Here is an 89,932-nt window from a genome sequence, read left to right as displayed (position 1 = left end):
AACTTTTTATTTATATCACGCCGGACACCGGTCGCTGTCGCCGCCGTCGCGCGAACGCTGTGTGCGGCGGGAGTGGGGCGGGGCGGGGCGGGGCCGGGGGCGGGCGGGGCGGGGCCAGGGCGGGGTTGGTGGGGCCAGGGCGGGGTTGGTGGGGCCAGGGCGGGGTTGGTGGGGTTGGTGGAACGGGCTGAGCGCGGGCGGAGCCGTTGCATCTATACACTCAGTATATATACTGCGTGTGTATTGCTCGATGGTCGGGCGGCTCGGTCCCGGCGTCGAGCGACCTCTGGAGGTAGATCGATGCGAACCGTGAAGCCCGTCGGTGGACGGGGACTGACACGCCGTCGAGTTGTCGGAGCCGCACTGGTGGCCGGGGTCGGCGTACCGATGGGCATTGCCGGTGTCGACGGCCGCGCCATGGCCGCCACGGCCGGTCGGGGCCCGGTCCGGCTCACCCTGCCCCGGCCGACCGGGCCCCACCGGGTGGGTACGGTGGCGCTGCATCTGGTCGACCGTTCCCGACCGGAGCCGCTGGCGGGGCCGGGGCGGCACCGGGAGCTGATGGTCAGCGTCTGGTATCCCGCCCGGGACGTCCGGGATCATCCGCTCGCCCCCTGGATGACCGCCGCGTCGATGCGCATGCTGCTGGGCTCCGCCGGCTTTTCCCCCGACGCCGCGCTGGCGCCACTGACGGCCGGGCACGAGGGCGCGCCGGTGCGGCATCCGGGTCGGCGGTTACCGGTGGTTCTCTACTCGCACGGCGCCGGCAGCCACCGTTCGGACACCACGATCGTGGTGCAGGAACTCGCCAGCCACGGGTACGTGGTCGTCACTGTGGACCACACGTACGACGGGTTCAGCGAGTTCCCCGACGGCCGGGTCACCGTCCGGGAGGACGACTTCGACGCCACCCCGTGGACCTACACGCGCGACGTCCGGTTCGTTCTCGACCAGATCGCCGTTCTCGCGGCCGGGGGCAACCCCGACGTCGCGCACGCGCCGCTGCCACCTGGGCTGGGCGCCGCCCTCGATCTGAGCCGGGTCGGCATGTTCGGCTGGTCGAAGGGCGGTACGGCGACGGCCCTGACCATGGGCACCGACCGGCGGGTCCGGGCAGGGCTGAGCCTCGACGGCCCGATGCAGTCGCAGCCGCTGCCCACCGACCTGCACCGACCGTTCATGTTGATGACGGCGGAGTTCACCCGGGCCGCGGAGCCCGCCGTCGCCGAGTTCTTCACGCACCTTCACGGATGGCGGCTGAACGTGCAGGCCGCGGGGGTGGTCCACTCGTCGTACGGCGACAATCAGTGGCTCGTGCCGCAGCTGGCACGGATCATCGGGATGAGCGATGAGGAACTCGTCGGCTGGGTCGGCACTCTCGACCCCGCCCGCGCGGTCCGCATCGGGCAGGCGTACCCGCTGGCGTTCTTCGACCTGCACCTGCGGCACCGGGGCGGTCACCTCCTGAGCGGCCCGAGCCGGGCCTTCCCCGAGGTGGCGTTCATTCCGTGATGCGCTGATCGACTCGGCTTCCTGGAAACCGGGGCATCGCACCGGCCGGGACACCCCGACATCCAGGAACCCGAGTCGATCACGGCAAACGCGAAACGCACGGTCAGAGGCGGATGCCCAGGAGGGCGTCGACAGTGTTCGCGAAGAGGGCCGGCGCGTCGGGGTCGTCGGTGGCGCCGGCGAGGGTGGCCTCGGCCCAACGGTCGGCTGCGGCCAGGGCTCCGGGGGTGTCCAGGTCGTCGGCCAGGCGTGCGCGTACCTCGGCCAGCAACTCAGCCCCGGACGGCCCGGCGGGCGCGGCGGCGGCCCGCCGCCAACGGTCCAGGCGCTCGTACGCGGCGGTGAGCAGGTCGTCGGTCCAGGTGCGGTCGCTGCGGTAGTGACCGGAGATCAGCGCCAGCCGGATCGCCATCGGGTCGACCTTGTCGGCGCGCAGCCGGGACACGAAGACCAGGTTGCCGCGGGACTTGGACATCTTCTCGCCGTCCAGACCGATCATGCCGGCGTGCACGTAGTGCTCGGCGAACGGCGCCTGGCCGGTGAGCCGCTCGGCGTGCGCGGCGGAGGCCTCGTGGTGCGGGAACAGCAGGTCGTTGCCGCCGCCCTGCACGTCGATCCGGTCGCCGAGCAGGTTGAGCGCGATCACCGCGCACTCGATGTGCCAGCCGGGGCGGCCCGGGCCCAGCTCGCCACCCGGCCAGGACGGCTCGCCATCGCGGGCGCCGCGCCACAGCAGCGGGTCGAGCGGGTCCCGTTTCCCGGCCCGATCGGGGTCGCCGCCGCGCTCGGGGAAGATCTCCAGCATCTGCTCGCGGGTCAGGTTCGACTCGTAGCCGAAGCGGGGCGTGGCGGAGATGTCGAAGTAGACGTCGCCGGTGCCGTCGTCGAGCCGGTACGCGGCACCGTCCTTGAGCAGCACCTCGACCTTGTCGGCGATGTCCGGGATCGACTCGACAGCGCCCACGTAGTGCTCCGGCGGGATGATCCGCAGCGCCTCCATGTCCTCCCGGAACAGCGCCGTCTCACGCATCGCCAGGACCACCCAGTCCTCGCCGTCGCGGGCGGCCCGCTCCAGCAGTGGATCGTCGATGTCGGTGACGTTCTGCACGTAGCGCACCGGGCGGCCGGCGTCGCGCCACATCCGCTGCACCAGGTCGAACGTGATCATGGTGGCGGCGTGGCCGAGGTGCGTGGCGTCGTACGGGGTGATGCCGCAGACGTACATGCTTCCCGCGTCGGCCGGCTCGCTCGGGTGGACACCCTGCCGCGCCGAGTCGTACAACGCCAGTGGCTCGCCCCTGCCCGGCAGCCGTGGCACCTCGTGTCCCGCCCAAGACTCCATGGGATCAGCCTAGCCAGCCCGGCGACAACGCCGGAGCGCCCCACGGGTGATCAAGATGACAGCCTGTCACATGGGCGGCCAGGGCATCGCCGGCCAGTCCTCCGGAGGCTGGGGGAAGCAGCCGGTCTCGCGCAGCCTGTCGACCCGGGCGGCCACCTCGGCCACCTCGCTGATCGTCAGATGGTCGGCCAACTCCGCGCCGAGCGCACCGGCGACCTGCCCGGCCAGCGCGTCGAGCATCTCCACGGCGTCCGCTGGCAGCCGCTTACCGGCCCAACCCCAGAGCACCGTGCGCAGCTTGTCCTCCACGTGGAAGCTCACCCCGTGGTCCACGCCGTAGATCCGGTCGTCGGCGCCGACGAGCACGTGACCACCCTTGCGGTCGGCGTTGTTGAGCACCGCGTCGAGCACCGCGAGCCGGGCCAGCCGTGGGTCGTCGGCGTGGGCGAGGGCGTACGCGGCGCCGTCGTCGTCCTGGGCCGCGGCGATCGGGATCCAGCGTGGCGGCAACTCCCCGGCGGGCAGGAAACCGACGAGCGGTTCGGCGTCCTCCGGCTCGTCGATCCACAGCTGGCAGGAGCCGGGGCCGAACGGGCCGTCCCGCAGCACCGTGGGCGGCACCAGGTCCCATCCGGTGGCCCTGGAGACCAGGTACGCCGAGACCTCCCGACCGGCCAGGGTGCCGTCGGGGAAGTCCCAGAGTGGGCGCTCACCCCGGACGGGCTTGTAGACGCAGCGGGCGGTCAACCCGTCCAGGGTCAGGAGGCCGCGCAGCGTCGTGTTCGACGCGTCGACCAGCCGACCCTCCAGGTCGAGGACGCCATCACGCAGCAGCCGCAGCGCGGCGTCGCCGTCCTGGCGAGGCTGGAGGCCGGACGAGGTCACCGGTGATAACCGTTGTGCCGCGGGCAGAGGTGCCCGGCGGGGTCCAACGGTTGGCCGCAGAGCGGGCACGGTGGCCGGCCCGCGTTGACCACTCGCCGGGCCCGCTCGATGAACTGGCGGGTCGCCTGCGGGGTGAGCCGGACCCGGAGCCGATCCAGGTCCTCGTCCGGCTCTTCGTCCTCGTCGTCGTCCTCGTCGTCGTCCTCGTCGCCCAGCTCGACCTCGGGCTCCACCTCGCCCGCCGCGATGGCCTCGATCACCACTGTCGCGGTGTCGACGTCGAAGGCCAGCCCGAGCGTCCCGACCCGGAACTCCTCGTCGACCGGAGTGTCCAGCGGCTCGTTGTCGCCGATCACCGGCGCCAGCTCGGGCAGGTCCACCCCGAAGCGACGCTGCGCCTCGGTGAGCAGCTCCTCCAGCTTCTCGGCGAGCAGGGACACCTGGACCTTCTCCAGCGCGACGCTGACCAGCCTGCCGCCGCCGCGGGCCTGCAGGAAGAACGTGCGCTCCCCTGGCGCCCCGACAGTCCCGGCGACGAACCGCTCCGGCGGTTCGAAGGCGTGCACCTGGTGGGTCATACCCACGACCCTATCCGGCCCGCCCTGGCATCGCGCACCCCACCGACGCGAATCGCCACAGCGTCGGCGCGCCCGGCGTACCAGGGGTTACACCCGGGCGTGGCGGACGCCGACGCCCCGACCGACGGTGGTGCCGTGACGCGCCTCACCGCGACGCACCCGCTCCACCGCCGACGGCCGCGTCCGAGTCGGCCGCGCGGTTCGCGCGCCGACGCCGCTTGGCCGGCGGCGGCACCAGCGCCGCCAGGTCGCCACCGGTGTCGTTGAGCCGCACCAGGAACGGACGCAGCGGCGTGAACCGGATCGCCGTCACCGACGCCGGGTCGGCCACGATCCGCTGAAAGGCATCAAGGTGTACGCCGAGCGCGTCCGCCACGATGGCCTTGATCACATCGCCGTGGCTGCACGCCAACCAGACCGCCTCGGGCCCGTGATCGGCGTTCACCCGGGCGTCCCAGGCTCGAACCGCCGCCACTGCACGTGCCGCCATCGCCGCCATCGCCTCCCCACCCGGGAAGACCGCCGCGCTGGGGTGCTGTTGGACCACCGGCCAGAGCGGCTCCTTGGCCAGCTTCTTCAGCGGCTGCCCCTCCCAGCTGCCGTAGTCGCACTCGATCAGGCCGTCCTCGACCACCGGGGTGGCCTGCGGGAGCGCCAGTTCCAGGGTCTGCCGGCAGCGGATCAGTGGGCTGGTCACCACGGCGGCCAGCGGCACCGCCCGCAGCCGCTCGCCGACCGCTGTGGCCTGGGCGCGTCCGGTGTCGTCCAACTCGACAGGCTGGCGGCCGGCCAGACCGCCGTCCGCGTTCGCTGTCGTCCGGCCGTGTCGCAGAAGCAGGAGGGTCGCCACGGTGACCACCCTATGACCTGCCTCCGAGCGGGTTCGTCGCCCGTCGGCCTGCCGGGGTCCGCGTCGGCTCCACTGATCAGCGCGATCACCCGATTTGGCGGGAAACGCACGGTGTCGCGCCGCCGTTCGATAAAGTGCCATTTGCCTGGCGTGCCCGGGGGCCGCTGTCGGAGGATGTGGAACGCGATGGGCGACTCGGCATCCGCGCGGCCGTCGTTCACCGCGGACCCACAGGACGTGTACCGGGAGTTCCGGCACCCGTTGCTGGTTCTCGCCGTCACCACCGCGACCGCCGGCTTCGTCGACGCCTTCGCCTTCCTGCGCTACGGGGCCTTCGTCGCCAACCAGTCGGGCAACGCCGTCCTCCTGGGCATCGGCCTGGCCGGAAGGCACGCCGCCTGGCCCGAATCCGCGGCCTCGCTGGTCGCGTTCGCCGCCGGGACGGGCGTGGTCTCGCAGATCCGAGCGGCACCGAGCCGGTGGGCACCCTCCTCGCGGGGCCTCGCCTGCGCCGTGGCGGCCATGGCCCTCTGGGCGGCGCTCAACCTGCTGCTTCACCACGGCCGGCAGGGCGGGTCGGCACGGATCGGGCTGGCCGCCGCCGGCGGCTTCGCCATGGGCGCGCTGGCGACCCTGTTCGCCCGCACCGCCGGGATCGCCACGGCCGTCACCTACCAGTCGGGCACCGTGGCGAAGCTCGGTGAACGCGTCGGACGGTTGATGGCCGGGCCGGACGCCGGCCGATCGCGGGCCCGGCAGGGCATCTTCCTGGGGCTCCTGGCGTTGACCTGCTACGCCACCGGGGGTGGCCTCGGCGCGGTGGCGCAGGAAGACCCGCTCTGGGTGCCGGCCTGGGGAACGCTGGTCTTGTCCACCCTGTCGCTGCTGGTCCGCGTCCGCCGGTGACGGTGGTCGGCGGCGCGCCGGTGTGCCAGCGCTCAGCGCACGTCCGTCGCGAGCTGAACGTCCTGCACGAAGCACTCTGAGCGGTCCGCGCCGTAACGGCTCAGCACGTCCAGCACCGCGGACACCGCCTCGCGGTCCACCACCACCTCGACCCGGGCCCGGCCCACGAGATCCTGGTCCTGCCAGAACCCTCGGGGCAGCGAACGGGCGGCCGGTTCGGCGGTGGATACCGTGGCGTCGAAGAGCACGATGGCGGTGCCACCCGCGCCGACCAGCGCATCGCGTAGCTCCCGGGTGGTGGGCAGCAGTGTCGGGTTGACCGTCGCGGTGACCAGTCGGGCGTTCTGCGGCGGCCGGGAGGACCGCTCCGGGCCGCGTTCGCGGTCGGGCCCACGCCGACGCTGGGGCGCGCCGCTGCCGTTGAGACCCGCCACGCCGCCCAGGTGGTACGCGTCGGCGTCCTGCTGGGCGTGGTCGAGATTGTCCTGCGCCTCGGCGGGGGCACGAAGCCCGAGAACGGCCTGCACGGCGGCGGCGATCGCCCAACTGAGCACGAAGGAGAAGGCCACCACGGCGACCACGCCGACGACCTGGTGCCAGAGCAGGGATCCGCCGCCGCCGAAGAAGAGACCGTCCTTGCCCAGCGGGTTGACGCCGCTGTCGCCGAAGAAGCCGACCAGCAGCGAGCCGAGCATGCCTCCGACGAAGTGGACCGCGAGGACGTCCAGCGCGTCGTCGAGCCGGAGCAGGTACTTCAACCGCAGCGCGAAGTGGCAGACGAAGCCGGCGATCGCGCCGATGGCGATGGCGGAGAGCGTGTTGACGTACCCGGCGGCGGGGGTGACCGTCGCGAGCCCCGCGACCGCCCCGGAGACGCCGCCCACGACGGTGCTGTGGCCGTCCTTCAGTCGCTCCGCCACCAGCCAGACGATCATGCCGGCGGCTGCCGCCAGGTGGGTGTTGATCAGGGCCTGGGCGGCGAGGCCGTTGGCCTGGAGTCCGTCGCCGCCGTTGAAGCCGAACCACCCGAACCAGAGGATGCCCGCCCCGAGAATGGTCAGCGGGATCGAGTTGGGCGGGGAGGCGGTGCGTGGCCAGCCACGGCGGCGTCCGACGACGAGCAACGTGCCGAGCACGGCGGCGCCCGCCGAGGCGTGCACCACCATCCCGCCGGCCCAGTCCTGGGTGCCGAACTTGGCCAGCCAGCCGTCGGGGTGCCAGAGCCAGTGCGCGACCGGGGCGTAGACCACGACCGACCAGATCGCCAGGAACGCGACCCAGCCGGCGAACCTCAGTCGACCGGCCGTGGCGCCGGTGACGAGCGCGGGGGTGATCACCGCGAACATCATCTGGTACGCGACGAAGGCCAGGGTCGGAATCGTCACCTGGCCGGCGACCACATGCAGATGGGGGGCGGGTGGGACCTTGAGGTCGGTCAGTCCGAAGAGTTCGAGGTTGCCGAAGAGGCCGGTGCCGGCGTCGTCGCCGAAGGCGATGGTGTACCCCACCAGGACCCAGGTCAGACTGACGACGCCCAGCGCGACCATGTTCTGCTGCAACATCGCGAGTACGTTGCGGGTCCGGACCATGCCGCCGTAGAAGGCGGCCAGGCCGGGGGTCATGAACAACACCAGGCCGGTGCAGACGAGCACCCAGGCCGTGTCGCCCGAGTTCACCGCTTCCTGAGCGAGCATGGGAGCTCACCTCTCCTCTCGGTACGTCAGACGGTGTGTCGCACCGTGGTGACGACGGACTCCTTGACGCGTTCGTGGTTGGGCACCGGCGCGAAGTGCCGTTTGGGCAGCAGCAACAGCCAGGTGGCGATGTTGAACGGTCCGGTCAGCACCGGGATGGCGAGTGGGGCGAGCACGCTCGCCAGGGCCAGCTGCACGAACAGCGTCAGGGCGATGCCGAAGAGGGTGTAGAGGGTCACCAGCGCGCCGGGGCGGTGCAGCACAGCGCCCACAGCGATCGCCGTCAGCACCGCGTTGAAGCCGAAGAGGCCCTTGTCCAGCGAGGCCGCGTCGGCGCCGAACCAGAGCGCCAGCAGGGTGGCCCCGACGGTGCCGATCACCGCGAAGAGCGCCGACCAGCGGGAGTTGACCAGTAGCGCGACCAGGAGGATCACCCCGGTGACCCAGCTGTCGATCAGGAAGACCTGGGACACCCCGCGCAGGAAGGTGGGGATCAGGTCCCAGTCGAAGCGGCCGGTGGTCAACTGTCCCTCGCCGGGAAACGTCGGCTTGAGGTTGGTCTGCACCGTGAACCGGTCGAACTGGTACGCGGCCAGCAGCAGCACCCAGGTGGTCAACACGAACGGCATGGTGAACGCGGTCAGACCCCAGGTCTTGAAGATCGCGTTCAGGGCGAGGGTGACCACTGTCGTGCCGATCGCGCCGAGCACCAGGTAGAGCCACATCAACGGCCGGTCGTCGAGGAACGTCGGCACGGCGATGCCGGTCAGGAACGGGCTGAAGCCGAACAGTCCCTTGCGCAGGGAGGGCTCGTCCACCCGCAGGGCGAGCGCCGTGGCGGTGCCGACGAGCAGCCCGACGACCCCTCCCCCGAAGATCCGTGGCTGCCCGTTCTCGAACGCCCCCCAGGCGACCGCGACCAGGACCAGCAGGCCGGTGAGGGGGTTGTTCTGCAGGAGGACCTGCGCCGGCCCGCGCAGGCAGGCGTCGACGAACCCGAGCAACGGGTTGCCGTCACTGAGCCGGTCCCAACCGTGTGCCACTGCTGTCACGAAACGTCTCCTCGCCAGATCAACGCCAGCTGAACGCCGGCGGGAAGGTCCGGCCGGTCACCTCTTCCCGGGCGGCCACGCAGAAGGCGCGTACCGCGGCGCGGACCGGCTCGGTCTCCTGACCCAGGACCTTGAAGATGAGCCCGGCGTCGTTCGGCAGCCGGCTGACGGCGCTGGCCAGAGGGGTCTGCTCGTCCCAGACCGGCGTCGAGGTCCGATCGAAGACCCGGGCCGCCCGTTCGGGGCTGGTGAGCAGCACGACGTTGCCGAAGATGTGGAAGCGGTCCATGACCCCGACTCTCGCCACGCCGAACTGCCTCGGGGTCACCACGAACTTCTCCACGAACAACTGCCGGCCGTCGGGGCGTTCGGCCCGCAGGGAGCAGGAGAAGAGGTCGTACGCGAAGAGCTCGCCGTCGCGGTAGTACTTGCGGCCGGGTTGCAGGACCTCGCCGTAGAGCATCGTGGCGCTCTCCGGCAGGCGCACCCGGCTGTCGGTGACGAACCGGCTGGCCCGGTAGGGGATCGTCGGTTCCGGGAGGAACTCGAGGTAGGCGTCCTCGCCCAGGGTGAACCGCTGGACCTGAGTCCCGTAGTTCGCGTCCATCTCCTGGATCTTGGTCGCGGCCTGGGTGGTCAGGTGCGCCTGGCTGCCAGCCGCCAGGGTGACGTCCAGGTGCAGGCGGTCCCCCTGCAGGATGCCCCCGGAGGTGGTGAGGATCATGACGCAGGGAAGCTGCGGCATCTCCTCGTCCCAGTAGAGCGCGCGCTGCACCAGCAGCGGCGACTGCCGGTAGAGGTCGTGCAGGATCGTGCGGTCCCCGCGCCGCTCGAACCCGAGGCGCAGGATGCCGACCTTGCCGTTGGCGGCGGCCGGCAGCTGCGCCGGTTGGTCCTGGTACGGCGCCAGCTCCCGGGCACTGTCCAGTGTGATCATGCGACCACTTCGGCGTCGAAGAGCGCGTTGCGGCGAACCAGCGAGACCAGCTCGTCGATGCCCTCACCCGTCTTGCAGTTGGTGAACACGACCGGTTTGCCGTTGCGCATCAGTTCCGCGTCACGGGCCATGACGTCGAGGTCGGCGTCCACGTAGGGCGCCAGATCGGTCTTGTTGATCACGAGGATGTCGGACTTGGAGATCCCCGGCCCGTTCTTGCGCGGGATCTTGTCACCGGCGGCGACGTCGATGACGTAGATGAAGAAGTCCACCAGGGCAGGGCTGAAGGTCAGTGTGAGGTTGTCGCCGCCGCTCTCGATCAGGACCACGTCGCTGTCCGGGAACTTGGACTCCATGTCCTCCACGGCGGCGAGGTTCATGCTCGGGTCCTCACGCACGGCCGTGTGTGGGCATGCCCCGGTCTCCACGCCGATGATCCGTTCCTCGACCAGGACCCCGGTCAGCGCCCGCCGGACGTGCTTCGCGTCCTCAGTGGTGACCACGTCGTTCGTGATCACCAGTATCCGCAGCCCGTTCTCCACCAACCGTGGCACGACAGCCTCGATGATCGCGGTCTTGCCACTGCCCACCGGGCCGCCCACTCCGATACGACTTGCCGACTTCATCCTGTGACCTGTCCTTCCTGGGTACGTTTCCGCGGGGTGCGGATTCAGCTCATGAACATCCGCACGTGCACGTGCTGGTGCGCGGCGGCGAGCACATCGGCGTGCGGCCCGAAGGTCTGCATGTCGTCGAGGCTCGCGGTGCGCACCTCGTGGTAGTCGTCGGCGACCCGCTCGTTGACAGCGAAGAGGATCGACTGCGCGTCGAGGTGGTCCACCGGCATCAGCCGGATCGCCGCGCTGAGCACCGTCGAGGCCGCGCCGTACTGGTGGGCCGCGAACGCGTCCTGCTCGTCGACCCCGAGGTCGGCGAAGACCACGCCGAGGGCGACCGGATAGGTGACCGGCACGCCGTTGGCAGACTCGTCGATCCGCTTCTTGAGCAGCGTCTCCCCGACGATCCGGGTCGCGGCCTCGGCCAGCTTGCGACCCATCCGGACCGACATGGTGCGCGTCTCTTCGTTGATCTTGCGCAGGTGCACGGCCTGGTCGGCCTGGCGGATCCGTTCGAGGTCGCCGGCCCGGGCAGCCCGGTGGCCGGCGAGCACCGCCACCCCGTCCCCGGTTGCGGCGAGCCGGGTGACAGTCCGGACGTAGTCCTGCAGGGTGGTCCGGTCGTGCACGACGCCATGCTCGACGGCCATCTCCAGCCCGTTGGAGAACGAGAAGGCACCGACCGGGAAGACCGAGTCGCCGAACTGCAGGAGCTTCAGGGTTTCGGCCATCGTGCGCACCGTCCGGCCCCGCTCAGTTGAGGTCGGCGGGAAGGTGGGAGTGCGGTGTCGAGTCGGCGCCACCGAACAGCCGCCGCGACTCGTGCGGAGCGAGGTACGCGATGATCTCGGTGCCGGGGACGAACTCGTGCGTGATCCCGCTGAACGCGTGGGTTCGCATCACCGAATCCATCACCTTGCGGTCCACTGTCAGCGGCACGTACATCCGGGTGCCCTTGACCACTGCCGGCCAGTGCTGGTTGCCGATCGCGTGGCCGAGTTCGACGGCCGAGCGGATCAGCAGCTCGGCCGACTCGCCGCGCAGCTGGTCGAGGTGGACCACCATCACCTCGCCCAGTTGGACGCGGGCCACCACTGCCGTGGCGGTCAGGTCGTCCCAGGCCAGGATGTCGCCGTCGCGCAGCCGGACCCCCCGCGCCAGCGCCACGGACAGCTCCGCCCCGGAACTGGTCATCTTGCGGATCCGGCTCTTCTGGGCGTCCCACTGGTCCAGGACCAGGTCGTCGATGCGCGCTTCCTTCAGCCGGAGCGTCCAGTCCGGCTCGTTCATGTTGCCCAGCACCGATTCGACGAGCACGGGCGTCTCCTTTCCATGGTGCGCCCGCGCCGCACACTGCGGCGCCGGCGTCCGGCGGGGGTCAGCTGAAGAAGTAGAGCTGGCTCAGGGGCAGGTTCCGGGCCGGCGGCACCGTCGCGTGCACGCCGTCCATCTTCACGGCGAAGGTCTCCGGATCGACTTCGAGCTTGGGCAGCCGGTCGTTGCGGACCATGTCCCGCTTGGTGAGCCCCCGGGTCCGGTACACCGGCATGACCTGCCGTTGCAGGCCGAGCTCCTCGGCGATGCCGGCCTCGTGCGCGGCCCGCGACACGAAGGTCACGCAGGTCTTGCCGAGCTGACTGCCGTACGCGGCGAACGAGGGCCGGTAGTAGACAGGCTGCGGCGTCGGCAGCGAGGCGTTCGGGTCACCCATGATCGACCAGGCGATCATGCCGCCCTTGAGGACAAGCTTCGGCTTAGCACCGAAGAAGGCCGGCTCCCAGAGCACGAGGTCGGCCATCTTGCCGGGTGTGACCGAGCCCAGCACGTGCGAGATTCCCTGGGTGATCGCCGGGTTGATGGTCATCTTGGCCACGTACCGCAGCACCCGGAAGTTGTCGTTGGCGCTGGAGTCCTCGGCGAGCTTGCCGCGGGCGGTCTTCATCTGCCCGGCGAGCTGGATGGTCCGCAACCAGGTCTCGCCCACCCGGCCCATCGCCTGCGAGTCGCTCTGCATCATCGAGATGACGCCCTCGTCGAGCAGGACGTCCTCGGCCGCGATCGTCTCGGTCCGGATCCGGCTCTCCACGAAGGCCACGTCCGAGGGGACCTGCGGATTGAAGTTGTGGCAGACCATGATCATGTCGTACAGCTCGGACTGGCTGTTGATGCCGTAGGGCACCGTCGGCGTGGTCGAGCTCGGCAACACGTTCATCTGAGCGGCGACCTTGATGACGTCCGGCGCGTGCCCACCACCGGCGCCCTCGGTGTGGAAGGTGTGGATCGTCCGGCCCTCGAACGCGGCGATGCTGTCCTCGAGGTAGCCGCTCTCGTTGAGGGTGTCGGTGTGGATGCTGACCTGCACGTCGAATTCGTCGGCGACGTCCAGGCAGGCCCGGATCACCGCTGGCGGCGCGCCCCAGTCCTCATGGATCTTGAAGCTCGGCGCGCCGGCCATGATCTGTTCCACCAGGGGCGCGCGGCCGGTGCTGTTGCCCTTCGCCATCAGGCCGATGTTGATCGGGATGGACTCGAAGGCCCGCATCATCGCGTGGATGTTCCACGGACCGGGGGTGATGGTGACGCCGTTGGTGCTGTCGGTCGGGCCGGTGCCGCCGCCCCACAGGGTGGTCACCCCGTTGCTCAGGGCGGCGTACGCCTGAAGCGGCGTCACCAGGTGCACATGCGTGTCGATGCCCCCGGCGGTCAGGATGAGGTGCTCACCGGAGATCGCCTCGGTGCCCGGACCGGTGATCAGCTCGGGGGTGACCCCGTCCATGACGTTCGGGTTGCCCGCCTTGCCGATGCCGGCGATCTTGCCGTCCTTGACACCGACGTCCGCCTTGACCACGCCGAGGGTCGCGTCGAGGATGGTCACGTTCGTGATGACCAGGTCCAGGCCGCCCTGCGCGTTGGTGTACTGGTTGTTGACGCCCATGCCGTCGCGCAGCGTCTTGCCCCCGCCGTACATCACCTCGTCGCCGAGGACCCGGAGGTCCTTCTCGATCTCGATGTACAGGTCGGTGTCGCCGAGCCGGATCTGATCGCCCGTGGTGGGGCCGTACATGCCGGAATACTCTTGCCGGGAAATCTGGCTCATCGAATCTTCTCTCCTGCCCGAGGCGCGCAGCCCTGCGGGTTAGTCGATCTACTTCTTCTTGCCCTTGGGGTCGTCCTGCTGCTCCGCGCTGAACTTGAAGCCGCGGGTCTTGGCGTTGTGGATCGCCTCGGTGCGGTCGGGTCGATAGCTGGGGGTCGACTCGCTGCCGCTCCACCCCTGCACCAGACCGTTGAAGCCGTACACGCGCTGCTGCCCGCCGAAGGGGATGAGCTGCACCGTCTTCTTGTCACCCGGCTCGAAGCGGATGGACGTGGTCGCCGGAATGTTCAGCCGCCGCCCGAAGGCCGCCTCACGGTCGAAGGCGAGCATTCGGTTGGCCTCGAAGAAGTGGAAGTGCGAGCCGACCTGGATCGGACGGTCACCGGTGTTCTGGACGACGACCTCGGTGACCGGCCGGCCCGCGTTCAGCTCCAGGGGCTGATCGCTGAGTACGTAGCCGCCGATGGGTCGCACGTGCTTCGAGTTGGGGCCGGGATGTTGGTTGGCCATGTCCTGCTCCCTATCGGATGGGTGAGTGCACGGTGACCAGTCGCGAGCCGTCGGTGAAGACCGCCTCGACCTGGATCATGGGCAGCATGTCCGCCACGCCCGGCATCACGTCGTCGGCGCTCAGGGTGCTGCGGGCCTCGTTCATGACCTCTTCGACGGTCTTGCCGTCCCGGGCGCCCTCGAGGGCGGCGGCACAGATGACCGCGACGGCCTCGGGGTGATTGAGCTTGACCCCCCTGGCCTTGCGGGCATTGGCGACCATCGCCATCGAGAGGATCGTCAGCTTGTCGAATTCCCGTGGTGTCAGATGCACTGTCCTGGTCCTTCTGCGACGGTCGGTCGGGGGCCGCCATCCCGCCGAGCGGATTCCCACCGGGCGAGCACCGACGCTCATCCGGAATGAGCTGTTTGTCCAACAGATCCGTTTTTGGGCGGCTTCGGCTCGACCGTACGCCCTGCCCGCTGCGCCACGGGTCAGAAGCCGAGAATTAGCGGGACCCCGCGCCGGCACGGTGCGAGCGCCGAACACGGGCGTCGTTCTGCCACATCTGCTGGATCTCCTCGAGGGTCCTGCCCCTCGTCTCCGGCAGGTACCGCCAGATGAACAGGAAGCCGAGCACACAGGTGCCGGCGAAGAGCGCGAACACACCCGACCGGCCCAGGGCGTCGAGCATGCTCAGGAAGAACTGGGTGACGAGGTACTCGGTGCCCCAGTGGGTGGCGGACGCGACCGCCACGCATCGGCCCCGGATGCGGCCCGGGAAGATCTCATTGATGACCGTCCAGGCGGCGGGGCCGATCGACATCGCGTAGAACGCCACGAACATGACCACGCCGACCAGCAGGAAGATGCCGGCGTCGGTGGGGTGGTGCCCGGTCGCTCCGGCCGCCTGCGCCCCCGGATCCATCTTCGCGAAGCTGACGCTGACCACCACCAGCGACACCGCCATGCCCAGCAGGCCGACCAGCAGTAGTGGACGGCGGCCCAGCCGGTCCAGGAAGGCGACCGCGACCAGCGTGAAGAGCGAGTCGACAGCGCCGATCGCCCAGGTGGTGGCTGCCAGCTGCGCCTGAGGGGTGTGGAATCCGGCGGCGGAGAAGATCTCGTCGGCGTAGTAGATGATCCCGTTGATCCCGGTCAGCTGCTGGAACAGGGCCAGGCCCACACCCAGCACCAACGGCCGCCGCCACTCGTGCGAGAGCACCTCGCGCCAACCCGCCTTGCCGGCCGCGAGACTCTCCTGCACGGCGTGCAGCCGCTGGGGCACCTTCTCCGGCGGCACCGTCGCCCGCAGCGACGCCTCCGCCCGCCGCCGGTCGCCCCGCCCGACATACCAGACGGCCGAGTCGGGGATCACCGTGGTGACCAGGGCGAGGGCCACCCCCAGCAGCGCGGCGGCCCCGAGCAGGTAACGCCAGGAGCTGCCCGCCTCGAACAGTTCGTCGGCGAGGTAGCCGATGAAGATCGCGAACGTGGTGGAGAACTGGTAGAGCGCCAGGAGGCTGCCCCGGATGCGTTCCGGCGCCGCCTCCGCCGCGTACATCGGGCCGGCGACCGAGGCCACCCCGATGCCCAGCCCCAGGATCAGCCGGGCACCGAACATCACCCCGATCACCGGTGCGAACGCCTGGACGATGGTGCCCACCGCGAAAGCGGCGGCGGCGACCCACAGTGCTCCCCGGCGGCCGACCCGGTCCGCGAGGTGTCCACCGAGCAGCGCACCCACCAGCGCACCGGGGGTCACCCAACTCGCCGCCACCTCGACGGCGAAGGTGTCCGCGTCGAAGGTCTGGCGGATGTCGCGCAGCGCCCCGCTGATGACGCCCTGGTCGTAGCCGAAGAGCGCGCCGGAGAGCGCGACGATCGCGAGGACCGCTATGAGGTTGCGCCGTGGCGGCCCACCCCGCCCGCGCTTCGCGCCGCTGGCGGTCACGGTCGCCCCTCTCCCGCAAGTCTCGTCCCTGACATCAACCCGGACACAGAAAGACTAGGTGCGCTCTGAGGTGGTTCGACCGAAATAGGATGAAGTACGGCACCATCCGGTGGACACCGCAAACGGGCCGGCCTCCGATCCCCGGGCGGGGAACGGAGGCCGGCGGACGCGCGGGCGGATCAGGTGGCGTCGATAGCGCCGGTCAGCAACAGGGCCAGGACCAGGGTGCCCAGCGCCACCCGGTACAGCACGAAGACGTACAGGGTGTGGTGCGCCACGTAGCGCAACAACCAGGCGATGGCCGCGTAACCGATGCCGAAGGCGATGACGGTGGCAACGATCGTCTGGGCCACCGTGGGTACCGACGTGCCCGGGGCGGATGGTTCGAACACGTCCCCGAGGCTGAACACGCCGGACATCACCACCGCCGGGATGGCCAGCAGGAACGAGTACCGGGCCGCCGCCTCGCGGGTCAGGTTGAGCAGCAGGCCGGCGGTGAGGGTGCCGCCGGAACGGGACACCCCGGGCACCAGCGCCATGGCCTGGGCGAAACCCATCACGATGCCGTCCTTCATCCGGAAGTTCTCCAGGGTGCGGGTCTGCCGCCCCCAGTACTCGGCGAAGGCCAACACGAACGCGAACACGATGAGCGTGGTCGCCACCACCCACAGGTTGCGCCCGGCGGTCTTGATCTGGTCCTTGAACACGAAACCGAACAGCCCGATCGGGATCGAGCCGACGATCACGTACCAGCCCATCCGGTAGTCGAGGCTGGAGCGCACCGACTTGTCCCGGATGCCCACCAGCCACGTCCGGGTGATCCGCCAGATGTCCTTGGCGAAGTAGATCAGCACTGCCGCTTCGGTGCCGAGCTGGGTGACCGCTGTGAACGACGCGCCGGCGTCGCGGTCGAAGAAGATCGCCGAGGTGATCCGCAGATGCCCCGACGAGCTGACCGGAAGGAACTCGGTCAGTCCCTGGACGATGCCCAGAACGATTGCCTCGACCCAGGTCACTCGCCAACTCCCGAGAGGTCGAGAGCCTCGGCGACGGTACGCAGGGTCTGCACACCGCTGTCCCGGTCGGCCACGAAGAGGGTCACCGACAGCGTGGTGACGCCGGCCGCCGCGTACTCCCGCATCCGCTCGGCGATGCGTTCCTTCGGGCCGAGCAGCGAGGTGCGGTCGATGAACTCCATGGGTACGGCGGCGGCGGCGTCGCGCTGGCGCTTGGCCAGGTACAGGTCCTGCACCTCGCGGGCGGCGTCGCCGTAGCCCATCCGGGTGGCGAGCTGGTTGTAGAAGTTCTGCTGCCGGCTGCCCATCCCGCCCACGTAGAGCGCGGCGTACCAGCGGACGAGTTCGGCGCAGGAGGCCACGTCGTCACCGATCACCACGGGCACCGACGGCACCACGTCGAAACCGGCCAACTCCTTGCCGACCTTGGCCCGCCCGGCGCGCACCGAGGCGAGCTGCTCCTCGGCGAACTCCGGGGCGTAGAACACTGCCAGCCAGCCGTCGGCGATCTCGCCCGCCAGCTCCAGGTTCTTCGGGCCGACCGCGGCCAGGTAGATCGGTATGTGCTCGCGGGGTGGGTGGAAGCCCAGTCGCAGGGCCTTGCCCGGGCCGTCCGGCAGCGGAAGCGTGTAGTGCTCGCCGTCGTACGCCACCTCCTTGCGGGCGATGGCCAGCTTGACGATGTCGACGAACTCGCGGGTCCGGGCCAGCGGCTTGGCGAAACGCACGCCGTGCCATCCCTCGGAGACCTGCGGGCCGGAGACACCCAGGCCGAGCCGGAACCGGCCGCCGGAGAGCGCGTCGATGGTGGCGGCGGTCATGGCGGTGGCCGCCGGCGTACGGGCGGGGATCTGCATCACCGCGGCGCCGACGTCGATCCGTTCGGTCTGGCCGGCCATCCAGGCCAGCATGCTGGGCGAGTCGGAGCCGTAGGCCTCCGCCGCCCACACCACCGAATAGCCCAGCCGGTCCGCCTCCTGGGCCAGCGCCAGGTGGTCGGCCGGTGTGCTCCACGCCGTCTGGTATCCGAGACTGAGCCCGAGTCGCACTGGTCCTCCCCCATCCGTGGCACAGGTCGCCCCAGGTTACGCAATGCCGATAACGGACTCGATCACCGGCTCGACCCCTTTGATCCCCCCTCCATCGGGGCAGCCCGAGGCGGCGGAACCGGCAGAACCGGCAGAGATACGGGAGCGAGGATATCCGTGGCGGCAGGTTCGAAATAAGGTTCACCCATGCAACAGCGACCGCTCGGCCGAAGCGGGCTGGCGGTTTCCCGGCTCGCGCTCGGCACCATGACCTGGGGCCGGGACACCGACGCCGACGATGCGGCCGCTCAGCTGAAGAGTTACCTCGACGCGGGCGGCAACCTGATCGACACCGCTGACGTGTACGGCGACGGCGACGCCGAGTCGGTGATCGGCTCGCTGCTGGGCTCCCTCGTCCCCCGTGAGGAGCTGCTGATCGCCACGAAGGCCGGGTTACGCCCCGGCAGTGGCCGACGTCGGGACGGCTCTCGGGGGCACCTGCTGCGCACGCTGGACGCGTCGCTGCGCCGGCTCGGCACCGACCACGTCGACCTGTTCCAGGTGCACGGGTACGACCCGGACACCCCCCTCGAAGAGACCCTGGCCGCCCTGGACCACGCGGTGGCCAGCGGCAAGGTCCGCTACGTCGGGGTGTCGAACTTCTCCGGCTGGCAGACCGCGCGGGCCGCGGCCTGGCAGACCGCCTGGCCGGGGCGGGCGCCGGTGGTCGCGTCCCAGGTGGAGTATTCGCTGCTGGAGCGGGGCGTGGAGCGGGAGGTGCTGCCCGCGTGCGACGCGCTCGGCCTCGGCGTGCTGCCCTGGTCGCCGCTGGGGCGGGGCGTGCTCACCGGCAAGTACCGGCACGGCCGTCCGGCCGACTCCCGGGCCGCGTCGCCGCACTTCGAGCCGTTCGTCTCGACCTACCTGGAGCCGCGCTGCTCCAGCATCGTGGAGGCGGTGGCCACCGCGGCCGGTGGGCTGGGGGTGTCGCCGCTGGAGGTGGCCCTGGCCTGGATCCGGGACCGGCCCGGCGTGACAGCGCCGATCCTCGGCGCGCGCACTGTCGGGCAGCTCCTCGGCGCGCTCGCGGTGGAACGGATCACCCTGCCCGAGGAGATCACCACCGCGCTGGACGACGTCTCCGCGGTGCCGGTCGGCTACCCCGAACGCGACGGCTGACCCGCCGGCCGGGTCACGACGCCGGGCGGTTCCCGGCAAGCTCGCGGATAGCGGTCAGGAACCGGGACTGGTCGTCGCGGGTCGCCGGGTTGACGATCCGGATCCACGAGCCGTCGTCGAAGAAGATGGTGGACGGGAAACGCGTCAGACCGCCCACGCCCCCCTCCGAGTCGATCCGGGCCACCCGGCCGCGCTCGACGCTCCACAGCACCCGCGGTTGACGCCGGTCGGGCCGGTCGGCGTCCGGGCGGGGCCCCATCCGCAGCAGGTGAAGGTGGGTGTCGGTCACCGCCAGCGGTGTGCCCGTGTAACGCTCCAGGAAGAGCAGCAGGCTGCCGGCGAGGGTGGCGAGGTCACCGCTGAAGACGAACCGGCGACGGTAGGCGATCTCGGCGAGCTGGTCGGCCAGCGGGCGGTACAGGCTCAGCCGGAACAGGGCCCGGAACGCCTCCTGCTCCGGCGTGAGCGGGATCACCACCCGAGGCGCCCGCTGCTGTGGCGGGGCCGGCTCCGGTTCGGCCGCCTCCGGCACCCCCGCCGCGAGGGCGCCAGCGTTGCCCGGCAGCAGCAGCACGCCCGCGGCCATCCGGACCGGCGTCAGCACCGCGTCCACCCAGACCACCGGGTTGACGATGTTGAGTAGCCCGAACAGCACCTTCGGGTCGAGCGAGTCGACGAACTCGTCGGCCATCACATCGGCGAGCTGCCGACCGGCCTTGTGGGTCTGCGGGGCACGGACCGGGCCGAGCCCCACATAGCGCAGCTCCTGCCCGGGCAGCAGTGGCGCGACGAGAGCACGTTCGGGTTCGTCGCTGGTGCGAAACTCGTCGCGCAGCTCACGGGCCTTGTCCCGGGCGGCCCGCGCGCCGCCGAGCACGGCGTCGGTGAACCGACCGAGGCGGCCCCGCTCCCCTGACATCACGCGTTCCTCCCTAGCGGCCCGCCGGCTGACCCGCCGGCGGTTGCCCGAAGACATTCTGGTCGATCCAGTCCGCCCCGCCCTGCACCGCCTGGTCGATCTGATCGCCGACCTGTTCGCTGCCGGGTACGGAGAGCCCGCTGGTCAACGCGACGGTCCCCCAGGTGACGCCGTGCACGACCGAGTTCGGCACGTTCCACGGCAGATGGGTCGCCCAGTCCCGGGCGACCACCCGGGCACCGTCGGCGACCCCGTGCGCCCGCAGCGCGGCGGCCCGCTCAAGGGTGCCCATGTCGAACGGTGAACCCGACTTGCCCAGCTTGTAGGTGCCCTTCGTCGGGTCGAAGATCTTGTGGAACCACTTGTCGGCCTTGCCGGCGGCGTGCCGCTTGTCGGCGTACTTCCGGCCGGTGAGCAGCTTGTCCTGCATCTTGACCAGCTTGTCCAGGTGCGCCTGCAGCTTGCGCAGATACAGCATGACCCGCTGCAGCAGGCGGATGACCTTCTGAAGATGTGTCGCCAGTGGCCGCATGACCTTCAGAGCCCGGGAAAACACGATCAGGCCCCTGGTCACGGCCACGCCCACGCCGGCCGCCCAGGACGCGCCCATGGTCACCGGGGCCATCAGCAACGCCGTCACCAGCGTCACCAGGAGGAAGTTCACGAACTCCACGCAGAGGTCCACGAGCACGTCGTGCACGGTCTGCAGGCCGTCGGCGACACTGCGCAGGTACTCCGCGGTCGCGGCGAACTGCTCGGCGACGTCGAGGAGCTGCTGCTCCACCTCGGCCAACCGCTGGCCGTACGCCACACCGGACGGTGAGCGCCACCCGCCCTGCGCGGACTCCCGGGCCCCGCGGTGCCCCTGCGCCAGGTCGCGTACCTGCGCGGCCAGCGCGTCCCACTCGGCGGCCTTCGCGCGCAGCACGGCGGGCTCGCCGTCGACCAGCTCGACGAGCTGGATCAGCGGCCAGGCCAGGGTGCGGCAGACACTGTCGACGGCGTCCTGCACCCCGGAGAGCGCGCTGTCCAGGCCGTTCCACAGTTGGACGGCGCTGCCGGCCGGGCCGCTCATCCGGGCAGCCCCGACTGGATGGCCTTGAACCCGGCGTCGAGGTCCCGTTCGTTGTGCTCGTACGCCTCGACCGTGTCGCCCAGCGCCGTGGCGACCCGGCCGAACGCGGCGCTCGCGGCGGAGAACAACTCCTTGCCGCCGGTGACCTGCTCGGCGTACTTGTCGCGGAGCATGTCGCTGGCGAACGGCAGATGGCCGAAGGCGCCCGACGGCACGTCGCCGGCCGAGAGGATCTGCCCCTGCAGCGCGGCCAGCGAGCTGGCGACCTGCTTGGCGGCTGTCTCCAATCGACGGACCGCCTGCACGTCGACATCGATATCCGGTGGCATGCCGTTCCTCCCCCATGAGTCGAGCGCACCGACGATACGATCTCCCGGCCACCGGGCACCACCCGGTCGCACGATCCACGGGGAGGAATCTCATGACGGACCCGACGTCCGCGTTCGACGCGCTCGCCGGGCGGATCGCCGACATCGAACGCCGGTTCGCGGGCCTCCGCGACGACCTGGCCGAACTGTCCGGCACCGCTGTCGACGAGAGCGGCCTGGTCTCGGCGACCGTCGACGCCACCGGCGCGCTGACCGGCCTCACCCTCGCGCCCGCCGCCCTGCGCGCCGGCACGGAAGGGGTGGCCGAGTTGGTGCTCGACGCGTACCGGCGGGCTCGTGAGGTCGCCTCCGGGCACGTCGACGAGCACACCGAGGGGTTGGACGTCGCGCTCGGCGCGGGGCTCGGCGACCTGTTCGGCACGCCGGGAGACTTCTCGGCGCTGGGCCGGCTGGAGGAGACAGTGGCCCGGCTCGGGCGGCTGGACGACCGCCTGCCGGGCGCTCCGGCGTGACGTCGCCGTCGCCGACCTGGCCGGAGATCGCCGCTCGGCTGCGGGACACCGTCGCCCGTTGCGACCGGGACACCGACCTGGAGCTCTCCGCCGGTTCGCGCGGGATCCGGCTGCTGGTGCGCCGCCAGGTGGTGCGGGTGATCTGCCCCGGCCACGACGAGGCACGCCTGGCCGCGCTCGGCTGGCACCGCCCGACCGGCGAGCAGGGCTGGTGGTACGAGGCGGCGCGCACTCCGGAGCAGGTGGAGCGGCTCAGTGTGTTCGTGACCCGTACCGCCGCCGAGGTGTTGACCGACGAACCCGGCACGCTTTCCTGCCGGCCGGTGCCGCCGGACGCCGGCTCTGGCCCGACAGCGCCGCCAAACGCGCGTCGTGCCCCAGCCGAGCCGCCAACCGCCGGCCCTGGCTCAGGCCCAGCGCAGCCGCCAACCGCCGGCCGTGGCCCGGCAGCCCCGCCGGCCGCCCCTGGATCGCAAGCGTTGCCGGTTGCCCGGCCGGCAAGGGTCGAGGTGGCCCAGGTCGGGGCGGCTCCGGCCGGGGCGACACCCGCCGAGGCGGCGGAGCCGGCAGTGGTGGGGCGGCTCGCCGCCGCCGTCGACCGACGTGACCTGCCCGGCTACCTCGCAGCGCTGGCCGGTGCCACCGTGTGCGTCCCCCTCGCCGGGGAACCGACGCCGGACGCCGACTTCCCGTGGACGGTGGTCGGCGACGCGACCGGCGCGCCGCTGCTGCCGGTCTTCACCTCGCCGGGGGCGCTCGCCGCGTTCGCCGGGGACGGGGTGCCGTTCGTGGCGCTGCCCTGCGCCGAACTGTTCGAGGACTGGCCGGACCGGTCCTGGGGGCTGGCGGTCGACCCGGGCAGCCCTCGGGCGCTCGCCCTGGCCGCCCCGGCCCTCGCCGCCCTGCTGACGGCGAACGTCCCCACAGCCTGACGCCCCTGCCCAGCCGCGACGACGCCCCCTCTCCCGCGATGCCCCCTCTCCCGCGATCTTGCAGTTGCTGTCGCGACATAGGGAGCGTTCCACTCATCTCGGCCACAGGAACTGCAAGATCGGCGCGACGGGGACGCGGGGCGGCACGGAGGGGCGGGGCGGGACGAACCGCCCCTGGTGGCGTCGTTGGTCACTCCGGAGGGGGTGGCGAACGGCCGCTGGGCTGGGCAGCATGGAGGGCATGGACTACGAGTACGCGCCACTGCGGCTGCCGCCGAACGTCGACCGGTTGACCGCCGCGGCGCAGTTGGCGATCCAGGCGGAGTTCTCCGGATGGGAGTTGGCCCGGGTGCGGCTGTACCGGGACGGCACGCGGCAGGTGGTGCTGCGTCGTCGGCGGGTCAACCAGCCGCAGCCGGGTCTGTCGTACTGACGACCGGGCGGTGCCGCCCGAGGCCGGAGTCGGCCCCGGGCGGCACCCGGCCTAGTGCCGGTGCCCGGCCTAGTGCTGATGCCCGGCGTGGTCGTGGTCGTCGTCGAGCTCCAGGAACGGGTGCTCGTCGAGCCGACCGACCAGCCGGTCGTCGGCAGCCGGCTGGAACGGGCCGACCGCGTCGTCGTCGTCGAACGACTCCAGATCGACAGGAGTGCCCACCTCGCTGACCATGACCACCCCGTCGAGCGGCTCCAACTCGGGGACGTCCAACGCGCCGAGCGAGCCGTCACCACTCTGCAGCAGCTCCAGCACCGCCTCGCCGACGCCCTCCACCGGGGCCGGCTCGTCGTCCTCCGGGGTGCCCTCGCGGCGGGCCGCCTCGGCAACCCGCAGGAGCGCGGCGACGCTCGGCACCCGGTAGTCACGACGCTGACGCACCGAGATCACCCGGGGGTGCGGGTCGCTGGCCTCGGCACCCTCGCCTCCGCCGAAACGCTCGTCTGCCTCGTCCGGGTCGATCGAGTCGACATCCCACGGCGTCACCTCGCCGAAGGCGTCGAGCAGTCGCTCGTCGTACGCGAAGGAGGCGTTGTTCAACGCCACGTACGCCTGCCAGACGTCGTCGTCGTCGACGCGGCCCTGCGCGGCGCGTACGGCGGCCAGGTGGTGGCGGGCCGCTTCGATCACCCGCTCGAGAGCGGCGTCCAGCTCACCATGCTGGTCGGTCATGTGGGGCAGTCCCTTCACGATGGGGAGGTTGCGCGCCGACGGCCACCGCCGGACACGACTAGCAGGTGCGGAGGAACCGGTCGAGAACCCGCACGCCGAACTGTAGTCCGTCCACCGGAACGCGCTCGTCGATGCCGTGGAACAACGCCGAGAAGTTCAGGTCGGCGGGCAGCCGCAGCGGGGCGAACCCGAAGCAGCGGATGCCGAGCTGCGAGAACGCCTTGGCGTCGGTGCCCCCGGAGAGCATGTACGGAACGGGCCGCGCTCCCGGGTCCTCCGCGCGCAGGGCCGCCGACATGGCCTCGACCAGGTCACCGTCGAAGGTGGTCTCCAGTGCCGGTTGCCGCTGGACGTACTCGATCGCGATGTCCGGGCCGACCAGCTCGCGCAGCTGCCGCTCCAGCAGCTCGGACTGGCCGGGCAGGCTGCGGCAGTCGATGGTGGCGGTGGCCCGGCCGGGGATGACGTTGTCCTTGTAGCCGGCGCTCAACCGGGTCGGGTTGGCGGTGTTGCGGATGGTCGCGCCGATGATGTTGGCGATGGGGCCGAGCTTGGCGATGGCCGTCTCCGGGTCGTCCGGGTCCAACTCGATGCCGAGCAGGTCGGAGACCTCGGTCAGGAAGGCCCGCACGGTGTCGGTGACCACCACCGGGAAGCGGTGCCGGCCGATTCGGGCGACCGCCTCGGCGAGCGCGGTGACGGCGTTGTCGTCGTGCATCATCGAGCCGTGCCCGGGGCGGCCCTTGGCGTGCAGCCGCAGCCAGTCGATGCCCTTCTCGGCGGTCTCGATGAGGTAGAGCCGCTGACTGTCGTTGACCGAGTAGGAGAAGCCGCCGACCTCACCGATCGCCTCGGTGCAGCCGTCGAAGAGGCCCCGGTGGTTGTCCACCAGGAACCGCGCGCCGTAGTCGCTGCCCGCCTCCTCGTCGGCGGTGTACGCGAGCACGATGTCGCGTGGGGGCCGTACGCCGGTGCGCTGCCAGTGCCGCACGACGGCGAGCACCATCGCGTCGAAGTCCTTCATGTCGATGGCGCCCCGGCCCCAGAGGTAGCCGTCGCGCAGCTCGCCGGAGAACGGGCCGACCGACCACTCGTCGGCGTCGGCGGGCACCACGTCCAGGTGGCCGTGCACCAGCAGCGCGCCCCGGCTCGGGTCGGTGCCCGGGATGCGGGCCACCACGTTCGCCCGGCCCGGCGCGGACTCGTGCAGGACGGACTCCAGGCCCACCTCGGCGAGCTTCTCCGCCACGTACTCGGCCGCGCGGCGCTCGCCGACGCTGGTGTCGTTGTCACCCGTGTTGGTGGTGTCGATGCGCAGCAGGTCGCGGCAGAGGTCCACGACCTCTGCGGTGGGGTCGGGCAGGGCGGAGGCGGCATCGCTCGTCATCGCCTCTTCATACCAGCCCGGGCCGCTCGACAGGCCGGCGCGGGTGGACGCATCGACGGGTCGGTTTCGCGTTGGCCGCGTTCGGGTACCGCCGCCCACGACCGAACGTCCCTGCCGGAGCTTCCGCCCGCCAGTCGAGGAGGGCACCATGTCCGCTGTTCCCCTGCCGCCGCTGCCGCCCGCGCCCGCACCCGAGGAGGGCTACCGACCCGCCGGTCGCAGCATCGCCGACATCGTCGACCGGGAGCACCGGCAACTGCTGGCGCTGCTGGACCAGCTCTCCGGCCCGGACACCACGCCGCAGGAGGGGTTGGCGGTGCTCACCGCCGTGCTGTCGCGGCACCTGTCCGCCGAGGAGCAGTACCTGCTGCCGGCGGTCCGCGCGGCGCTGCCGACGGCCGCCGAGCGGGTGGACGCGGAGATCAACGCCGACGCGGGCCTGCTGAGCGCCCTGAAAGGGCTGACGGACGAGGCGCTGACCGAGGTCGCCGAGCGGGTCCGCCGGCATGTCGACGGGGTCGGCGCGCTGGTCACCGAGCTGCGCGCTGTCGCGACCGAGGAGGAGCTGATCCGGCTCGGCAACCGGTTGGAGATCGCCGAGGAGGCCGCGCCGACCCGACCGCACCCGGGCACGCCAGCCACCCCTCCGTGGAACCGGATCGTGGAGCCGGCGGTCGGGGTGGTGGACAAGGTCCTCGACGCGGTGACCCGGCGGCCGACGTACCTGGCGGACCTGCCGGAGCCACCGCGCGACCGGTGACCGGCGACCGCCGGCAATGCATTCATTATCACCGATCCGCTCGGGCTATTCCGCCAGCAGACACGTGGTCCTACCGTCACCCTATGAACCTGGAGCTGCGTCACCTGCGGGTGGTCTGCGCGATCGCGGAGACGGGAAGTGTGACGAAGGCGGCCTCGGCGCTCGGCCTGGCCCAGCCGGCGCTCACCGCCCAGCTCCAACGCATCGAACGGACGCTGGGCGGCCCGCTGTTCGACAGGGACCGGCGCGGGGCTCGACCCACCGCGCTCGGTGAGCTGGTGCTGGCCCGCGCCCGGGTGCTGCTGCCGGCGATGAAGGGGTTGCAGGACGAGGCCGCCCGGCTGGCCGGGGCCGGCGACACCCCGCCGTGCTACCGGTTCGGCGGGGTGAACAGCCCGATCCTGGGTCGGTTGGTGCACCGGTTGGCGGCCGAGCAGCCGCCCGCCCAGATCACCACGTACGCGTCCTGGTCGGTGGACGAGTTGGCGCAGTTGGTGGCCGGCGGCCGGCTGGACTTCGCGCTGGCCGGTGTGTGCGGTGACGCCAGCCCGTCGGCCGGGTTCGGGTTGAGCTGGCAGGAGGTGGCCGTCGACCCGGTGCTGGTGCTGCTGCCGGAGACCCATCCCCTCGCGGCGCAGGACGAGGTCCGCCTGGCCGACCTGCGCCACGAGCAGTGGGTCGCGGCGCCGGGGGACGGCTGCTTCGCCGACTGCTTCGCCGCCGCCTGCGCCCGCGCCGGCTTCACCCCCCGCAAGGTGTACGAGACCGACATCCGCGGCTGCGTCGACCTGGTGGAAGCCGGCGTGGCGGTGGCCCTGTGCCAGGCGACGTTCCGCCCGGTGAGTGGTCTGGTCACCCGTCAACTCGCCGGGACGCCGTTGCGCTGGCGGCTGCTGCTCGGCTGGCATCCGGACTCCCCCGCCGCCCAGGGCTCGGAACTGGTGCTGGCAACGGCCAAGGCGGCGTACGTCGACTCGTTGGCGCCGCACCCGGCGTACCTGGCCTGGCTGCCCCACAACCCGGGGTTCGGCGTCCGGCACCCCAGCGGGGTACGACCGGGCTGATCTGCCGGTATTCCCGGCCGCTGGCGGTGCGAACCGCCGTGGGCCGGGTATCTGGCGGACATGACCGACCTCTACCCGCCCGCCGACGACCGCGAACTGCTACGCCAGGCGGCTGCCGCACACACCGCCGCCACCCGCGAGGTGGAGGCGTTCCTGCGCCGCCTGCCGACGGTGCCCGACCCGGCCGACGTGACCGAGTACGCGAACCTGCTCACCCGGGAGGACCAGACCCGCGGCGACCGGGACGCCGCCGCCGACGCGGCGGGTCTGACCATCGGCAGCCTGGAGCCCGACCAGGGCCAGTAGCGCGCCGCGACGGTGCCGTCCCGGGTTCGGGACGGCACCGTCGCGGGTGAACCTCGCTCAGAGTTCGACGAGCGGGTCGTGACCCAGGTCCAGCAAAGAGTGCCGCCAACTGTCGTCGGCGTTGCCGCGCGACGGCTTGGCGTCCATCAACTCGCGGATCCGCTCGACCGCCTCCCGCATCACCTCGATGTCCTCCGGGGTGAGGTCCACCTTGCGCTTGTTGAGCACCTTGAGGATCTCCCGGCCGGGCTGGGGCAGGTCGAGGTTCGGGTTCGGGCTGAACGACTCCTCCCCCGAACCCCGGGTCAGCAGCCAGGTCCGCAGCTGCTCCGACGGGACGTTGACCTCGGCGTGGAAGTCCTCCCAGAGCACTTCCACCTCGGGGTCGAGCCGCGCTTCGCGTACCATCAGGTCTCCTCTCCGGGCGGCGGCCCGGACGTCTCCGGGTCGTCCTGGTCGGTCTTCGGATGCAGTCCCTCCGCGGGCACCCGCGTGCGGCGGGGGTTCGCGGTGGGCGGCGCCAGGATCGGGTCGGGATGGTCGTCCTCGTCCCGGGGTGTCGCGGACTCCGCAGGCTGGTGCGGGTCCTCGTGTTCGTCCCTTCGCGCCGGCCCGCTCATCGCGGGTGTGTGGTCGTGGCGGCGGTGTACCCCCGCTCGCCCGCTGTCACGTCGAAGCTGAGCGCGCCGTCGCGGACGTCCACAGTGACCTTCTGCCCCGGTGAGATCGCCGACTCCAGCAGCATCCGGGACAGGTGGTTGTCCACCTCCCGCTGGATCACCCGGCGCAGCGGGCGGGCACCGAACTCCGGCTGGTAGCCGTGTTCGGCGAGCCAGTCGATGCCGGCGGTGGTGAACTCCACCTGCAGGTCCTGGGCGTGCATCCGGCGGCGGGTCTCCTCCAGCAGCAGCGCGGTGATGTCGCGCAGCTGCTCGGCTTCCAGCCGGCGGAAGATGATGACCTCGTCGATGCGGTTGAGGAACTCCGGGCGGAAGTTCTCCTGCAGGCGGCGCATGAGCCGCTCCCGCAGCTCGTTGCTCTCCTGCTCGCTGCCCACGTCCCCGCTGCCGAAGCCGACCGAGCGCTGGGCGCCGGTGATCAGCTCGGAACCGAGGTTGCTCGTCATGATCAGGACCGTGTTCTTGAAGTTCACAGTGCGACCCTGGCTGTCGGTGAGCCGCCCGTCGTCGAGCACCTGGAGCAGGATGTTGAACACGTCCGGGTGGGCCTTCTCGATCTCGTCGAGCAGCACCACCGCGTACGGGCGGCGACGCACCGCCTCGGTGAGCTGACCGGCCTCCTCGTACCCGACGTATCCGGGCGGCGCGCCGACCAGCCGACTGACTGTGTGCCGCTCCTGGAACTCGCTCATGTCCACCCGGACCATCCGGTCCGCCTCGCCGAACAACGCCTCGGCCAGGGCCCGCGCCAACTCGGTCTTGCCGACACCGGTCGGGCCGAGGAACAGGAAGCTGCCCATCGGCCGCTCCGGGTCGGCCAGCCCGGCCCGGGAACGGCGCACCGCCTCGGCGACGGCGGTGACCGCGTCGTCCTGACCGACCACCTTCTGGTGCAGGTGACCCTCCAGGCGCAGCAGCCGGTCGCGTTCCTCCTCGGTGAGCTGGCTGACCGGGATGCCGGTGGCCCGGGAGACCACCTCGGCGATCTCCTTGGGGCCCACCTCGGGCACCTGGGAGTTGGACGAGCCGTCCTCGCCGTTCGCGCGACGGATGTTCTCCTCCAACTCGGCGATCCGGTCACGCAGCGCGGAGGCCCGCTCGTACTGCTCGTCGGTGACGGCCTGTTCCTTGTCCCGGCGTACCTCGTCGAGTTCCTGCTCCAGCTCGCGCACGTCGGACGCGGGGGTGCGGGTGCGCAACCGCACCCGGGCGCCGGCCTGGTCGATGAGGTCGATGGCCTTGTCCGGCAGGAACCGGTCGGTGACGTACCGGTCGGACAGCTCGGCGGCCGAGACCAGCGCCTCGTCGGTGAAGCGCACCTGGTGGTGGGCCTCGTACCGGTCGCGCAGCCCGCGCAGGATGGCGATGGTGTCGTCGACACTCGGCTCGGGCACCAGCACCGGCTGGAAGCGCCGGGCCAGGGCGGCGTCCTTCTCGATGCTCTTGCGGTACTCGTCCAGCGTCGTCGCGCCGATCACCCGCAGCTCACCGCGAGCGAGGGCGGGTTTGAGCATGTTGGACGCGTCCATCCCGCCCTCGCTGCCGGCGCCACCGGCCCCGACCAGGGTGTGGATCTCGTCCATGAAGATGATCAGCTCGTCCCGGTGCGCCCGGATCTCGTCGATCACCTTCTTCAGCCGTTCCTCGAAATCGCCGCGGTAGCGGGTGCCGGCGACCAGGCCGGCCAGGTCGAGCTGGACGACCCGCTTGCCGAGCAGGGTCTGCGGTACGTCGCCGTCGCAGATCCGTTCGGCCAGCCCCTCGACGATGGCGGTCTTGCCGACGCCGGCCTCGCCGATCAGCACCGGGTTGTTCTTGGTCCGCCGGGACAGGATCTCCACTGCCTGCTCGATCTCGTCGGCCCGCCCGATCACCGGGTCGATCTGGTCGTTGCGGGCCAGGTCGGTGAGGTCCTGCCCGTACTGGTCCAGGGTGGGGGTGCCGCGGTCCGGCTTCGGCCCGGTCATCGGCCCGCGCTCGGCGTTGGCGGCCTGCAACGACTCGGGTTGGATCCGGCCGGCGGCCAGCATCCGCCCGGCCGGCGACTCCGGGTTGAGCGGCAGCGCCATCAGGATGTGCTCGGGACCGATGTAGTTGGCGCCCATCGCCCGGGACAGCTGATGGGCGTCGAGCAGCGCCCGCTTGGCGGCGGGGGTCAACGACAGGTTGGGCGGCACCTCCCCGCGCGGCGCGCCATCGCCCTTTCCGCCGAGGGCGTTGAGCAGGGTGTCCGGGTCAGCCCCGGCCCGGCGTACCAGGTCACGCAGCGGCTCGCGTTGCAGCGCCGCCCAGAGCAGGTGGTCGGTGTCCAGGTCGCTGCTCTGCCGTTGCGCGGCCCGGCGGGCCGCGTCGGCGAGCATCTCCCGGGCGTCGGCCGTCATCAGTCGGGTGATGTCGACCCGGTGCGGCGGTCGGCGCCCTCCCTCGCCCCGGCCGAAGTACCTGGCCAGGAATTCGTCCCACGGGTCGGAGCCGATGTCACCGGGTCCCATCATGTCTGTCCTCCGCAGTAGGGCTCGGCACGGTCGGCAGGGGCTACCCGGCGCGCGCCCCGACAAACGCCGCAGGTGGCGGAGGACCGGCATTCGGGTGTGGCGTCGGGTCAGGGCCGGGCGATGGTGGCAGGCTGACGGGATGGATGAGACCCCGCTGCTGATCGTGGATGGCGCCAACGTGGTGGGCTCGCGCCCGAACGGGTGGTGGCGTGACCGTGCCGGGGCCGCTGCCCGGTTGCGTGACTCGCTCGCCCCGGTGGCCACAATCGGGTTGCCGGCCCGGCTGACCGCCCCGGTGGAGGTGGTCCTGGTGCTCGAGGGGGCCGCGCGGGACGTGCCGGGCACCGAGGGTGTCCGGGTGGTCTCCGCCGCCGGCTCCGGCGACGACACGGTGGTCGAGCTGGTGGAGGGTGCGCCGCGGCGTCGACGGCTGGTGGTCACCGCCGACCGGGAGTTGCGCGGGCGGGTGACGGCGCTGGGCGCCGAGGTGTACGGCCCGCGCTGGCTCCGCGAGAACCCGACCAGTAACTGAGAAGTTCTCGCACTGGGACTCCCACAGATCGGACTCCCGGCACTTCCGAGGGCCTTCCGGACAGGCGGGCAGGAACACCGACAGGGCGGATGTTCTTTCGGAACCGCCGATAGGCTCTAATGGAGATCTCCCCGCCCCCAGGAGGTTCCGCCGTGGCGAGCGTCGCCGAGCTGAAGGCTGCCATCGATGTCGCCCTCCAACAGATCGGAGACGGGCAGACAGCCGTGCAGGCGGCCGGCGAGAAGCTCTCCGAGGCACAGCAGACCCTGGCCGGAGCGCTGGAGGGCAGCGGGCACGAGACGGTGGAGGCGGCCCAGGCGTCGCTGACACAGGCCAGCCAGGAGCTGGAGGAGTGTCTCGCCGCGACACTTGTCGCGGTGGAGCAGGCGCAGCTCTACGTCTCCACCCTGTAGGCCGCCGTGTCCATCATCGAGGATGTCGGCGGGCAGGTCCGTGCCGCCACCGAGGAGTTCCCGGTGGCGCTGCTCGGGCAGGCGCTGGAGAAGTTCGGCCTGGCCGCGGAGCGGCTGCGCTGGGTACGACAGGAGTCGGCCAACCCGATGGGGGTGCCCGAGCTGTCCGCCGCCACCGAGCACGCCGAGAGCGCCGGCTACGCGCTGCGGGTGGCCCAGGAACAGCTGTCGGCCTACCTGACGGCGATCGGGCTCGGCGCCGACGGCGCCCCGGCGCCCCGCCCTGAGCAACGCGCTCCCCGACACGACACGCCACCGGCGTCCGGGCCCGCGGCGGTCGCGCCGGAGCCGGCCGAGCAGGTGCGGATGCGCCGCTGGTGGTCGGTGCGGGTGGCCGAGCTGACCGGCGGCCGCGAGGGCGCCGACGACGAACCCGACGAGCGGGTGGACGACTCCCAGGAGTTGCTGCGCCGAGTGGTGGGTGGTGTCCGCTCCGGCGACCGGGACCGGCTCCGCAAGGAGCTGCGCCGGGCCCCGGCCGACGTGGGGCTGGGCATGGCGGCGCTGGCGCCGCCACTGCTGCGCGAGCTGGCCGGCGAGTTGCTCGGGCACCCGCCGCGCGCCACCGACCTCGGGCGGCTGCGAGGCGAGTTGGACGGACGCGTCCGCGATCTGCTGCCCGGGTTGCCGCCGCCGGTGCTGGAGACGCTGCTGACCCGGGTGTGCCGGATGCCGCCACCGCGCGCCTCCGGGGAGCCACCGCACGCCGCCGACTCGGCGGTGACCGCCGGGGTGGCGACCGGGTTGCTGCTCGCCCGCCTCGGCCGGGACCTGCCGGCCGGCGGCGCGAGAGAACCGGCGGGGGCGAGAGAACCGGCGGGGGCGGGGCAGCCGGCGCGGGCCGGGCAGTCGACTGGCGCGCAACAACCGGGCGGGACCGGGCGACCGGGCGCGGTCCCCCGCGCGAGCGGTGCGGTCTCCCGCCCGAGCGGTGCGGCACAGCGGCCGGGCAGCGCCGACGCGCAGCGCTCCGGTGGCCTGCCGCCGCGCGCGGAGGGGCCGCCGCCGCGCCCCGGTGGGCTGCCCCCGCGCTCGGGCAGCCCCTGGCGGGACGCCCCGACGCGTCGGGGCTCCGATGGCTGACCGGCGCGGTCAGCTTGCCAGCCGGGTCCGGGCCACCCTCGCCGAGGCGTTGGGCGCCACCCGTACCCGGCTGTCCGCCGCCCAGGCCGACCTGACCGCCGGGCGGGAACGACTGGCCCGGGTCCAGCGGGCGGCGGCCGCCGTACCGCAGCGGGTGGGCACCCAACGGGACCGCCGCATCGCCGAGATCGACGCCCGCTACTCCACCCGGATCGCGGAGCTGGCCCGGCGGGCCGCCGACGCGGCCCGGCAGGAGGCGCCAGGCTGCGCCGGGGCCGACTGGGCCGGGTGGGCGCCGACGCCCGCCCGTCGAGCTGAGCCGCCCGGTGCGCTGCGGGTCGGCACGGTCCGGATCGACGGCGTCGACCCGGTGCCCGCGCTTGTGCCGTTGCTCGACGCCGGGCACGTCCACCTCTCCGGGGACGACCGCGCCGGCTGCGACGCGGTGGTCTCCTCGTTGCTGCTGCGGGCCGTCGGCCGCGCCAACCCCGGGGCGGTACGACTGATCGGGTACGACCCGGATCAGCTCGGCGGCGGACTGGCCGGGTTCGCCCCGTTGGGCACGGCGGGGCTGCTCACCTTCGTCGGCCCGGGCGGGCTGGGCCCGCTGCTGGACGACCTGGTGGAGCAGATCCGCCGGATCAACGAGACGGTTCTCGCCGGCGAGTACGCGTCGCTGCGCGAACTGGCGGCGGCGACCGGCCGACGACCAGAGCCGTGGCGGGTGGCGGTGCTGCTCGGCGGGGAGGAGCTGAACCGGCACGAGCGCGGGCAACTGGACCGGGTGGTGCGGGCCGGCGCGGCCTGCGGCGTACACCTGGTGGTGCACGGTGTGCCGTTGCCGGAGGACCCGACGGTGACCCGGGTGGTGGCCGGCGTGTCCGGCGCGCGGATCGGCGGTTCGGCCGGGTTGCCGGTTCGGCTGGACCCACCGCCACCGGCGGCGCTGGTCACCGAGACCTGCCGGGACGTCGCCGCCCGGGTGAACGCGGGCCCCCCGCCGACCCCCTTCACCGACCTGCTGCCCCCGCCCGAGCTGATGTGGCGGGAGGACTCCGCCGACGGGCTGACCGCCCCGATCGGTGAGGGCCCACAGGGCCGGCCGGTACGGCTGACGCTTGGCGACTACCCACCGCACGCGCTGATCGGCGGGCCCTCCGGCACCGGCAAGACGAACCTGATCTTCGCGTGGATCGGCGCCCTCGCCGCCCGCTACTCCCCCGCCGAGCTGGAGTTCTACCTGCTGGACTTCAAGGAGGGGGTCTCCTTCGCGCGGTTCGCGCAGGGCCGGCGCGACCCGAGTTGGCTGCCGCACATGCGGCTGGTCGGCATCAACGTCAACACCGACCGGGAGTTCGGGCTGGCGCTACTGCGCTTCCTCACCGAGGAGTTGCGCCGACGCGCCGACGCGGCCAAGAAGCACGAGGTGACCAAACTGGCCGAGCTGCGGGCGGTCGACCCGACCGGGCACTGGCCACGCATCGTCGCCGTGGTGGACGAGTTCCAGATGTTGCTGGCCGGCCGGGACGTGGTCGCCCGGGAGGCGGCCGACCTGCTGGAGGACCTGGCCCGGCGCGGCCGGTCCCAGGGCATCCACCTGGTCCTGGCCTCGCAGGACGTGCGGGGCATCGAGGCGCTGTGGGGTCGCCCCGCACTGGTCGCCCAGTTCACCCTGCGCATCGCGTTGCCCAAGGCGCTACGCATCCTCGCCGAGCGCAACGACGCGGCGCAGTCGCTGCCGCGCTGGCACGCGGTGGTCAACGCCGAGTCGGGCATGGTGGAGGGCAACGAGGTGGCCCGCATCCCGTCGGCCAGCGACTGGGAGACCTGGAGCGGGTTGCAGCACCGGCTGTGGCGGATGCGTGCCCCCGACGCGGCGCCGGCCCGGCTCTTCGACGGCGACGCGATCCCCCGGCTGGCGGACGCCCCGGACTTCCGGGCGCTCGCCGCACCGCCGGACGGGACCGCGCCGCGCAACCCGGTGGCATTGCTCGGCGAGATCATCGACGTGCAGTCCCGCTCGGCGTCGCTGCGGCTGCCGCGCGCCCCGGGCCGCAACCTCGCGGTGCTCGGCACCCGCGTCGACGAGGCGTGCGCGGTGCTCGACGCGGCGGCCCGGTCGCTGGCCCGCCAGCACCCGCCGGGCACCGCCCGGTTCTCCATCGCCTGCCTCGACCCGGACGCCGACCCGATCGCCCGCGCCCTCTACGACGACCTGGCCGACGACGCCGCCTGGTACGACGAGGAGACCGTGGGCGAGCTGATGGCCGAGACGGCCGACGGGCTCGGCGGCCCGGGAAGCCCGCACTACCTGCTGCTGTTCGCTGTCGACGCGGCAGCGGGTGCGTTGGCCGCCCGCGCGGGTCGGCGTACCGGCCTGGAGCAGCTGCGCCGGATCATGCACGACGGGCCGGAACGGCGCACACACGTGCTGGCCTGGTGGCGGGGTGTGGCCCGGATGCGCGCCGATCTCGGTGGGCCGGCCGCCCGTACCGACCAGATCGGCGCCTGGGTCGCCCTTGACGCGCACGGCGGCGAGTTGGGCTCGTCGCTCTATCCGGGCACCGGCGGCCCGGACTGGTATCCCCGCCCCTGGCGGGGGCTCTTCTTCGACCGGGCGGTGCACCGCACCGGTCAGGTGATCATCCCGTATGGACCGACACGATGAACGAACCGGTGACCAGCGAGACGTACGCGGCGCAACTGCGCCGGCTGGCCGACCTCAGCGCGCGGGTGCGCGAGCAGCGCGCCGAGGCGCACACCTGGCACGAGCGGCAGTGCGTTGCCGCCGAGCGGGCCGTCGCCGAGGCGGCCGAGCAGCTCCAGAGCGCCGAGGAGGAGCTGGTCGCCGCCCGTGAGCAGCAGGAACGGGTCGACGCCGAGGTGGCCCACCTGTGGCAGCAGGTCCGCTCCCGCCTCGGTGCCCGCCGCCTCGGCGGCCCGCCCGCCCCGGCGAACGGCGTCGGGGCCACCGACCCGGTGCTGCTGCTCGCCAAGGCTCGTGACCTGCTCGACAGGGCCGGCCAGCCGGGCGAGCTGCCGGGCTCGGTCAACCCGCTACTGGCGCTCTGCGGGGTGGCCGGCGGTGTGCTGGCGTACGCGCTGGGCGCCGGTGCCCGGGCGCTCGGCGTCGGGTACGGCGGCGACCTGGCCGTCGGACTGCCGGTGCTCGCGCTGGTGGTGACACTGCTCGGGCCGCTGGTCGGTCTGGTGCCGGCCCGGGTGCTGGCCGACCGCCGACACGCGGTGCTCGGTCCCCGACCGATCACCGTGGTGATCGGCGCCGGTCTGCTGACCACAGTGCTGCTGCTGGTCCTCGGCCGCTGACCCGGGGGCACGGCCTCGCCGCGCGGCGAGCCCTGATCGACTCGGCTTCCCGAAAACCGTGCTGTCCCTGCCTCGCGGACACCGCGACTTCCTGAAAACCGAGTCGATCACGGCCGACGAGCCCGTCCGGCCGGGACGGTCGATCAACCGCCGGCCTCAGGCCGGGACCAGGACGGCCTCGCGCAGCAGTCGACGGGCCAGGGTGACCCGGTCGGCGTCGTCGGGCAGGCCGGGCAGGTCACCGACCCGGGTGACAGTGCCGGTGAGCAGGGCGCGCGCGGCCGGCTCGCAGGTCGCCGGAAGGGTGATGGTGCGGTCGAAGAGCCGCAGCGCCACAGTGTCCGAGTCGTGCGGCACCAACTGCCAGCGCAGGCCGGGCCGCGGGGTGACCCGGGAGTCGGCGTCCAGGGTGGCCAGTGCGTCGGCCTGGGCGAGCGGTCGGATCGGGGCCGGGCGGGCGGCCGGCCAGGCCCGCTGCCGCAGTCGCGCGGCGACAGCGACCGGGTCGGCGCGCAGCAGCCAGTCCCGCAACGCCTCCACGGTCTCGGTCAGCTCCGGCTCGATGGCGTCCGGGTCGGCGACGTCGGTGCCGAACGGCAGGCTGGCCCGTAGCCGCTGGTCCTCGGCGGCCAGCGTCAACAATTCCTCGACCAGGTTGTAACGGGTGAGCGCGCGGATGCCCACTGTCAGGTGCAGCGAGCTGGTGTCCTGCGCCTGTGCGCTGTGCAGCCACCCCCGGGGCAGGTAGAGGGCGTCACCGGGGGCGAGCACCACGTCCAGCGCGGCCGGGCCCTGCGCGGTGGCACCGACCTCGTCGGCGCGCCCACCCCAGTGCTGCTTCTCCAGCGGGTCCGGTAGCACCGGCGGGTGGATCCGCCAGTGCTTGCGGCCGTCGACCTGAAGCACGAACACGTCGTGGGTGTCGTAGTGGGTGGCGAAGCCCTGGCTGCCGGCCGGGGTCAGGTAGGCGTTGATCTGCAACGGCTGGTTGAGCGCGAGGCCCAGGTCGCGGGCGAAGTCGACGAGCGGCGGCCAGATCCGGTGCAGCCCCTGCAACACCAGTGTGGCCCCGGACGCGTACTGCTCCAGGACCCGCTCGTCGAGCACCTGGTCGCCGATCTCGGCGCCCGCGCCGCCGCCGCCGGTCCAGCGTGACGCAGCGACCAACTGGCCGTCCTTGGCGACGCGCAGGAACGGGGTACGCAGACCACGCCGGCTCAGCAACTCGTCGGCGTCGGCGGGGCTGAGAAGATCGGTGAAGCCGGCCGGGTCGGGCAGTTCGGCGGCTCGGGACAGCAGCGGGGTGCGCCCCCAGTGCGCGGCGGCGAACTTGGCCGGTTCGACCGAGACGCAGCGGGCCAGCGCGGCGGTGGCCTCAGCGGACGGGACCGCCGGGCGGCCGTGGTGGCCGCCCGGCGGGTCGAGGTAGGTCATGGCGAGCCGCTATCGGGCGCTGCCGTCAGCGCCACCGTCCTGCTGGCCCGGGGTGGCACCACCATCGGCGGGACCTTCCGCGCCGCCGTCGGCGCCACCGTCGTGCTGACCCGGGGTGGCACCGCCGTCAGCGGGACCCTCCGCGCCGCCATCGGCGCCACCGTCGTGCTGACCGGGGGTCGCACCGCCGTCAGCGGGACCCTCCGCGCCGCCATCGGCACCACCGTCGTGCTGACCGGGGGTCGCACCGCCGTCAGCGGGACCCTCCGCGCCGCCGCCGCCGGTGGTCTGCATGTCGTCATCGTTGAGTGCCATCGGTACTCCCTCGGGTGTGCCGCCCCGCCGTACGCCGGGGTCCGTCGTGCTGCGGGTGGTACCCCACGCGCGATCTTCTCTAACCCTCACCGTAGACGCCGAACCACTGCGACACGGGCAGTTCACGAGCGGCGGCGCAGAGTGCCAGGATGGGGTGGTGATCCTGGTGGGCACGTCCGGTTGGCAGTACCGGGACTGGCGCGGCCGCTTCTACCCGCAGCGGCTGCCGCAGCGACTCTGGCTGGAGCACTTCGCTGCCGGGTTCGCCACTGTCGAGGTCAACAACGCCTTCTACCGGCTGCCCGAACGGGACACCTTCGCCGCCTGGCGGGCACGGACCCCGGCGGACTTCTGCATCGCGGTGAAGATGAGCCGCTACCTCACCCACATCAAGCGGCTGCGCGACCCGGCGGAGCCGGTGGCCCGGTTCCTCGGCCGCGCCACCGCGCTCGGTGACCGGCTCGGCCCGGTGCTGTTGCAACTCCCACCGAACCTGCGGGCGGACGTCGAGGCGCTGGACGCGACGCTGCGACTGTTTCCGGCGGAGGTGCGGGTCGCTGTCGAACCCCGGCACCCCTCCTGGTGGACCGACGCCACCCGGGCGGTGCTGGAACGGCGTCGGGCCGCGCTGGTCTGGGCGGACCGACTGGGACGCCCGGTCGCCCCCCGCTGGCGCACCACCGACTTCGGCTACCTGCGGCTGCACGAGGGGCGGGCGCGGCCGTGGCCCCGCTACGGTCGGGCCGCGCTGCGATCCTGGGTGGGCCGGCTGGCCGACGCCTTCGGGCCGGACGAGCCGGCGTACGTCTACTTCAACAACGATCCGGGCGGGGCCGCGATCGTGGACGCCGTCGCGTTCGCCGCGCTGGCCCGAAGGGCCGGGCACCCGGTGTCCCGGGTACCGACCGCCGCCGAGGCGGCCGCTGCCGACGACTGAGCCCGCCCGACAACGGTCGGGCGGGCTCGCGCTGTCAGGGCGTCACGGCATCATCGTGGCAAGGTCCTTGGGCATTGTGTCCTTCACGTCCTGCCACTCACCCTGGGTGACATGACGGCGCAGCGTGTCCAGCACCACCTGCGTCACCCGCTCCGCGCCGCCCTCCGCGTCGTACGGGAAGCCCTGCCGAACCTCGTAGAGGAAGTCGTCGCGGTTGAGTTTGATCGGCACGTCGGACGGCACCCAGCCGTCGAAGTAGATCCCCCGCACCAGCACCGGCAACTGCTGGGCGAACTCCACGCTCTCGTTCACCGGCAGCCGGTCTCGCAGCAGGTGCAGCACAGTGCGCAGGGCCGCGTACGACTGGTTGCGCCGGTCCTTCGGCCAGCCGTAGGCGTTCTCGATGTCCTTGAGAATGAGGTTCGTCTTGTCCAGCGAGGACTCGAACGCTGAGATCATCGCGTCAGCCATCGGTCGACCCCCGTTCCGTGCTGTCCCACCGTCGGTCGTCGGCGCGACGCGGCGGCCCCACCGGGCCGCGGCGGGCCCGCACCGGGCTGCCCTGCGGGGCGCGCCGGGCGTTGTCGGGCGTGCCGACCACGTGCAGGACGGCACCACGCCGTCGATCCGTCACCACTCGAACCGTCATCCCCGTCACCTCCGTGTCGTCTCCGGCGTCGGCCGTCCACGGGGCGGCCGTACCCACCGCGTCCACCCTCCCTGTGGGTGGGGTGAGTCGTCCCCACCCGGATCGGGTGAGGTCACCCGGCGTCGAGGAGGCCCGCGAGGGTCGTCGCGTTGGTCTGCGCGTAGTCGCGATAGCAGTTGTTCATGAGCACGTGGGTCTGCCCGGCCTCGTCGGCCAGTTCGCGCAGCTTCGGCGCCCAGTCCGCCAGCTCCCGCTTGGAGTAGTGGTAGCCGAACTTCTCGTGAATGTCCTTACTTGTCCACTTGTCGCTGTGCCCGTGGAAGCGCATGACCGCGAGGTCAGCGGTGGCGGCCAGCACCGGAGGCAGCGACGAGCGGTGGCCCTGCGGCATGTCCACGCAGACGTACGGCAGTTTGTGCTCGCGCAGGAAGGCCAGGGTCTCGTCGGCGTTGTCGCCGTCGAACCAGGAGGCGTGCCGGAACTCGTACACCGGGCGCAGTGGCGCGCAGCGCTTCGCCACCTCCAGCAGGTACTGCTTGTTGGCCCGCTTGATGGTGAACCAGGGTGGGAACTGGAACAGCAGCGCGCCAAGCTTGCCGGCCTCGACCAACGGGTCCAGCGCGGACAGGAAGCGCGTCCAGACCTCCTCGTACGACTGCGCGGGCAGGTCGTCGGGGTAGACGTTCTTCTTGTCGGTCTCCGGGCGCAGGTCCTTGTAGAGCGCGCTGACCCGGGTGGGGTGCCCGGTCAGCAGGCTGAACGCCTTGATGTTGAAGGTGAAGCCGGCCGGGGTGCGCTCGGCCCACAGCCGCGCTGTCGCCTCGGCGGGCGGCGAGTAGTAGGTGGCGTCCACTTCGACCAGCGGGAACTGCCGGGCGTAGTAGGCCAGCCGCTTCTCCGGGGTGTCGGCGGTCTGCGGATACCACCCCGATTCCAGCAGTGTGCGGTCGGTCCAGGACGCGGTGCCCACGAGGATGTCACCCATTGTGGAAGTCCATCGCGTCGCGGACCGACCGGCAACCGCTGGGGTGGCTCAGGCCGCCCGCCGCTCGCGAGTCTGCTTGCACGTCACACAGGTGGTGGCGGACGGGAAGATCTCCAGCCGCTCCACCGGGATCGCCGCCGAGCAGCCCTCGCACCAGCCGTAGGTGCCCTCCTCGAGCCGGCCGAGGGCGTGCTCGTACTGGGCGCGGCGGTCGAGGATGGTACGCAACAGGGACTGGGCGGTGTCCCGCTCGGCCGTCTTGGTGCCGCTGTCGGCCTGGTCGTCGCCGGCGGTGTCGCCGACCTCCACCAGCCGCAGCACCTGGCTCTGGAGCACCGCCTGGTCGTACTCCGCGGTCAGCTCGTCGTAGCGCGCCTGGAGCGACTGTCGGATCTGGTCGATCTCCGTCTGGGACCGGGTCGTCGTACCGACCGTGTCGTGGACGAGCATCGCTGCCTGCCTTTCCTGGGCCTGTGGCTCAAGGTGAACCGGGTGCCGGCGGCGCGGGGCCCCGGTCACGGTCGCGTTCGGTGCGCGGGCGATCACCCGCGCTCTGTGAGCCGGGCGAGTACCCGCCGGACCAGCCGTACAAACCGACAAATTCTCGGTTGTCGTCAGTCGTTCGCCCCGGGCTGCACGAGCGCCGGTCGGCGGGGGTCGTCGGCGCGTACCACGACGTCGGCGAAGCTCGCCGGGACGACCTCCTCGGCGTACCGGTCGAAGGCCGGCAGCGCCCACTGCTGGGCCGGTTCGGTACGCCGACGCAGCGCCGCCGGGGACAGCTCCAGGTGGACTGTCACGTCGAAGGGCAGGCCGCCGCCGAGCAGCAGCGAGCCGCTGACCAGGACGACGCCGCCGGGTGCCAGGTCGACGTAAGGGGCGCGACTGGCCCGGTCGGCGTCGGCGTCCCAGAGCGACGGAAGCAGCCGGCCGTTGCCACCCGGACCGGCCGGGTCGAGCACCTCCCGGCGCAGCCCGGCCTCGTCGACCCATGCCTCGTAGAAGGAGTCCGGGTTGGTGCGCCCCAACTCGAAGCGCAGCGACGCGGGGCGCAGGAAGTCGGTGGCGCGGACGTGCAGCACCGGATGGCCCTGGGCACGCAGCGGGTCGACCAGCGCCGCGGCCAGTTCGTCGACGCGGGCGGCGGGTGCGCCGTCCACTGCCACCCGCAGCCGCGCGGGCCCGGCGGCGGCGTTCGCGGCGCGGGTAGCCGCGTCGGCCAGCCGGCCGGTCAGCTCGGTGACGAGCAGGTCGGGCGAGATGGGGCGGATGCGCACCGGACCATCCTGCCCCGCGCCGGGTACGTCGGTGCCGCCGGTCAGCCGCTGCGGTCGATGGTGACCCGGGCGTCGTCGGCCAGCCGGTAGCCCACGCCGTAGACGGTGGTGACCAGCGGGACGTCCACGCCGACCTTGCCGCGCAGCCGACGCACGTGCACGTCGACGGTGCGCACGCCGGCGTGCTCGTAGCCCCACACGGCGTTGAGCAGTTGCAGCCTGGTGAACACCCGGCGTGGGTGGGCGACCAGGTGCAGCAGCAGGTCGAACTCCAGCCGGGTCAGCGGCAGCGGCTCCTCGTCGCGCAGCACCGAGCGCGACGAGGCGAGGATGTGCAGGGCCGGAATGGTCGAGCTGATCGGGCGGGCCGGCGACCGGCTGGCGGGCGCCTGGTCGGGGCGGCGTTCGGCCGGAACCGAGCCGATGATCACCCCTTCGCCCCGTTCCAGCATCTCGCGAGCGGCCTCCAACAGCCGACGCGCCGCCGGGGTCAGCGACTCCTCACAGGCCAGCGGGATGGACAGCGTCACGGTGAGCACGGGCGCGGCGGTGTTCGCCGGGCGACGCTGGCCGCCGGGGGGTCGACCGGGCACCGCGGGCTGGGACGTATGCCATCCGGCGCGCGACGAGGCGGGGCTGACCGACATGGTCCTCCTTGGGCTGGTCCGGGTATCTCCCCACGGCCCGGGACGCCGCTTCATCGATGCTTCCCGGCGCCTGGGCGAGGGTCAAGAGGCGGCTGCGTTGCATGAATGTGACAATTGACGAACACATCGGAGCCAAATGCTCGCTCTGCGTACGAGGCCTGATGATTACAGCAGAGTCGTCGAGATGCCCCGTTACGGGGGTCCCCGACCGGTTCACCAGGCGGTCACATCGCCGCCGGACCAGGGCTCAGCTGCTGTGATCCACGCTGATCGGGGCCTCGTCGGCCAGCCGGTAGCCGACGCCGTAGACGGTGGTGACCACCTCCGAGCCGTCCAGCTTGGCGCGCAGCCGCCGGACGTGCACGTCCACCGTCCGGGCCACCGCGTGCTCGTAGCCCCAGACGCTGGAGAGCAGTTGCAGGCGGGTGAAGACCCGGCGCGGCCGCTCGGCCAGGAACAGCAGCAGCTCGTACTCGATGCGGGTCAGCGCGATGACCCGGTCGCCCTGGCGGACCATCCGCGAGCCGGCCAGGATGCGGACGTGGTCCGGCGCGGCGGGGCGCGGGGCCGGTGGTGGCACCGACGCGGGGTCCTCCACGGTACGCAGTCGACCCTCCCCCGACTCGGCCAGCTCGCCGAGCAGCTGCACCAGCCGGGCCAGCCGGGGGCTCAGCGGCCCGGGGACGAGGTCGAGGGTGATGGTCAGGGTCGGGCTGGTGCGCGGACGGGCCGGCGGGCGCACGCCGGGGTGGCGGCGCGTGGGGATGGCGACGACGGACATGGTGCCTCCTGAGTGGCGGTACGCGCGCCACGCCGGGTGTGGCGTGACGGTCAGCGGCGCGCCCAGCCGGCGTTGACCGGGGACGCGAGGGCAGAGGGGCGGTGCAGCGGGGTCGGGCCGAGGGCCGGCAGGCCGGCGATCCGCCAGGCCGCGAACCCACCGACCACATCGGTGGCCCGGTGCAGGCCGACGTCCTGCAACGCGGCGGCGGCCAGCGACGAGGTGTAGCCCTCCTGACAGAGGATCACCACCGGCACGTCGTAGTCGACGGCCTGTGGCAGCCGGGCCGCGCAGCGTGGGTCGAAGCGCCACTCCAGCACGTTGCGTTCGACGATGAGCGAGCCCGGCACCACGCCGTGCGCGGCCCGCTGCGCGGCCGGGCGGATGTCGACGAGTAGCGACCCGCTCCGGTACGCCAGGTGCGCCCGCTCCGGGTCCAGCCGGCGCAGCCGGGCCCGCGCGGCGGCCAGGATCTCGTCGACGCCCCGGGAGCCCGGTGGCGGCACGGGGGCGGGACAGTGCTCGGCGGTTGTCTGCATTCTCGGTTCCTTCCGGTGACAGGGTTTCTCGGTGCGCGCGGCTACCAGGACCGGCCGGCCTCGGCGACCTCGGAGACCCGCAGCCGCCCGTCGAGGATGTGGTAGCGGGTCATCCGCAGCAGCGCCGGCCGGTAGACGTGCACGCTGACCGCCGGGTCGACACCTCGGTTTGTCACCTGGTGCACGTGCCGGGCGCCGAAGCGGCGGCCCGTGCCGGCCGGCAGCAGTCGGGGGCGTAGTCGACCGGCGCTGACCGTCTCCTCGGTGAGCACGCCGCTGACCACCCGGAACGCCCCGGAGGAGCCGCCGTGGTCGTGCAGGTCGGTGCCCTGCCCGGGCAGCCAGCTCAGCGCCCACACCTCGTGCTCGTCGCTGACGGCGAGGCGGGCGTACCAGCGCTCGGCGCTGTCGAAACGCAGCGCGACCGGCCAACCGGCCGGGTCGGCCCAGCCGCGGGCAACGGTGAGCAGGTCGGGCTCCGGACGGTGCTGCGTCATGGCGGTTCCTCGCGGTCGTTCGGCGGGGTGCCCTCGTACTCTAGGCGGTAAAGCCTATAGGTTTAGTAGGTAATTCCGCCTGGTGGGACGCAGGTCAGCCGCCCGGGTGAATCAACGCAGCACGGGCGGGTCCGCGCGGTAGCCCGGCAACGAGGGCCAGCGCACCGTCAACACCACCGACGCGCGCTCGGCGAACCAGGAATGGTCCACCCCACGGGCCCACACCACGTAGTCGCCCGGCGCGGCCAGCCGAACCGTCCGGTCCGGCAACTCCACCCGGAAACACCCCTCGACGAGTACGAGCAGAGTGGTGCGCACCTCGCCGGTCGCCCACCGCGACCGGGCCTGCCCAGGCGGATGCACGCCCCACTTCACCTCGACGTCGGTGCTGTGCCGGATCTCCCCCGGCGGCGCGAAGTGCCCGAGCAGCCAACCGGCGTTGGTGGCGCCGTCAACTCCCGCGTTGCCCACGTACACCGTCTCACCCATCGGACCTCTCCCCCAGCGCGCCGGCCGAGCAACCTATCAGGACAGGTGTGGCTAACCTGGACCGGTGACCGAGAACCTCGACGCCGAGACGCTGGCGTTCGCGCACCGGATGTTCGACCTGGCCCGAGCCGGCGCCACCGACGAGCTGGCGGCGCAGATCGACGCCGGACTGCCGGTCAACCTCACCAACGACAAGGGCGACACGCTGCTCATCCTGGCCGCGTACCACGCCCACCCGGACACGGTGGCCGCCCTGCTCAGCCGCGGCGCCGACCACACCCGGGCCAACGACCGAGGTCAGACCGCGTTGGCCGCGGCGGTCTTCCGCAGCAGCACCGAGGCGGTCCGCGCGCTCCTCGCCGCCGGCGCCGATCCGGCACACGGCAACCCCTCGGCCGTCGAGACCGCGCGCTTCTTCGACCTACCGGAGATGACCGAGCTGCTGCGCGTCGGCTGACACCGGCACGGCCGGCCGGTATACAGGGTCGGTGGAAGATCCTCTACCGGAGCAGATGCGGTCCGCCGGCACCGCGCTGCTGACCGCGCTCGACCCCGCCGCCCGCGAGAGCGCCATGCACTCGTTCGACGACGAGGCGGCCCGACGCTGGCTGGAGTACCGGCCCCGACCCCGACCGGGCGTCTGCCTCGCCGAACTCGACGTCACCGCCCGCAAGGCCGCGCACCGGTTGCTGGCCACCGCGCTCAGCCCCTCGGCGTACGCACAGGCGATGGCGATCATCTCGCTGGAGGAGGTGCTGGACCGGGCCGAGGGCTGGCAGCGCGGGCGGCACAGCGCCGACTACTGGGTGGCCGTGTTCGGCGACCCGGCGCGCGACGACCGTTGGGCGTGGCGACTCGAAGGGCACCACCTGTCGGTGAACATGACAGTGGTGGACGGTCAGGTCTCCCCCGCGCCGATCTTCTTCGGCGCCAACCCTGCCGCGGTCCGCTACGCCGGCCGGCCGGTCTCCCGCCCACTCGGTGTGGAGGAGGACCTGGCCCGCGCCCTGCTCGACGCGCTGGGCCCGGCCGAGCGGGCCGCCGCGATCATCGCCGACGAGGCACCGGCGGACATCATCAGCGCCACCCGTGGGCGGGTCGACGCGCCACTGGAGCCCCTCGGCGTACCGGCGCAGCGACTCGGACCGACCGGCCGCGCGCTGCTCGACCAGGTGGTCGCCCTCTACCTCGACCGGCTTCCGCCCGAGCTGGCCATCCGGGAGGCGACCCGCCTGGACGCCGGCCCGCTGCACTTCGCCTGGGCCGGCCCGACCCACCCCGGGCGGCGACACTACTACCGGGTGCAGGGCGACGACCTGCTGATCGAGTACGACAACACCACAGCGGACGGCAACCACGCGCACACCGTCCTACGCCGCCCCGCCAGCGACTTCGGCGCCGACGTCCTGGCAACCCACCACCAAACCCACCCCCACTAACCCGCCCCCCCGCGCCCTGCCCTCGCCCCTCGCCCCTCGCCCTCGCCCCCGCCGATCTTGCAGTTTCGGCGGTCGAATTGCCCGGGTAGGCGGCTTTCGCGGGCACCGAAAGTGCAAGATCGGCGGGGGTGGGGTGTTCGTCAGGGGCGGGGGCTTGGGGCTTGGTCAGGGGCGGAGGGCCTCGACGAGGAAGCGTTGGGCGTGGGCGACGAAAGGGCCTTCGGTGGCGATGCGGTGGTGCAGGGCGCGCAGTGGCGCGCGGTAGCGGTCGACCGTGAACCCGGGCACCGTCCAGATCACCTTGCGTAGGAACCAGACCACCGCGCCGACGTCGGCGAAGGTCGCCCGCAGCGTGGCCCGACGCAGGTCGACCACCCGCAGGCCAGCTGCCTCGGCGGCGGCGACCGCGTGCTCGGGGTGCCGCTGGGTCGGCGACGGCAACGGCCCGAGGATCGCCTCACTCAGCTCCCGCATCGTGCCGGCCCCGATCTGCTGCGACAGGAACGTCCCACCCGGCCGCAGCACCCGCGCCGTCTGAACCCAGTCGGTACGCACCGGATGCCGACTGACCACCAGGTCGAACGAGGCGTCGCGAAACGGTAGCGGCCCGTCCGACGCGACCGCGACCACCGACGCGCCGACCCGACGCAGGGTCCGGCGGGCGACCTCCACGTTCGGCGGCCACGCCTCAGTCGCCGCCAGCAGCTTCGGTGGACACGGCACCTCGGCGAGCACCTCCCCGCCGCCGGTGTCCACGTCCAGCGCCGCATCGGCCCGCGCCATCCGCTCGGCGACCAGCCTGGCGTACCCCCAGGGTGGACGCTCCTCAGTGGCCCGCCCGGCCAGCCAACCGAAGCCCCAACCATCGACGGGCGCAGCGGCGGCCTCCGCGATCAAGTCTTCGGCGTCACGCTCAGCGGTCATGGCGGTCAGCCTCGCGGACGGTCACCCGGCCGGCAACCCATTTGCCGCCGCCCGGTCGGGTGCCCGCGGTGGAACTCACCCGAGGCTGAGCCCGTGCTCCTCAAGGGCGGCCTGGAGGATCCCGAGCGCCTTGGGGCCCAGGCCGTGCAGCTTGGCCAGGTCCGCCCGGGGAACGCCCGCGAGCTGGCGCAGCGCGGTGTAGCCGGCATCATGCAGGGCCCGGGTGGCGGGCGCGCCGATCTTCGGAAGCGTGTCCGGAGAGGAGGTCATCCGGGGATGGTAGACCGACCAGTCGCACGGATACCGGCCCCGCGCACCAGGCCCACTTACCGGCCAGACGCCGCGCCCGGCGGATCAGGCTCGTCCGGCGCGCCCGGCGCGCCCGGCGGGCCGGCGCATGGCGGACGGTCTCACGGGTGGCGTCAATGGCGAGTCCAGCGGGTCCGGTGAGCGGGCCCGCTCGGTGGGTGGGGTCAGCGACGAGACCGCCGGCAGGTCGGGTCAGGGGCGGGCGATCTCGCCGGTGGAGCCGGCGAGCGCGTCCAGGCCGCCGGCCTCGGCGCGGCCGCTGTCGAACTGACGCATCAGCCGGGCGCCCAGGTGCACGCCGACCCCGCCGACGGCCAGCGCGACCAGTTCGGTGACCAGGATCGCGACCGACGCGCCGCGCTGCGGGGAGTGTGACCGGACCAGGCAGGTGAGCAGGAACATGGCGGCCATCACCGCGTTCACCAGGTTGAAGGCGACGGCGGTGCGGCGGGTCCGGTCGCCCGGCACGTCCCACAGGTCGACCATGCCGGCCACTGCGGTCAGCGCGGCGGCGACGAGGGCGGCGACGCCGGTCCAGTAGCCGACCTCGCCGAGGAACGCGGGCCCCCCGATCACGTCGGTGAGGTCGAAGACGGTGGCGCTGACGAACAGCCCGAGCGGGAACGTCACCAGCATCGGTTGGATCGGGTGCCCCTGCACCCGCAGCCGGCTCTGCATCGGTCCTCCCCCAGGTCGGCGCAGCTCACCTGACCAGAGTGCTACCCGGGGTCGGTCGAGGCGAAACGATGCCGCCCGACTCGCCGCCGGCAGGGAGAACGGGCACCGTGGCCGCGCTCGCCGAGGCCGGACGGCCAGACTGGCGGTGATCCACTCGGCTTTCAGGAAGTCGGGGCATCCGTCGGCCCATGACACCCCGATTTCCAGAAACCCGAGTGGATCACGCGGCCCGCGCGGCCCAGCGACCCACGCGGCCCAGCGGACCGGGTCAGTTGTCGCGTTGGCGGGAGACCGTCCGGACCAGGCGCTCGGCCACCTCGCGCAGCGGGATGTCCAGCGACGTGGCGGCGGTGCGCAGCACGTCGAGGGCCTCGGCCGGCGGGCACCCGCGCTGCGTCATGATCACGCCGACGGCCTGGCCGACCACCCCGTCGTTCAGGAGTGAGGTGTCCCGTTCACCGGCGAGGGTGAGTTGTCGGTTGCGGTCGCGGACGGCGGCGAGCAGCAGACCTGCGTGTTCGGCGAGCAGCATGGCGGTCAACTGGTGTTGCGGGGTCAAGAGGTCCGGCGCGGCGGCGTACAGGTTGATCGCCCCGATGACCTGGTCGTCGATGTCGACCGGTGCGGAGATCACCCCGCGTACGCCGAGGTCGCGGGCGTGCGCCGTCCAGGCCGGCCAGCGGGGCTCACCGGTCAGGTCGGCGGCGAGGATCATCTCGCGCCGGTGGATCGCGCTCATCGCCGGTGTGTCCGGCCCGTGTCGCAGGTCGTCCAGCCCGGCCAGCCCCTCGTCGGAGGCGGCCACCCCGGCCGGCTCGCCGGCCCGTAGGGCGGTGAACCCGCACCAGCGCACTCCGGCGACGGCGTCCCGGGTGACCCGGACCAGGGCCAGCAGCGCCTCATCAAAGTCGGTCAGGGCGATCAGCCCGGCGGTCAGCTCCCGTAAGAGTGCGGCTGCTTCCAGGACGCCGAGGGTGTGCGTCACCGGTTCCCGCGTGTCGAGGTTCACCGGTTCGCAGCCTCCGTGCCGTCTCGTGCCTGCCCGGCAAGCATCGTCACCTGTGTCATCGTCTGCTCTCTCCCGACTCGACCGACCAGCCCTACTACCCTGAGAAACCTGGGTCGAAACGGCGTAAATCGGAGCCCCGGTCGCGCGCGGAGGCGCGATCGGGGCCCCGACTGTCGGTACGTCAGCGCGAGGCGCCGCTGAGTCGCCGCCCGATCGACGCGATCAGGCGGTCGAGCTCGGACCCGAACGGGTTGTCGTGCACCAGGTACGTCCAGGTGGCGGTGGGCCGGACAAGGGTGCCGTCGTCGGGCTGCCAGTCCTCATCGAATTCGGTCTCGGTGAAGGTGGCGATGGTGCGGGCCTCGATCTCGGGGATCAGGTCGTTGAACGCCGGCACCGCGGCCCGGTGGAACTCGTCCAGCGGGTCGAGCCGGCCCAGCGCGCGCAGGTGCACGCCCTCGCGGACCTCCGACAGCTCGGCAAGGTGCTCGGCCCAGAGCCGGTCCAGGTGGTACAGCGCGATCGACCGGGCGGCACGGGCGAGGAGGTCCTCGTCCATCTCGCCGGCCTTCTCGGGCTCCTTCTCCAGCAGCATGACCGCGGCCACGTCGCTGGTCAGCAGCCGCTCCCGGCGCGCGGCCAGGGCCTTGCGCTGCTGCTCGATCACCACGCTGTAGCGCCAGGTGTTGCGGTGGATCTCGTGGTTGACGCCCTCGGCGACCCGCTGGGCATGCTCCACCGCGTAGTCGACCTGCTCGTCGGTCACCAGACCGTCGGCGTTCATCCGCGGCGAGGCCGGCACCGAGTCGGCGGCGTGCCGGACGACGAGGTCGTCCTCCAGGCTGACGAAGAAGACCGAGCCACCCGGGTCGCCCTGCCGGCCGGCCCGACCGCGCAGCTGGTCGTCCACCCGGCGGCTGTCGTGCCGGCCGCTGCCGATCACGTAGAGCCCGCCCAGCTCGGCGACCCGCTCCTGATCGGTCTGGTCGCTGCCGCCGAGGCGGATGTCGACGCCTCGGCCGGCCATCTGGGTGGAGACGGTCACCGCGCCGTACGCGCCGGCCTCGGCGATGATCGCGGCCTCTTCGTCGTCGTTCTTGGCGTTCAGTACGACGCAGGGCACCCCGGCGGCGTTCAGCCCGGCGGCCAGGCCCTCGGACTCCTTGACGTCCAGGGTGCCGACCAGCATCGGACGCCCCTTGGCGTGCCAGCGCTGGATCTCGTCGATCAGCGCCTCGTCCTTCTCCGCCCGGGTGGCGTAGATGCGGTCCGGCTCGTCCTCGCGGATGCACGGGGTGTTCGGCGGGATCACCGCGACCTCAAGGTCGAAGAACTCCCGCAGTTGGTCGCCGACCAGCACCGCGGTGGCGGTCATCCCGCAGACCTTGGGGTAGAGCGCGATGTACGCCTGCATGGCGATGGTGCCGAGCACCTCACCCTCGGCGGTGGCGTCCAGCCCCTCCTTGGCCTCGACCGCGGCCTGGAGACCGTCCGGCCAGCGGCGGCGCTGGGCCACCCGGCCGCGCATCTCGTCGACCAGCTCGACGGAGCCGTCCCGGACGATGTAATCCACGTCACGGTGCAGCAGGGCGTGCGCGTGCAGCGCCACGTTGACAGCGGAGAGCTGCGCGACGTGTTCCTCGTCGTACAGGTCGATGCCGAGCTTGGCCTCGATGGCGGCCAGGCCGGCGGAGGTGAACGCCACGCTGCGCCCGTCCTCGGCGACCGTGTAGTGCTTGCCCTTGCGCAGGCCACGCACCAGCGCGGCGGCGGCGTGCACCGGGTCCTGCTCGCCCGGCACCGCGCCGGCCAGGACCATCGGCACCCGGGCCTCGTCGATCATGATCGAGTCGGCCTCGTCGACGATGGCGGTGGTCAGCGCGGGCTGAACCCGGTCTTCCACGTCGGTGACGAGCTGGTCGCGCAGGTAGTCGAAGCCCGCCTCGCTGACCGAGACGTAGGTGACGTCGCAGGCGTACGCGTCGCGCCGCTCCTGCGGGGTGGAGGCCTCGTTGACCCAGCCGACGGTGAGGCCGAGCAGGGTGTAGACCGGCTCCATCCACTGGGCGTCGCGCCGGGCCAGATAGTCGTTGATGGTGAGCACGTGCACCGGGCCGTTGCCGAGCCGGACGTGCCCGTACGCGGCGACCGTGGCGGTCAGTGTCTTGCCCTCACCGGTGGCCATCTCGGCGACCTTGCCGGAGAGCAGCGACATCGCGCCGAGCAGCTGCACGTCGTACGGCCGCTGGTCGAGGCCGCGGCGGGCGGCCTCACGGCCGACGGCGCAGATCTCCTCGTAACCGGCGGCGGCACCCGCGGCCGCGGTCAGCTCGGCGTCGTCGAGCGCGGTGAGCTCAGCCTCGCGCGCCTCGATCGCCGGGAGCAGTTTCTCCAGCGGAGCAAGATCCACGGTCGAGCCGGGGCGCTGGAGGAACCGCCGGAACTTGCTCTTGAACCGTTGCGACACACCCATGAGCGGCAACGGTACGCGATTCCGGGCGGCGCGCGCGGCCCGGCCGCCCGGCAAGTCTGCCTTCCTGGGGCGCAGTCAGCCGACCAGCAGCTGGTGGCTGGCGAGTTCCCGGTACAGCGGGTCGGTGGCGGTCAGTTCGGCGTGGGTGCCCACGGCCACCACCCGGCCGCCGTCGAGGACGACGATCTGGTCGGCGTCGACAACTGTGGCGAGCCGGTGCGCCACGATCAACAGGGTCCGGCGGACGGCCACGGCGTCGATGGCGCGGCGCAGCGCGACCTCGTTGCGGGAGTCGAGGTTGCTGGTCGGCTCGTCGAGCAGCAGCACCGGCGGGCCGGCGAGCAGCGCGCGGGCGATGGCCAGGCGCTGCCGCTCACCTCCGGAGAGCAGCACGCCACCCTCGCCCACCTGCACGTCGAGGCCCAGCGGGGTGCGCTGCGCCAGGTGGCCCAGGTTGACCTCGTCGAGGACGTCGCGCAACCGGTCGTCGGTGGCGTCCGGGGTGGTGATCAGCAGGTTCTCCCGCAGCGTGCCGGCCAGCACGGGAGCCTCCTGCTCGACGTAGCCGAGCCGGGCCCGCAGCGCGTCACGGGGCAGGTCCCGTACGTCGGTGCCGTCGAGGCGGACCGCGCCGGCGCTCACCTCGTAGAACCGCTCGACCAGGGCCAGCAGTGTGGACTTGCCGGCGCCGGACGGGCCGACGAGGGCGGTCCGGGTGCCGGCGGGGACCGCGAAGCTGACCTCGTGCAGCACCGGCTCGCCGCCCGGGTAGCCGAAGCCCACCCGGTCGAACTCGATCATCGGGGTCGGACGGCGCGGGGTCGCGACGGCGGGCGTCGGCCGGTCGTCCGCGCCCTCGGCGGGCACCGCGAGGATCTCCTCGATCCGCTGCAGCGCGCCGAGGCCGGACTGCAACTGGGTGTAGGCGCGCAGCACCTGACCCAGCGGCAGCGCCAGCAGGAACAGGTACATGACGAACGCGACCAGGTCGCCGACGGAGATCGCCCCGGCGGCGACCCGCGCCCCACCGATGCCGAGCACCAGCAGGAACGCCCCCTGCACGGTGACCGAGCCGATCGGACCGACCAACGCCTGCACCCGGGCGACCCGCAGCCCCGCCGCGTACGCCTCCCGCGCGCTGCCGGTGACGGTCTCCGTCTCCCGGGTCTCGGCGCGGCTGGCCCGGATGGTCCGGGCCGCCGAGATGGCCCGCTCCACCGCCGAGGTCATCTCGCCGATCCGCTCCTGGGCCACCCGGGCCAGCGCCCGGACCCGGCGGGCGAAGGTGGCGGCGAAGGCCAACCCCAGCGCCACCCCGAGCAGTGTGACGCCGAACAGCAGCGGGTCGAGCAGCACCATCGCCGTGCCGGCGCCGACCACCGTCACCGCCCCGGTGACCGTCTCGAACAGCCCGGAGGTGACGACCGCCCGCAGCAGCGTGGTGTCCGAGCCAACCCGGGAGAGCAGGTCACCGGTGCGTCGGCTGTCGTACTCGGCGATGGGCAGCCGCAGCAGGTGACCCGCCAGACGGCGCCGGGTGCCCAGCACCACTCCCTCGGCGGTGCGTTGCAGCAGGTAGTCACGCAACCCGCCGATCGCCGCGCCGAGCACCACGAGGGCCACCAGCACCGCCACCAGCCGGGCCACGCCCTGCTCGGCGCCGATCCGCTCGAGCACCGACCGGGTGAGCAGCGGCTGCGCCAACGACGCCGCCGAGCCGACCAGCGACAGCGCGCCCACCACCACCAGGGTGCCGCGGTGTTCCCGCAGGTAGGGCAGCAACGCGGCCAGGCCGACCGACCGGCCCGCGGGGCTGCCGCCGGCCGGCGGGTCGTTCGAGGTGTCGCCGGGAACCGGCCGGTCCTGCACGGTGCTCATGTCGCGAACGGTAGCCGCCCCGGGCACGCGGCGACGGCGGGTCAGGCGGCGAGCACCACCTGAAGCTCCTGGCGGCGACGGTCGGCCAGGTCGGTGAGGAGGGCTGGTGCCTCGTCGAACGGCACCACCGCCGAGACGAGGTGCTTGCGGATCGCGTCGCCGTACGTCCTGAGCAGGTCGACGGTCTCGGCGGAGAGCCGCTCGCGGTCCCAGGTGGGCGCGAGCCCGCGCGGCACCCGGCCGATCTGGGCACACCGCAGCGACAACCCGTTGTGGTGGAACTCCTCACCGAGGCGGACCGCGTCCGCGCCGCCCTGATAGAAGGCGAGGTCGATGACGGTGCCCTGGGGCCGCAGCAGACGCAGGGCGAGGTGCAGCGCCCACGCCTGCCCCCGGCACTGGAACACCACGTCGGCGCCCCGGTCGCCGGCGGTGTGCGCCCAACGGGTCTTGAGCACAACCGCCGGGTCGTCCGCGTCGGGGTCGAGGGTTTCCAGACCGAGCGCCTCGGCCACCTGGCGGCGTTGCGGGGTGGGGTCGAGCACCACCACCGACGCTGCGCCGTTGCGCCTGGCGAACAACGCGGTCAGCAGCGCCACGACGCCGGCGCCGACGACGGCGACCCGTCGGCCGCGTACCCCGTCGCCGAGCGCGCGGACATCGGTGCCGTGCAGGTCGGCGGCGGCGTGCAGCAGACCGTTGGCGCAGATCGGGCCCATGTGCGCGACGTAGACGCCGAGCAGCGGGTCCAGGTCGTCGGGCAGCGCCACGAACCGCTCGGCGACCGGGTCGGCCAGCCAGCCGGTGCGGTGCCCGTACGTCATCGCGCCGACAGCGCCCACCGCGACCGCCGGGGTCTCGCTCTCCACCACCCGGCCGACCTGCATGTAGCCGAGGCGGTTCACCGGGTAGGGCGTGCTGGCCGCGCCCGGCTGGAACAGGCCCAGGTCGGCGTTCCAGGTGACGTTCAGGTAGGGGTTCGTGCCCTTGACGTAGCTCAGCTCGGTGCCGGCGGAGACACCGCTGAACAGCGTCTCGACCCGGAACGTGCCGGGGCGCAGCGGGGCGGCGTCCTGCTCGACGAGGTCGACCCGGCCGGGGCCGGTGACCACCACGACCTTGTCACGCATCGACTGTCACCCCGCTGGCGAGCACCGCCGGCGCGGTCGCTGCGCCGAGCCGCACTGTGGCGCCGGTACGGGCCGAGTCGGCCACCGCGAGCGCCAGGCGCTGCGTCGCGAGGGCCTCGGCGTACGGGACGCGCACGTCGTCGCCGATGCCGCGGACGGCGTCGACGAAGGCGCGGTCCACCGCCACCCGGGCGGCTTCCGGGTCGGCGGGGACGTGTCGTTCGCCGTTGGCGTCGCGCACCGACAGCCCTTCCTCGGTGATCGCGAGGGCCAGCCCGTCGGCGAGGATCTCCAGGCCGGCGCGGTGCTTCCAGCCGAGGACGCAGGCGGCGCTGAGCGTGCCGACCGCGCCGTCGGCGAAGCGCAGCGCGGCGGTGGTCACCGAGTCGATGTCGGCGCCGTCGACCGGCGGTGGGGTGCCGTTGCCGTACGCGGTGACCTCGGTGACCTCGCCGGCCAGCACACGGATCAGGTCGAGCACGTGGGCGGCCTGTTCGACCACCGGCCCGCCGGAGCGGTCCCGCCGCGACCACCACGCCACCGGCGGCACCTTGTCCAGCCAGGCGCCGCTGACCATCCGCACCGGACGGTCGGCGAGCAGGTCGCGGGCCTGGTCGAGCACGCTCAGGTAACGCCAGTGGTGGCCGACGGCGGTACGCAGCCCACGCCGCGCGACCAGGTCGGCGATCCGCTCGGCGGTGCTCAGGTCGACAGCGACGGGCTTCTCCACGAACATCGGCACCCCGGCTTCGATCACCGCTTCCTCGGCGGGGCCGTGCGCGAACGGTGGCACGCAGACGTACACGGCGTCCAGATCGGTGGCCAGCAGCTCGGCGACGTCGGCGCAGGCCCTCCCGCCGTGCTGTGCGGCCAGCGCGGACGCCGCCTCCGGCGCCACGTCGGTGACGCCGACCAGCTCGACGTCGTCGAACCCGGCCAGCACCCGCGCGTGACGCTGTGCCACGCCGCCGGCCCCGACCAGCCCCACCCGACAGTTCCGCATCCCCCACACCCCTTCGAAGACGTTTCATGTGCGATGGGAGCAGTCCCCTGGGGTGTGCGCAATCAAACGTTCATCCCCCGGGAACGAATTGTCGTCACCTCTGTGATCAAGCTGTTGCCGAGAATGCGGTTAGCGCGTGATGAGGAATGGGAACAACCAATTTCGGTTTTTCCACGCACGAACGGAGGGGTGCCCGTGCGGGATACGACATCGAACGTGTCGCCGGTGGTGGAGGCGTGGGCTACGTACCGGACGACGTCCGCGGCGGACTGGCCAGCCCGCCGGCTGTTGCGTGCCAAGGGTGAGACCCGGGTCAGCGTGGTGCTGCCGGCCCGCAACGAGGAGGCCACCGTCGGCGCGATCGTGTCGACCATCCGGGAGCACCTGATGGATCGGGTGGCCCTGGTCGACGAGCTGATCGTGGTGGATTCCCGCTCGACGGACCGGACCGCTCAGGTGGCCCGGGCCGCCGGCGCGGAGGTGGTCAGTCAGGACGCGATGACCCGGGGGTTGCCGCGGCTCACCGGCAAGGGCGACGCGCTCTGGGCCGGGCTGGCCGCCGCCGAGGGAGACGTGGTGGCGTTCATCGACGCCGACCTGCGGGAGTTCCGGCCGCACTTCGTGAGTGGGCTGCTCGGCCCGCTGTTGACCGACCCGTCGGTCGACTTCGTGAAGGGCTTCTACCACCGGCCCCTGGTGGGCACCGCCAGCGTGGAGCAGGACGGCGGGGGCCGGGTGACCGAGTTGATGGCACGGCCGCTGCTCAACCTCTTCTGGCCCGAGCTGGCGGGCTTCGTGCAGCCGCTGGCCGGCGAGTACGCGGGTCGCCGGGACGTGCTGGCCCAGGTGCCGTTCGTCTCCGGATACGGGGTGGAGACGGCCATGATGATCGACCTGCTCGACCTGGTCGGCCTGGACGCGCTGGCGCAGGTCGACCTCGGTGAGCGCAAGCACCGCCACCAGGACACCGCCGCCCTCGGCCGGATGTCCGCGCAGATCATGTTGACCGCCTGGTCCCGGCTGCAACGGCGCGGCTGGGCCACCCCCGGGCTGGCGCCGGAGGCGTTGCTGACCCAGTTCCGTCGCGGCGGTTCGGACACCCTGCCGAACCTGGACCGCGAGATCGTGGTCAGCGACGTGTCCATCGAGGAACGCCCGCCGTTGGCCGAACTGCGCCACCGGGTGCCCCGCCGAAGGGTGGCCGCCGCGTGAGCGCGAGGAGCCTCACCGTGCTGATGAACGCCGGCCCGTGGCTGTCGGTGCCACCGCCCGGCTACGGCGGCATCGAGAACGTCATCGCCACGCTGGTGCCGGAGCTGCGGCGACTCGGCGTACGGGTGGTGCTCGCCTCGGTGGGCAGCAGCACCCTGCCGGTGGACGAGCAGATCTCGGTCTTCGCCGACGGGCAGTTCGCCGCGTTGCAGCGGCCGTACAACCAGGTCTGCGGGATCGCCCAGGCGCACCTGGCCGGGGTGGTCCGGGAGCTGCACTCCCGCGACGACATCGACCTGGTGCACGATCACGTCGAGGCGGTCGGGCTGGCCACCCTCGCCGCGATGGGGCCGGCCGGACCGCCGACCCTGCACACCCTGCACTGGGACCTGGCCAAGCACCCGGCGCTCTACGGCAGCCTGGACGGCGGCGACCGGGTCCGGGTCAACGGCGTCTCCGCGTCGCAGCTGGCCCGCGCCCCGCTGGCGCTGCGGGAGCACTCGGTGGGGCACGTGCACCTGTCCACGCCGCTCGCCGTCGACGCCGACCGGCGGCCCCGACCGGACAAGGGCGAGCACCTGCTCATCCTGGGCCGGATCAACCCGGGCAAGGGGCAGGACGTGGGTGCCCGGCTCGCGCACCGGGTCGGTGTTCCGCTGGTGCTGGCCGGCCCCGTCGGCCCGTACCATCGGCCGGCCGACCTGGCCGCGGCCGGCGACGAGGCCCGGCAGAACCCGGACGTGCGGTTCTTCCTCGACGAGGTGGCGCCGCACGTCGACGGCGACCTGGTCCGCTGGGTCGGCACCGTGGCTGGCCAGGAACGCGACGACCTGCTCGCCAGCGCCCGTGCGTCGCTGTTCCCGCTGCGGTGGGAGGAGCCGGGCGGCACGGCGGTCGTCGAGTCGCTCGCCCTGGGTACGCCGGTGGTGGCCACCGCCCGGGGTTGCCTGCCGGAGCTGATCGAGCACGGCCGTACCGGGCTGCTCACCACCGACGAGGAGGAGTTGGACGACCTCGTCCTCGCCGCCGAGTTGCTCGACCCCGACGAGTGCCGGCGGGTGGCAGCGCAGCGCTTCACGCCCGCGGTGATGGCGCAGCGTTACGTCGAGCTGTACGAGCGGGTCCGGCAGTCGGCGAGCGCGCCGAGGTTGCTGCCGGCCTGACCGACGGCGGGGCGGGACGGTTTGCCTGTCGCGTCAGCGGGTAGCCGGCAGCGCTCATGCCCGCCGCGCGACGAGGAGCCGGGAATGGTCGGACCGATGGCGCACTCCCGGGCCCGACCCAACCCGGCCGACGGCAAACCGCCGGTCCGTCGCGCGGCGGCGACGGTGGGGGTGCTGTTCCTGCTGATCGGCGCGCTCGGCTTCGTGCCGGGGATCACCACCGGCATGGACGCGCTGCGCTTCGCCGGCCACGACTCGGGCGCGTTCCTGTTCGGCGTCTTCCAGGTGTCGGTGCTGCACAACCTGGTGCACCTGGCGTACGGGGTGGCGGGCCTGCTGCTGGCCCGGACGGTCACCGGCGCTCGGGCGTTCCTGATCGGCGGCGGGGCGATCTACCTGGTGCTCTGGCTGTACGGGCTGGCGGTGGACCACGACACCGGGGCGAACGTGCTGCCGGTCAACGACGCCGACGACTGGCTGCACCTGGGGCTCGGCGTCGGCATGATCGCGCTGGGCGTCCTGACCGGTCGGCCCCGTCGTTGACCGTCGACCCCGGCTCGAACGGTTGCGCCCGTCCCTGACCTGGGGGTTGCGGGACGTGACCTGCCTCGCCCCGACGTCGGTCCGGTTTGATCGGGAACGGCCTCGGGTAGTTGGCAGATCCCGACCCAGCAGCGAATTGAGGCGCCGATGTCGAGCGGGATCACCTGCGAGGTGCGTACCACGGCACCGGTGGCGGTCGTCCGGCTCACCGGTCCGCTGCACCTGGGCACGATGCGCTCGGTGCACCGGGCGCTCAGCGACGCGCTGGTCGACCAGCCGGAGGCGCTGGTGGTCGACATGGCCGGGGTGAACGTGGAGGACCGACTGGCGCTGTCCGTGTTCGCCGCGACGGCCCGCCGGGCCGAGGAGTGGCCGGCCGTGCCGGTGCTGCTCTGCTCCCCGTCGCCGGTCGCCGCACGATGGCTGGCCGAGTCGACCACGTGCCGGGTGCTTCCGGTCTCCGCGGACTGCGCTGAGGCGACCCGGTTGGCCGGCACGACGTCCCCGTTGCGGATGCGGACCCGGCTGGAGCCGGTCGCCGGGGCCTGCCGGCGGGCCCGGGAGCTGGTCACCGAGGCGTGCACGCGGTGGAACCTGCCCGACGCGTCCGGCCCGGCCGCTTTGGTCCTCAGCGAACTGGTCGGCAACGTGGTGCGCCACGCCGGCACACCGATGCAGGTGACGGTGACCCTGCGCCGGCCGTATCTGCACCTGGCGGTGGTGGACGGCAGCAGCGCCCAGGCCCGCGCGGGCGGGACGGACCTGCACGCCGAGGGTGGACGAGGGTTGATGCTGGTCCGGGAGCTGACCCAGCGGTGGGGCAGCGTGCCGACCGGGCCGGGCAAGGCCGTCTGGGCGATGCTGCCGGCAACCTGAGCGTTCGAGGCGCTTGCACCCGGTACCAGCGTTCTGACCGAATTTACCGCTCTGGCCTGGTTACATGGTGCGAGGGTCGGGTAGGCACGCCCGTCCTTTCTGCCGTCACGACGGGGTGAGCAGCCATGCCCAAGCGGGTAACCACGGAACCCGGTCGCGATCGGGGCCCGGCAATCCTGGCACCGGCCCGTTTCGGGGGGTTCCCGGGAGCGGTACGGGCACCGATCCCGGGCAACTCCCTGATCAAGTTCCTCGCCACTACCGACCACAAGCAGATCGGCCTGCTGTATCTGCTGACCTCCTTCGGGTTCTTCCTGCTGGCGGGGCTGCAGGCGATGGTGATGCGCGCCGAGCTGGCTCGACCGGGGATGCAGTTCCTCTCCCCCGAGCAGTACAACCAGCTCTTCACCTCGCACGGCGCGGTGATGCTGCTGCTGTTCGCCACGCCCGCGGCGTTCGGGTTCGCCAACTACATCGTGCCGATCCAGATCGGCTCGCCGGACGTGTCGTTCCCCCGCCTCAACGCGCTGGCCTACTGGCTGTACCTGTTCGGCGGGCTGATGGTGGTCGGCGGGTTCGTCACCCCGGGGGGTTCGGCGGACTTCGGCTGGACCGCGTACAGCCCACTCAGCGACGTGGACAACAGCCCCGGCGTGGGCGCGAACATGTGGGTGCTCGGCCTGGTCGTCTCCGGGCTCGGCACCATCCTCGGCGCGGTCAACCTGATCACCACGATCCTCACCCTGCGCGCGCCGGGCATGACCATGTTCCGGATGCCGGTCTTCACCTGGAACATGCTGTTCACCAGCTTGCTGGTGATCCTCGTCTTCCCACTGCTGGCCGCCGCGCTGCTGGCGCTCTCCGCCGACCGGTTGCTCAACGCGCACGTGTACGACGCGGCCACGGGTGGCCCGATGCTCTGGCAGCATCTGTTCTGGTTCTTCGGCCACCCCGAGGTCTACATCATCGCGTTGCCGTTCTTCGGCATCATCACCGAGATCATTCCGGTCTTCTCCCGCAAGCCGCTCTTCGGCTACACCGGGATCGTGCTGGCCACCGCCGCCATCACCGTGCTGTCGATGACAGTCTGGGCGCACCACATGTTCGCCACCGGCCAGGTGCTGCTGCCGTTCTTCAGCATCCTGAGTTACCTGATCGCGGTGCCCACCGGTGTGAAGTTCTTCAACTGGATCGGCACCATGTGGAAGGGCCAGCTCACCTTCGAGACGCCGATGCTGTTCGCCATCGGCTTCCTGGTCACGTTCCTGCTCGGCGGCCTCACCGGCGTGCTGCTGGCCAGCCCGCCGGTCGACTGGCACACCCACGACAGCTACTTCGTGGTGGCGCACTTCCACTACGTGGTGTTCGGCACCGTGGTCTTCGCCCTCTTCGGCGGCTACTACTTCTGGTGGCCGAAGATGACCGGGCGGCTGCTCGACGAACGGCTCGGCAAGGCGCACTTCTGGACCATGTTCATCGGCTTCCACGGCACCTTCCTGGTGCACCACTGGCTGGGTAACGAGGGCATGCCGCGCCGGTACGCCGACTACCTGCCCACCGACGGCTTCACCACGCTGAACACGATCTCCAGCATCTTCGCGTTCATCCTCGGCCTCTCCACCCTCTTCTTCATGTACAACGCCTGGAAGTCCTGGCGGTACGGGGCGATGGTGACTGTGGACGACCCGTGGGGCTTCGGCAACTCCCTCGAATGGGCAACCAGCTGCCCGCCGCCGCTGCGCAACTTCGACCGGATGCCCCGGATCCGCTCCGAGCGCCCCGCCTTCGACCTGAAGTACGGCCCGCTCGTCGCCGACCTGGGCCGCGACCTGCCGCAGCGCACCACCAAGCCGCCGCAGCAGTTCGCCGAGGAACTGCGGTTGGAGCACCACGTCCCGGAGTCGCCGGCCGCCGAGGGCGCGCACGGCGCCCGCGACGCCGTCGACTACCAGCCGGCGCCACGCTCCGGCGCCCGGCCGGTGGACGTGCCGGAGCCCGAGGGCGTCCGTCGGCCGAGCTTCGAGCAGAGCGACCCGCCGCAGGACGCCGAGGACGCGCCGAAGCCGCACGAGCGCTGGCGGCACCCGCACAGCGACGGCAACCCCGAAGAGCACTGATCAGGGGTACGCGCAGAAGGGCCGACACCCAGCGGGGTGTCGGCCCTTCGCTTGTCAGTGTGCGTCAGTCCCGGGCCGGCGACAGGCCGGCGGCGGTGAGCGAGCGGCGTACCGCGGGCTGGACCCGGGTCAGCCGCAGCGGCACCCCGGTCCGCTCCGCCGCGTCCCGGCCGGCCATCAGCGCGGCGATCCCACCGGCGTCGAAGCCACCCGCGCCGACCAGGTCGACGACCACCTCGCTGGGCTGGCCGGTGACCGCCTCCAGCATGGCCCGGCGCAGCTGGTCCGCGCCGTCGCGGTCGATCTCGCCGCCGACCTCGACCACCACCGAGTCGCCGTCCTGCTTGACCGAGATCCGGGTCTTGCCAGGGTCGGGTTCGGCGGCGCCGTTCTGCCACGGCGGCGGCGCGTCGGCGAGCATCGCCTGGCGCAGCCAGGTGAGCGCCCGCGACAGCAGCCGGGACACGTGCATCTGTGAGATGCCGAACCGGGCGGCGATCTCCGCCTGGGTCTGGTTGCCGTAGAAGCGCATCGCGAGGATCCGTCGCTCACGCCAGGGCAGTCGGTGCAGCAGGCCGCTCACCGTCACCCGGTCGTCGACGGACTCCAGCGCATTGTCGGATTCGCCGACCAGGTCCCCGAACTCGGCGGAGCTCTCCCCACCCACCGGCGCGTTCAGCGAGGCCGGGCTGTAGCCGGCCGCCGACTCCAGGGCGGCGAGGATCTCCTCCTCCGGGGTCTCCAGCCGGGCGGACAGCTCGGCCACCGACGGGGCCCGGGACAGCTCGCTGGTGAGCGCGGCGGTGGCCTGCCCCACCTCGAGGATCAGGTCCCGGAGCCGACGGGGCACGTGCACGCCCCAGGTTCGGTCCCGGAAGTGCCGTTTGATCTCGCCAACGATGGTGATGGCGGCGTAGGCGGTGAACGAGCCCCGTTCCGGGTCATAGCGGTCGACGGCGTTGACCAGCCCCAGTCGGGCCACCTGCTCCAGGTCCTCCAGCGGCTCCCCCCGCCCCCGGTACCGGCGGGCCAGCCGACCGGCGAACGGCAGCGCGAAGCGCACCAGGTCGTCCCGGGCCTCCCCGCGCCGCTCCGGCGGCAGCCCGGCGATCCGGGCCGCGTACGCCATCGCCGCCGCGTCGAGATCCTCCAGCCCTCGATCGTTGGGTGGTGGTGGGGTCGTGGTCGTGGTCGTGCTCGTCTGTCCGAACATCCGCGCCTCCCTCAGGAAGGTCCCCCGCCCGGATCGGGAAACCGGTCGTGCGCGTGGTCGAGCCACGCACCGGGCCGGAAAGTGGGTCAGTGACTGGGATGCCAGCGGGCGACACCGCCTCTACGCAGCGCAATCAGGCCGTCGCAGCCAGCGATGTTCCCGCTCCGTAGGTACTCAATCACGGGACCCCGGGTTCGCGAGGATGTTTCGGCGTCCTCCGTCTCAGGAGACCAACAACCCCTGGTGGCCGCCGCTGTCGCGGAGCACCGCGAGGGCCTCGGCGACAGCCAGCGGGGGCGGCGCGGGCAGGTCGTACGGCTGGGCGCGCAGCACCTCGGTGGCCCGGCGGGTGGGCACCGAGGTGACCGGGTAACCCCGCGCGGTGGTGCGGTCCAACGCCCGACGCCGCCGACCGAACCCGGCGACGGCCAGCCACTGCGGCAGCCCGGCCAGCGCGGGTGAGCGCACCCCGGGCGGCTCGGGCAACACGTCCACCGAGCTGAACGCCTCGCTGCCGGCCAGCCACCACTCGGCCTCGTCGACGCTGCGTCGGGTGGCGTTCTCACACCAGTACGGCACCAGCCCCGCCCGCACCACCTGCCACGGGTCGAGCAGTCGACCGCACTCCACCACCAACCGGTCACCGGTCTTGCCGGCGCGCCGCAGCCATCGCCGGTACAGGTCGGCCACGCCCGCGCTCAGCGCCGACGGCCGGGGCACCAGCACCCGGTGCAGGGGGTGCTGGTGCCGGGTGGACCAGTCCCGCGCGGCCAGCTCGAAGCCCGAGTCGACGCCGTGCTCGGCGTACGCCGACGGCACTGACACCTCCGGCGGCTCCCACCGGGTCGCGTCGCCGCCGACGGAGCGCAGCACCTGTCGCAACGCGTGGCTGTCGGGGTGGAAGTCGACAGGGTCCAGCCCGCTTCCCGGGCAGCCGACCTGGAAGCTGTGCGCCGCTCCGCGCTCCAGCACCGGCCAGGTGCGCGCGTCGCTGACCAGCAGCACTGGGGCACCCGGCACCAGCAGGTCGGCCAGGAACCGCGTGTACGCGGCCGGTAGGGCCCTCCACGCGGCGGTCAGCGAGACCGTCGCCCCGGTCAGCGCGCCACGGCTCGCCGGGCAGTGCACCTGGCGCAGGTGCAGGTCGGCGTTGCCGGCGAGCAACCGGGTGGCGAGTGCGGCGCCATGCTCCGCGGCGTCCGCCGGGCGGTCCACCCCGCCGTCGGACCAGTGCACCGTCATCTCGAAGCCCGCCGGTAGCCACGGCACGCCGAGGGCCACCGCGAGGTGAGCGGCCGCGCCGTGCGGAGAGCCGATCAGCACCCCGGGGTAGCGCCGACGGGGGTACTGGTCGACGAACCAGCGGGCCACCCGGGCGGCGTCCACCTCGTCGGTCTGGGCCACGGTGAGCGCGACCCGGCCGGCGGCGCGGGTGACCGCGGCACGGCGTACCGGCTCGGGGGCGCCGGGGAACCGCGACGTCGGCCCGGTGTGCCCGAGGTCGGCGCAGTCGACTCCGCGCAGTGCTCGGGCGGTGGCGGCGACCAGCACCCGGGCGGAGCTGCCCACGGCCACGACCCGGTCGCCGGCGAGACCGGCGCCATCGGCCGTGAGCCCCTTGTGCACCTTGTGCACCGGCCCCACCTTGCCTCGTTCGCTCACCACGCGGCCCGGCTTCCCGTCCCGATGGGGTTCAAACGGGGCATCACCCACCCGGCGGCACATTCTGCTGGTCAGCGGGGTGCCCCGGTCATCACCGGCGTTCGGCGGCTCGGGTTTCGCCAGGGCCAGGACGGGCACTTCCGGGGCCATGCGCACCGACGACACCAGCGAGCCAGCCGCAGCCACGATCACCCCGTACGAGGACGGACCGCTGCTGGTCCGTGGCGACTTCGCATTGGTCACCCCGGACGGCGAGCGCATCGACGCGCGGCGGGGCACCGTGGCGTTGTGCCGGTGCGGCAAGTCGGCGCTCAAGCCGTTCTGCGACGGCACTCACAAGGCGATCAACTTCCGCGCGGGCACCGCTCGCGAGGGCTGACCCCGCTCCTTCGCCACGCCTCGTGACGAAGGAGTGGGGACGAGAGGCCGTCCCCGACCCACGTCCTTTGCTCTGCTTCAACGAACGCAACAGTTCCAGGTCCATACCGTTGCGCGGGTTGAAGCAGAGCAAAGGTGGCACGCAGGGGCCGGGCGGGGCACCGCGCCCGGCCCGGCCGCGGCGCGGCATCCCCGTCGCGGCCGTCAGCCGACGACGGTCCGGACCGGCGGGGCCACCGCGGCGCACGCGGCCACGGCGAGCGAGACGGTCGGCGGCACGGCCGGCGGGGCCGGCGGGCGCAGCGAGCTGCGGCCGGCGGCCCAGCTGTCCAGCAGGTGCGCGGCGAACAGCCGGTCCACAGCGAGCCCGGCCGCCGCACCGAAGAGCACATCGGAGGCGAGGGCCGGCTCGACGCGGACCAGGCCGCCGCACATGTCGTGCGCGGCGATCTGCTCGTGCACCGCGTCGGCCTCGACGTGCTCGTCGTAGAAGCGGGTGGCCACCTCGTCGAAGCCGAGCCGGCGTAACCCGTTGCCGTAGCGACGGTTGGGCAGCGAGGAGGTCATCTCGAACGCCGCCAGGTGCCCGAGCAGCGCGCCGCGCAACCGTCGGTGCAGCCCGAACAGCGACATCAGGTTGTTGGTCGCCAACGTCACCGCCGGCGCCACGTCGATGTGCGCCCCGTAGCCGGTGTCCAGGCCCAGCCGCTCGAGGGTACTCCGGAACAGCTCGGCGTGCATCCGGTCCAGCCGCCCGCTGCCGTACTCGTCGGTCTGGATCTCCACGAGCGCTGCCTTGGCCGGGCCACCGAGGCGGGGCAGCGCCCAGCTGTGCGGGTCCGCCTCCCGCAGGTGGTAGACGGAGCGGTGGGCGGCGAACTCGCGGAACTGGGTGAGGTCGGCGCGGCGTTGCAGCGTCGCCGCCAGCGCCGGACCGTCGTCTTCCGCGACCAGCTCGGCCAGGCCGGCCGCCACCCCGGCGGCGGGCACCGGCGGCGGGGTGGCCAGCCGGCGCAGCGCCGCCTCGAAGACCCGTTCGCAGCGGGCACGCAGCGCCAGTAGCGTCGGCTGCCACTCCCACGACTCGTCCACCCCGGCCCAGCCCCGGTAGTGCAGCTCGTAGCAGAGGAACAGCGTGAGCTGCAGGTCCTCGTCGGTGAACGGGTCCGGCGGGTAGACGTCGACGCCGAGATCGACCGGCAGGTCGTGCGGCGGGTGCCGCAGAGCCTCCACGACCGCTGCGGAGAGCGGACCCCGTGCCGTCGGCAGGGTCGCGGGACCGTAGCGGCGGTCGGCGGGCTCGGACATGGGACCTCCAGCGTCGTCGGGCCGCTACTCATGCCCTGGTCCGGGGTGGCTAAACGAGGTCGTCGGCGTTCGCGGTGACCTCCACCTGCTCGCGGACCTTCCGGGCCGGAGCGCCCTCGGCGTACAGGCCGCGCAGGTCGGCGAAGGCGGGCTCCGGCGGCGCCAGCGACACCGCCGGGTCGACGACCGCCTCCAGTACGCAGGGGCGGTCCGCGGCGAGGGCCTCGTCCCAGGCCGCGCCGACCAGCTCCGGACGGTCCACCCGCACCCCGTGCAGCCCCAGCAGCCGGGCCCACCCGGCGTACGGCACGTCGGGGCGGCGGTGGGTCGGGTCGGACGACGGTTGTCGCCCACCACCCATGCCGTTCTGGTCCCGGTTGTTGAGCACCAGCACCACCAGCCGCGGGTCGCGCCACTGCTGCCAGAGGTGCGAGACGGTGATCAGTTCGGCGAGCCCGTTGAGCTGCATCGCCCCGTCTCCGACCAGCGCGACCACCGGCTGGTCGGGGGCGGCGAGCTTGGCCGCCACCGCGTACGGCAGCGCGCAGCCCATCGAGCCGAGGGTGCCGCACAGCTGCGCGTTGACCCCCGGCGGCAGGGTCAGGTGCCGGGCGTACCAGTAGAGGACCGACCCGACGTCGACAGCGACCGCGCCGGTGCCGGGCATCCGGGCGGACAACTCCTGCAGGACGAGCTGCGGGTTGACCGGGTCCGCGGCGGCGGCAGCCCGCTCGGCGGCGACCTCCCGCCAGCGGTCCACCGAGCTCTCGACTGTGGCACGCCACTGCTGTTCGGACCGGCCGCGCAACCGGCTCAGCAGCGCCCGCAGCGTCTCGGCGGCATCGCCGACCAGCGGCACGTCGGCCGGGTAGCGGGTGCCGATGCGTCGGCCGTCGATGTCGATCTGCACAGTGCGCGCCTGCTCCGGCATCGGGAAGTAGTCGGTCCACGGGTCGTTGGTGCCGATCATCAGCAGCGTGTCGCACCCACCCATCAGCTCGGCCGCCGCCGGGGTGCCGACCTCGCCGAGCACCCCGGTGTGGAACGGCAACCGCTCGTCGAGCACCGGCTTGCCGAGCAGCGAGGTGGCCACCCCGGCCCCCAGCCGGTCGGCGATCTCGATGATCTCGGCGGCCGCGTCCCGACCACCCTGGCCCACCAGGATCGCGGTCCGCTGGCCGCCGCTGAGCAGCTGCGCGGCGGCGTCCAGGTCCACCTCGTGCGGCAGGACCCGGGCCAGCGGCTCGCCGGGGGTCGCCGTGATCACCCCGGCGCCGTACGACTGCAGGTCGGGCACCAGCGCCTCCTGCAACTGTCGGGGCAGCACCACGCACGTCGGGCTGCGGGTCGCCGCCGCCGTCCGGAACGCCTGGTCCAGCAGCGCCCCCACCTCGTCGGGGCTGCGGCCGTACCTGACGAACTGGTTGCACACGTCCCCGAAGAGCCGGCTCAGCCCGATCTCCTGGTGCGCGCCGCCGAGCGGCCCGGAGATGTCCTCCCCGACGATGGCCACCACCGGCTTGCTGTCCAGCTTGGCGTCGTAGAGGCCGTTGAGCAGCTGGACGGCGCTGGGCCCCTGGGTGGCGAGGCAGACCCCGATGCCGCCGGTGAACTTGGCGTGCCCGGTTGCCATGAACGAGGCGGTCTCCTCGTGCCGGGCCGGGATGAACGCCGGCTCGCCGCCGGTGCGGTCCAGCGCGTCGACCAGTGGAGCGATCGCCTCACCCGGGAACCCGAAGGCGCGGGGCACCCGCCAGGCCAGCAGTCGTTCCACGACCACGTCCGCGACTGTGCGGTCAACCATTGCCGCGCCCGGGTGTGCTGGGGTCGACGTAGCGCAGTACCGCGCCTACGCCGTCGGCGAGGTCCGGCGCCTCGTCGGGGCCGAGCACGGTCAGGGCCGCGTCGGTGCCGACGAGAGCTCGGACCAGCGCCGCGTCGGCGCGTACCCGCTGCGGGTCGGCCACCGACATCGCGGCCAACTGCCCCGGGTCGACGGCGATCTCGGTGGGTTCCGCCCCGATCCACAATTCACCGTTCGCCGACGGGTCGTCCACGATGATCATCATGTCGACCTGGTTGCGTTGCAGGGCCGAGACGACAGCGTCGAGGCCGCCGCCCACGTCCTCCTGCACGCCGAACTTGTCCAGCGCGGCGCTGATCCGCTGGTCGGCGATCTCCGCGATGGTCTGCACGGTGAGGTCGTCCAGCATCGTCTGGTCGGCGCCGCCGGCCCGCGACCCGGCATCGGTACGGACCACCTGGTCCTGCCAGCGCTCCGGCATCTGGGCGGCGATCATTCCGGTGGCCCGGACGTCACCGGCGACCACCACCACGTCCGCGCCGACCCGGTCGGCCAGCTGCACTGTCGCCGCTGTGACGTCGCCGGCGTTCTGGTGCCACGCCTCCATGGCCGCCCGCTGATAGCGCGACTGGGACCAGCCGCCGGGCTTCGTGCGCCGCAGCGGGTACTCGTCGCGGCCGGCGACGTGCGCACGCCGGGGCACCCCGCCGGCGCTGACCGCCATCGCGTCGGCGCCGAGACGGTCGGCGATCACACGTACCCAGGCCACCTGCTCGCCGCGCTGGGCGAGCAGCGGCATCACGTGCGGCAACGGGCCGACGTTGGCCAGGTCCCGCAGTGGCGGCGCGGACAGGTACTCGGAGAGCACCACCTGGCCGTGACTGGCGAAGAGCGCCAGGCCGTAGTCCCCGACCATCGGATCATGACCTCGGACCACCCGGTCCAGCGCGGCGATGTTCGCCTCGTCCGCCCCCTGTTCGGCCAGGCTGCGTTCCAGGGCACGCCAGCGCAGGTCCAGGGCGGGTTTGGCGTCCTCCGTGTCCGCGGAGGCGTCCAGATACACCGAGCACCACGGCCCGGGACGGTCGTAGAGCGGGCGCAGGAAGGACAGCTGCATGCTCGACCCCTTTCCAGCTCGGCCCCTCGCTTACCCGGGTCGCGGGGGATGTCACCTCGCGGCCGTGAGCCCGTGACCAGGTTTCATTCACGTCGTTCAACCGAGGACGTCGATACGATCTGTGAACACAAGCGGACTCTCGGTGGTGGAAATGGACAGCGGACTCGACACCCGACGGATCGTGCACCCGACGGAACGAATCGTCACCGGGCGGCTGATCCGCCTGCTCGACGGCTACACCCGTGAGGTACGCATCGGTCAGCCGGTGCTGGTGGCGGTGCTCACCGCGGCGGCCTTCGCCCGGCTGCCCGCCCTGCTGCTGCGCTCGCTCTTCTCGTTCGGCGGCGGCGGCACCCGCCGTCGCTGGAAGGAGCTGAAGCAGGGTCCGGAATACCTGGTCACCCCGGTGCGGCTACGCAACACCGCCGGTCAGCTCTGCGAGGTGGAGCTGCACGGGCACCTGCCACAGAGCGCCCTGCACCCGGCAGACCAGGTGCAGCTCACCCTGCGCCCGCAACGCGACCCGGAGCTGCCGCCCCGGATCGAGCGGATCGTCAACCTCACCACCGGGCAGCTGCTGACCCCGCGTACGGCGACGCTCTGGTCGCATCTCGGGCCGCCACTGCTGTTGCAGGCTTTCCTGGGCACGCTGCTGTTGGCGGGCATCGCGGCCTGCTCCGCGCTGACCTGATCGACCCGGGCGGGTCGGCGCTTCAGCCGACCGCGACGGGTGCGCGGTCGGGTCGGCGGTTCAGCCGACCGGGGCGGGCTCGCGGGCGGGTCGGCGGTTCAGCCGACCGGGGCGGGCTCGCGGGCCGGCTGCCGGTCGACGCCGAGCATGCCCCGGCGGCGGGCCCAGCGCTCGAAGGCCAGGGTGGCGAACGGCGGCACCGCGCTGGCCAGGGCCACCGCCGTGGCCAGCAGGCTCCACCGGTGCAGCCGGGCCACGGCCAGCACCAGCAGGACATAGGCGACGAACAGCCCGCCGTGGATCGGCCCGAAGATCTTGACGCCCAGCTCGTTGTCGGGCGGACCGTACTTGACCAGCATGCCGACCAGCAGGGCCAGCCAGGAGCAGGCCTCGGCGATCGCCGCCGCGACGAACAGCCGGGTCACCTTCTCGCGCATCCGCACGCCACCACCTCTCGGGCCGCAATGCTATCGGTCCTGTCTGACTGGGCTAACAGGGCGGGCAGTTGGGTAGGAAAGGGTCCTCGGGTCTTCCCCCGCCCGCCGATCACGTGCGAGGTTAGGGGGACCAGCGGTGACGGGGTGGTGACCATGGGCGAGGACGTCGGCGTACGAACCTTCAGTCGAGAGGATCGAGCCCGCTACCGCGACAAGGTCCGCCGCTGCCTGGATGTCTTCGCCGAGATGCTGCGCGAGTCCCGCTTCGACCTCGACCGGCCGATGACCGGCGTGGAGATCGAGCTGAACCTGGTCGACGAGGCCTCGAATCCGGCGATGCGCAACGCCGACGTGCTGGCGGCCATCGCCGATGAGAGTTTCCAGACCGAGCTGGGCCAGTTCAACGTCGAGATCAACGTGCCGCCGCGCCGGCTGACCGGCACCGGCACCGCCGACTTCGAGGAGTACGTGCGGGCCAGCCTCAACGCCGCCGAGGTGAAGGCCCGGGCGATCGGCGCGCACATGGTCATGATCGGGATCCTGCCGACGCTGCGCCCCGAGCACCTGACCGCCGAGACGCTGTCGGCCAACCCCCGCTACAAGCTGCTCAACGAGCAGATCTTCGCGGCCCGCGGCGAGGACCTGCCGATCGCCATCAGCGGTGTGGAACGTCTGGCGGTCACCGCCGACACAATCACCCCGGAGGCGGCCTGCACCAGCACCCAGTTCCACCTCCAGGTCAGCCCGGCCCAGTTCGCCGACTACTGGAACGCCGCCCAGGCGGTGGCCGGCGTCCAGGTCGCGGTCGGCGCGAACTCGCCGTTGTTCTTCGGCCGGGAGTTGTGGCGCGAAACCCGCATTCCGCTGTTCCAGCAGGCCACCGACACCCGGTCGGAGGAGATAAAAGCCCAGGGGGTACGCCCCCGGGTCTGGTTCGGCGAACGCTGGATCACCAGCGTGTTCGACCTGTTCGAGGAAAACGTGCGCTACTTCCCGGCGCTGCTGCCGGTCTGCGACCCGGAGGACCCGGCGCAGGCCCTCGCGGCCGGTGAAGTGCCCAATCTGGCCGAGTTGCGCCTGCACAACGGCACCGTCTACCGGTGGAACCGCCCGGTGTACGACGTGTCACGGGGCCGGCCGCACCTGCGTGTGGAAAATCGGGTGCTGCCCGCCGGCCCGACAGTGCTGGACACCATCGCCAACGGCGCCTTCTACTTCGGGTTGGTGCGCGCCCTCGCCGAGTCGGACCGGCCGCTGTGGTCGCAGATGTCGTTCAGCGCCGCAGAGGAAAACTTCACCAGCTGCGCCCGGCACGGCGTCGACGCGCAGGTCTTCTGGCCCGGTCTCGGTTACCTGCCCGTCACCGAGCTGGTGTTGCGCCGGTTGCTGCCGATGGCGCATCACGGCCTGGACCGGTGGGGGCTCGACCCGGCCGAGCGCGACCGGTTGCTCGGCATCATCGAGCAGCGCTGCCTGACCGGCCGCAACGGCGCGACCTGGCAGGTGGAGACGCTGCACCGGTTGGAGTCGGCCGACCACCTGGACCGGCCGGAGGCGCTGCGCGAGGTGGTCCGACACTACGTCGACCTGATGCACAGCAACCGGCCGGTGCACGAGTGGCCGATCCCTTGAGCACACCGGATGGGTCGCCCGATCGGCGCGGGGCTCAGCCTCGCGGGGTGGGAACACCGAAGAGATCGGTGATGCCGCCGGGAAGCTGGGCCAGCAGGTCGTGTCGCTCGTCGTCGTTCAGCGCCTCGGCGACGGTACGCAACACCGCCTGGGCGTGTTGACGCACCTGGTCCGCGTTCGCGACCTGTTCGCGGTCGCCGACGTTCTTCAGGAACTCGCCGACGTCCCACCGGCGGCCCTGCGGGTTGCGGGTGACGGATCCGTTCAGCCGCTCCGGTAGCTGTGCCGCCAGGTTGTCTGCCTCCTGCCCGGCGAGCCGTTCACCGAGCACCGACAGGACGGCCTGTATGGACCGTACGGCCTCGTTCTCACCGAGGCCCGCGCGCTGTCGTACCGTGGCGATCATCTGCTCGTACTCCATGCCCCGCTCCTTCGGTCTCGTCGGCATGCCGTCAGGCCTGCCTGCGGACGAACGGGGCGAGTTCCCCGGCTCCCTGGCGGCAAACGGGGTCACGCGCGGATCCGGACTCCCCGCCATCGGCGGGCGGGGCCGCACAAAACATGCCAGTCACGTCACTCGGGTTGCCGGCTGAGCCGGGTCGGGCCGTGCCGGAGGCTCGCCCGCTGGCGCAGGGCCACCGCGCGTCCGCGCGGACGGACGCCGTCCTTTGTGGACCCCCATGGCGATCGAAGTCCGTCGTAGGCTGTGGCAGCTCGCACACATCGTCTGATCACGATGAGGGGACGCACGCCGATGGCCACTTCTGGAACAGACCCAGCCGCGATCCAGGAGCCCACGCGGGTTCCCCTGTCCCGTCGACACATGCTGCGGATGGGAGCGGCGGCGGCCGGTGGCGCGGTGCTCGTCGGCTCGGCGGAGGCAACGTCCGCGCAGGCCGCGCCGGCTGGCGCGAAGCGCGTCCTGCGGGCGCCGGCGCTGGCACCCGGTGACCGGGTCCGGGTGGTCTCGCCCGGCAGCACGCCCGACCCCACGAACATGGCTCGCGGCATCGAGATCCTGCGGAGCTGGGGCCTGGAGGTCGAGCTGGGCAGGCACGTCTTCACCAGGTACGGCTATCTGGCCGGCACCGACGCGCAGCGGCTGGCCGACCTGAACGCCGCCCTCACCGACCCGGGCGTCCGGGCCGTCTTCGCCGCCCGCGGTGGTTACGGCACGCAGCGGATCGTCGACCAGATCGACGTGTCTGTTCTGCGCAGGGACCCCCGGGTGGTCGTCGGTTTCAGCGACATCACCAGCATCCACGGCAAGCTCTGGCGCGAGACGGGCCTGGTCACCTTCTACGGCCCCATGGTCAACTGGAGTGACGACCGCACCGGCCCCGACTCGGCCGAGGCGCTGCGCACCGCGGTGATGACCACAGCACCGGTCACGATCTCCCGGGACCCGGCCGAGACAGCCGCTTCCGTGGTGGTGCCGGGGAGGGCTTCGGGGCCTCTGCTCGGCGGTTGCCTGACGTTGATCTCCACCTCGCTCGGCGCGGAGGACTCCCCGAAGTTCGACGGCGCGATCCTCTTCTTCGAGGACGTGGACGAGGCTCCGTACAGCATCGACAGCATGCTGACCGAGCTGCGCCGGGTGGGCGTGCTGCGCAGGGTCGCCGGTGTGGTCATCGGCCAGATCACCAACAGTGTCGGTGAGCCGGGCGAGTGGGACGCGGCATCGGTGCTCAAGGACCGCCTGTACGACCTGGGCGTGCCGGTCCTGGGTGGGCTACGGCTGGGGCATGGCAACGGGCAGCTCACCGTTCCGTTGGGCTCGCGCGCCACGATCGACGCCGCGGCGGGGACCCTGACCGTGGAGCCGGGGGTCCGCCCGCGCTAGCGCTCAGGCCTGCGGCGTCGGGTCCCAGGGTGACGGGTCGTCGCGCAGCCGGCTGTACAGGTAGCCGTCGCGCCACTGGCCAGCCCGAAACTCGCTGGCCCGCACGACGCCCTCAAGCTGGAAGCCGGCCTTTTCCAGCGCCCGTTGCTCGGCGACGTTCTCCGGGTGCGTACCGGCCTGGATGCGCTGGGCAGGGCTGTGGTGGAAGAGGTAGTCGCAGAGCAACGCCTGGGCGCGCCAGCCGATGCCCCTCCCCCGCCACTGCGGCAGCAGGGCGATGCCGATCTCCCAGTACGATGCCCGGCCGGCGTAACGCCCAGCGGTGTAGCTGACGATGCCGGCGGCGGCCTGCTTCTGCTCGACCTCCACGACGAGCCGTCCGTCGTCCTCGCCGAGGTAGCCGTCGACGGCGAACCGCCGCGCCGGCGCCCCGGCGTCCCGGAAGCCGGCCCAGTCCAAACCGATCAGGCCCGGCTCGGTGCAGAACCGCCGGAGCATCGCCAGGTCGGGCTCGGCAACCGGCCGTAGCCGGACAGTGAGATCGACCGAGACAGCCACCGACATACCGCCACTCTCCATGGCGCCACGCTAGCTTGCGCAGAGCCGAAGCTGGGTTCGGGGCGTGTGCGCGCAGAGCGACCGGCGTTGGTAGCCGAGGCTCTGGTCGGCTCCTTTGGAGTTGAATCGTTGACGACATCACCCCCAGCCCGAGCCCCCGCCTGCCCCAGCCCACCCCACCCCACCCCAGCCCAGCCCGGCCCAGCCCGGCCCACCCCAGCCCAGCCCAGCCCGACCCAGCCCGACCCAGCCCGACCCAGCCGCCGGACTCTCTGGCAGAGGCAGCCAAACCAGCCGGGCTGAATCGTTGCGACATCAACTCCAAAGGCAGCGTGCGAAGAACTTCTCCGCCGGCAGACCTCGCCGCCGGTCAAACCTTGAGCAGCACCTTCGTACAGTCGTCCTGCTTCTTCTGGAAGATCTTGTAGCCCTTCGGCGCGTCCCGCAGCGGCATCCGGTGGCTGACGATGAAGCTCGGGTCGATCTCGCCGCGCTGGATGCGCTCCAGTAGCGGCCGGGTGTAGCGCTGGACGTGGCACTGACCGGTCCGCATGACCAGCGAGCGGTTCATGAACGCGCCCATCGGGAACTTGTCGACGAAGCCGCCGTACGCGCCGACGACCGAGACCACCCCGCCGGAGCGGCAGGCGAGGATCGCCTGTCGCAGCGCGAACGGTCGTTCCGTCTCCACCCGCGCGGCCTGCTTGGCCCGGTCGTAGGCGTACATGGCGGCGTTGGCGTGGTGGCCCTCCATGCCCACCGCGTCGATGCACGCGTCGGGGCCCCGGCCGGCGGTCATCTCGTTGAGGGCGTCCAGCACGTCGGTTTCCTCGTAGTTGATCGTCTCGGCGTCGATGTGCTCCTCGGCCAGCCGCAGCCGGTACGGGAACCGGTCGATGACGATCACCCGCTCCGCGCCGAGCAGCCGGGCGCTGGCCGCGGCGAGCAGCCCGACCGGCCCGGCCCCCCAGACGGCGATCACCTGCCCGGGTTTGATGTCGCACATCTCGGCGCCCATGTAGCCGGTCGGGAACACGTCGGCCAGCATCACCGCCTGGTCGTCGCTGATCTCGTCGGGCACCTTGACCGGACCGACGTCGGCGAACGGCACCCGGGCGTACTCGGCCTGGCCACCGGCGTAGCCGCCGAGCAGGTGCGAGTAGCCGAAGATGCCGGCGGGCGAGTGCCCCATGATCTTCTCGGCGATGCCGGCGTTCGGGTTGGAGTTCTCGCAGACCGAGTAGAGGCCACGCTGGCAGGACGAGCAGTGCCCGCAGGCGATCGGGAAGGGCACCACCACCCGGTCGCCGGGGGCGAGGTTGCGGACCTGCGGGCCCACCTCCACCACCTCGCCCATGAACTCGTGGCCGAGGATGTCGCCCTTGCGCATCGCGGGGATGTAGCCGTGGTAGAGGTGCAGGTCGGAGCCGCAGATCGCGGTGGTGCTGATCCGGACGATCGCGTCCCGGGAGTTCATGATCTTCGGGTCGGGTACGTCGATGACCTTGACGCTGTCGGCGCCCATCCAGGCGGTGGCCTTCATTCTCGGTCCCTTTCGGAGAGCTCGGGCGGTCAGCGGCGGGACGCCGGCAGCGGCTGGGCGGGTCGCTGCATGGCCTGTTGGCGTACGGAGATGCCGTTGGGACTGCCCTCGGAGCGGACGACCTCGCCGGTCTCCAGCACCTGCTTGAAGCGGCGCAGGTCGTCACGGACCTGCTGCTCGGGTTCCTCGCCGAAGAGCTTCGCCACCGCTCGGCCGAGCGCGCCGGCCGGTGGCGCGTAGCGCAGCTCCACCCGCACCTCGGTCCCCCGGTCGCCGGGCGCGGGCACGAACCGGACCCGGCCGGCGTTGGGCACCCGGGTCCCCGGCAGCGACCGCCAGGTGATCGACTTGTTCGGCTGGTCGTCGATGATCTCGGCGTCCCACTCGACGCGGTGCCCGGCCGGGCCACTGGCGATCCAGTGCGAACGGCGCAGGTCGTCGGCGCGGACGGACTCCAGGTGCGCCATGAACCGGGGCAGGTTCTCCATGTCCCGCCAGAACCGGTACGCCTCGGCGGGCGACCGGTTCACAGTCACCGCGATCTGCATCCTGATCAGCCGGGCGCGGGCCCGTCCAGCCCGCCCGACGCGGACGGCGGCGAGCACGTCGACAGCGGTGATGCCGGCGATGGCGAGCGTGGTCAGCGCGACTCGGCGGCGGCGTTCACCGCTGCGGTCGGCGAGGGCCCGCCCGAGCACTGTGAGGTCCATGGCGTCGCCGGCCACCCGGCTCCAGGCCCAGCTGGCCGGACGACGACCGCTGAGCAGGCCGGCGGCGCTGCCCAACTCCCGTAGGCCGATGGCCGGAAGCACGGACCGCGCGGCCGGGGAGTCGTCCACCCCGGTCAGTCGCGCGACGGGTCCGGGCGCGACCAGCGCGCCCACTCCCAGGGCCAGGCTCAGCAGGCCGAGCGCGCTCGGCAGCGTCGCCGGCACCGGCCGGTCCAGCTCCGGCAGGAGCACAGTGTCGACACGACTCATGTCCGGTCCCTTCCGGTGGGCGTCGCCGCCGGCCCGCCGGCGGGGGCGGCGGTGGTCCCCGCCCCCGTGACGTTATGTCGTACCGGTGCCGCGCGCGCCGGGTTCGGGGGAGAACGTCAGACGCGGGCGGTGTGGGCGAGATCGCCTACGGCATCGGTCGGCATCGCGACATTGACCGATTTGGATCACTTGAATGCCGTTACCGTCGGCCCAACCCGTCGCGCCGCCGGAAGGACATCCCCATGAGCCGCGCTCTGCTGCGCCAGCTGACCGCCACCATCGCCGTCGTACTGCTCGTCGGGGAGGCCGCCGCGCCGGCTGCCGCGCGTACCCCCGGGTCGCCCGCGCCCGGCGGTGTCCGCACCGTGGTCCGCGACGCGACGACCGGCGCACCGGTCCCCCGGGCCTGCGCCGCGCTCGTCCCGGTGGACGCCGCGGCGTTGGCGGCGGTCACGCTCGGCGAGGACCAGCTCGGACGGTACGGGGGTTGCGCCGACGAGCAGGGAGTCCTGGTGACCGGGGACGTCGCCCCGGGGAGGTACCGGCTGCTGGTGCGCCCCTACGACACGACGGTGCACGGCTGGCAGTGGGTGGGCCGGCACGGTGGCACCGGTGAGCGTGAGCGGGCCCGGGTGGTCCAGGTACGCGCCGGTGCGGTGACCGGCGTGCCGGACATCCGGCTCGACCCGCCCGGCACCGTGGTCGGAGTGGTGACCGACGCGGCGACGGGCGCCCCGGTTCCGCGCGCCCGGGTCATGGTGGTGCCGTACGTGCCGGATCCGAAGTACGGCGACCACAGCCCGACCACCGACGACGACGGCCGCTACACGATCACCGGCCTCGGCCCGTACCACTGGCCCGTGCAGTTTGCCGCCGCCGGCCTGGCGACGGTGTGGTCCGGTGGGGTGGGCAGTCGGCAGCAGGCGCGGCCGGTGCGGGTCCGCAGCCACCAGACGGTGACCCTGAACCAGGCGCTACCCGCCGGGACGCCGCTCGGCGGGGCGGTACGGGTCGACGAGCTGCTCACCTACGCCCAGGTGATGGCGTTCGACCCGGCCACCGGGGACCTGGCCGGCGTCGCGGACGTGGGCAGCGGTTACGCCCTGCGCCTGCTCCCCGGGCAGCGGGTGAAGCTGCGCTGCGACTGCGCGTACACCCCGCCGGTCTGGCACCGCGACGCCGCCGGCTTCGACGCCGCGACCCCGGTGCGGGTCGGGCGGGCCCCGGTCGTGGTGGACTTCGACCTCGGCTGACCCGGATTCTGGTCGTCCACCGGAACCTTCTCCCCGGCCCATTGGTGGGAATGGTGGAGAAGGGGGGTGGCGGTGTCCGACGGCGATCTGATCTCCGAGCTCTACGCCGGCTGTTTCCGACGCCTGGTGGTCCAGCTGTACGCGGTGACCGGCGACCTGACCGAGGCGCAGGAGGCGGTCCAGGAGGCGTTCACCCGTGCGCTGGTGTCGCCGGGGCGGTTCGCCGGGCTGGAGAACCCGGAGGCCTGGTTGCGTCGGGTCGCCGTGAACTGGGCCCGCAGCCGGTACCGCCGTCGTCGGATGCTGGACGGCCTGCTGCGCCGGATCGGCCCGCCGCCGGCCGTCGCCGACCACTCCCCGGAGCACCTCGCCCTGCTCGCCGCGCTGCGCGTGCTACCCGAGGGGCAGCGACACGCGCTGGCCCTGCACTACCTCGTCGACCTGCCGGTGGACGAGGTCGCCGCCACGCTGGGCGTGTCGTCCGGGACGGTGAAGTCCCGGTTGTCACGGGGCAGGGTGGCCCTGGCGGCACTGCTCGCCGACGCCGACGCTACGGAAACCGGGAGGATCGATGTCCGGTCGTGAGTTTTCCGGATTCGACGTGGACACCGTCACCGAGGCCGTGTCACCGCCTCCCCTCGACGAGCTGCGCACCACCGCCCGGTCCCGTCGGCACCGGTCGGTCGCGATGGTGGCGACCGCGCTGGTCGTACTGGCCGGGCTGGCGGTCGTACCGCTGGTGGTCGAGCCGGACCGGGCCGCGCCGGCCGACCCGCCGACGCCGTCAGACGGGCAGTTCAGCCAACTCACGCTGACCGGGCCCGACGCCGGGGTCGACGTGCGGCAGGACGGCTGCGTCGTGCGCTTCTCGTACACCGGCGACGGTGGCCGCAGTTGGTCGGACTGGGACGCGGCGCGCTTCGAGGGCACCAGATGCGCGGCCGGCACCGCGGCCGGGACGCCGGGCAGCGGCACTGACTTCTCCGTCCTCGGTGAGCGGTCCTACCTGGTCACCGACTCGGGGCTGGCCCACCTCTCCACTGACTACGGCCGCACCTGGCGGGACGCGGGTTCGGCGATCGTCGCCGTACCCACGTTTCCGGCGACGGCCCGACCGGTCCTCTGCGGATTCGGCTGCGCACCGGTGTCGGAGCCGCTGGCGGTGGACCCGTCGAGTGGAACGGTGTACCGCCTCACCGCCAGGGCGCCCACGCAGCGTCCGCTGTTCAGCCTCTACCCGGCAGCGGACGGCAGCATCTGGGCCACGTACCGGACGTCGAGCGCCCAGGGGTCAACCGTCGCGCGCAGCGCCGACCGAGGCGCGACCTGGACCACCTGGGAGGTGGGCGACGGCGGGGACGTGATCGCAGCGGTCGGGCTCGACGACCGGAACGGGTACGTGCTGACCGAACCGTCGACGGCGGGCGGCGGGATGCGGCTGCTGCGGACCACGAACGGCGCGAAGACCTGGACGGACACCGGCGCCGAGTTGCCCGCGCAGGCGCACTACGACCTCACGGTGGGCTCGGACCGGTCCCTGCTGGCGATCACGTCCGGTGCGGGCACCGAACCCGACCGCCGCGCGCGGCTGCTGGTCAGCCGGGACGACGGGCGGCAGTTCACTGTCGCCCGGGAGTACGGCCGGCTCGTCGGCGCGGTCAGTGTCGCGCCCGGCTACGCCTGGCTCTTCGGGCGTGACGACGGGTCGACGGGCGAGCCGGAACACGTCCTCGTCACCGCGGACGCGACCACCTGGACGCGTTTCTCGCTCGCACCCTGAACATGGGGGCACCACCCGGCGTTACAAGTGCGCGGCAGCGGGTAGCCGGCATCCGCTCTTACCAGCGCCGGAGGAGGTGGGATGTCGGAGACCAGCGCCTTCTTCGAGCGGTTGACCGGGGCTGGCCAGGATCCGCGGTTCAGCAAGGTCTGCGGCAGCGTGCGATTCGACATCCGCGACGACGGCACCCTGGAGCAGTGGCTGCTGGACATCGATCATGGCCGGATGCGGGTGACCCGAAGCGGCGCCCCCGCCACCACTGTGATCCAGGTGTCCGCGCAGGTCGCGGAGGCGATGGCGCGGGGCGAGGTGAACGGGCTCGCGGCGATCACCCGGGGCGAGATCATGGTCGACGGTGATCTCGCCCTGGCGTTGCGCATCGGGCGGCTGTTTCCGCGAGAGCCCGGGCGGCTTCAACGCGACGCTCCCGACAGTGGGACGTGACCGTGAGGGACATCGCGGGCACTGTGGCGTGCATCGACGGGAACACCTTCATGGTGTCCGACGCCAGCGGCGACGTGCAGCCGTCCCCGAGCACCCCGGTCGGCCTCTTCGCCGCTGACACGCGCTTTCTGTCCCGCTGGCGGCTCACTGTCAACGGCGAGTGCATGACCGCGCTGTCGGTGGACGACAGCCAGTACTTCGAGGTCACGTTCTTCGCGGTGCCCGGCGCGGCGGTGGACTACGTGGAGGCCGACGTTTCGGCCATCCGGCGCAGGCGCATCGGCCCGGACCTCACCGAGTCGCTGACGATCTTCAATTACGGCGAGCGGGACATGACGCTCGACGTGCGTCTGGAGGTGGCCGCCGACTTCGCCGACATCTTCGAGATCAAGTTCGACATCGGCGACAAGAGCGGCGCGTACTACACGCACGTCGGCACGAACGAGTTGCGGCTGGGCTACCGGCGCGGCACCTTCCGACGTGAGGTCGTCGTGTCGGCGAGTGAGCCCGCGGAGTACGACCCGGGCGGCCTCCGGTTCGCGGTCCGGCTGCGCCCCGAGCAGCAGTGGTCCACCCAGTTGCAGGCCGTCATGCTGGCGCTGCGCCCGGACGGCGTCGACCTGCGCAGCGCCCTGCGGGCCCAACGGCCGGACGACTCCACACTGCCCAGGAGCATGCAGGCCTGGGTAGCGGCGGCCCCGACCCTGGACACCGACAGCGTCGGCCTCCAGCAGGTCTACCACCGCAGCCTGGTGGACCTGGCGGCGCTGCGCTTCGCTCCGCTCTCGCTCGGCGGGGCGAGCGTGCCCGCGGCCGGGTTGCCCTGGTTCATGACCCTGTTCGGTCGCGACAGCCTGTTGACCTGCCTGCAGACCCTGCCGGTCACCCCGTCGCTGACCCCACCGACACTGCGGATCCTCGCGTCGCTGCAGGGCGCCCGAACCGATGACGTGTTGGAGGAGGACCCGGGCCGGATCCTGCACGAGCTGCGCTACGGGGAGTCGGCCGCGTTCGAGGAGCAGCCGCACTCCCCCTACTACGGCACCGTGGACGCCTCGCCGCTGTTCGTGGTGCTGCTCGACGAGTACGAGCGGTGGAGCGGCGACACAACGCTGGTGCGGGAGTTGGAGCAGGAGGCCCGCGCGGCTCTGGCCTGGATCGACAGGTATGCGGACCTGACCTCCACCGGCTACGTCTGGTACCAGCGACGCAACCGCGCCACCGGCCTGGACAACCAGTGCTGGAAGGACTCCTGGGACAGCATCTCCTACGCCGACGGCCGGCTGCCAGGCTTCCCGAGGGCCACCTGCGAGACCCAGGGGTACGCCTACGACGCGAAGATGCGGGGGGCACGACTGGCCCGTACGTTCTGGGGTGACCCTGCCTTCGCGGAGCGGCTGGAGAGCGAGGCGGCGGCCCTGTACGACAGGTTCAACCGGGACTTCTGGCTTGAGGACCGCGGCTTCTACGCCCTCGCGCTCGACCACGACGGCACTCCCGTGGACAGCCTGTCGTCAAACATCGGGCACCTGTTGTGGAGCGGCATCGTGCCACCGGAGCGGGCTGCGCGGGTGGTCGAACACCTGATGGGGCCGGCGCTCTTCTCCGGTTGGGGGGTGCGGACGTTCGCCGAGGGGCAGCGCCGCTACAACCCGCTCGGCTACCACAACGGCACGGTCTGGCCGTTCGACAACTCGTTCATCGCCTGGGGTCTGCGCCGCTACGGGTTCGGCAACGAGGCGGCCCGCATCGCCGAGGGCATCCTCTCCGCCGCCACCTACTTCGAGGGTCGGTTACCCGAGGCGTTCGGCGGGTTCCACCGCGACACCACCCGGTTTCCGATCCGGTACCCGACCGCCGGCAGCCCGCAGGCCTGGTCCAGCGGCGCCACGATGCTGCTGATCCGCACCATGCTCGGTATCAACCCGCACGATGACCACCTGGCCGTGGACCCCGCGCTGCCCACCGCCTTCGGGCGGATCGCGCTCCTGGACATCCCCGGCCGTTGGGGCAAGCGCGACGCGTTCGCCCGCCAACGCCCGGACCAGCGCTGACGGCACGGTCAACCGACGGCGGGCCCGGTGGCCCGGAAAGTGCGCCGGTAGGCGTCCGGGGGCACGCCGACGGTGCGGTGGAAGTGTCGACGCAGCGTCGCGGCGGTGCCCATGCCGGCCGCCTGGGCGATGGCGTCGATGCTGTCGTCGGTCTGCTCCAGCAGTTCCTGGGCGCGGCGGATCCGCTGCGTCGACAGCCACAGCAGTGGAGTGGTGCCGGTGTCGGACCGGAACTGGCGGGCCAGGTTGCGGGAGCTCATGTTCGCCTGCCGGGCCAGGTCCTCGACGGTCAACGGCCGGTCCAGGCGGGCCAGCACCCAGGGGAACAGGGTGGCCAGCGGGTGGTCGTCACGGGCGGGCACCGGGGTGGTGAGGTACTGGGCCTGACCGCCGGCGCGGTGCGGTGGCACGACCAGGCGGCGGGCGACGGCGTTGGCGACGGTCGAGCCGTGGTCGCGGCGGATCAGGTGCAGGCACAGGTCGATCGCGGCGGCCTTGCCGGCGGAGGCGAGCACGGTGCCGTTGTCGACGTAGAGCACGTCCGGATCGACCCGCACCCGGGGATGGCGGGCGGCCAGCGCCTCGGTGTGGGCCCAGTGCGTGGTGGCCCGCAGTCCGTCGAGCACCCCGGCGGCAGCCAGCACGAACGCGCCGGTGCACAGCGAGACCATCCGGGCACCCGACCGGTGGGCCGCGCGGACGGCGTCGAGCAGGTCGGGGGGCACGTCCGCGTCGACGTCCTCGACCGACGGAACGATCACGGTGTCGGCTCGGGCGAGGCGGTCCAACCCGTCGTCGGGCGCCACCAGGAAGCGGCCGACCCGGACCGGGCCGGGGCCGCAGATCGCCACGTCGTACCAGGGGTCGGCCAGGCCGGAGGGGTCGTGGGCGAAGACCTCGCAGGCCAGGGCCAGCTCGAAGTGCAGCATCCCGTCGGTGGCGGCGATCGCGACAAGGGCCATGTCCGAAACTGTACGGGAGTTGGCGTTCCCGACACTGGTCGGCCGCCGACCGCTGCGCGAGGCTGGTCCCAGTCGATCTTTCGAGGGGGCATCCATGGGTTACCAGGTGGCGGTGTTCGGGGCGTACGGGCACACCGGGCGGTTCGTGATGGCGGAGCTGCGCGAGCGCGGGTTCGGTGCGCTTCCGGTGGGCCGCGACGCACGCAGGCTGGAGGCGTTCGGGCGCGACTACCGGGTGGCGTCGGCCGACGATTCGGCCGCGCTCGACGTGGCGCTGACCGGCGTCGACGCGGTCATCAACTGCGCCGGCCCGTTCGCGTCGACGGCCGCAGGTGTGATCGAGGCCGCGCTGCGCGCCGGGATCCCGTACGTGGACGTGGCGGCCGAGATCGAGGCCAACGTCGACACGTTCACGCACTTCACCGAGCGCGCCCGGGCGGCGGGTGTCGCGGTGGTGCCGGCGATGGCCTTCTTCGGCGGGCTCGGTGACCTGCTCGCGACGACGGCGATGGGCGACTGGACGTCGGCCGACGAGGCGCACGTCGCGTACGGACTGAGCAGCTGGCACCCGACGGCCGGGACGGTCGCCGCGGGCGTCGTCTCCCGTGAGCGCCGCGCCGGCCGGCGGGTCCGCTACACCGGGGGCCGGTTGGAGTACCACTCCGGCGGGGAGCTGCCGAGGGTGGACTGGGCCTTCCCCGCGCCGCTGGGCCGGCGCACCGTCCTCGGGGAGTTCACCATGGCCGACGTCGTCACCATCCCCCGTCACCTGGACATCCCCGAGGTCCGCACCTACATGACCGTCGACGCCACCACCGACCTCGCCGCCGCGGCGGCGCCGGTCGCGGTCGACGAGCTGGGCCGGTCAGCGCAGACGTTCACTGTCGACGTCGTCGTGCGTCGCGGCGACGTGCGCCGACGCGTCGTGGCCACTGGTCGGGACATCTACGCCGTCAGCGCGCCTCTGGCCGTGGAGGCGGTTCGGCGCGTCCTCGATGGTCGGACGAGGACCAGCGGCGTCGCCTCCGCCGGCGAGATGTTCGACGCGCCTGATTTCCTGCGCGCGCTGTCGCCGGCCATCCGCGTCGAACCGGTCAGCGACTGAGGCCGACAATTCAGCCGCAATTCTTTACTAAAACGGACGGCCCCCATGCTCAGGCGTGGGGGCCGTCCGTCATCACACCCGACCTGATCGGGCCGCGACGGTCAGAGAACCATGCTGACGCCGTGGGTCTTGCACGCGGTGCTGATCTCCTTGCCGGCCTTCTCGAAGACCGGGTTGTCGGCGGCGGTCGCCGGGTCCGCCGCGGCCGCTGCCTTGGCCGCCTCGGCGGCGAACGTCCGCAGGGCGTCGGCCACCTTACCGTCTCCGGTCGAGGCGACGGTGGTCACCTTCTGCTCCAGCCCAGCCAGGATCTTCTTGAAGTCCGCCGCCGACGCGTCGCCAGTCGTGGCGACCTTGACCATCTCGGTCCTCATCTCGTCGCTGGCCTTCTTCACCGCCTCGCAGAGCTGCTTGTCGGTCGCCGCGCCGGCGGCCTGTGGCGAGGCCGGCGTGGCGGCAGCGGAGGTGGCTACGGCGGATGGGGCGGCGGACGTCGGTGCGGACGCGGTGGGTGCGGCGGTCGTCGCCTTGTCACCGTCACCGCAGGCGGCGAGGGACGTCGAAACGGCAAGGATCAACATGGCGGAGGCAAGACGGGAAGATTTCACGGACGCGGACGATAGCCGATGTTCAAACGATGATCAATTGCGCGCCACCGATCGCTGGAACAGCGGCCACCTATGTGGACCGTGTGTTGGTAGGAAGAGGCATGTTGCCTCACTTCAGGGAGATGATCGTGGCACGTTCCTACCTGTCCCGCCGTTCGCTGCTGACCGCCGGTGGCGCCGCCGCCGTGGCGCTCGGCGGGGCCCTAGCCAGCCCGTCCGCAGGCTCCGCTGCCCCAGCCGACAACCCCGTCGACACGCCGACCGAGGCGCTGCGTCGGCTACAGGCCGGCAATCGACGGTTCACCTCCGGCCACGGCCGGCACCCGCACCAGGGCCTGACCGACCTGCACCGGCTCGCCTCCGGCCAGCACCCGTTCGCCATCACGGTCGGCTGCGCGGATTCCCGGGTGGCTCCCGAGGTGCTCTTCGACCAGGGGTTGGGTGACCTGTTCGACAACCGGGTGGCCGGCAACATCGTCGATGACCTGCTGCTCGGCAGCGTCGAGTTCGCGGTGGAGGAGTTCGGCAGCCTGCTGATCGTCGTCCTCGGCCACGAGCGCTGCGGCGCGATCACCGCCACCATCGATGCCATCCACACCGGCGGTACGGCGCCTGGGCACATCGGCACCATCGTGGATGCCCTGCGCCCGGTCGTCGAGCCGGTGCTGGAGCAGCCCGGCGACCCCGTGGAGAACGGGGTCCGGGCCAACATCGCCGCCCAGGTGCGGGCGCTCAGCGCACGCAGCACGATCATCGCCGAGAAGGTGCACGAGGGTGCGCTGCGGGTGGTGGGCGCCCGCTACGACCTGGACAACGGGCGGGTTTCCCTGGTGGCCTGAGGCCGTCACCCGATGCTGGGCCACCCGGACGGCGACGCTGGCCGGTCATCCACTGCCGCCGATCAGCGCCGCCGCTCGCGTCGCGGCCGACGGGTACGGCGGTAGTAGGACCAACCGGCCAGCGGCAACGCGACCGCCCAGGCCAGCAGGAGCGGGAGACCGATCAGGACGCCGGTCGGGGTGAAGATGTCGTCCGCGCTGGACTCCCCCAGGTCTGCCGCGAACTGCCAGGGCAGAGTCGCCGAGTACCCGATCATCACGGCGGATCCCAGCACCGTCGGCGTCAGCGGCATCCACTGTGGCACCCGACGTCCGCGCAGCCACGGCACCCACCGGGGGAAGACCAGGCCCCAGTCCTGAATGAGCCCCAGCGCCAGAACGCCGCCGAGCCCGGCGAGGACGCACAGGAGGCCCAGGTAGAACGCGCCGGCCGGCAGGCCCAGGAAGCCGTTGACGGGGTGATCCCCGACCCCGGGTCCGCGACCGTGGTACCACTCGCGGAACGGGTCGGGATTGGCGAACAGCGGAATGCCGAGAATCCACGGCACGTGCAGCGGGATGAACCCCAGCACGGGGGCGATCCAGGCCACGTGCCCGGCTCGGCGGGCCCAGGGCGGCGGCGGGGCGGGCACGGCGTTCGGGTGTGGTGTTCGAGTCACGGCGTCGTCTCCATCAGCGGTGGGCGTTGACACATCCGAGATCACCGTCGCCGAACGGCGAGGCGAGCGGATCGCCGCGCGGAGGGACATCGCCTCCCCCGCCGCGGGGATGGCGTCTTTTCGTCACGACGGTCCGTGTGACGGAAACACTTCACGCCAGCGGGCCGCGCTCCGGAGGCTGGACACCATGAATGTGACAGGGCTCGACCGACCCGGCGACGGCCACCGACAGCCCTCGCCCGGGGACACCCTCGCCCGCATCGCAGTCGTGGACGCACTGCGCGGAAGCGCGCTGCTGCTCATCCTGCTGGTGAACATCGCGTTCTTCAGCTCCGGCTACGACTTCCACCTGGTGGACGATCCGGCGCACGGCCCCGTCGACCTGCTGATCGTCGGCGCGGTGGAGCTGTTGTTCGCGATGAAGGCGTACCTGCTGTTCGCCTTTCTGTTCGGCTACAGCTTCACCCTGCAACTCGACTCCGCTGCTCGGCGCGAAGTGGCGTTCCGCCCGGCGTTCCTGCGCCGGCTCTCCGGGCTGTTCGTGCTCGGTGTGCTGCACGCGGTGCTGCTGTTCCACGGCGACATCCTCACCACGTACGCGCTGCTCGGTCTCGTGCTGCTCGCGGTCCGGCGGATCGAGCCCCGCACCGCGCTCGTCGTGGCGGCGTCCATCATCGGCGGCATCGCCGTCGTGGTCGGGATCGCCGCGGTCCTCGGCGCCACGCTGGTTCCGGACGAGGCCGCCGCACTCAGTGCCGGTGCGCGTTCGACGCTGGCGCTGGGCGGCGGCCTCGGCGATGTCGTCCTGGAGCACCTGCGGTCGATGCCGGCGATGATCGGTGGTCTCGCCGTGCAGGGGCCGCTGGCGTTCGCGGCGTTCCTCGTCGGCCTCGCCGCCGGCAAGCACAAGCTGCTCGCCACAGTGCCCGCCCACCAGGACCTGCTGCGCCGATGCGAACGGGTGGGGTACCCGGTCGGTCTGGCCGGCGCCGTCGTGTTCGCAGTCGGTGGTGCCACGGCGAACCTGACCGGACTGATGGTCAGCATCGTCACCGCGCCGTTCCTGGCCGCCGCCTATGCCGCGACCCTGCTGCGCCTGTTCACCCGGCGGCCGCGCCTCGCGGACGCGTTCGCGCCGGCTGGGCGGATGGCCCTGACGAACTACCTGGCCCAGTCGCTCGTGTGTGTGCTCGTCTTCACCGGTGTCGGGTGGGGCCTGGTCGGCCGTACCTCGCCGGCACAGACACTGCTGATCGCACTGGTGATCTTCGCGGTGCAGCTGGTGGTCAGCTCGTGGTGGCTGCGACGGTTCCGGTACGGCCCCGTTGAATGGGCGCTGCGCGCCTGGACCCACCGGGCGCGCCGCCCCAACTAGGGTGCTGACATGGTCGATCGGCGCCAGGTGATGAACTTCCGGGTCCGGGCCCAGCAGCTGGACCGGGACGAGGGCACACTCGCCGACACCGCCGTCCTGGACCTCGGGGTGCAGAACACCGGTCCGGACGGCGCGCGCTGGGCGCTGGCAGTACGCGGGGTCGACGTGACAGCGTTGTCCGACGCCGATCTGGTCCTGCTGTGGACGGTGCGGGGCGCTCCCCACCTCTACCGCCGGGCCGACGTTGCGAAGGTGGCGGCCGCTGTCGAACCCTTCTCCGAAGTCGACGCGGGCAAGCGCATCTACGATGCCGCGAAACCGTTGAAGGCCGCTGGCATCGACACTCTCGCGGCCCTGGACGAGATCGCCGACCGGATGCGGGCCATCGTCAGGGCGCCGACGGTCAAGGGGGACGTGTCCGGCCGCCTGGCCACCATGCTGCCCGAACCGTATCTGCGGTTCTGCCGGCCGTGCGACGCCACGCACCTCTTCGAGATGCCGTTCCGGCTCGCCGCCGTGCGGGCCGGGTTGGAGTTGCAGCTCGACACCTCACCCCCGGTCCTGCGGCGCATCACCGGGTTCAGGAAGGCAGCCGTCGCGGGTGACCGCTTCGACCTCATCCGCGGGTATCTTCGCCTGCTCGGTCCGGCCACCCCGAAACAGGTCGCCGACTACCTCGACGCCGCGGTGAAGGACGTGAAGGCGCGCTGGCCCGACGACGTGATCGAGGTGACGGTCGACCGCGAGGTGCGCTCGCTGCTGGCCGCCGACGAGGAGGCGCTGGAGTCGGCCGACGGCAGGGGCACCCGACTGCTCGGCCCGTTCGATCTGTTCCTGCAGGCCAAGGACCGGGCAACGTTGGTGCCGGACGCCGCCCACGTCAAGGAGCTGTGGCCGGTGTTGGGTCGCCCCGGCGCTGTCCTGGTCGACGGCGAGCTGGTCGGCACCTGGCGGCCCCGCAAGTCCGGCGGGACGTTCACTGTCGCCGTCGAACCGTGGCACCGACTGTCGGACGCGACGCGTAAAGCCATCACCGCGCAGGCCGAGCACCTCGCCGCGTACCGCTCCGTCTCCCTCAGCGGCGTCGACTTCGGCAGCTAGTTTCGAGGACGCTCACTGCACCGCCCACGCGACGGCGGGCGGGCGCACCCGAGCGCAGATGGGCCCACCGGCGGCATCGGTCAACCCGACCCGGCCGACCAGCGTCCCGTCGCCCTCGTGGGCGGCGCGCAGCAGCTCGGTCGGCACGTCGGTGAACATCAGTTTCGCTCGTCGGAACATGGCGAAGCCGTCCTGGGTCACCGCGCCCCAGCTCAGATAGAGAAACCGCGCCCCGGGGCGGCCGTGCACCCAGGGGCCACCGACGTCGAGTGCTCCGTCGATCTCACGGCTGGACACCTCGAAGGACCAGGTGGCGCTTGCCGCGTCGGCCGGCACCTGATCGACGACCTCGGCCTTGCGTTGAACGCCGACGTGCACGTTTCCCACCCGCAGCGCGTCGGCCTCCACACCGGGGCGCTGACCTGGGAGATCGCTGCCGTCGATCCTGATCCGCATGCCACCGACTCTAGTTAGTCGGCCGGTTGCTCGGCGGTGTCGTCCTCGCCGTACTCGCCGCGGATGGGCAGGTAGTAGGCGGGCAGGAACCCGGCGATGATGGCCACACCGGCGATCGGCACGAACGCGCCGACGAGGATGCCGGAGCCGATCCAGAGCAGCGCGAGCGCGAACCGGCGACCGATGGCCCGCGCGCCGAACGGCCCGAGGCCCGGGTCCAGCAGTTTGGCGCGGCGCAGGTACGCCCACACGATGTTGAAGAGGGCCGCCGCCGTCCACAGTGTGCCGCCGTAGACGACGACCGACGCGCGCAGCCCCTGCTCCGCGCGCAACGCTTCGGCGAGCAGTGACGTGGAGAACGGCAGGAACGCGATGACCATCAGGAGCAACGTGTTGAGGAACAGGACCCCTCGGTCGACGTGCCGGACGCGATCGAACATGACGTGGTGATTCACCCACACCTGCCCGATGAGCAGGAAGCTCAGCGTGTACGCCAGGTACGACGGCCACAGCGCACCGAGCCCCCGGGCGAGGCGCTCGAAGTCGTGGGGCGGTTGGATCTCCAGCACCAGCAGCGTCACGGCGATCGCGAAGACACCGTCGCTGAAGGCCAGCAAGCGGCCCGGGTTACGGGTCAGCCGTGAAGTTTC

The 89,932-nt window shown here is 72.2% G+C and carries 94 protein-coding genes (1 of these 94 running past the window's edge); 35 read left to right on the top strand and 59 right to left on the bottom strand.

What is annotated here, in order from left to right; all coding sequences use genetic code 11:
• Positions 1-300 precede the first annotated feature (300 nt).
• A complete protein-coding gene (locus tag MED01_RS32010) occupies positions 301-1,512 on the top strand; it encodes an alpha/beta hydrolase family protein (RefSeq protein WP_238672185.1) in 1,212 nt (403 codons plus the stop codon).
• 103 nt (positions 1,513-1,615) lie between these two features.
• Here MED01_RS32010 and mshC read toward each other — a convergent pair whose 3' ends face one another.
• The 4 genes from mshC to MED01_RS31990 all read right to left on the bottom strand — a co-directional run bounded on the left by mshC (position 1,616) and on the right by MED01_RS31990 (position 5,176).
• Complete coding sequence (mshC, locus tag MED01_RS32005; RefSeq protein WP_238672184.1) at positions 1,616-2,854, bottom strand: cysteine--1-D-myo-inosityl 2-amino-2-deoxy-alpha-D-glucopyranoside ligase; 1,239 nt, start codon at positions 2,852-2,854, stop codon at positions 1,616-1,618.
• A 66-nt stretch (positions 2,855-2,920) separates the two neighbouring features.
• Positions 2,921-3,739, bottom strand: a complete 819-nt coding sequence (locus MED01_RS32000) for an SCO1664 family protein (protein WP_238672183.1) — start codon at positions 3,737-3,739, stop codon at positions 2,921-2,923.
• Positions 3,736-4,317, bottom strand: coding sequence for a DUF3090 domain-containing protein (locus tag MED01_RS31995; protein WP_238672182.1), 582 nt, complete (start codon positions 4,315-4,317; stop codon positions 3,736-3,738). Before MED01_RS31995 ends, MED01_RS32000 begins: the two co-directional genes overlap by 4 nt.
• Positions 4,318-4,462: 145 nt before the next feature.
• On the bottom strand, positions 4,463-5,176 hold the full coding sequence (locus tag MED01_RS31990) for an MSMEG_4193 family putative phosphomutase (protein WP_238672181.1): 714 nt from the start codon (positions 5,174-5,176) through the stop codon (positions 4,463-4,465).
• 177 nt (positions 5,177-5,353) lie between these two features.
• On the opposite strand from MED01_RS31990, the gene MED01_RS31985 reads away from it, so the two are divergent.
• A complete protein-coding gene (locus MED01_RS31985) occupies positions 5,354-6,073 on the top strand; it encodes a DUF1275 family protein (protein ID WP_238672180.1) in 720 nt (239 codons plus the stop codon).
• Between the two features lie 32 nt (positions 6,074-6,105).
• Here the strand turns inward: MED01_RS31985 and MED01_RS31980 are convergent, their stop codons facing one another.
• The 12 genes from MED01_RS31980 to MED01_RS31925 all read right to left on the bottom strand — a co-directional run bounded on the left by MED01_RS31980 (position 6,106) and on the right by MED01_RS31925 (position 17,979).
• Positions 6,106-7,767 carry an ammonium transporter gene (locus MED01_RS31980; protein ID WP_238672179.1) on the bottom strand — a complete coding sequence of 554 codons (1,662 nt, stop codon included), beginning with the start codon at positions 7,765-7,767 and terminating at the stop codon, positions 6,106-6,108.
• A gap of 26 nt (positions 7,768-7,793) precedes the next feature.
• A complete protein-coding gene (gene yut / locus MED01_RS31975; RefSeq protein ID WP_238672178.1) occupies positions 7,794-8,819 on the bottom strand; it encodes an urea transporter in 1,026 nt (341 codons plus the stop codon).
• 19 nt (positions 8,820-8,838) lie between these two features.
• Positions 8,839-9,756, bottom strand: a complete 918-nt coding sequence (locus tag MED01_RS31970; protein WP_238672177.1) for an urease accessory protein UreD — start codon at positions 9,754-9,756, stop codon at positions 8,839-8,841.
• Complete coding sequence (ureG, locus tag MED01_RS31965; RefSeq protein ID WP_238672176.1) at positions 9,753-10,382, bottom strand: urease accessory protein UreG; 630 nt, start codon at positions 10,380-10,382, stop codon at positions 9,753-9,755. Before ureG ends, MED01_RS31970 begins: the two co-directional genes overlap by 4 nt.
• 44 nt (positions 10,383-10,426) lie before the next feature.
• A complete protein-coding gene (locus MED01_RS31960) occupies positions 10,427-11,104 on the bottom strand; it encodes an urease accessory protein UreF (protein WP_238672175.1) in 678 nt (225 codons plus the stop codon).
• 22 nt (positions 11,105-11,126) lie between these two features.
• Entirely contained in the window at positions 11,127-11,690 is a 564-nt protein-coding gene (locus MED01_RS31955; RefSeq protein WP_051708532.1) for an urease accessory protein UreE, read from the bottom strand.
• 61 nt (positions 11,691-11,751) lie between these two features.
• On the bottom strand, positions 11,752-13,470 hold the full coding sequence (locus tag MED01_RS31950; protein WP_238672174.1) for an urease subunit alpha: 1,719 nt from the start codon (positions 13,468-13,470) through the stop codon (positions 11,752-11,754).
• Positions 13,471-13,518: 48 nt separating this feature from the next.
• Positions 13,519-13,980 carry an urease subunit beta gene (locus MED01_RS31945; RefSeq protein ID WP_238672173.1) on the bottom strand — a complete coding sequence of 154 codons (462 nt, stop codon included), beginning with the start codon at positions 13,978-13,980 and terminating at the stop codon, positions 13,519-13,521.
• Positions 13,981-13,990: 10 nt separating this feature from the next.
• Entirely contained in the window at positions 13,991-14,293 is a 303-nt protein-coding gene (locus MED01_RS31940; protein WP_238672172.1) for an urease subunit gamma, read from the bottom strand.
• A gap of 175 nt (positions 14,294-14,468) precedes the next feature.
• Positions 14,469-15,914 (bottom strand): sugar porter family MFS transporter, encoded by a 1,446-nt coding sequence (locus MED01_RS31935; RefSeq protein WP_238672171.1) that lies wholly within the window; start codon positions 15,912-15,914, stop codon positions 14,469-14,471.
• Positions 15,915-16,093: 179 nt separating this feature from the next.
• A complete protein-coding gene (locus tag MED01_RS31930) occupies positions 16,094-16,930 on the bottom strand; it encodes an undecaprenyl-diphosphate phosphatase (protein ID WP_238672170.1) in 837 nt (278 codons plus the stop codon).
• Positions 16,927-17,979 (bottom strand): LLM class F420-dependent oxidoreductase, encoded by a 1,053-nt coding sequence (locus tag MED01_RS31925; protein ID WP_030332780.1) that lies wholly within the window; start codon positions 17,977-17,979, stop codon positions 16,927-16,929. The genes MED01_RS31930 and MED01_RS31925 overlap by 4 nt, the downstream gene beginning before the upstream one ends.
• 186 nt (positions 17,980-18,165) lie before the next feature.
• Here MED01_RS31925 and MED01_RS31920 point away from each other — a divergent pair, with 186 nt between their 5' ends.
• Positions 18,166-19,137 carry an aldo/keto reductase gene (locus MED01_RS31920; protein ID WP_238672169.1) on the top strand — a complete coding sequence of 324 codons (972 nt, stop codon included), beginning with the start codon at positions 18,166-18,168 and terminating at the stop codon, positions 19,135-19,137.
• Positions 19,138-19,150: 13 nt separating this feature from the next.
• On the opposite strand, the gene MED01_RS31915 is transcribed toward MED01_RS31920, so the two are convergent.
• The 3 genes from MED01_RS31915 to MED01_RS31905 are packed head-to-tail and all read right to left on the bottom strand — an operon-like array spanning position 19,151 to position 21,460.
• On the bottom strand, positions 19,151-20,056 hold the full coding sequence (locus tag MED01_RS31915) for a hypothetical protein (protein ID WP_238672168.1): 906 nt from the start codon (positions 20,054-20,056) through the stop codon (positions 19,151-19,153).
• Positions 20,057-20,069: 13 nt separating this feature from the next.
• Entirely contained in the window at positions 20,070-21,131 is a 1,062-nt protein-coding gene (locus MED01_RS31910; RefSeq protein ID WP_238672167.1) for a WXG100 family type VII secretion target, read from the bottom strand.
• Positions 21,128-21,460, bottom strand: coding sequence for a hypothetical protein (locus MED01_RS31905; protein WP_238672166.1), 333 nt, complete (start codon positions 21,458-21,460; stop codon positions 21,128-21,130). The genes MED01_RS31910 and MED01_RS31905 overlap by 4 nt, the downstream gene beginning before the upstream one ends.
• A gap of 92 nt (positions 21,461-21,552) precedes the next feature.
• On the opposite strand from MED01_RS31905, the gene MED01_RS31900 reads away from it, so the two are divergent.
• From MED01_RS31900 to MED01_RS31890, 3 genes are all read left to right on the top strand, one after another.
• Positions 21,553-21,972: a YbaB/EbfC family nucleoid-associated protein gene (locus tag MED01_RS31900; RefSeq protein ID WP_158629563.1), complete on the top strand. Its 420-nt coding sequence runs from the start codon at positions 21,553-21,555 to the stop codon at positions 21,970-21,972.
• Positions 21,969-22,904: an SseB family protein gene (locus MED01_RS36235; RefSeq protein ID WP_238672165.1), complete on the top strand. Its 936-nt coding sequence runs from the start codon at positions 21,969-21,971 to the stop codon at positions 22,902-22,904. The genes MED01_RS31900 and MED01_RS36235 overlap by 4 nt, the downstream gene beginning before the upstream one ends.
• Positions 22,905-23,145: 241 nt before the next feature.
• Positions 23,146-23,337: a DUF5703 family protein gene (locus MED01_RS31890; protein WP_013734349.1), complete on the top strand. Its 192-nt coding sequence runs from the start codon at positions 23,146-23,148 to the stop codon at positions 23,335-23,337.
• Positions 23,338-23,406: 69 nt separating this feature from the next.
• Here MED01_RS31890 and MED01_RS31885 read toward each other — a convergent pair whose 3' ends face one another.
• The gene (locus MED01_RS31885; protein WP_091408864.1) at positions 23,407-24,069 is read right to left on the bottom strand and encodes a hypothetical protein; all 663 of its coding nucleotides are present in this window, start codon (positions 24,067-24,069) and stop codon (positions 23,407-23,409) included.
• Between the two features lie 58 nt (positions 24,070-24,127).
• The gene (locus MED01_RS31880) at positions 24,128-25,456 is read right to left on the bottom strand and encodes a M20/M25/M40 family metallo-hydrolase (protein WP_238672164.1); all 1,329 of its coding nucleotides are present in this window, start codon (positions 25,454-25,456) and stop codon (positions 24,128-24,130) included.
• Positions 25,457-25,604: 148 nt separating this feature from the next.
• Between MED01_RS31880 and MED01_RS31875 the strand changes: the two genes are divergently transcribed.
• From MED01_RS31875 to MED01_RS31865, 3 genes are all read left to right on the top strand, one after another.
• Entirely contained in the window at positions 25,605-26,216 is a 612-nt protein-coding gene (locus MED01_RS31875; protein WP_238672163.1) for a hemerythrin domain-containing protein, read from the top strand.
• 83 nt (positions 26,217-26,299) lie between these two features.
• Positions 26,300-27,280, top strand: coding sequence for a LysR family transcriptional regulator (locus tag MED01_RS31870; RefSeq protein WP_238672162.1), 981 nt, complete (start codon positions 26,300-26,302; stop codon positions 27,278-27,280).
• Positions 27,281-27,340: 60 nt separating this feature from the next.
• A complete protein-coding gene (locus MED01_RS31865; protein ID WP_238672161.1) occupies positions 27,341-27,586 on the top strand; it encodes a hypothetical protein in 246 nt (81 codons plus the stop codon).
• A gap of 57 nt (positions 27,587-27,643) precedes the next feature.
• Here the strand turns inward: MED01_RS31865 and MED01_RS31860 are convergent, their stop codons facing one another.
• From MED01_RS31860 to MED01_RS31850, 3 genes are read right to left on the bottom strand one after another with little or no spacing between them, the layout of a single operon-like run.
• Positions 27,644-27,994, bottom strand: coding sequence for a DUF3140 domain-containing protein (locus MED01_RS31860; protein ID WP_238672160.1), 351 nt, complete (start codon positions 27,992-27,994; stop codon positions 27,644-27,646).
• Positions 27,994-28,206 (bottom strand): hypothetical protein, encoded by a 213-nt coding sequence (locus MED01_RS31855; RefSeq protein WP_238672159.1) that lies wholly within the window; start codon positions 28,204-28,206, stop codon positions 27,994-27,996. Before MED01_RS31855 ends, MED01_RS31860 begins: the two co-directional genes overlap by 1 nt.
• Positions 28,203-30,761 (bottom strand): ATP-dependent Clp protease ATP-binding subunit, encoded by a 2,559-nt coding sequence (locus MED01_RS31850; RefSeq protein WP_238672158.1) that lies wholly within the window; start codon positions 30,759-30,761, stop codon positions 28,203-28,205. Before MED01_RS31850 ends, MED01_RS31855 begins: the two co-directional genes overlap by 4 nt.
• A 139-nt stretch (positions 30,762-30,900) precedes the next feature.
• Between MED01_RS31850 and MED01_RS31845 the strand changes: the two genes are divergently transcribed.
• From MED01_RS31845 to MED01_RS31825, 5 genes are all read left to right on the top strand, one after another.
• Positions 30,901-31,293 (top strand): PIN domain-containing protein, encoded by a 393-nt coding sequence (locus MED01_RS31845; protein ID WP_238672157.1) that lies wholly within the window; start codon positions 30,901-30,903, stop codon positions 31,291-31,293.
• 152 nt (positions 31,294-31,445) lie between these two features.
• A complete protein-coding gene (locus tag MED01_RS31840; RefSeq protein ID WP_030332749.1) occupies positions 31,446-31,706 on the top strand; it encodes a hypothetical protein in 261 nt (86 codons plus the stop codon).
• Between the two features lie 6 nt (positions 31,707-31,712).
• A complete protein-coding gene (locus tag MED01_RS31835) occupies positions 31,713-32,849 on the top strand; it encodes a hypothetical protein (protein ID WP_238672156.1) in 1,137 nt (378 codons plus the stop codon).
• Positions 32,842-35,517 carry an FtsK/SpoIIIE domain-containing protein gene (locus MED01_RS31830; protein ID WP_238672155.1) on the top strand — a complete coding sequence of 892 codons (2,676 nt, stop codon included), beginning with the start codon at positions 32,842-32,844 and terminating at the stop codon, positions 35,515-35,517. The genes MED01_RS31835 and MED01_RS31830 overlap by 8 nt, the downstream gene beginning before the upstream one ends.
• Positions 35,514-36,176: a hypothetical protein gene (locus tag MED01_RS31825; protein WP_238672154.1), complete on the top strand. Its 663-nt coding sequence runs from the start codon at positions 35,514-35,516 to the stop codon at positions 36,174-36,176. The genes MED01_RS31830 and MED01_RS31825 overlap by 4 nt, the downstream gene beginning before the upstream one ends.
• A 156-nt stretch (positions 36,177-36,332) precedes the next feature.
• Here the strand turns inward: MED01_RS31825 and MED01_RS31820 are convergent, their stop codons facing one another.
• Together MED01_RS31820 and MED01_RS31815 are read right to left on the bottom strand one after the other, a co-directional pair.
• The gene (locus MED01_RS31820; RefSeq protein WP_238672153.1) at positions 36,333-37,610 is read right to left on the bottom strand and encodes a cupin domain-containing protein; all 1,278 of its coding nucleotides are present in this window, start codon (positions 37,608-37,610) and stop codon (positions 36,333-36,335) included.
• Between the two features lie 9 nt (positions 37,611-37,619).
• Positions 37,620-37,925, bottom strand: coding sequence for a hypothetical protein (locus MED01_RS31815; protein ID WP_238672152.1), 306 nt, complete (start codon positions 37,923-37,925; stop codon positions 37,620-37,622).
• A 157-nt stretch (positions 37,926-38,082) separates the two neighbouring features.
• On the opposite strand from MED01_RS31815, the gene MED01_RS31810 reads away from it, so the two are divergent.
• The gene (locus MED01_RS31810; RefSeq protein ID WP_238672151.1) at positions 38,083-38,862 is read left to right on the top strand and encodes a DUF72 domain-containing protein; all 780 of its coding nucleotides are present in this window, start codon (positions 38,083-38,085) and stop codon (positions 38,860-38,862) included.
• Between the two features lie 42 nt (positions 38,863-38,904).
• Here the strand turns inward: MED01_RS31810 and MED01_RS31805 are convergent, their stop codons facing one another.
• The 10 genes from MED01_RS31805 to MED01_RS31760 all read right to left on the bottom strand — a co-directional run bounded on the left by MED01_RS31805 (position 38,905) and on the right by MED01_RS31760 (position 44,726).
• Positions 38,905-39,333 carry a DUF2267 domain-containing protein gene (locus MED01_RS31805; protein WP_238672150.1) on the bottom strand — a complete coding sequence of 143 codons (429 nt, stop codon included), beginning with the start codon at positions 39,331-39,333 and terminating at the stop codon, positions 38,905-38,907.
• Positions 39,326-39,511, bottom strand: a complete 186-nt coding sequence (locus tag MED01_RS31800) for a hypothetical protein (protein ID WP_238672149.1) — start codon at positions 39,509-39,511, stop codon at positions 39,326-39,328. The genes MED01_RS31805 and MED01_RS31800 overlap by 8 nt, the downstream gene beginning before the upstream one ends.
• Before the next feature lie 112 nt (positions 39,512-39,623).
• Entirely contained in the window at positions 39,624-40,496 is an 873-nt protein-coding gene (locus tag MED01_RS31795) for a DUF72 domain-containing protein (protein ID WP_238672148.1), read from the bottom strand.
• Positions 40,497-40,544: 48 nt separating this feature from the next.
• Positions 40,545-40,946, bottom strand: a complete 402-nt coding sequence (locus MED01_RS31790) for a TraR/DksA family transcriptional regulator (protein WP_238672147.1) — start codon at positions 40,944-40,946, stop codon at positions 40,545-40,547.
• A gap of 164 nt (positions 40,947-41,110) precedes the next feature.
• On the bottom strand, positions 41,111-41,773 hold the full coding sequence (locus MED01_RS31785) for a nucleoside/nucleotide kinase family protein (RefSeq protein WP_238672146.1): 663 nt from the start codon (positions 41,771-41,773) through the stop codon (positions 41,111-41,113).
• Between the two features lie 41 nt (positions 41,774-41,814).
• Positions 41,815-42,420 (bottom strand): winged helix-turn-helix domain-containing protein, encoded by a 606-nt coding sequence (locus tag MED01_RS31780; protein WP_238672145.1) that lies wholly within the window; start codon positions 42,418-42,420, stop codon positions 41,815-41,817.
• A gap of 247 nt (positions 42,421-42,667) precedes the next feature.
• Positions 42,668-43,201 (bottom strand): winged helix-turn-helix domain-containing protein, encoded by a 534-nt coding sequence (locus MED01_RS35930; protein WP_274526567.1) that lies wholly within the window; start codon positions 43,199-43,201, stop codon positions 42,668-42,670.
• A gap of 50 nt (positions 43,202-43,251) precedes the next feature.
• The gene (locus tag MED01_RS31770) at positions 43,252-43,740 is read right to left on the bottom strand and encodes a rhodanese-like domain-containing protein (protein ID WP_238672144.1); all 489 of its coding nucleotides are present in this window, start codon (positions 43,738-43,740) and stop codon (positions 43,252-43,254) included.
• A 41-nt stretch (positions 43,741-43,781) separates the two neighbouring features.
• Positions 43,782-44,237: a cysteine dioxygenase gene (locus MED01_RS31765; protein ID WP_238672143.1), complete on the bottom strand. Its 456-nt coding sequence runs from the start codon at positions 44,235-44,237 to the stop codon at positions 43,782-43,784.
• 111 nt (positions 44,238-44,348) lie between these two features.
• Complete coding sequence (locus tag MED01_RS31760) at positions 44,349-44,726, bottom strand: signal peptidase I (RefSeq protein WP_030490949.1); 378 nt, start codon at positions 44,724-44,726, stop codon at positions 44,349-44,351.
• 109 nt (positions 44,727-44,835) lie between these two features.
• Here MED01_RS31760 and MED01_RS31755 point away from each other — a divergent pair, with 109 nt between their 5' ends.
• A complete protein-coding gene (locus tag MED01_RS31755) occupies positions 44,836-45,183 on the top strand; it encodes an ankyrin repeat domain-containing protein (protein ID WP_274526580.1) in 348 nt (115 codons plus the stop codon).
• A 31-nt stretch (positions 45,184-45,214) separates the two neighbouring features.
• Positions 45,215-46,165 (top strand): DUF3500 domain-containing protein, encoded by a 951-nt coding sequence (locus MED01_RS31750; protein WP_238672142.1) that lies wholly within the window; start codon positions 45,215-45,217, stop codon positions 46,163-46,165.
• A gap of 165 nt (positions 46,166-46,330) precedes the next feature.
• Here the strand turns inward: MED01_RS31750 and MED01_RS31745 are convergent, their stop codons facing one another.
• The 8 genes from MED01_RS31745 to MED01_RS31710 all read right to left on the bottom strand — a co-directional run bounded on the left by MED01_RS31745 (position 46,331) and on the right by MED01_RS31710 (position 55,569).
• Positions 46,331-47,089, bottom strand: a complete 759-nt coding sequence (locus MED01_RS31745) for a class I SAM-dependent methyltransferase (RefSeq protein ID WP_238672141.1) — start codon at positions 47,087-47,089, stop codon at positions 46,331-46,333.
• Between the two features lie 75 nt (positions 47,090-47,164).
• Entirely contained in the window at positions 47,165-47,359 is a 195-nt protein-coding gene (locus MED01_RS31740; RefSeq protein ID WP_238672140.1) for a helix-hairpin-helix domain-containing protein, read from the bottom strand.
• Positions 47,360-47,590: 231 nt separating this feature from the next.
• Complete coding sequence (locus tag MED01_RS31735) at positions 47,591-48,076, bottom strand: DUF2231 domain-containing protein (RefSeq protein ID WP_238672139.1); 486 nt, start codon at positions 48,074-48,076, stop codon at positions 47,591-47,593.
• A gap of 268 nt (positions 48,077-48,344) precedes the next feature.
• The gene (locus MED01_RS31730) at positions 48,345-49,085 is read right to left on the bottom strand and encodes a GAF and ANTAR domain-containing protein (protein ID WP_238672138.1); all 741 of its coding nucleotides are present in this window, start codon (positions 49,083-49,085) and stop codon (positions 48,345-48,347) included.
• Between the two features lie 181 nt (positions 49,086-49,266).
• Positions 49,267-51,558, bottom strand: a complete 2,292-nt coding sequence (secA2, locus tag MED01_RS31725; protein WP_238672137.1) for an accessory Sec system translocase SecA2 — start codon at positions 51,556-51,558, stop codon at positions 49,267-49,269.
• Positions 51,559-51,633: 75 nt separating this feature from the next.
• Entirely contained in the window at positions 51,634-53,436 is a 1,803-nt protein-coding gene (locus tag MED01_RS31720) for an ABC transporter ATP-binding protein (protein WP_238672136.1), read from the bottom strand.
• A gap of 41 nt (positions 53,437-53,477) precedes the next feature.
• Positions 53,478-54,566, bottom strand: coding sequence for a zinc-dependent alcohol dehydrogenase (locus MED01_RS31715; protein ID WP_238672135.1), 1,089 nt, complete (start codon positions 54,564-54,566; stop codon positions 53,478-53,480).
• On the bottom strand, positions 54,559-55,569 hold the full coding sequence (locus tag MED01_RS31710) for a Gfo/Idh/MocA family protein (RefSeq protein ID WP_238672134.1): 1,011 nt from the start codon (positions 55,567-55,569) through the stop codon (positions 54,559-54,561). Before MED01_RS31710 ends, MED01_RS31715 begins: the two co-directional genes overlap by 8 nt.
• Positions 55,570-55,797: 228 nt before the next feature.
• Here MED01_RS31710 and MED01_RS31705 point away from each other — a divergent pair, with 228 nt between their 5' ends.
• From MED01_RS31705 to ctaD, 5 genes are all read left to right on the top strand, one after another.
• A complete protein-coding gene (locus MED01_RS31705) occupies positions 55,798-56,781 on the top strand; it encodes a glucosyl-3-phosphoglycerate synthase (protein WP_238672193.1) in 984 nt (327 codons plus the stop codon).
• A gap of 23 nt (positions 56,782-56,804) precedes the next feature.
• Positions 56,805-57,944, top strand: coding sequence for a glycosyltransferase (locus MED01_RS31700; protein WP_238672192.1), 1,140 nt, complete (start codon positions 56,805-56,807; stop codon positions 57,942-57,944).
• Between the two features lie 84 nt (positions 57,945-58,028).
• Entirely contained in the window at positions 58,029-58,487 is a 459-nt protein-coding gene (locus tag MED01_RS31695) for a DUF4383 domain-containing protein (protein ID WP_372493770.1), read from the top strand.
• A gap of 147 nt (positions 58,488-58,634) precedes the next feature.
• Positions 58,635-59,363, top strand: a complete 729-nt coding sequence (locus MED01_RS31690) for an ATP-binding protein (RefSeq protein WP_238672133.1) — start codon at positions 58,635-58,637, stop codon at positions 59,361-59,363.
• A gap of 125 nt (positions 59,364-59,488) precedes the next feature.
• Positions 59,489-61,480 (top strand): aa3-type cytochrome oxidase subunit I, encoded by a 1,992-nt coding sequence (gene ctaD / locus MED01_RS31685; protein ID WP_238672132.1) that lies wholly within the window; start codon positions 59,489-59,491, stop codon positions 61,478-61,480.
• Between the two features lie 64 nt (positions 61,481-61,544).
• Here ctaD and MED01_RS31680 read toward each other — a convergent pair whose 3' ends face one another.
• Together MED01_RS31680 and MED01_RS31675 are read right to left on the bottom strand one after the other, a co-directional pair.
• Entirely contained in the window at positions 61,545-62,693 is a 1,149-nt protein-coding gene (locus MED01_RS31680) for a SigB/SigF/SigG family RNA polymerase sigma factor (RefSeq protein ID WP_238672131.1), read from the bottom strand.
• A 222-nt stretch (positions 62,694-62,915) separates the two neighbouring features.
• Positions 62,916-64,358, bottom strand: coding sequence for a hypothetical protein (locus MED01_RS31675; RefSeq protein WP_238672130.1), 1,443 nt, complete (start codon positions 64,356-64,358; stop codon positions 62,916-62,918).
• Positions 64,359-64,503: 145 nt separating this feature from the next.
• Between MED01_RS31675 and MED01_RS31670 the strand changes: the two genes are divergently transcribed.
• A complete protein-coding gene (locus tag MED01_RS31670) occupies positions 64,504-64,734 on the top strand; it encodes a CDGSH iron-sulfur domain-containing protein (protein ID WP_238672129.1) in 231 nt (76 codons plus the stop codon).
• 203 nt (positions 64,735-64,937) lie between these two features.
• Here the strand turns inward: MED01_RS31670 and MED01_RS31665 are convergent, their stop codons facing one another.
• The 3 genes from MED01_RS31665 to MED01_RS31655 are packed head-to-tail and all read right to left on the bottom strand — an operon-like array spanning position 64,938 to position 68,962.
• Positions 64,938-66,041, bottom strand: a complete 1,104-nt coding sequence (locus tag MED01_RS31665; RefSeq protein ID WP_238672128.1) for an iron-containing redox enzyme family protein — start codon at positions 66,039-66,041, stop codon at positions 64,938-64,940.
• A gap of 49 nt (positions 66,042-66,090) precedes the next feature.
• The gene (locus tag MED01_RS31660; RefSeq protein ID WP_238672127.1) at positions 66,091-67,845 is read right to left on the bottom strand and encodes a thiamine pyrophosphate-binding protein; all 1,755 of its coding nucleotides are present in this window, start codon (positions 67,843-67,845) and stop codon (positions 66,091-66,093) included.
• Positions 67,838-68,962, bottom strand: a complete 1,125-nt coding sequence (locus MED01_RS31655; RefSeq protein WP_238672126.1) for a baeRF2 domain-containing protein — start codon at positions 68,960-68,962, stop codon at positions 67,838-67,840. The genes MED01_RS31660 and MED01_RS31655 overlap by 8 nt, the downstream gene beginning before the upstream one ends.
• Positions 68,963-69,104: 142 nt before the next feature.
• Between MED01_RS31655 and MED01_RS31650 the strand changes: the two genes are divergently transcribed.
• Positions 69,105-69,653: a hypothetical protein gene (locus MED01_RS31650; protein WP_238672190.1), complete on the top strand. Its 549-nt coding sequence runs from the start codon at positions 69,105-69,107 to the stop codon at positions 69,651-69,653.
• A 98-nt stretch (positions 69,654-69,751) separates the two neighbouring features.
• On the opposite strand, the gene MED01_RS31645 is transcribed toward MED01_RS31650, so the two are convergent.
• Positions 69,752-70,090: a DUF3817 domain-containing protein gene (locus MED01_RS31645; RefSeq protein ID WP_112602008.1), complete on the bottom strand. Its 339-nt coding sequence runs from the start codon at positions 70,088-70,090 to the stop codon at positions 69,752-69,754.
• Between the two features lie 153 nt (positions 70,091-70,243).
• Here MED01_RS31645 and MED01_RS31640 point away from each other — a divergent pair, with 153 nt between their 5' ends.
• A complete protein-coding gene (locus MED01_RS31640; RefSeq protein WP_238672125.1) occupies positions 70,244-71,722 on the top strand; it encodes a glutamate-cysteine ligase family protein in 1,479 nt (492 codons plus the stop codon).
• 34 nt (positions 71,723-71,756) lie between these two features.
• Here the strand turns inward: MED01_RS31640 and MED01_RS31635 are convergent, their stop codons facing one another.
• Complete coding sequence (locus tag MED01_RS31635) at positions 71,757-72,143, bottom strand: DUF2267 domain-containing protein (RefSeq protein ID WP_238672124.1); 387 nt, start codon at positions 72,141-72,143, stop codon at positions 71,757-71,759.
• A gap of 402 nt (positions 72,144-72,545) precedes the next feature.
• Between MED01_RS31635 and MED01_RS31630 the strand changes: the two genes are divergently transcribed.
• Positions 72,546-73,565 (top strand): S66 peptidase family protein, encoded by a 1,020-nt coding sequence (locus MED01_RS31630; RefSeq protein WP_238672123.1) that lies wholly within the window; start codon positions 72,546-72,548, stop codon positions 73,563-73,565.
• A 3-nt stretch (positions 73,566-73,568) separates the two neighbouring features.
• Here the strand turns inward: MED01_RS31630 and MED01_RS31625 are convergent, their stop codons facing one another.
• The 3 genes from MED01_RS31625 to MED01_RS31615 all read right to left on the bottom strand — a co-directional run bounded on the left by MED01_RS31625 (position 73,569) and on the right by MED01_RS31615 (position 76,646).
• Positions 73,569-74,144, bottom strand: coding sequence for a GNAT family N-acetyltransferase (locus MED01_RS31625; protein ID WP_238672122.1), 576 nt, complete (start codon positions 74,142-74,144; stop codon positions 73,569-73,571).
• A 349-nt stretch (positions 74,145-74,493) separates the two neighbouring features.
• Complete coding sequence (locus MED01_RS31620) at positions 74,494-75,666, bottom strand: zinc-dependent alcohol dehydrogenase (protein WP_238672121.1); 1,173 nt, start codon at positions 75,664-75,666, stop codon at positions 74,494-74,496.
• A 29-nt stretch (positions 75,667-75,695) separates the two neighbouring features.
• Complete coding sequence (locus MED01_RS31615) at positions 75,696-76,646, bottom strand: SRPBCC family protein (protein ID WP_238672120.1); 951 nt, start codon at positions 76,644-76,646, stop codon at positions 75,696-75,698.
• 242 nt (positions 76,647-76,888) lie between these two features.
• Between MED01_RS31615 and MED01_RS31610 the strand changes: the two genes are divergently transcribed.
• From MED01_RS31610 to MED01_RS31590, 5 genes are all read left to right on the top strand, one after another.
• The gene (locus MED01_RS31610) at positions 76,889-77,899 is read left to right on the top strand and encodes a carboxypeptidase-like regulatory domain-containing protein (RefSeq protein WP_238672119.1); all 1,011 of its coding nucleotides are present in this window, start codon (positions 76,889-76,891) and stop codon (positions 77,897-77,899) included.
• 72 nt (positions 77,900-77,971) lie between these two features.
• Positions 77,972-78,484, top strand: a complete 513-nt coding sequence (locus tag MED01_RS31605) for an RNA polymerase sigma factor (protein ID WP_238672118.1) — start codon at positions 77,972-77,974, stop codon at positions 78,482-78,484.
• On the top strand, positions 78,471-79,679 hold the full coding sequence (locus MED01_RS31600) for a WD40/YVTN/BNR-like repeat-containing protein (protein WP_238672117.1): 1,209 nt from the start codon (positions 78,471-78,473) through the stop codon (positions 79,677-79,679). The genes MED01_RS31605 and MED01_RS31600 overlap by 14 nt, the downstream gene beginning before the upstream one ends.
• A gap of 81 nt (positions 79,680-79,760) precedes the next feature.
• Positions 79,761-80,123 carry an SCP2 sterol-binding domain-containing protein gene (locus tag MED01_RS31595; RefSeq protein ID WP_238672116.1) on the top strand — a complete coding sequence of 121 codons (363 nt, stop codon included), beginning with the start codon at positions 79,761-79,763 and terminating at the stop codon, positions 80,121-80,123.
• A gap of 11 nt (positions 80,124-80,134) precedes the next feature.
• Entirely contained in the window at positions 80,135-82,177 is a 2,043-nt protein-coding gene (locus tag MED01_RS31590; RefSeq protein ID WP_238672189.1) for an amylo-alpha-1,6-glucosidase, read from the top strand.
• Between the two features lie 8 nt (positions 82,178-82,185).
• Here the strand turns inward: MED01_RS31590 and MED01_RS31585 are convergent, their stop codons facing one another.
• Entirely contained in the window at positions 82,186-83,139 is a 954-nt protein-coding gene (locus MED01_RS31585; RefSeq protein ID WP_238672115.1) for a helix-turn-helix domain-containing protein, read from the bottom strand.
• A gap of 94 nt (positions 83,140-83,233) precedes the next feature.
• Here MED01_RS31585 and MED01_RS31580 point away from each other — a divergent pair, with 94 nt between their 5' ends.
• The gene (locus tag MED01_RS31580; RefSeq protein WP_238672114.1) at positions 83,234-84,244 is read left to right on the top strand and encodes a saccharopine dehydrogenase NADP-binding domain-containing protein; all 1,011 of its coding nucleotides are present in this window, start codon (positions 83,234-83,236) and stop codon (positions 84,242-84,244) included.
• A 101-nt stretch (positions 84,245-84,345) separates the two neighbouring features.
• On the opposite strand, the gene MED01_RS31575 is transcribed toward MED01_RS31580, so the two are convergent.
• The gene (locus MED01_RS31575) at positions 84,346-84,852 is read right to left on the bottom strand and encodes a hypothetical protein (protein WP_238672113.1); all 507 of its coding nucleotides are present in this window, start codon (positions 84,850-84,852) and stop codon (positions 84,346-84,348) included.
• A 128-nt stretch (positions 84,853-84,980) separates the two neighbouring features.
• On the opposite strand from MED01_RS31575, the gene MED01_RS31570 reads away from it, so the two are divergent.
• On the top strand, positions 84,981-85,691 hold the full coding sequence (locus MED01_RS31570; protein ID WP_238672112.1) for a carbonic anhydrase: 711 nt from the start codon (positions 84,981-84,983) through the stop codon (positions 85,689-85,691).
• 62 nt (positions 85,692-85,753) lie between these two features.
• Here the strand turns inward: MED01_RS31570 and MED01_RS31565 are convergent, their stop codons facing one another.
• The gene (locus tag MED01_RS31565; RefSeq protein ID WP_238672111.1) at positions 85,754-86,350 is read right to left on the bottom strand and encodes a hypothetical protein; all 597 of its coding nucleotides are present in this window, start codon (positions 86,348-86,350) and stop codon (positions 85,754-85,756) included.
• A gap of 187 nt (positions 86,351-86,537) precedes the next feature.
• Here MED01_RS31565 and MED01_RS31560 point away from each other — a divergent pair, with 187 nt between their 5' ends.
• Entirely contained in the window at positions 86,538-87,725 is a 1,188-nt protein-coding gene (locus tag MED01_RS31560) for a DUF418 domain-containing protein (protein ID WP_238672110.1), read from the top strand.
• Positions 87,726-87,734: 9 nt separating this feature from the next.
• Positions 87,735-88,826 (top strand): winged helix DNA-binding domain-containing protein, encoded by a 1,092-nt coding sequence (locus MED01_RS31555; protein ID WP_238672109.1) that lies wholly within the window; start codon positions 87,735-87,737, stop codon positions 88,824-88,826.
• A gap of 12 nt (positions 88,827-88,838) precedes the next feature.
• On the opposite strand, the gene MED01_RS31550 is transcribed toward MED01_RS31555, so the two are convergent.
• Both MED01_RS31550 and MED01_RS31545 read right to left on the bottom strand, forming a co-directional pair.
• A complete protein-coding gene (locus MED01_RS31550; protein ID WP_238672108.1) occupies positions 88,839-89,282 on the bottom strand; it encodes a DUF5990 family protein in 444 nt (147 codons plus the stop codon).
• A gap of 14 nt (positions 89,283-89,296) precedes the next feature.
• A protein-coding gene (locus tag MED01_RS31545; RefSeq protein ID WP_238672107.1) for a TMEM175 family protein crosses the window boundary here: on the bottom strand, positions 89,297-89,932 show its 3' portion. Its footprint extends 15 nt past the window's final position; the window shows 636 of its 651 coding nt (coding positions 16-651); its start codon lies beyond the right edge, outside the window; its stop codon occupies positions 89,297-89,299.

The organism is Micromonospora alfalfae (assembly GCF_022230925.1).
In the GTDB taxonomy this organism is placed as follows: domain Bacteria; phylum Actinomycetota; class Actinomycetes; order Mycobacteriales; family Micromonosporaceae; genus Micromonospora; species Micromonospora alfalfae.
The sequence above is the reverse complement of the archived record's forward strand: the minus strand, read 5'-3'. Positions and strand labels throughout refer to the sequence as shown.

Excerpts from the sequence above, each read along its gene's own strand:
- MED01_RS32010 (WP_238672185.1), top strand. The coding sequence starts at position 301 with ATGCGAACCGTGAAGCCCGTCGGTGGACGGGGACTGACACGCCGTCGA.
- mshC (WP_238672184.1), bottom strand. The coding sequence starts at position 2,854 with ATGGAGTCTTGGGCGGGACACGAGGTGCCACGGCTGCCGGGCAGGGGC.
- MED01_RS31995 (WP_238672182.1), bottom strand. The coding sequence starts at position 4,317 with ATGACCCACCAGGTGCACGCCTTCGAACCGCCGGAGCGGTTCGTCGCC.
- MED01_RS31985 (WP_238672180.1), top strand. The coding sequence starts at position 5,354 with ATGGGCGACTCGGCATCCGCGCGGCCGTCGTTCACCGCGGACCCACAG.
- MED01_RS31980 (WP_238672179.1), bottom strand. The coding sequence starts at position 7,767 with ATGCTCGCTCAGGAAGCGGTGAACTCGGGCGACACGGCCTGGGTGCTC.
- MED01_RS31970 (WP_238672177.1), bottom strand. The coding sequence starts at position 9,756 with ATGATCACACTGGACAGTGCCCGGGAGCTGGCGCCGTACCAGGACCAA.
- ureG (WP_238672176.1), bottom strand. The coding sequence starts at position 10,382 with ATGAAGTCGGCAAGTCGTATCGGAGTGGGCGGCCCGGTGGGCAGTGGC.
- MED01_RS31960 (WP_238672175.1), bottom strand. The coding sequence starts at position 11,104 with ATGGCCGAAACCCTGAAGCTCCTGCAGTTCGGCGACTCGGTCTTCCCG.
- MED01_RS31950 (WP_238672174.1), bottom strand. The coding sequence starts at position 13,470 with ATGAGCCAGATTTCCCGGCAAGAGTATTCCGGCATGTACGGCCCCACC.
- MED01_RS31945 (WP_238672173.1), bottom strand. The coding sequence starts at position 13,980 with ATGGCCAACCAACATCCCGGCCCCAACTCGAAGCACGTGCGACCCATC.
- MED01_RS31920 (WP_238672169.1), top strand. The coding sequence starts at position 18,166 with ATGCAACAGCGACCGCTCGGCCGAAGCGGGCTGGCGGTTTCCCGGCTC.
- MED01_RS31915 (WP_238672168.1), bottom strand. The coding sequence starts at position 20,056 with ATGTCAGGGGAGCGGGGCCGCCTCGGTCGGTTCACCGACGCCGTGCTC.
- MED01_RS31910 (WP_238672167.1), bottom strand. The coding sequence starts at position 21,131 with ATGAGCGGCCCGGCCGGCAGCGCCGTCCAACTGTGGAACGGCCTGGAC.
- MED01_RS31905 (WP_238672166.1), bottom strand. The coding sequence starts at position 21,460 with ATGCCACCGGATATCGATGTCGACGTGCAGGCGGTCCGTCGATTGGAG.
- MED01_RS31900 (WP_158629563.1), top strand. The coding sequence starts at position 21,553 with ATGACGGACCCGACGTCCGCGTTCGACGCGCTCGCCGGGCGGATCGCC.
- MED01_RS31890 (WP_013734349.1), top strand. The coding sequence starts at position 23,146 with ATGGACTACGAGTACGCGCCACTGCGGCTGCCGCCGAACGTCGACCGG.
- MED01_RS31885 (WP_091408864.1), bottom strand. The coding sequence starts at position 24,069 with ATGACCGACCAGCATGGTGAGCTGGACGCCGCTCTCGAGCGGGTGATC.
- MED01_RS31880 (WP_238672164.1), bottom strand. The coding sequence starts at position 25,456 with ATGACGAGCGATGCCGCCTCCGCCCTGCCCGACCCCACCGCAGAGGTC.
- MED01_RS31875 (WP_238672163.1), top strand. The coding sequence starts at position 25,605 with ATGTCCGCTGTTCCCCTGCCGCCGCTGCCGCCCGCGCCCGCACCCGAG.
- MED01_RS31870 (WP_238672162.1), top strand. The coding sequence starts at position 26,300 with ATGAACCTGGAGCTGCGTCACCTGCGGGTGGTCTGCGCGATCGCGGAG.
- MED01_RS31865 (WP_238672161.1), top strand. The coding sequence starts at position 27,341 with ATGACCGACCTCTACCCGCCCGCCGACGACCGCGAACTGCTACGCCAG.
- MED01_RS31860 (WP_238672160.1), bottom strand. The coding sequence starts at position 27,994 with ATGGTACGCGAAGCGCGGCTCGACCCCGAGGTGGAAGTGCTCTGGGAG.
- MED01_RS31855 (WP_238672159.1), bottom strand. The coding sequence starts at position 28,206 with ATGAGCGGGCCGGCGCGAAGGGACGAACACGAGGACCCGCACCAGCCT.
- MED01_RS31850 (WP_238672158.1), bottom strand. The coding sequence starts at position 30,761 with ATGATGGGACCCGGTGACATCGGCTCCGACCCGTGGGACGAATTCCTG.
- MED01_RS31845 (WP_238672157.1), top strand. The coding sequence starts at position 30,901 with ATGGATGAGACCCCGCTGCTGATCGTGGATGGCGCCAACGTGGTGGGC.
- MED01_RS31830 (WP_238672155.1), top strand. The coding sequence starts at position 32,842 with ATGGCTGACCGGCGCGGTCAGCTTGCCAGCCGGGTCCGGGCCACCCTC.
- MED01_RS31825 (WP_238672154.1), top strand. The coding sequence starts at position 35,514 with ATGAACGAACCGGTGACCAGCGAGACGTACGCGGCGCAACTGCGCCGG.
- MED01_RS31820 (WP_238672153.1), bottom strand. The coding sequence starts at position 37,610 with ATGACCTACCTCGACCCGCCGGGCGGCCACCACGGCCGCCCGGCGGTC.
- MED01_RS31815 (WP_238672152.1), bottom strand. The coding sequence starts at position 37,925 with ATGGCACTCAACGATGACGACATGCAGACCACCGGCGGCGGCGGCGCG.
- MED01_RS31805 (WP_238672150.1), bottom strand. The coding sequence starts at position 39,333 with ATGGCTGACGCGATGATCTCAGCGTTCGAGTCCTCGCTGGACAAGACG.
- MED01_RS31800 (WP_238672149.1), bottom strand. The coding sequence starts at position 39,511 with ATGACGGTTCGAGTGGTGACGGATCGACGGCGTGGTGCCGTCCTGCAC.
- MED01_RS31795 (WP_238672148.1), bottom strand. The coding sequence starts at position 40,496 with ATGGGTGACATCCTCGTGGGCACCGCGTCCTGGACCGACCGCACACTG.
- MED01_RS31790 (WP_238672147.1), bottom strand. The coding sequence starts at position 40,946 with ATGCTCGTCCACGACACGGTCGGTACGACGACCCGGTCCCAGACGGAG.
- MED01_RS31780 (WP_238672145.1), bottom strand. The coding sequence starts at position 42,420 with ATGTCGGTCAGCCCCGCCTCGTCGCGCGCCGGATGGCATACGTCCCAG.
- MED01_RS35930 (WP_274526567.1), bottom strand. The coding sequence starts at position 43,201 with ATGTCCGTCGTCGCCATCCCCACGCGCCGCCACCCCGGCGTGCGCCCG.
- MED01_RS31770 (WP_238672144.1), bottom strand. The coding sequence starts at position 43,740 with ATGCAGACAACCGCCGAGCACTGTCCCGCCCCCGTGCCGCCACCGGGC.
- MED01_RS31765 (WP_238672143.1), bottom strand. The coding sequence starts at position 44,237 with ATGACGCAGCACCGTCCGGAGCCCGACCTGCTCACCGTTGCCCGCGGC.
- MED01_RS31760 (WP_030490949.1), bottom strand. The coding sequence starts at position 44,726 with ATGGGTGAGACGGTGTACGTGGGCAACGCGGGAGTTGACGGCGCCACC.
- MED01_RS31755 (WP_274526580.1), top strand. The coding sequence starts at position 44,836 with ATGTTCGACCTGGCCCGAGCCGGCGCCACCGACGAGCTGGCGGCGCAG.
- MED01_RS31745 (WP_238672141.1), bottom strand. The coding sequence starts at position 47,089 with ATGACCGCTGAGCGTGACGCCGAAGACTTGATCGCGGAGGCCGCCGCT.
- MED01_RS31740 (WP_238672140.1), bottom strand. The coding sequence starts at position 47,359 with ATGACCTCCTCTCCGGACACGCTTCCGAAGATCGGCGCGCCCGCCACC.
- MED01_RS31735 (WP_238672139.1), bottom strand. The coding sequence starts at position 48,076 with ATGCAGAGCCGGCTGCGGGTGCAGGGGCACCCGATCCAACCGATGCTG.
- secA2 (WP_238672137.1), bottom strand. The coding sequence starts at position 51,558 with ATGGGTGTGTCGCAACGGTTCAAGAGCAAGTTCCGGCGGTTCCTCCAG.
- MED01_RS31720 (WP_238672136.1), bottom strand. The coding sequence starts at position 53,436 with ATGAGCACCGTGCAGGACCGGCCGGTTCCCGGCGACACCTCGAACGAC.
- MED01_RS31715 (WP_238672135.1), bottom strand. The coding sequence starts at position 54,566 with ATGCGTGACAAGGTCGTGGTGGTCACCGGCCCCGGCCGGGTCGACCTC.
- MED01_RS31710 (WP_238672134.1), bottom strand. The coding sequence starts at position 55,569 with ATGCGGAACTGTCGGGTGGGGCTGGTCGGGGCCGGCGGCGTGGCACAG.
- MED01_RS31700 (WP_238672192.1), top strand. The coding sequence starts at position 56,805 with ATGAACGCCGGCCCGTGGCTGTCGGTGCCACCGCCCGGCTACGGCGGC.
- MED01_RS31695 (WP_372493770.1), top strand. The coding sequence starts at position 58,029 with ATGGTCGGACCGATGGCGCACTCCCGGGCCCGACCCAACCCGGCCGAC.
- MED01_RS31690 (WP_238672133.1), top strand. The coding sequence starts at position 58,635 with ATGTCGAGCGGGATCACCTGCGAGGTGCGTACCACGGCACCGGTGGCG.
- ctaD (WP_238672132.1), top strand. The coding sequence starts at position 59,489 with ATGCCCAAGCGGGTAACCACGGAACCCGGTCGCGATCGGGGCCCGGCA.
- MED01_RS31680 (WP_238672131.1), bottom strand. The coding sequence starts at position 62,693 with ATGTTCGGACAGACGAGCACGACCACGACCACGACCCCACCACCACCC.
- MED01_RS31670 (WP_238672129.1), top strand. The coding sequence starts at position 64,504 with ATGCGCACCGACGACACCAGCGAGCCAGCCGCAGCCACGATCACCCCG.
- MED01_RS31665 (WP_238672128.1), bottom strand. The coding sequence starts at position 66,041 with ATGTCCGAGCCCGCCGACCGCCGCTACGGTCCCGCGACCCTGCCGACG.
- MED01_RS31660 (WP_238672127.1), bottom strand. The coding sequence starts at position 67,845 with ATGGTTGACCGCACAGTCGCGGACGTGGTCGTGGAACGACTGCTGGCC.
- MED01_RS31655 (WP_238672126.1), bottom strand. The coding sequence starts at position 68,962 with ATGCAGCTGTCCTTCCTGCGCCCGCTCTACGACCGTCCCGGGCCGTGG.
- MED01_RS31645 (WP_112602008.1), bottom strand. The coding sequence starts at position 70,090 with ATGCGCGAGAAGGTGACCCGGCTGTTCGTCGCGGCGGCGATCGCCGAG.
- MED01_RS31640 (WP_238672125.1), top strand. The coding sequence starts at position 70,244 with ATGGGCGAGGACGTCGGCGTACGAACCTTCAGTCGAGAGGATCGAGCC.
- MED01_RS31635 (WP_238672124.1), bottom strand. The coding sequence starts at position 72,143 with ATGGAGTACGAGCAGATGATCGCCACGGTACGACAGCGCGCGGGCCTC.
- MED01_RS31630 (WP_238672123.1), top strand. The coding sequence starts at position 72,546 with ATGCTGCGGATGGGAGCGGCGGCGGCCGGTGGCGCGGTGCTCGTCGGC.
- MED01_RS31625 (WP_238672122.1), bottom strand. The coding sequence starts at position 74,144 with ATGGAGAGTGGCGGTATGTCGGTGGCTGTCTCGGTCGATCTCACTGTC.
- MED01_RS31620 (WP_238672121.1), bottom strand. The coding sequence starts at position 75,666 with ATGAAGGCCACCGCCTGGATGGGCGCCGACAGCGTCAAGGTCATCGAC.
- MED01_RS31615 (WP_238672120.1), bottom strand. The coding sequence starts at position 76,646 with ATGAGTCGTGTCGACACTGTGCTCCTGCCGGAGCTGGACCGGCCGGTG.
- MED01_RS31610 (WP_238672119.1), top strand. The coding sequence starts at position 76,889 with ATGAGCCGCGCTCTGCTGCGCCAGCTGACCGCCACCATCGCCGTCGTA.
- MED01_RS31600 (WP_238672117.1), top strand. The coding sequence starts at position 78,471 with ATGTCCGGTCGTGAGTTTTCCGGATTCGACGTGGACACCGTCACCGAG.
- MED01_RS31595 (WP_238672116.1), top strand. The coding sequence starts at position 79,761 with ATGTCGGAGACCAGCGCCTTCTTCGAGCGGTTGACCGGGGCTGGCCAG.
- MED01_RS31585 (WP_238672115.1), bottom strand. The coding sequence starts at position 83,139 with ATGGCCCTTGTCGCGATCGCCGCCACCGACGGGATGCTGCACTTCGAG.
- MED01_RS31580 (WP_238672114.1), top strand. The coding sequence starts at position 83,234 with ATGGGTTACCAGGTGGCGGTGTTCGGGGCGTACGGGCACACCGGGCGG.
- MED01_RS31560 (WP_238672110.1), top strand. The coding sequence starts at position 86,538 with ATGAATGTGACAGGGCTCGACCGACCCGGCGACGGCCACCGACAGCCC.
- MED01_RS31555 (WP_238672109.1), top strand. The coding sequence starts at position 87,735 with ATGGTCGATCGGCGCCAGGTGATGAACTTCCGGGTCCGGGCCCAGCAG.
- MED01_RS31550 (WP_238672108.1), bottom strand. The coding sequence starts at position 89,282 with ATGCGGATCAGGATCGACGGCAGCGATCTCCCAGGTCAGCGCCCCGGT.